Below are 115,343 nucleotides of genomic sequence, written 5' to 3'. Positions count from 1 at the left end.
ACTGGACCGGTGACATGGCCGCGACCGGTGACATGGCCGGGACCGCCGACTCCTACCGGACCGGCGGCGCCTACCGGACCGGCGACGCGCAGACCGGCGGCGCGGACGGGACCGAAGGCGGGGACGGGACCGAAGGCGGGGACGGGGCCGGAGACGCGGACGGGACAGGAGGCAGGGGCGAGGCGGGGGCTGCCGGCCGCTCTCCTGATCCTGACGACCCTCACGGCGCTGGCGGTCCTGGCCGGCCTGACGGGCTGTGCCCAGTCCGTCGACCCCATCGAACGGCTGGGCAAGAAGGCCGCCGCCGGGGTCCGCCCGCACGGCCCGGCCCGGCAGCAGGCATACCGCCGCTGGGGCCTGACGGCCCCCCTGGCCCCCGCACCGGGCCGCCCCTCCCGCTCCCTGGCGGGCAGTCCCGGAGCGGCCTTCCCCCCGGTCGTCGACCACGTCCCGACCACCGACAGGGTCGTCTTCCTCACCTACGACGACCGCGCCGAACGCGACCCCCGATTCGTCGACATGGTCCGCGAACTGCGCCTCCCGGTGAGCATGTTCCTCACGGACAGCGTGGTGGGCCCGGGCTACGCCCACTTCGCCCGCCTCCAGTCCGTCGGCGCGAACATCCAGAACCACACCCTGGACCACCCCGCCCTGCGCGGCCTGCCGTACGCCGGCCAGCGCGCCGAGATCTGCGGCCAGCAGGACAAGCTCCGCTCCCGCTTCGGCCTGCGCCCCCGCCTCTTCCGCCCGCCCTACGGCGCCTACGACGCCACCACCCGACGCGCCGCCGCCGACTGCGGCATCGCGGCCATCGTCCTCTGGCGCGCCTCGATGGGCCCCACCGACCTCACCTACACCCACGGCCCCGAACACCTCCACCCCGGCGACGTCATCGCGGTAGCCCCGGACGAGTCCACGGGCCCGGGCCTGAGAGAGCGGACGACGCGACTACTGCGCCGGGTGCAGGAGCAGGGCCTGACGGTGGGCCGATTGGAGGACTACGTCTGAGGGCCGTTCGCGAGGGCGCCACCTCTGCGCCGGGCCAGGAAGACCAGCCCGTCCGGCGTTTGAGGACAAGGGCCCTTCAAGGGCGACAGCGGGGGCCCGGGGGCGGCAGCCGCCGGTGCGGACCCACCCCGAGACCGGCCGACAAGGACACCCACCCGAGCCGAAAACTTGGCCGACGCGCCGCACGCATTGGCACTCCGCTTGACCGAGTGCTAATCGCGGTCATAGTCTCGCTTCTGGCACTCCCCACTGGAGAGTGCCAATAGCGACGGGCAGGTCCGGCACCCGCGACGACGGATCCACCTGGTCGCCACCTCAGACAGTTAGCCCCGTGAGATCTCCGAAGGGGGAGGTCGGATCGTGACGACCACCAGCTCCAAGGTTGCCATCAAGCCGCTCGAGGACCGCATTGTGGTCCAGCCGCTCGACGCCGAGCAGACCACCGCCTCTGGCCTGGTCATCCCGGACACCGCGAAGGAGAAGCCCCAGGAGGGCGCCGTCCTCGCGGTGGGCCCGGGTCGCTTCGAGAACGGCGAGCGCCTGCCGCTCGACGTCAAGGTCGGCGACGTCGTCCTGTACAGCAAGTACGGCGGCACCGAGGTGAAGTACAACGGCGAGGAGTACCTCGTCCTCTCGGCTCGCGACGTGCTCGCGATCATCGAGAAGTAATTCACCCAGTTTTGCAGTGAACTGCGCTCCTGGCCCCGCGTCTTTGTGAAGCCGGGAGCTGGGGGCGCAGTTCGTTTCTCCCACGTTTTCCGAGAGGGCTGAACCGCTCCCATGGCGAAGATCCTGAAGTTCGACGAGGACGCCCGTCGCGCCCTCGAGCGCGGCGTCAACAAGCTTGCCGACACGGTCAAGGTGACGATCGGCCCCAAGGGCCGCAACGTCGTCATCGACAAGAAGTTCGGCGCCCCCACCATCACCAACGACGGTGTCACGATCGCCCGTGAGGTCGAGCTCGACGACCCGTACGAGAACCTCGGCGCGCAGCTGGTGAAGGAGGTGGCGACCAAGACCAACGACATCGCGGGCGACGGTACGACCACCGCCACCGTGCTCGCGCAGGCCCTGGTCCGCGAGGGCCTGAGGAACGTCGCCGCGGGTGCCTCCCCGGCCGCCCTGAAGAAGGGCATCGACGCCGCGGTCAAGGCGGTCTCCGAGGAGCTCCTCGCCACCGCGCGTCCGATCGACGAGAAGTCCGACATCGCGGCCGTCGCCGGTCTGTCCGCCCAGGACAGCCAGGTCGGCGAGCTCATCGCCGAGGCGATGGACAAGGTCGGCAAGGACGGTGTCATCACCGTCGAGGAGTCCAACACCTTCGGTCTGGAGCTGGACTTCACCGAGGGCATGGCCTTCGACAAGGGTTACCTGTCGCCGTACTTCGTGACGGACCAGGAGCGCATGGAGGCCGTCCTCGAGGACCCCTACATCCTCATCAACCAGGGCAAGATCTCCTCCATCGCCGACCTGCTGCCGCTGCTGGAGAAGGTCATCCAGACCAACTCCTCCCGGCCGCTGCTGATCATCGCCGAGGACGTCGAGGGCGAGGCCCTGTCGACCCTGGTCGTGAACAAGATCCGCGGCACCTTCAACGCGGTCGCCGTCAAGGCCCCGGGCTTCGGTGACCGCCGCAAGGCGATGCTGCAGGACCTGGCCGTCCTGACCGGCGCCACCGTCATCTCCGAGGAGGTCGGCCTCAAGCTCGACCAGGTCGGCGTCGACGTGCTCGGCTCCGCCCGCCGTGTCACCGTCACCAAGGACGACACCACGGTCGTCGACGGCGCCGGCGACTCCTCCGAGGTTCAGGGCCGCGTCGGCCAGATCAAGGCCGAGATCGAGAACACCGACTCCGACTGGGACCGCGAGAAGCTCCAGGAGCGCCTCGCGAAGCTGGCCGGCGGCGTGTGCGTGATCAAGGTCGGCGCCGCCACCGAGGTGGAGCTGAAGGAGAAGAAGCACCGTCTGGAGGACGCCATCTCCGCGACCCGCGCCGCGGTCGAGGAGGGCATCGTCTCCGGTGGTGGCTCCGCTCTGGTCCACGCCGCCAAGGTGCTGGAGGGCGGCCTGGGCAAGACCGGCGACGAGGCCACCGGTGTCGCCGTCGTCCGCCGCGCCGTCGTCGAGCCGCTGCGCTGGATCGCCGAGAACGCGGGCCTCGAGGGCTACGTCATCACCTCCAAGGTCGCCGAGCTCGACAAGGGCCAGGGCTTCAACGCCGCGACCGGCGAGTACGGCGACCTGGTCAAGGCCGGCGTCATCGACCCGGTCAAGGTCACCCGCTCCGCCCTGGAGAACGCCGCCTCGATCGCCTCCCTCCTCCTGACGACCGAGACCCTGGTCGTCGAGAAGAAGGAAGAGGAAGAGCCGGCCGCCGCGGGCCACGGCCACGGCCACTCGCACTGACGTAACACGTCGGTACGCACGGCAGTACCGAGGCCCGGCACCCCTACAAGCAAGGGGCGCCGGGCCTCGGCGGTCGCGGTCCCCGTGACGCTCGGCCCGTGACGGTCGACCGTCCGCCGAGACGCGGCGTGCTCGAAGAAGACCCCCGTTCCGTGGTGGAACGGGGGTCTTCTCCCTTCGCGGGCGGTCTTTTTCGGACCCGGAGTCAGCTCTCCAGCGCGTCCAGCGCTCCCAGCTGCCCCATCAGCCCCAGCCGGTCGTACTGCCACCAGGCCTCGACGATCTTCCCGTCCTCCCTGCAGCGGAAGACGGTCGTCCCCGTCATGGAGACCTGCTTCCCGGTGGCCGGGATGCCCATGAAGTCGCCCTTGTGCGTGCCGCTCCAGGTCCATCGGTTGCACACACGGTCGCCCTGCTCGATCTGGTCGTCGAGGGAGAAGGCGAAGTCGAAGCCGCTCCGCCACATCTCGATCTCCCGGCGCATCGCGTCCATCCCCATGGTGTCCTGCTCGTTGGAGGGATCGTGGTCGTGATACTCCTCGGCCATCAGACCGTCCAGGGGCGGCAGCTCGCCCCGGGTGCCGATCGTCTCGAAGAACCGCCGCGCCGTCCCGGCGTACAACTGCTCGTCCCGTACGACGTCGAGATCCGTGAAGGTCGGCATCTCGTCGCACAGGGCCACCAGCTCCCGGAAGACCTTGTCGGTCTCCGGCAGGTTCGAGTTCCGCATCGCCTCCTCGTACGACGGGAACTCCACGATCTCAATGAAGTGCGACGCGTCGGAGCGGTCCTTGCCGACCACGGCGTGCGTCGCGGTCCGCTTGCCCCTGGTCTGTTCGACCCATGTGTCCATCAGCCGGTCCATCTCGTCGAACCGGCTGGTCCTGCAGTCGATGAGCTGTACGAACGTCATGAAGCAGCCTCCGGCCCCCCTGGGTCCGGTCCTCGTCACACCCATTTTCCCACCGGAGCGCCGACGTCACCCGTCCACCGCGGAGGCCGTTACCGCGGCCCGTACTTCCGGCCGGTCTTCGAGCTGATCCCGCCCAGCAGCGAGCGGGGCGTCACCTTCACCAAACCCATCAGCGCCTTGTAACGCGGGTCGGGGATCGACAGCGACTTCCCGCGCGCCAGGTCGTGCAGTGCCGCCGCGACCAGCTTGTCCGCGTCCAGCCACATCCAGCCCGGGATGTTGTCCGTGCCCATCCCGGCCCGCTGGTGGAACTCCGTGCGCACGAACCCCGGGCACAGCGCCATCAGCCGCACCCCGCTGCCCGCCAGGTCCTTCGCCGCGCCCTGCGTGAACTGCACGACCCACGCCTTGGACGCCCCGTACGTCCCGCGTGGCACGAAAGCCGCCACCGAGGCCACGTTGACGACACCCCCGCGCCCGCGCTCCCGCATCACCGTCGTCGCCGCGGAGGTCAGCCGCAGCACCGCCTCGCAGTGCACCTTGAGCATCTTCAGCTCGTCGGCCATGGACACGTCGAGGTAGCGGCCCTTGTTGCCGAAGCCGGCGTTGTTGATCAGCAGGTCGACGGGGTTCTTGCGGTCCCCGAGCCGGGCGGCCACCGCCTCGATCCCCGCGTCCGTGGCGAGGTCGGCGGTCAGCACCTCCGCCTCGATGCCGTGCCGGTCGTGCAGCTCGGTCGCCTGTTCGTGCAGCCGCTTGGTGTCCCGTGCCACGAGGACGAGATCATGCCCGTCCGCCGCCAGTCTGCGCGCGAACGCGGCGCCGATGCCCGCGGTCGAACCCGTAATCAGAGCCGTTGTCATGGCGCAAGGTTAGTGACCCGGAGTGCGGGCGTCCGTTCTCTGCACCCGGCCTCCCGAAGGTGAAGGCCTCGTGCGCATGCCCACGCACTCCCTCGCGCACGCCCCCTCCCGTGACACCACCTCAGCCCCCTTGGTTCTCCCTCTACTCCTCTCTCTGGCTCTCTCTCCACTTCCTCCCCTGCTTCACCCCTGAGTCGTCCCCGTACTCGTCCCGGTACCTGTCCCGTAGGTGTCCCCGTACTTCTCCATGTACTTCCGGGCTGCCGCCAGGCTCTCCGGGTGCAGGGCCTCGCCCGCCGCGAGCAGCCGGGGCAGCAGTTCCCGGTTCGTGGTGACGGCCCGGAACTGCATCCGCGCCGTCACCTCGTGCTCCGGCAGGTGGACGATCCTCACCGGATCCCCCGCGCGGACCTCACCCGGCGCGATCACCCGCAGATACGCGCCCGTGGCGGCCTTCTCGGTGAACCGCCGCACCCACCGCTTCTCGCCCAGGTGCCCCTGGAAGGTGAGGCACGGTATCCGCCCGGAGGTCACCTCCAGCACCACGTCCGGCCCGATCCGCCAGCGCTCGCCGATCCGCGCGCCGGAGACGTCGAGTCCCGTGGTGGTGAGGTTCTCGCCGAACGCGCCGTTGGTCAGCGTGCGCCCCAGTTCGCGCTCCCAGTCATCGAGGTCCTCGCGCGCGACGGCGTACACCGCCTGGTCGTCGCCGCCGTGGTGGCGCAGATCGCACACCGCGTCACCGGCCAGCCCGCTCGCCCCGACCCCTTTGGGACCGGGCGCCGCGATCCGCACGGGCCCCTCGACCGGCCGCTTGTCGATCCCGGTCAGTCCCTGCGACTGGTCGGTGTACGACACGGCCTTCGCGCGGCCCAGATTGACAGACAGAAGCCTCATAGCGGCACGGTACGAGACCTGAGGTCAAAGTGTCGACGCATTATTCGTCCGGACACCCAAGGCTCGCTTATGCTCGGGGGGTGATCGAGGCCCGTCATCTCCGCGTACTGCGCGCCGTGGCCGCCACCGGCTCCTTCTCGGCGGCGGGGCGCGAACTGGGCTGCACCCAGCCGGCCGTCAGCCAGCAGATGAAGGCCCTGGAGACGTCCGTCGGCACGCCCCTGCTGATCCGCAGCGGACGGGCGATGCGTCTGACCCAGGCGGGCGAGGCCCTCGTCCGGCACGCGGCCGGCATCCTGTCCGGACTGACCGCCGCCGAGGAGGAGGTCGCCGCCATCGCGGGGCTGCGCGCCGGCCGGGTCCGCCTGGTGTCCTTCCCGAGCGGCAGCTCCACTCTCGTCCCCACCGCCCTCGCCGCCCTGCGCGCGGCCCACCCCGGCACCCGGGTCTCCCTGGAGGAGGCCGAGCCGCCGCGGTCGGTCGAGCTGCTCCGCGAGGGCGACTGCGACATCGCCCTCGCCTTCCGCTACGAACGCGCGACGGGGACCGGCGACGCCGAGCAGGCCGGCGAAGGCGAATGGGACGACCTGGTCGTACGACCGCTGCTGACGGACCGGCTCGTCGCCCTCGTGCCCGAACGGCACCGCCTGGCGCGCACCGGACCCTCGGGGTCGGTCGCCATCGGTGACCTCGCCGCCGAACCGTGGATCGCCGGCTGCCCGCGCTGCCGCGGCCAGTTGGTCCAGGTGTGCGAGAGAGCGGGCTTCACGCCCCGCATCGACTTCGCGACCGACGACTATCCGGCGGTGGTCGGTCTGGTGGGCGCCGGTCTGGGCGTCGCCGTTCTGCCCCAGCTCGCGATCGAGTCCGTACGGCCGCGTGGCGCCCGCGCGGTGACCCTGGAACCGGCGGTGCGGCGGGAGATCGTCGCGCTCACCCTGCCCGATCTGGCCCAGGTGCCGGCGGTGTCGGCCACGCTGGAGCAGCTGGAACGGGCAGCGGCGCGCGCCGGCTGACCGCGACCGTGGGCGAACGACCGAAGGCAGGCAGCCGAAGACGAGCCGCCGGAACGGACGAGCCGCCGGAACGGACGAGCTGCCGAAACGGGGGAGCCGCCGAAACGGGGGAGCCGCCGAAAACGGGCGAGCAGCCGAAAGCGGCGGGCACACGCGTGTGCCCGCCGCTTTCGGGATTCCTGCCCACGGAGTGTCGAAGAAACGTTCCTTCATGTGTTCGACGAGGCGTCTCTCGCGCCCGGCGACGCCGATACCAGGCGGTTGCGCGCCCGGCCCATGAGCTCTTCGCGCTCGTCCTCGGTCAACCCGCCCCACACGCCGTACGGCTCACGTACCGCCAACGCGTGCGCAGCGCACTGCGCACGGACCGGGCACCTCATGCAGACCTCCTTGGCCGAGTTCTCTCGAGCGCTCCGAGCCGCCCCGCGTTCACCCTCCGGATGGAAGAAGAGCGAACTGTCCACTCCGCGGCAGGCAGCCAGGAGCTGCCAGTCCCACAGGTCCGCGTTCGGTCCGGGAAGGCGGGAGAAATCTGCCATTACGTGACCCCTTGCAGCCGTTCAGAGCGGATACGGTGCCCACGACCGTACAACTACGATCTAAGGAGATGAAAATATGACTCATTGCGAATCTAGCCTCAGACACCAGCAAAAGGGAAGAAATAGGGCCGTATGGGGCATCGCTTGTGATGAAAGCTTGAGGGTCCGTGTGGTTGCCTCCTCTGTATCCGCCCCCTCACGTAGAGTGCCGAAGAATGCATGCGGCCCCGTAACTCTTTCGAGTGACCGTCGTTGAGAGTGCGGTGGCGGTTGAAAACACAAACGCTCGGGCAGGCGTCCGAGACGGTCGACCGCACAGGTGACGATTTGTAACAGCCTGGAGGCACAAGGTGACGCGCATCAGCTGCGGAGGGCGGCCATGACTTCCGTCCTCGTCTGCGACGACTCCCCGCTTGCCCGAGAGGCGCTCCGCCGCGCGGTCGCGACCGTGCCCGGCGTCGAGCGCGTGACGACGGCGGCCAACGGCGAGGAAGTCCTCCGCCGCTGGGGTGCCGACCGCTCGGACCTGATTCTGATGGATGTACGCATGCCCGGACTGGGCGGCGTCGAGACCGTACGGCGGCTGCTGTCCGCCGATCCCGGGGCCCGCATCATCATGCTGACCGTCGCCGAGGACCTCGACGGCGTCGCTCTCGCGGTGGCCGCCGGCGCCCGGGGATACCTGCACAAGGACGCCTCGCGCGCGGAGTTGCGTGCGACCGTCACCCAGGCCCTCGCCGACCCGACCTGGCGGCTCGCCCCGCGCCGGCTGCGCTCGGCCGAGATGGGCGCGGCGCCCACCCTCACCGCGCGTGAGATCCAGGTCCTGGAGGGCATGAGTCACGGCCGCTCCAACGCGGAGATCGGCCGCGAGCTGTTCCTCTCCGAGGACACCGTCAAGACGCACGCCCGACGGCTGTTCAAGAAGCTCGGCGCCTCGGACCGCGCGCACGCCGTGGCGCTCGGTTTCCGGTGGGGACTGGTCCGTTAGGAGCCGTCCCCGGCCGCCCGTCCCCGCCTGCCGGTTCCCGCGGTCCAGGACCCGGTCCGAAGGGGGACGGGTGCTGGACCGTCCGGCGGATCCGACCGGGCTCGGGTGACATCCGTCATTCACTGAGGGGAGCGGGGTCTTGAGCGAACCTCCCTGCTCAGACGCGGTCCGGAGACCCGGCGAGGACCTCTCCCGGCGCACGGCGGGCGGCAGTGGCGCAGGCTCTCGCTGGTTGCCCGCTGCTCGTTTCGCCGCGGATGCCGCATCCTTGAGGTGTGGAGTTCCTCGGGGACGAGTCGGTCGAGCGGGAGGGGAGGGCGCAGGGGATGAGTTCCGGCGCACCTGCTCATAACGCTTCGGTGCACAACGACGGGCACGGTGCCGCGGCCGGTCCGGCCGCAGTGCACCATGGACCGATGCGCGATGACGAGGCGGTCACTGCCGTGGGGACGATCGGAGCACTCGTCCATCGCGCCGTGGACGGGGACGAGCAGGCCACCCACGACCTGCTGGCCCATGTCCATCCCCTGGCGCTGCGCTACTGCCGCACCCGGCTGTCCCGGCTGCCCGGCGACGCGCGCCACTTCGTCGAGGACCTCGCCCAGGAGGTCTGTGTCGCGGTCCTCCTCGCCCTGCCCCGCTACCGGGACACCGGCAGGCCCTTCGAGGCCTTCGTCTTCGCCATCGCCGCGCACAAGGTCGCCGACCTCCAGCGCGCCGCGATGCGGCACCCGGGCTCGACGGCGGTCCCCTCCGACGAGATGCCCGAACGGCCCGACGACTCGCTCGGCCCCGAAGAGCGCGCCCTCCTCAGCAGCGATGCCGAATGGGCGAAGAAGCTCATGGCCAACCTGCCCGAGAACCAGCGGGAACTGCTCCTGCTGCGCATCGCGGTGGGCCTCACCGCCGAGGAGACCGGCCAGATGTTGGGAATGTCACCCGGGGCGGTCCGAGTGGCTCAGCATCGGGCCCTGAGCAGGCTGCGGGCGCTCGCCGAGCAGTAGCCGTCCCATCGGCACGGGCGTCGGTGAACAGGGTGCCGATCGTTTCCGTACGAACATACGAAGCCCGGAGTCACGCTCGACCGTGGAATTCGGGAGGTGCGCTTCCCGTTAGCATGGACATCCGCACCGATCAAGGCCATTTGGGGAAGGTGTCATGACTGCCAACGTCGACGGAGTGCCCGGAAAATTCGCGACCCTCGGGCTCACCTACGACGACGTGCTGCTGCTGCCGGGCGCATCCGAGGTGCTCCCCAACGCGGTCGACACCTCGTCCCGCATCTCTCGAAATGTCCGTGTCAACATCCCGCTGCTCTCGGCGGCGATGGACAAGGTCACCGAGTCCCGCATGGCGATCGCGATGGCCCGCCAGGGCGGCGTCGGCGTACTGCACCGCAACCTCTCCATCGAGGACCAGGTCAACCAGGTCGACCTGGTGAAGCGCTCCGAGTCCGGCATGGTCACCGATCCGATCACGGTGCATCCGGACGCGACGCTGGCCGAGGCCGACGCCCTGTGCGCCAAGTTCCGCATCAGCGGCGTCCCGGTCACCGACGGCAACAAGAAGCTGCTCGGCATCGTCACCAACCGCGACATGGCCTTCGAGTCCGACCGCACCCGTCAGGTGCGCGAGGTCATGACGCCGATGCCGCTGGTCACCGGTCACGTCGGCATCTCCGGCACGGACGCCATGGAGCTGCTGCGCCGCCACAAGATCGAGAAGCTTCCCCTGGTCGACGAGGCGGGCGTCCTCAAGGGCCTCATCACGGTCAAGGACTTCGTCAAGGCCGAGCAGTACCCCCGGGCCGCCAAGGACGCCGAGGGCCGGCTGCTCGTCGGCGCCGCCGTCGGCGCCAGCCCCGAGGCCCTGGAGCGGGCCCAGGCGCTCGCCGAAGCCGGTGTGGACTTCCTGGTCGTCGACACCTCGCACGGCCACAACAGCAACGCCCTCAGCTGGATGTCGAAGATCAAGTCCAGCGTCCGCGTCGACGTGATCGGCGGCAACGTCGCCACCCGTGACGGCGCCCAGGCGCTGATCGACGCCGGTGTCGACGGCATCAAGGTCGGTGTCGGACCCGGCTCGATCTGTACCACCCGCGTGGTCGCCGGCATCGGCGTCCCGCAGGTCACCGCCATCTACGAGGCCTCTCTCGCCGCCCGCCCGGCGGGCATCCCGCTGATCGGCGACGGCGGCCTGCAGTACTCCGGCGACATCGGCAAGGCGCTCGCCGCCGGCGCCGACACAGTGATGCTGGGCAGCCTCCTCGCGGGCTGCGAGGAGTCGCCGGGCGAGCTGCAGTTCATCAACGGCAAGCAGTTCAAGTCGTACCGCGGCATGGGCTCGCTGGGCGCCATGCAGTCCCGCGGCCAGGCCAAGTCGTACTCCAAGGACCGCTACTTCCAGGCCGAGGTCGGAGCCGACGACAAGCTCGTACCCGAGGGCATCGAGGGCCAGGTGCCCTACCGCGGCCCGCTGGGCAACGTGCTGCACCAGCTCGTCGGCGGTCTGCGCCAGACCATGGGTTACGTCGGCGCCGCCACCATCGAGGAGATGGAGTCCAAGGGCCGCTTCGTCCGGATCACCTCCGCGGGCCTCAAGGAGAGCCACCCGCACGACATCCAGATGACGGTCGAGGCTCCGAACTACAGCAACAAGTGACGTGTACGCGCGCGTGAGGCGCGCGTCAGGCGTCGGCAAGGGCGGCCCCGGAGACTCCGGGGCCGCCCTTGCCGTACCCGTCGGCGATACTGGAAGACGCTGCAACGCATCAGGGAAAGGCCACACACGTGACTGAGATCGAGATCGGGCGCGGCAAGCGCGGCCGCCGGGCGTACGCCTTCGACGACATCGCCGTCGTCCCCAGCCGCCGTACGCGGGACCCGAAGGAGGTCTCGATCGCCTGGCAGATCGACGCCTACCGTTTCGAGCTGCCCTTCCTGGCCGCCCCCATGGACTCGGTCGTCTCCCCGGCCACCGCCATCCGCATCGGCGAGCTGGGCGGCCTCGGCGTTCTCAACCTCGAGGGCCTGTGGACCCGGCACGAGGACCCGCAGCCGCTGCTCGACGAGATCGTCGAGCTGGACGCGGAGACCGCGACCCGCCGCCTCCAGGAGATCTACGCGGCTCCCATCAAGGAGGAGCTGATCGGGCAGCGCATCAAGGAGGTGCGCGACTCGGGCGTGGTCACCGCGGCCGCGCTCTCCCCGCAGCGCACGGCCCAGTTCTCCAAGGCCGTCGTGGACGCGGGCGTGGACATCTTCGTCATCCGCGGCACGACCGTGTCGGCGGAGCACGTCTCCGGCTCGCACGAGCCGCTGAACCTGAAGCAGTTCATCTACGAGCTCGACGTGCCGGTGATCGTCGGCGGCTGCGCCACCTACACGGCTGCCCTGCACCTGATGCGCACGGGCGCGGCGGGCGTCCTGGTCGGCTTCGGCGGCGGCGCGGCACACACCACGCGCAACGTGCTGGGCATCCAGGTCCCGATGGCGACGGCGGTCGCGGACGTGGCGGCGGCCCGCCGTGACTACATGGACGAGTCCGGCGGCCGGTACGTGCACGTGATCGCGGACGGCGGCGTCGGCTGGTCCGGCGACCTGGCCAAGGCGATCGCCTGCGGCGCCGACTCGGTGATGATGGGCTCGCCGCTCGCGCGCGCGACCGACGCTCCGGGCCGTGGCCACCACTGGGGCATGGAGGCCGTCAACGAGGAACTGCCGCGCGGGCAGAAGGTCGACCTCGGCACGGTCGGCACCATCGAGGAGGTCCTCACGGGCCCGTCGCACACGCCGGACGGCTCGATGAACCTCTTCGGCGCCCTGCGCCGCGCCATGGCCACCACCGGCTACAGCGAGCTGAAGGAGTTCCAGCGCGTCGAGGTGACGGTCGCGGACTCGGTGCACCGGCGATAGGCGCTTTTCCGTAGGACGTCGGCAGGGGCCGGTCCACTCACTCGGGTGAGGTGGCCGGCCCTTTCGCATGCCCGGACGGGCCGGGGCGTGTGGCGTGGACTGGGGGCGCGCGGTTGCGTTCGGAGTGGAACCGGGCTGGTCAGAGGGGTCGTGGGCGATAGCGTCCGGGTCGGCGCCCCAGTTGTGTGGGGTGCCCCCTTCCAAGGACATGGTTCCGGACCCCGGCCCTCGGGGCCCGGCCCGAGTTCCTGAACGTGCCGTTCACCGGGTCATGGGCGGCGTCGTGGAAGGGGGCGCCCATGGGACGTCACCGCAAGCCCACCCGCTGGGACCGACTCCGTCTTCGGACGGTGCAGTGCCGGAGGAGGTGGATCTTGCGTCTTTTCGGATGGTGAGCGGCCGCCCCCAAACACACTAGGGGCGGACACTCGTGATCCATCCTGGAGCCTGCCGCAGTGACCGCTGCGGTGGGCTCCACCTGTTTCGGATGGCGTGCGGCCGCCCCCAAACACAGTAGGGGCGGACACTCGTGATCCATCCTGGAGCCTGCCGCAGTAGCCCCTGCGGTGGGCTCCTCCTGTTTTGTACGTTACCGGCGGGCCCTGCCGTACGCCACCAGCCCCCGGAGCCCGGGTCGGCCACGTGCGCCCCGTCTCACAACCGGTGCGCCGCCCCCGTTGGGGTGGCTCCCCGCGTGTCCAGCAGCAGTTGCGCCTTCACCGACAGGCCCTGGAGGTCGTACGTCCGGTGCTGCTGGAGGAGGATCGTCAGGTCGGCGTCGGCGGCGGCCTCGTAGAGGGAGTCGGCGCGCGGCACGGGGCGGTCCAGGACGCTCCACGACGGGACGTGCGGGTCGTTGTAGCTGACGGCGGCGCCGAGCTCCATCAGGCGGACCGCGATCTCGCGCGCGGGGGTGTTCTGCTGGTCGGCGAGGTCCGGCTTGTAGGTGACGCCGAGCAGCAGCACGCGCGCGCCCCGCGCCGACTTGCCGTGCTCGTTGAGGAGGGCGGCGGCGCGCTGGACGACGTAGCGGGGCATGCGGTGGTTGACCTGCTGGGCAAGTTCGACCAGGCGCAGCGGACTGCCGGCGTGGCCGGTGCGGTCCAGAGGGACGGAGTGGCCGCCGACACCGGGGCCGGGGCGAAAGGCCTCGAAGCCGAAGGGCTTGGTCTCCGCACAGCGGACGACGTCCCACAGGTCGACGCCCAGGTCGTGGCAGAGGACGGCCATCTCGTTGACCAGGGCGATGTTGACGTGCCGGAAGTTGGTCTCCAGGAGTTGCACGGTCTCGGCCTCCCGCAGGCCACGCGCGCGTACCACCTTGTCGGTGAGACGGCCGTAGAAGGCGGCGGCGGACTCGGTGCAGGCGGGGGTGAGGCCGCCGATGACCTTCGGGGTGCCGGCGGGGGTGAAGGCGCGGTTGCCGGGGTCGACCCGGCTGGGGGAGTAGGCGAGGTGGAAGTCGCGGCCCGCGCGCAGGCCCGACGTCTCCTCGAGGATCGGTCGCAGGAATTCCTCCGTGGCTCCGGGGTACACGGGCGACTCGAGGATCACGGTGGTGTGCGGGCGCAGGTGTCCGGCGAGGGTGCGGGCGGCCGTCTCCACCTGGCTCAGATCCAGGCCGCCGTCCGCGTCGCGCGGGGTCGGGGCGCAAATGACGGCGGTGCGCACCCGCCCCAGTTCGGCGGGGTTGGTGGCGGGCCGGAAGCCTCCCGAGAGCATCCTGCGCAGTTCGGCGGGGCTGAGGGAGCCGGCCTCCGGGCCGGTGCGGTAGCCGATGGTCGGGATGCCGGCCGCCACGGCGGCCTGGGCCACGGGCAGGCCGAACGGGCCGAGTCCGATGACGGCGAGATCTGCGGGCATGGCGTATGCCGTCCTTCCCAGTAACCGAGGTGGGACAGGTGCGCAAGCCCGGTGGACAAAGTGGGCGAGCGCAATGTCAGACTAGGAGTAAATATGACCGTTATGCGGGATTGATCGACTGTGTTGGCCGGTTGTGTCGGTCGACCGGCCCGGGCGGTGTGTCGACCGGCCGTGGCGGCTGTGACCGCCGTGTTTTCCGGCAGGCCGGCACAGGTTCCGTGGAAGTTGTCCACAGGCTGGGGGCGACTGGTGGCTGATGCCGGGCAACACGGTCAGAATTTGGGCATGGGGGATACGAACCGGATCTCGCCCTGAGGGTGCGGCCGGCGCTACCGACAGCGGGAGGCAGCGGTGAGGACAGCGACACTGGGGCCGGCACAGCGAGCCGAGTCACTGGCAGCCATGGCCGAGCGTGAGCTGGACGTGCTGGTGGTGGGAGCCGGAGTGGTCGGCGCGGGCGTCACCCTGGACGCCGTGACGCGCGGCCTGTCCACAGGACTGGTCGAGGCGCGCGACTGGGCGTCGGGCACGTCGAGCAGGTCCAGCAAGCTGATCCACGGTGGCCTGCGCTACCTGGAGATGCTCGACTTCGCACTCGTGCGGGAAGCGCTGAAGGAGCGCGGGCTGCTCCTGGAGCGGCTCGCACCCCATCTCGTGAAACCGGTGCCCTTCCTGTACCCGCTCCAGCACAAGGGCTGGGAACGGCTCTACGCCGGCTCGGGCGTCGCGCTCTACGACGCGATGTCCATGGCCCGCGGACACGGCCGCGGCCTGCCGACGCACCGCCACCTGACCCGTCGTCACGCCCTGCGCATCGCTCCGGCCTTGAGGAAGGACGCGCTGGTCGGCGCGTTGCAGTACTACGACGCCCAGATGGACGACGCCCGCTTCGTCGCCAACCTCGTGCGCACGGCCGTGGCCTACGGGGCCAAGGCGGCCAACCGTGCGCGGGTGACGGGTTTCCTGCGCGAGGGCGAACGTGTCGTGGGCGCGCGGGTGCAGGACGTCGAGGGGGGCGGGGAGTACGAGATCCGCGCCCGGCAGGTCGTCAACGCCACGGGCGTGTGGACCGACGACACCCAGGCGATGGTGGGGGAACGCGGGCAGTTCCACGTCCGGGCGTCCAAGGGCATCCACCTCGTCGTGCCGAGGGACCGCATCAGCTCCACCTCGGGGCTGATCCTGCGCACCGAGAAGTCCGTGCTGTTCGTCATCCCCTGGGGCCGGCACTGGATCGTCGGCACCACGGACACCGACTGGGACCTCGACAAGGCCCACCCGGCAGCCTCCAGCGCGGACATCGACTATCTGCTGGAGCATGTGAACTCGGTGCTGAGGGTTCCGCTGACCCGCGACGACGTCGAGGGCGTCTACGCCGGGCTGCGGCCGCTGCTGGCCGGCGAGTCCGACGCCACCAGCAAGCTGTCGCGCGAACACACCGTCGCGCATCCCGTGCCGGGACTGGTGGTCGTGGCGGGCGGCAAGTACACGACGTACCGGGTGATGGCGAAGGACGCGGTCGACGAGGCGGTGCGCGGCCTCGACCAGCGGGTCGCCGACTGCGTCACGGAGGATGTGCCGCTGATGGGCGCCGAGGGCTACCGGGCGCTGTGGAACGCGAGGGCGCGGATCGCCGCACGGACCGGCCTGCACGTGGTGCGGGTGGAGCATCTGCTGAACCGTTTCGGGGCGATGACCGAGGAGTTGCTGGACCTCATCGCCGCGGACCCGTCGCTGGGTGAGCCGCTCCAGGCCGCCGACGACTACCTGCGGGCCGAGATCGTCTACGCCGCCTCGCACGAGGGAGCCAGGCATCTGGACGACGTCCTGACGCGCCGTACCCGCATCTCCATCGAGACCTTCGACCGCGGCGCGCGCAGCGCCCGCGAGGCCGCCGAGCTGATGGCGCCGGTCCTCGGCTGGGACAAGGACCACATCGAGCGAGAGGTCCAGCACTACGAGAAGCGGGTGGAGGCCGAGCGGGAGTCCCAGCGTCAGCCCGACGACCTGACGGCGGACGCGGCCCGACTGGGAGCGCCCGACATCGTGTCCTTCTGACCCGCCCACCCGGACGGGCTCGCCTGCTTCACTCGAACGAGTGTCGCGAACTGGGATCTCCGTTCGGAACCGGCTCGTTCTACGGATTGCGAGGGCAGAACTCGGCGGCGAGCAGGGCCGGTTCGAGGCCGGGGTCTGCGATCGCCGTCGTGTTCACCCGAAAGGTGAGGACACGCCGGCCGTCGACGGTGGCCGCGGTGCGCACGTAGCTGCCGGCGATCCGGCCGTTGTGTCCCCAGACCGTGACGCCGCACGGGAGTCTCGCGGGGAACAGGCCCATGCCGTACGAGCCGTGTGCGGTACGGGTGTCGAGCATCTCGCGCAGCCGGCGCGGGGGCAGCAGTTCGCCGCCGAGCAGTGCCGCGTAGAAGCGGTCCAGGTCGGCGAGTGTGGTCACCAGCTCGCCCGCGGCCCCGGCCACCCGCGGGTCGAGTTCGGTGACGTCGGTCCCGTCCGTGCCGTAGGCGTGGCCGTGCGGGGAGGGGAGAGAGGTGCGGGAGCCCGGGAAGGAGGTGCCTGCCAGACGCAGGGGAGAGATGATCCTCCGCTCTGCCTCCGTGGCGTACGAGCGGCCGGTGACCTGCTCGACGACCAGGCCGAGCAGGACGTAGTTGGTGTTGGAGTAGGCGAAGCGGCCGCGGTCGGCCGGAGAGTGGGTGACAGCGATTCGTACGGCTTGGAGCGGAGTGAGCGGGACGGCGCCCCCGGTGTCCCGGGTGAAGTCGTACAGGCCGCTGGTGTGAGTGAGCAGGGAACGCAGGGTCAGCGCGCGCCCGTCGTTGCCCGCCCCGCGCACCAGGCCCGGCAGGTGCGACTCCACCGTGTCGGACAGCGACAACCGGTGCTCCGCGGCCAGTTGCAGCACCACGGTCGCCAGGAAGGTCTTCGTGATGCTGCCGGCCCGGAAGTGGTCGGACCGGGAGATGTCCGCACCCGCCTGTGTGTAGCGGGTGCCGGGCTCCTCACGGGCCAGCAGGGCGGCGGCGGGCGCCCTGCCCCGGGAGACGAGCAGCGGGAGAAGGGCATCCGTGGGCGGCACGGGGGCCGCCTGCGAGCCGGCCGCGAACAGGCCGAGGAGCGCGAGGGCCACGGGCACGGCCACCACGCTCCGAAGTGGCGCGATCACGGCTCCTCCTGGCTTCGCTCCTCCGCCGGCACGCTCATCATCCAGGGCGGGTCGCGCCCCCCTTCAGCCGGCATCTGCCTCTCGGACGGGGCTCGTGGGGCTCCTTGGCCTGAGCGTGCTGCACCTTCTGGCCGGAATGCTCCACTCCTGGGTGCGGTCGGGAGGGGATGAGGGGCACCCTGGGCGTCGGGCACTTGTCGGGTGAGGGACAATGAAGGCTCTGTCAGGGCGGGTTGCATGAGGGGACGCATGTCGGAGGCGGAGCGGGCGGGAGCATCCCGTCAGGACAAGAGCGCACGTCTCCTCGCCGGGCGGTACCGGCTGGGAGACGTACTCGGCCGCGGCGGCATGGGGACGGTGTGGCGCGCCGAGGACGAGACCCTCGGACGCACGGTCGCCGTCAAGGAGCTGCGGTTCCCGGGGAACATCGACGAGGACGAGAAGCGCCGGCTGATCACGCGGACGCTGCGCGAGGCCAAGGCCATCGCGCGGATCCGCAACAACAGCGCGGTGACGGTCTTCGACGTGGTCGAGGAGGACGACCGGCCGTGGATCGTGATGGAACTCGTCGAGGGCAAGTCGCTCGCCGAGGTCATCCGTGAGGACGGCGTGCTGGAGCCGAAGCGAGCGGCCGAGGTCGGGCTGGCGATTCTCGACGTGCTGCGTTCGGCGCACCGCGAGGGCATCCTGCACCGTGACGTGAAGCCGTCGAACGTGCTGATCGCCGAGGACGGCCGGGTCGTGCTCACCGACTTCGGCATCGCCCAGGTGGAGGGCGACCCGTCGATCACCTCCACCGGCATGCTCGTCGGCGCGCCCTCGTACATCTCCCCGGAGCGGGCCCGCGGTCACAAGCCGGGACCGGCGGCCGACCTGTGGTCGCTCGGCGGTCTGCTGTACGCGTCGGTCGAGGGTTCGCCCCCGTACGACAAGGGTTCGGCGATCGCCACGCTCACCGCGGTGATGACCGAACAGCTGGAGGAGCCGAAGAACGCGGGTCCGCTGAAGGACGTCATCTACGGCCTGCTCACCAAGGATCCCGTGCGTCGGCTCGACGACGCCGGTGCGCGGGCGATGCTCGACGCGGTGCTCCACGCGCCCGAGCCCCGGCACGCCGAGCCGACGGACGCGACGAAGGTCGTGCCGCTGCCCGTACTGCCGGACGCCTCGAACGGCAAGGGCAGTTCGGCGGGCGCGGAGGCGGGCGAGAAGCTGCGCGGCGCGTTCCGGTCCGTGCGCAAGGCCGCCGTCGCGGCTGGCGCCGCCACCTCGGCGGCCGCGGCCCGCGCCAAGTCGGCGAACGGGACGAGCGCTTCCGAATCCGTGAGTGCGGCCGAGGCCCGGCAGAGCGGGGCGCGGGAGGGTGGGGCGGCTCGGGGTACCGGGACCGCCGCTTCCGCCGCCCCGTCCGCTGCCGCGCCCGTGACCCCGGCCCCCCGGGCCACCACGGGATCGGCGTCGGCTCCGGCCCCGGCCGCCAGGTCGACGTCAAGGCCGGTGTCCGGCACGGCATCGGCGTCCGCGTCCGTTCCGGCGGCCCGTTCCGGTTCGGGTGAGGGGACAACGGGGACGGCTGCGGGGACGGGTGCCGGCTCGGGGACGGGTTCCGGTTCTGGTTCCGGTTCCGCCGTCGGCGGGGGTGCCGGGCGGAGTTCCGGGTGGCCCGTGATGACGCCGCCGGATCTGCCGCCGCGGCCCGTGCCCAGGGCACCGCTGACCGACGTGGTGCCCAGGCGGACGCTGCTGATCATCGCCGTGGTCGTGGTGCTCGCGGTGCTCGGCACCGTGCTGGCCCTCACCCTCGGCGGTGACGACGACACCGCCGGCGGCTCGAAGAGCGGCGGCGGTTCCCGGGCGGTGGCCAGCGCGAGCGCGAGCGCCGACACCAAGGAGGACGAGGACAGCGGGACCCGTGCGGGCGGGTCGTCCTCGCAGTCCGGCGCGTCGTCCGGTTCCGCGTCGGGCAACACCGCCGCGGCCGGGGGCGCCGGATCCGGCGTCACCGCGTCCGGGAACACCGACGTGGCGACGACGCACAAGGGCGGCCAGGGGTACTCGATCGGGTTGCCCGCGGGGTGGAAGTACCAGACCTCGGTCTCCGCGGGGGACCGTTTCACCGGGCCCGACGGACAGAAGCTGCTCGTCGCCTGGACGACCACGCCCAAGGGTGACCCCGTCGCCGACTGGAAGAACCAGGAGCGCTACATGACGCGCTCGCAGTACAAGAAGGTCCGAATAGAGCAGGCGGACTACCGCGGCTGGAACACGGCCGACTGGGAGTTCACCTACACGGACAGCGGGACGGCGTACCGCACCATCGACCGCGGGTTCGTCGTGAACGACGGTCTCGGGTACGCGTTGATGTACACGGCGAAGTCCGCCGCGTGGGGTACCGACCTGCGGCAGACCACCTGGGCCACGCTCGCGGACAGCTTCCAGCCCAAGAAGTAACAGCCGCCGAGCAGTCGCCATCAGTCGTCGAGCAGCTGCCGAGCGGTCGTCGGACCGTCGTCGGGCAGCCCGGTTCGGCGTCAGATCTGGCATCCCCTCTTTGCGGGTTGCCTCCGGCACGTATCGTGAGTGCTTGCGGACCGTACGCATCCAGCTGTACGGCCGGATACGGCGGTAACGGCCCGCGACGCGAACGGAATTGACCGACCGGGCGGCCGGGGGAGGCAACGTGGACGACTATGCGGGTCGGGTGCTCGTCGACCGCTACCGCCTGCCGTTGCCGCCCTCCGACGAGTTCGAACTCACCGAGACGCGGGCCTTCGACACCTACAGCGGGCAGGAAGTCCTGGTCCGACAGGTGCCGTTGCCGGAGGTCGTCGAGGCGGAGGTGCTCGACGCCGAGGGGTTGCCCGAGGGGTTCCAGGCGCGGGAGCGCGGCACACGGCGGCCGAGCACACGAGGCGCGGGTGAGGGGACGCGACGGCCCGCCGACCCCGTCGTACGGCGTGCGATGGAGGCGGCGCAGGCCACGGCGAGCATCCCCGACCATCCACGGCTCGACCAGGTCTTCGACGTGTTCGCCGAGGGCGGTTCGCTGTGGATAGTGAGTGAACTGGTTGCCGCGCGGCCGCTGTCGGCACTGCTCGCCGAGAAGCCCCTGACGCCGTACCGGGCGGCCGAGGTCGCCTCCGACGTGCTCATGGCACTGCGGGTGCTGCACGCACACGGCTGGGTGCACCGGAACATCACCGCGCGCACGGTCCTCGTCTGCGACGACGGGCGGGTCATGCTGACCGGCCTCGCGGTCGGCGCGGCGGAAGAGGCGCTGTGCGGATACGACCCGGTGCCGGCGGACGACGCGGCCGCGCAGGGCGCGAGCGGCGCGGCGGCCACGCAGGGCGCGGCGGGGCGTTTCGGTGGTTCCGCCGGGGCCGGGTCCGGCGGCGGGGCGGCCGACCCGGAGGCGGCTCGACGGGCTGCCATAGAGGCGCGGGGGTCCGGTGCGTTGCCGGTGCCGGCGGCCGAGCCGTCCGGTGGGGGCGGGGCCGTGGCCCGCAGGGCGCCCGTGGAGACCGGCGGAGACATTCGTGCCGCGCGCGCCGGGGCGATCGCCGCGTACCGCGCGGGAGCGCGAGCGGCGGCCCGGGTGCAGGAGGCCCAGGAGGCGCAGCAGAACGGACGGGCGGCCCTGCCCGGCGCCCGTACCCCGGCCGACGGCGGTCACGGGTCCTTGGGGGGCGATCCTCCGGGGCAGATCGCGGACCCGTACGGCGTCTCGGGTGCCCCGATGTCCGGACCGCCCGCGCCCGGGTACGGCCAGGGGCCGTCCGCCCACGTCCACACCGCCGGCCCCGGTCCGGGGGCGGGTCCCGTCGGCTCACCGCATGCCGCCGCTCCGGCGTCGCACGCTTCGCTCACGCCCGTCCCCGGCGCACAGATTCCGGTGCAGGGCCAGGGGCTTGGGCAGGTGCCGTCGGGTGAAGGGCGGGGCGGCGCCCGTTGGGGCGAGTCGGCGGCCGGGACGCCCGACAGCGTCGTCAGGCGGGGGCCGGCCACCGCGTTGGCCGCGGAGCGGGCACGTCAGGCGCGGATGGCCGTGGTCGGGCCGGTCACCGAACGGTGGGCGCCCGAGCAGGCCGGGCCGGTGCACGAGAACTGGCAGCTGGCCGCGCCGATCGGTCCCGCGACCGACCTGTGGGCGCTGGGCGCGCTGCTCTTCCGGGCCGTACAGGGGCACGCGCCCTACCCGGAGGAGTCGACGGCCGAGCTGGTGCAGATGGTGTGCGCCGAGCCGCCCGCCTTCGCCGAGGAGTGCGGACCGCTCAGGCCGGTCGTGGAGTCTCTGCTGCGCCAGGACCCCACCGAGCGCCTCGACTTCGAGGAGCTGCGGGGATGGCTGCGCTCGCTGGTGCGGTCCGCGCCGGAGCCGGAGGCGGGGACGTACGTCGTCGCAGCGCCGCCGACCGATCCGCGCCGGCTGCCGATCGTCCGCCGCAGGGGCGAGCTGGTGCGCAGACGGCGCGCCGGTCTGCCCGCGACACACGGGCGGCACAAGCGGGGCCGGCCGGAGACGAGCCGTTCGCCCCGCAGCCTGGGCCGGACCCTGCTGGTGCTGATCCTGCTCGTGCTGGCCGCGGCGATCGCGTACGCCCTGATGTTCATGCCGAAGTCGGGCGAGGAGGACGCGGCCGGTACGGACGGCTCCCAGCGGACCGGGGCCACCGGGGCGCCGGGCGGCCAGGCGCCCGAGGTGAGCAGTGCGCCCCGGCCCGACCAGACCGCGCCGGGCACCGGTTCCTCCGCGTCCTCCGCGTCCTCGGCGGCGGAGGCCACCGAGACGCAGACCGGGGGCGGGGCCGGGGCGGATGTCGCCGACGGCTTCACCGTCCGTGCGGACGAGGCCGGCTTCAAGGTCGCCGTGGCCAACGGCTGGAACCGCAAGGCGAAGAACGGACGCGGCCAGATCGTGTACGCGCACGGTGACTTCGAGCTGATCGTCGTCCCCGGACGTGACAGCGCGTCGTCGAACGGCAGCGACCCGATGGTCTACCAGCGGGAGAAGGAGAGCGAGCTCCAGCCGTACCGCGACTCCAGCTGGGCGACGGCCTCCGGGCTGCGTACGACGACGGTGGGCTCGCGGACCATGGCCGAGGGGCAGTTCACCTGGACCGACGGCGGCGGACAGGAACTGTACGTCCGCAACGTCGCGATCCTCATCTCGGGGCGGTACCACATCGTGCAGGTCAGAGGGCCGGAGGCCGAGCGGGACGAGGTCACCCGGCTGTTCGAGCAGGCATCGGCGACCTACCAGTACACCGGCTGAGCGCCCGCCGGGACGTGCCCGCCGCCGACCGGCGCCGTTCGGTTCCCGTCCGGTCGCAGAAGCGACAACCGTCACAGTGGTGTCTCCTTGGGACCCCGCCGGTTCCCCGGAAGCGGCCCGGTCTTTACGCTGAGCCTGTCAAGAGCATTGCGGGGCAACGTGAATCAGATGCAGGGCCTGCTCCTGGCGGGTCGCTACCGGCTCGCCGACGCCATCGGGAGCGGCGGTATGGGCCGGGTGTGGCGTGCGCACGACGAGCTGCTCCACCGGGCCGTCGCCATCAAGGAGTTGACGGCCGCGCTCTATGTCGCGGAGAGCGACCAGGCCGTCCTGCTGGCGCGGACCCGGGCCGAGGCCCGCGCGGCCGCGCGGATCAACCACTCCGCCGTGGTCACCGTGCACGACGTGCTCGAGCACGACGGCCGTCCGTGGATCGTGATGGAGCTGGTCGAGGGCCGCTCGCTGGCCGACGCCGTCAAGGAGGACGGGCGGGTGGAGCCCGCCGAGGCCGCCCGGATCGGGCTGTGGGTGCTGCGCGCCCTGCGCGCCGCGCACTCCGCCGGAGTCCTGCACCGTGACGTCAAGCCCGGGAACGTGCTCCTCTCCGACGACGGCCGTGTCCTCCTCACCGACTTCGGCATCGCACAGATCGAGGGCGACAGCACCATCACGCGGACCGGGGAGGTCGTCGGCTCGGTCGACTACCTGGCGCCCGAGCGGGTGCGCGGCCACGACCCCGGCCCGTCCTCCGACCTGTGGGCGCTGGGCGCGACGCTGTACACGGCGGTCGAGGGACGTTCGCCGTTCCGGCGTACCTCGCCACTGACGACCCTTCAGGCCGTCGTCGAGGAGGAGGCCGCCGACCCCCGGTACGCGGGCCCGCTCGGCCCGGTCATCACCGCCCTGCTGCGCAAGGACCCGGCCACCCGTCCCGACACCGCCGAGGCCGAGCAGCTCCTCGCCGAAGCGGCCGACGGACGACGCCCCAGCGGGGCACAGGCGTATGTGCCGACGCAGTTCGGGGGCCCCGACCGCGTCACGGGGGATCACCACTCCCAGCCGCACTCCCCGTCCCACCCCACGTCAGGCACCGCGTACGTCCCGCTCGGCCCGGAGGTGACGACGCCCGTACCCGGCCACCCCGTCACCGGGCCGACCGCCATGGGCCCGACCGCCATAGGACCGACGAACATCGGACCGGTCCCGGCCACGCCGCCGGCCACGCCGCCGACCCGGCCGCCGAGGCGCCGTCGTCTGCTCGCGCTCGTGGTCGTCTTCGCCGCGCTGGTCGGCGGGGGGACGGCGGTGGCATGGCAGAAGTGGGACGAAGGGCGGCAGAAGGACGCCGGGTCGGCGTCGACGTCGTCGACGTCCGCCTCACCGAGCCCGAGCACATCCGCCGGGACGAGCACCCCTGCCTCGGAGGGGACCGTACCCGAGTCCTGGCACGAGATCGACGACCCGCTGGGCTTCGGGCTCTCCCTGCCCGAGGGCTGGGAGCGCGTCGTGTACCAGGACGACGGCGACCTCAAGCAGGTCGACTACACGCCCGACGGCGGCGAGCACTTCGTCCGCATCGCCCTCGACGCGTCCCCCGACTTCAGCGACCCCTACGCGCATCAGGTCGACCTCGAACAGCAGCTGGATCGGCTGGTCGCCTACAACCGGGTCACCCTGGAGAAGAACGTCTACCGGGACCGGGCCGGCTCCAAGTGGGAGTACACCTGGACCGCGCTGGCGAAGGACACGGAGTTCCCCGGGCCGCGCCGCGCGATCGAGGAGACGTACATGGCCCGGGACGGCAGCGAGTACGTGATCTACATGTCCTCGCCGGCCGAGGACTGGGCCACGACGGCCAAGCAGTTCACATCCGTACTGCAGAACTGGCGCGAGCCGACCTCGTAGGGTTCCGGCCGGCGGGGCGCCGGTGGCCTGCTTTCGGCGGGTGAGTCCCGGTAGTTGGCCGGACGGCGCCCCGGAGGCGTGGCGTCCGGTGGGGCATGATGGGCCCATGGGGACCGAGGGGGGCCGGGACGGCGCACGGGTCATCGCGGGCCGTTACCGGCTGGACGCGAAGCTCGGGCGCGGGGGCATGGGGGTCGTGTGGGGCGCCACCGACCAGCTGCTGGGACGGCGTGTCGCCGTCAAGGAGCTGACCCAGGACGACACGCTCTCCGACGAGGAGGCGCGTGGCCGCCGCGACCGGACCCTGCGGGAGGCCCGCGCGGTGGCGCAGTTGAGCCACCCGCACATCATCGTCGTGCACGACGTCGTCGAGGACGGCGAACGCCCTTACATCGTCATGGAGCTGCTCGACGGCGGCTCGCTCGCCGACCGGATCGCCGCGCAGGGTCCGATCCAGCCGGACGAGGCGGCCCGGATCGGTATCGCCCTGCTCGGCGCTCTGCGCGCGGCGCACGCGGCGGGGGTCCTGCACCGGGACATCAAGCCCGCGAACGTCCTGCTCGAACGCGACAGTGATCGTGTCGTCCTCACCGATTTCGGCATCGCGCAGGTCGCGGGCGCCACCACGCTCACCGAGACCGGGTCGTTCGTCGGTTCGCCCGAGTACACCGCGCCGGAGCGGATGTCCGGGGCGCGAACCGGTGCGGAGTCCGACCTGTGGTCGCTGGGCGCGCTGCTGTGCACGGCGCTGAGCGGCGAATCCCCCTTCCGGCGCGACTCGTTGGGCGGCATCCTGCATGCCGTCGTCTTCGCCGAGATCCGGACCCCCGCGCAGGCGGCGCCGCTGCTGCCCGTCGTCCGGGGGCTGCTGGAGCGCGATCCGGACCGGAGACTGGGCGCCGCGGAGGCGGAGCGGCTGCTGCGCGCCTTTCTGGACACCGGGCGTACGCCGACGCCCGTGTCGACGGGCTATACGCCGACCCAGGCGAACCTGCCCCAGCCGGGCTGGGAGCCACCGACCCGGGAGCGCTCCACCCGGGGTGTGCTCGTGGCCGCGCTGCTGGTCGCCGCGATGGCGGGGGCGGGCGTGTCGGCGGCGGCGCTGCTGATGAACGGTGACGGCGACGGGGGCCGCACGCCGACGAGTTCGGCGCCGGGGCCCTCGGCGAGCGGTTCGACGAGCCACGGGCCGACCCCGACCGGGGCGGCTTCGGCCACCCGCTCCCCGTCCGGTTCCGGCACGCCCTCGCGGTCTTCCCGGCCCGCCGCGTCCACGGGCGGCTCCGCGTCGCCCGCCTCCGACGACCGTCCGGGCGCGCCCACCGCTCCCTCCGGGTACCGGGTGGCGGACGACCCCGCCGGGTTCGCGCTCGCCGTGCCGGAGGGCTTCACGCGGGTGCCACAGGGCGAGCGGGTGTTCTACATGTCCGCGGGACAGGTCTTCCGGCTCGGCATCAAGGTCGCCGACCCGCAACCCGGCGGCCCGCTCGCCGTGATGGAGCACGCGGCCGCCAAGGGCGCGGACACCAACCCGGGTTACCACGACGGCCGGGTCACCGAGACCAGTCACGGTGGCAGGGCCGCCGCCCTCTGGGAGTTCACCTGGAACGGCTTCAGCGCGGCGGAGGGGCCCCGGCACACGTACGACCTGTGCTGGGAGGAGGGCGGGCTGCTGTACGACGTGTGGGTGTCGGCGCCGGTCGGGAAGGTGCGGGAGGCGCGGGAGTACTTCGACGTCGCGGTCGACACGTTCACCGTATCGACCTAAACGGGAGATAAGGAACGTCACGCTCCTTATCTCCCGTTTAGGTCGACACGTTCACCGTATCGACCTAAACGGGAGATAAGGAACGTCACGCGTCACGGGTCTGTGACCGGTGCGCGCTGGCGGTGGATACCGGCCCGCCTGGCGCGATATTGATGGACCCATGAGTCACGACGGGGGCGCCGGCCGCGAGGCCGACGAGACGACGAGTTTTGTTCTGCAACCGCCCATACCCCAGCCGGCGAGGCCGCAGCCGCAACTGCATACGCAGCAGCCGCAATCGCATTTGCAGCAGGCGCAGCAGGCGCAGCAGCCGCAGCAGGCGCAGGCCGCGGTGCCCGCCCAGGTCGCGCCGCCGCACGAGCCGGGCGTGGGGCGGCTCATCGCGGGACGCTACCGGCTGCTCGCCAAGCTCGGACACGGCGGTATGGGCACGGTGTGGCGAGCCAAGGACGAGACGGTGGACCGCGAGGTCGCCGTCAAGGAGCCCCGCGTACCGGACCACCTTTCCGAACGCGAACAGGCCAATGTGTTCGAGCGGATGCGCCGTGAGGCGCGGGCCGCGGCCCGCCTGGACCATCCGGCCGTCGTCAACGTGCACGACGTGGCGGTCGTCGACGGCCGGCCGTGGATCGTGATGGAGCTGGTCCACGGACGCTCGCTCGGCGACGCCCTCCAGGAGGGCACGCTCAGCGCGCGCGAGGCGGCCCGGATCGGCCTGGAGGTGCTCGGCGCGCTGGAGGCCGCGCACGCGGCGGGCATTCTGCACCGGGACGTGAAGCCGGACAACATCCTGCTCGGCCGCCACGACCGCATCGTCCTCACGGACTTCGGCATCGCCCAGATCGAGGGCGAGACGAACCTGACCGACACCGGCGGCATCGTCGGCTCGCCCGAGTACATCGCCCCCGAGCGGGTGCTGGGCCAGCGCCCCGGCCCGGCCGCCGACCTGTGGTCCCTCGGCGTGGTGCTGTACGCGGCGACGGAGGGCGTCTCGCCGTTCCGCCGCAGCAACACCCCGGCCACGCTCCAGTCCGTCCTCAACGCGGTGCCCGCACCGCCCGCCGCCGCTCAGGGGCCGCTCGCCGAGGCCGTCGACGGTCTGCTGGAGAAGGACCCGGCGCGCCGCCCGCCCGCCGCGCGGGTGCGGGCCCTGCTGGAGGCCGCCGCGAACCCGCCCGCCTCCCTGCCCACGCAGGTCGTGCGGCAGGCGGAGGTCCCGCGCGCCCGACGCCGGTTCGGCCGGACGGCGTGGACGGGGCTCGGCGCGGTGGTCGTGGCGGCGGCGGTGGCGGTGTACCTGGTGATCGCCGACCCGTTCGCGGGGCCGCTGCCGGACGACTGGAAGACGAAGCACGAGAAGGAGGTCACCGCGACGCTGGCGGTGCCCGACACCTACGTGCGCGGCGTGCCCGGGAAGAACGCCCCCGCCGACGATCACTGGGTCAGCTACACCGACCCGAGCGGCGCGATCTCGGTCGTCCTGCTGGTGAGCCGTAAGTCGGAGGACACCGGCCACGAGCTCAAGGCGTCCGCGGCCGCCGAGATGTACGCCGACGACGGGGACTTCAAGGAGTCCGGCAGCTACGAGCTCGACATGCCGAAGGGGCCGAGGACCCGGACCGACGACAACATGACCTTCCATGACCGGAAGGCGGCCGGGAACACGGTCTTCTACACCACCGACGACAGCCAGGAACCCGCCCCGCGCGAGCTCAGGATCCTGTACTACAGGTCCACCGGTGGCGACATGTACAAACTGATGATCGGTTACCCGGGCAAGGGCGACTTCACCGAGCGCGGCCAGGAGGTGGCCCGCACCGCGATCGCCAACCTGAAGATCGACAAGCTCTAGACGAATGAGTCCGAGGCATGTTGTTGCGGTCAGTGATCGTAGGCGGTCAGTGACCGCTTGATCGGCGGTCATTTCGCAGGGCCTGGATGAGCCGGGGATACCGGGATCAGGTTCGGTACTACCTGCCAGCCGTTGACGATCCACGCCAGCCGCCAGTACCGGTCCACCCTGGGATCGTGCGCCTCCTCGAACTGCTGCGCCATCCAGTCCCGGAATTCCGTGTCAGGGGTGCGCGCGAACAGTCACTGGAGACTCAAGGCCATTCCCCAGCCGGGCCCCGACCCAGACGCGAGGTCGAGCAGTGCTAGACCGCCTGCGCGCGGTAGCGCCCCGGTGTCGTTCCGAACTCCCGGCTGAAGGCGTGGGACAGGGCGTACGGGCTGCCGTACCCCGTCTCCCGGGCGACCGCGGCCAGTGGCGCGTCCGTGTCGCGGAGCCGGGCCGCGGCGAGCGTCAGGCGCCACCAGGTGAGGTACGCCATCGGCGGACGGCCGACCAGCGCTGTGAAGCGGCGCGCCAGCGTCGCCCGGGAGACGCCCGCCCGGGCCGCCAGGCTGTCGTTGGTCCAGGGCGCGGCCGGCTCGGCGTGCAGGGCACGCAGCGCGGACGTGGCCACGGGGTCGCTCAGGACGGCCGGCCAGACGCCCGTAGCCGCCCGTGCCAGCCACGCCCGGACCATGTACACGAGCAGCAGGTCGAGGAGGCTGGGCAGGGCCAGGGAGGCACCCGGGCGGCGGTCGTCGAGCTCGTCCGCCAGCAGGGCCACCGCGGCGCGGAGTTCGGCGGGCCGGTCGGCCCGGTTCGCCAGGTGCGCCACCTGGGGCAGCTCCGCCAGCAGCGGGTGGGTACGACTGCGGTCCAGGCGGTACTTGCCGCAGAGCAGTTCCACGCCACCGACGCCACTCACACCACCCACATCACTCACGGCGTCCCCCGGTCCGGCCTCCTCGAAGGGCGTCGCCCGAGCCGCCGTCGCCGCGTCCACCGGCCCGTCGGCCAGCACGTGCCCCGCGCCGTGCGGCAGCAGGACGACGTCCCCCGGACCGAGCGGGATGCCCGTACCGCCCTCCGGCAGCAGCCAGCAGTCGCCCGCCAGCACGACATGGAACCCGGCGCCCTCGTAGGCGGCGATCCGCGTGCACCAACTCCCGCTCACCCGCAGCCGGTTGGAATGCGGCCTGCCGGTGCGCACGGAGGAGATCGCGTCGCTCACCACGTCCATGGGACGAGAGTACGTGAGGCGCACGCGTATCCGGCTGAGCGGTTCGGGCATCGAAACGCTCAGCGGTGCCTTCCTAGGCTTCCGGGCATGACCGAAGAACACGTGCAGAGTTTCACGATCGGGGACGTCGAGATCCTCCGGGTCGTCGAGTGGCAGTCCCTCTTCGTGCCCGCCCCCGACCTCGTCCCCGGCTGCGGCCCCGAGGTGTGGCAGGAGCACCGGGAACAGCTGGCCCCGGACCACTGGGATCCCGGCAGCGACCGGGTGATGACGGCGCTTCAGACCTGGGTGGTGCGCAGCGGCGGACGGACGGTCCTCGTCGACACCGGGGTCGGCAACGGTCGGGAGCGACCCGGCTTTCCGCACTTCCACCGGCGGGAGGGCGACCTCCCGGGACGGCTGGCGCGGGCAGGCGTGCGTCCGCAGGACGTCGACGTCGTGGTCAACACCCATATCCACGCCGACCACGTCGGCTGGAACACCCTCGACGTCGAGGGGGAGTGGGTGCCGGCCTTTCCCCGTGCCCGCTACCTCCTCCCGGCCGCCGACGACGCCCACTTCGGGCCCGCGGGCGGCTACGGCGGCGGTGTGCGGGAGGACGACCGCCTCGTCTACGAGGACAGCGTCGCTCCCGTGCACCGGGCCGGGCAGGCCGTGCTCTGGGACGGGGAGCACCGCGTCGACGAGCACCTCACCCTGGAGTCGGCCCCCGGCCACACCCCGGGTTCGTCCGTGCTGCGGGTCGCCTCGCGCGGTGAACGTGCCGTGTTCGTCGGGGACCTGCTGCACAGCCCGGTGCAGGTGCTGCGCCCCGAGTGCAGCAGCTGCTTCTGCCTCGACCCCGCCCAGGCGGCGGCGAGCCGCGCCCGCGTGCTCGAACGGGCGGCGGAGCGGAAGGAGCTGGTGATTCCCGCGCACTTCGCCGGATCGGGTGCGGTGGAGGTGCGTCGGCGGGAAACGGGACGGTTCGCCCTGGGCAGGTGAGGGGGACGGGGATCGTTGTAGTCATGGAGGCATGCGCAGACCGCCGCCGAGGGCGGGCTCCCCCGGATGGCCAGGGTGCAGCCGTGTCGGAGGAGGCGCGCGGCCGCTCGTACAGCGGTGAACGACCCGGCGCAACGTCCTGATCAGCACGTTTGTTGCCAGTGAACGCTGGCGCCGTGTGTGCGGTCGGTGAAACCGTATTACCGGCGGGTACCCAAAGTCTTCCCCACGTCATACCCTGCGCCTCATGACGGACTCGCAGGCCCCGGAAAAGACCGGCACCGAGATCAGTGGGCAGACCACGACCGGTACCAACCCCCTCGCTCCCGCGCCCACCGGCGTCCGTACCGCCGCAGACGTGGTCACCCCGGAGCTGGTGGCCCAGCTCACCAAGGGCGTGACCGGCTCCGGCCGTACGGCCAACCACACGCCGTTCACCGGCGGGAAACTGGCCGACCTGCCCGAGTCCACACCCGACGACGTACTGAAGGCCTTCGAGGCGGCCCGCAAGGCGCAGGCGGTGTGGGAGCGGACGCCCGTGCGGGAGCGTGCCGCCGTCCTGCTCCGCTTCCACGACCTGGTGCTGGAGCGCCAGGCCGAGGTCCTCGACCTGATCCAGCTGGAGACCGGCAAGGCCCGTCTGCACGCCCACGAGGAGGTGCAGGCGGTGGCCGTCGCCGCCCGGCACTACGGCCGCAAGGCCCCCGCCTACCTCCGTCCCAAGCGGCACGCGGGTGCCATGCCGACGCTGACGAAGGTCACCGAACTGCGTCATCCGCGCGGAGTCGTGGGCCAGATAGCCCCCTGGAACTACCCGCTGGAACTGTCGGTGGGCGACGCGCTGCCGGCTTTCGTGGCGGGCAACGCGGTCGTGATGAAGCCGGACACGGAGACCTGCCTGACCGCCCTCTGGGCCCGTGACCTGCTCGTCGAGGCCGGTCTGCCCGCCGAGGTCTTCCAGGTCGTCCTCGGTGAGGGCCCCGTCATCGGCCCCGAGGTCGTCCGGCACGCCGACTACGTCTCCTTCACCGGCTCCACCCGCACCGGCCGCGAGGTCGCCCAGGGTGCCGCCGCCCGGCTCGTCGGCGTCTCCCTCGAGCTCGGCGGCAAGAACGCCATGCTGGTGCTCGAGGACGCCGACATCGAGAAGGCCGCGGCCGGCGCCGTCCGCGCCTGCTTCTCCTCGGCGGGCCAGCTCTGCATCTCCATCGAGCGGCTGTACGTCCACGAGTCGATCGCGGACGCCTTCCTCGAGCGCTTCGCCGCCCGCACCAGGGCCATGCGCCTGGGCACCTCCCTGGCCTACGGCGCCGACATGGGCTCCCTGGTGGGCGAGCGCCAGCTGGAGACGGTGACCCGGCACGTGGAGGAAGCCGTCGCCAAGGGCGCCAAGGTCGTCGCCGGCGGGGTCGCCCGCCCGGACGTCGGCCCGTACTTCTTCGAGCCGACGATCCTGGACGGGGTGACGGAACCCATGTCCGTATGCGCCGAGGAGACCTTCGGCCCGGTCGTCTCGATCTACCGCTTCAAGACCGAGGACGAGGCCGTCGAGCTCGCCAACTCCACGCCGTACGGACTGAACTCGTCGGTCTGGACGAAGGACGGCCGCCGCGGCCGGGAGGTCGCCTCCCGGGTGCGGGCCGGCACGGTGAACGTCAACGAGGGCTACGCCTCGGCCTACGGCAGCGTCCAGTCCCCGATGGGCGGCATGAAGGACTCAGGTCTCGGCCGCCGCCACGGCTCGGAGGGCATCCTCAAGTACACCGAGGCCCAGACGGTGGCCCAGCAGCGCCTGCTGCCGATGGCGCCGGCGCTGGGCATGAACGACGAGAAGTACGCGGAGTTCATGAGCCGGAGCCTGAAGGTGATGAAGGCACTCCGGCTCAGGTAGCCGACCCAGGGGCGCGGGGCCGTGCCCGACACGCGGCTCCGCCGCGTGGGCGCGACCAGCCACCACCGGCCCGCACGCACACTCGACGAGGAGACCCCCGTGCCCCAGGACGCCCACGCCCAGGCCCAGGACCGAAACCGGGCCGACGCGTACGAATACGACTACGACGTCATCGTCGTCGGTTCGGGTTTCGGCGGCTCGGTCACCGCTCTGCGCCTGACGGAGAAGGGCTACCGCGTAGGCGTCCTGGAGGCGGGCCGCCGCTTCACCCGGGAGACGCTGCCCAAAAACTCCTGGGATCTGAAGAACTACCTCTGGGCCCCCAGGCTCGGCATGTACGGCATCCAGCGCATCCATCTGCTGGGCAACGTCATGGTGCTGGCCGGCGCGGGCGTGGGCGGCGGCTCCCTCAACTACGCCAACACCCTCTACGTCCCGCCGAAGCCCTTCTTCGACGACCCCCAGTGGCGGGACATCACCGACTGGCAGGAGGAGCTGAAGCCGTACTACGACCAGGCGCGGCGCATGCTCGGCGTACGGCTCAACCCGACGACGACTCCCTCCGACGTGCACCTGAAGGCGGCGGCCGAGCGGATGGGCGTCGGCGACACGTTCCACATGGCGCCGGTCGGCGTGTTCTTCGGTGACGGCGAGGACGCCGACGGGACGGCGAAGGCGAAGCCCGGGGAGCAGGTCGCCGACCCCTACTTCGGGGGCGCGGGCCCGGCCCGCAAGGCCTGCACCGAGTGCGGCGAGTGCATGACCGGCTGCCGGCACGGCGCGAAGAACACCCTCAACGAGAACTACCTCCACCTCGCCGAGAAGGCGGGCGCGGTCGTGCACCCGCTGACGACGGTCGTGTCGGTCACGGACGACTCGCAGGGCGGCTACGCGGTCGCCACCCTCCCCACCGACGACCGCCGCAAGGCGAAGGGCCGGGTCTTCAAGGCCCGCCGAGTGGTCCTCGCCGCGGGCACCTACGGCACCCAGACGCTGCTGCACCGCATGAAGGCCAACCGCCAGCTCCCCTACCTGTCGGACCGGTTGGGCGAGCTGACCCGCACCAACTCGGAGGCGCTGGTCGGCGCGCAGACCGACGACCGCCGCTACGCCAAGGTGACCGGCGCCGCGAAGGTGGACTTCACCCGCGGAGTCGCCATCACCTCCTCCATCCACCCGGACGACAGCACGCACATCGAGCCGGTCCGCTACGGCAAGGGCTCCAACTCGATGGGTGGCCTGTCGATCCTGCAGGTGCCGTACGCGGAGGGCTCGTCGAGGGTCGCCGGCTGGCTGACGAACGCGGCCCGCCACCCCCTCCTCGTGCTGCGCTCGCTCTCCAACCGCCGCTGGTCGGAGCGGACCATCATCGGGCTGGTGATGCAGTCCCTGGACAACTCGCTGACGACGTATCTGAAGCCGGCGGGAGTGGGCCGGGGCCTGCTGACGGCGCGGCAGGGGCACGGCGCCCCCAACCCCAAGCAGATCAGGGCCGCTTCCGAGGCCGCCTCCGCGATCGCCGCCGACATCAACGGCTTCGCCGGTTCCAACGTGGGCGAGCTGATGGGCACCCCGCTCACGGCGCACTTCCTCGGCGGCTGTCCGATCGGCGACTCGCGCGAGACGGGCGTGATCGACCCCTATCACCGCCTCTACGGCCACCCGGGCATCTCGGTCGTCGACGGCGCCGCCGTCTCGGCGAACCTGGGTGTGAACCCGTCGCTCACCATCACCGCCCAGGCCGAGCGCGCGATGTCGTTCTGGCCGAACAAGGGCGAGACGGACCCGCGTCCGACGCAGGGCGCGGCGTACGAGCGGCTGAAGCCGGTCGAGCCCGTCAGCCCGGTGGTGCCGGCGGAGGCGTTCGGCGCGCTGCGCCTGCCGTTCCTGGGGATGCCGACGGTCCCGCCCAGGAAGTAGGCGGGCGATCCCTCCCGGGGCCAGACCGGCGCTTCCTGCCCGGCAACAGGCGAAGGGACCTGTGCCCCTCCGAGCGCAGATCCAACAGCAGATCCAACAAGCGAAGGGACCTGCGCCCCCCTCCGAGCGCAGGTCCCTTCGCTGGTCTTGTCACGCGTTACGCGTGCGCGCCGACCTTGCGGCGGCGGACCGCGAACACCGCGCCGGCGCCGGCCACCACGGCGACCCCGCCGACCAGTCCGATCACCGGCAGCGCCGAGTTCGAACCGGTGGAGGCGAGGCTGCCGCTGATCGGCTTGGCGCCGCCCTGGGCCTTGGCGCCGTCGGTGGGCTTGTCACCGTTCGGCTTGGCGTCGTCGGCACCGTCCGCGTCACTGCCGGCGGCGAGGATCTCGACGTCGTAGTAGTCACCGTTGAGGTGGCAGTCGGAGTCGTCGCCCACGTACAGGGCGTCGCTCAGCGCCAACGCGGAGCCCGCCGGGGCCGACGCCTTGACCTTCACGCGGAGGTCGAGGGTGGCGGAGGAGTCCTTCTCCAGCTCATCGAGCTGGGCCAGGAAGGAACCCGTGATGTTGACCGTCTTGCCGTGCTCGTCCTCGTAGGAGTCCTGGTAGGCGTTGGTCCACTTACCGTCCTCCTTGACCTGGATGACCGCGAGGCCCTCGGAGAGCCAGGCGTCCGTGTCGTCGGCGTAGTCCAGGAACATGGCCATGTACACGTGCTTGAAGTCGACGTCGGAGTTGTTCCCGACCTCGTACGAGAAGTCGTGCCAGCCGGAACCGGCGACGATCTTGCTGGGCAGGCCCTTGACCTCGGCCGTGATGTTCTCGTCCAGGTCGAAGGTCTTGCAGTCCGTGTTCGGGTCGAACCCGTCCTCGCTCTCGCTGGCCGACGGGCTCGCGGAGGTCTTGCCCGAGTCGGACGCGGACGGCGACGAGCTGCCGGACGGGGAGCCGGAGGCGCTTGAGCTCTGCGACCCGGACGCCGACGGCGACGAGGTGTCGGACTCCGAGGCGGAGGCGGACGCGCTCGAGTCGCTCGAACCGGACGGGGAGGCGGAGGTGTCGTCCGACACGGACGAGCCGGCGGACGGCGAGCCGCTCTCCTCCGCGAAGGCGGCGGGCGCGGACAGCAGGGCCAGCGGCACCATGGCGGCCGTCGCGGCGGCGGTGACGAGTGTGCGGCGAAGCTTCATGAAGACCTCGGTGGATCCGGTGGGGAGGAGGCCTTCCGCATGGGGGTGTGGGAGTGGGCCTTGGTTCGCTAGGTGTGACCGGTGATGGCGGGGAACAGTTGTGCCCAGCTCACACAATCTTTATGTGGCTCGCATCACACCTGTCACACCAGCCGCACCGGGCACACACGCTGGAACCCGTCACACCAGCCGCACCGGGCACACACGCTGGAACCCGTCACACCAGCCGCACCCGGCACATCCACTGGACTTCGTCACACCAGCCGCCCCCGACCAGCCACTGGCACCCGTCACGCCAGTCGCACCCACTGGCACCCGTCACGCCAGTCGCATTCGGCACACCCACCGGCGCCCCGTCACACCGTTCGACGCCCGCCACCCACGGGCACCCGTCCCGCCCACCGACGCCCGTCGCGCCCATCGATACCGAGGCGGGCGTTCGCCGTGCATGACGAAGGGCCTCGCGGGACGGATCCGCGAGGCCCTTCTCTATCGTCAGCACCGGCGTCAGGGCAGCGCCGGTGCCTGGGAGCGGCGCCGGGGGGTCGCGCCGCTGGCCTGGACCTTTGGCAGTGGGGGCAACGCGTAAGGCGCTTGCCCGGAGGGGTACTTGGTGCTGTTCGGGGCTTTCTACGCATCGTGCTGGATGAGCGCGGCGCCCGCAACCGTTTGACCCAGCCCTTGTGCATTTTTGCATTTTTCGCCGGTCGGCTCGGCCCCGGGCGTCCCCGAGGCCGGCCGTTCTCTTGGTGACCGGGCTGCTGTCCCCTGCCGTCCGGTCACTTGTCCGGAGCGAGGTCCCACGGCACACGGCACGATCCGTACGCCTCATCGCTCCAGCGAGCCACGCGTGGTTGATCCGGGCCCGCCCCTGGCTGGAACGGACACGGGGACCAACGAGGCCGTCCGGGAGGCGGTCACGCGCCGTACGGGTGAGAAGGGGGCCGAACTGACGCCCGACCTCAGACGCGGCCCCGGCACAGTTCGAGCAGCGTCATCGCCAGAGACGTACCGGGCTTGCCGAGGGCGTCCCTGTAGTGGCCGAGGACCTCCATCTCGCGGGAGAGGTTCACGCGCCGGCCGCCGGAGGTCATCCGCGCTTCCTGGATGACGGCCGAGACGGCCATCCGTTCCTGGATCAGACCGATGATCCGGTCGTCGAGCGCGTCGATGCGCTCACGGGCGCCGGTGATCACGTCGGCGGCCTCGGGGGTACGGGCGCCGGTCACGTCGATGGCGGTCATGGGGGCTCCTGTGGTGAGTACGGGTGCCCCGGAGCGGAAGAACCCGGGAAAACGACAGGCGCCCCGGGCCTTGTCGGCCCGGGGCGCCTGGGAAGTCGCTCGTCAGTTGCTCAAGCGGCACGACCATGGCAGCCGGTGGGCCGGTTGCCATAGGTAAAGACGAAGGTCGTGGGCGAAAGCATGCGGTCAGTATGCAGGGTCGTCGGGTGAGCTCCAAGGCGGTTCGCATCCTGAGACGCGGGGGTGCGTCCGGCGCCGGGTCCGGTCCCGCGCCCACCTCGGTAGAATCGGGTTACACAGAGACCCCGCCCCACCGCCGGAAGGCCCCCGTGTCATCAGCGACTCCTACTGCCGCCGCCCCCGACACCGTCCTGGTCGTCGACTTCGGCGCGCAGTATGCCCAGCTCATCGCCCGCCGAGTCCGCGAGGCGCGGGTCTACAGCGAGATCGTCCCGAGCACCATGCCCGTCGAGGAGATGCTCGCCAAGAACCCGGCGGCGATCATCCTCTCCGGCGGCCCCTCGTCCGTGTACGAGGAGGGCGCCCCCCGTCTCGACCGCGAGATCTTCGAGGCCGGCGTCCCCGTCTTCGGAATGTGCTACGGCTTCCAGCTGATGGCGCAGACCCTCGGCGGCACGGTGGACAACACCGGCGCCCGTGAGTACGGCCGCACCGAGCTGCGCGTCTCCCGCTCGTCCTCCACCCTCTTCGAGGGCACCCCGGCCGAGCAGGCCGTGTGGATGTCGCACGGCGACGCCTGCTCCGCCGCCCCCGAGGGCTTCAGCGTCAGCGCCTCCACGGACGTCGTCCCGGTCGCCGCCTTCGAGAACGACGAGAAGAAGCTCTACGGCGTCCAGTACCACCCCGAGGTCATGCACTCCACGCACGGCCAGCAGGTGCTGGAGCACTTCCTGTACCGCGGCGCGGGTCTCAGTCCGGACTGGACCACCGGCAACGTCATCGACGAGCAGGTGGCGGCCATCCGTGAGCAGGTCGGCGACAAGCGCGCCATCTGCGGCCTCTCCGGCGGCGTGGACTCGGCGGTCGCCGCGGCCCTCGTGCAGAAGGCCATCGGCTCCCAGCTGACCTGCGTGTACGTCGACCACGGTCTGATGCGCAAGGGCGAGACCGAGCAGGTCGAGAAGGACTTCGTGGCCGCGACCGGCGTCCAGCTGAAGGTCGTGGACGCGGAGGAGCGCTTCCTCACCGCTCTCAAGGGCGTCTCGGACCCGGAGGAGAAGCGGAAGATCATCGGCCGCGAGTTCATCCGGGTCTTCGAGCAGGCCCAGGCGGAGATCATCGCGGACGAGGGTCCGGCGGTGGAGTTCCTCGTCCAGGGCACGCTCTACCCGGACGTCGTCGAGTCCGGCGGGGGCACCGGCACCGCGAACATCAAGTCCCACCACAACGTGGGCGGCCTGCCGGAGGATCTCGAGTTCCAGCTGATCGAGCCGCTGCGCAAGCTGTTCAAGGACGAGGTCCGCATGGTCGGCCAGGAGCTCGGCCTGCCGGAGGAGATCGTCCAGCGCCAGCCGTTCCCCGGCCCCGGCCTCGGTATCCGGATCGTCGGCGAGGTCACCAAGGACCGTCTCGACCTGCTTCGCGACGCCGACGCGATCGCCCGCGAGGAGCTGACGGCCGCCGGTCTCGACCGTGAGATCTGGCAGTGCCCGGTGGTCCTGCTCGCGGACGTCCGCAGCGTCGGCGTCCAGGGCGACGGCCGCACCTACGGCCACCCGATCGTCCTGCGCCCGGTCTCCTCCGAGGACGCCATGACCGCCGACTGGTCGCGCCTGCCCTACGACGTCCTGGCGAAGATCTCCACGCGGATCACCAACGAGGTCAGCGACGTCAACCGGGTCGTCGTGGACGTGACCTCGAAGCCGCCGGGCACGATCGAGTGGGAGTAGGCCCTCCCGAGACCGTCTGGGAAAGTCCTTCCGAGATGCTCTGGGAAAGTCCTCCCGAGATCTCCTCTGAGAGGAGGGTTCAGGTGCGCTTGAGCGTGCGCACCGGCTCTCCGGGCTTCCAGACCCGGGCGACCAGATACGTGTCGTCCTCGACGTAGGTCCGTACGACCTCCGTCAGCTCGGTGCGGAAGAGGTGGAACGGCTGCGGCGGTTCCACCTCTTTCACGTACGCGGTCCTCGCCTCGCCGTCCGCCACCTCCACCGCCCGGCCCGCGATCCGTACGTCGCCCCCGCCCATCCCGGTGCCCTCGCCGGGGTTGGCCTGGAGGCAGAAGCGGGGGTCACGGCGCAGGTCGAGGGCCTTGAGCGAGCCCGGCATCATGCCGAGCCACAGCTCACCGCCGAGGAAGCGGACCTCGATGCCGGTGGTGCGGGGGGAGCCGTCCTTGCGCAGCGTCGCGAGGACGTGGTGCGTGAAGGCTCCGAAGCGCTCCTCGGTGATCTCCGCGAGTTCGGGTTCGGCTGCGGCGAAGGCCGCCCAGTTCGCTGTCATAGGGCGAGTGTGACCCCGATACCCGACATCCACTGTCCGGTATCGGGCGGGGGCTGTGGGGCAGGACCGCGCGGGCAGGACCGCAGGCGGGGCCGCGGGCCGGAGCGCGGGTCGGAGCGGCGGGTCGGAGCGGCGGGTCGGAGCGGCGGGTCAGAAGCCCTGCGGCACCGGTCGCACGTACCGCTCCAGCCCCGCCGCGTCCCGCACCGGCGTGCAGCCCGCCGCCGTGAGCCGCTGGGCCAGCCTCGTCCGCCGGCTCGTGTTCACCCGCAGGGCGCCCAGCATGAACAGCGGCATCAGCACGGCGAGCGGGAGCAGGACGGCGTACTTGCCGGTCAGCACGGCCATCAGCAGGAACAGCACCGCCGAGCCCCAGCCGATGATCAGCAACTGCTTCCGGTTGGCGGCCGCGCCCAGGGCGTCGTGGCGGATGAGCGCCGTGAGCACGTCCACGTCCGCCTGCGCCTCGGGGACCGGGGTCAGCGAGCCCAGGTACATGCCCGGCACCGGGCGGCCGGGGCCCGGGTCGGGAAAGGCCGCCGTGTTCGCCGCGGCCCGCTGCCGTGCCCAGGTGCTGGGGTCCCGCACCAGCTGGACGTGCATGACGCGCTGCTTGCCGACGAGGCGCACGCTCTCGTACCGGAAGCCGTAGCACTCGGCGATGTAGACCAGCGCGCCGAACGTCTGCAACTCCGCGAAGGGGTGGACGAGCTCGATGGCGTTGCGGGTCGCGATCTGACGCATGAGGGCGGTGATGTGGCGGTCGGCGAGGCTCAAGGTGTGCTCCGGAGGTGACGGAAATCGTCATCTTTACATAACGGCTCTGCCCTTTTGCGCTGACCGACGGTAACTTCCGCGTCGTAAAGCAACCCAGTGCTGGAGGACCGATGCACGGGCCCACGCCGCCTGCTCCGCTGCCCACCGACCGGCTTCAGTTCGCGATGCCGCCGATGCACGACTCGGTGGAGGACGAGCGCCGACACCGCAAGGAACGGCTGGCCGGCGCGGTACGCGTCTTCGGGCGGCGCGGCTTCGAGGACGGTGTCTCGGGGCACATCACCGCCCGCGACCCGGAGTTCGACGACTGCTTCTGGGTCAACCCCTTCGGGATGCCCTTCAAGCACGTCACGGTCGGCGACCTGGTGCTGGTCAACGCCGACGGACAGGTCGTCGAGGGCCGCTACCACGTCAACCAGGCCGCCTTCACCGTGCACGCCCAGGTGCACGCCGCCCGCCCCGACGTCGTAGCCGTCGCCCACTGCCACTCGGTGCACGGCCGTGCCCTCGCCGCGCTCGGTGAGCTGCTCGACCCCATCACCCAGGAGAGCTGCGCGTTCTACGAGGACCACGCCCTCTACGACGCCTACACCGGCGTGGCCGTCGACGCGGGGGAGGGACGGCGCATCGCGGCCGCACTCGGCTCCCGCAAGGCGCTCGTACTGCGCAACCACGGGCTGCTGACGGTCGGCGACTCGGTCGACGCGGCCGCCTGGTGGTTCCTGTCGATGGAACGCTCCAGCCAGGTCCAGCTGACCGCGAAGGCGGCGGGCCGGCCCGTCCTGATCGACCACCGGGCGGCCGTGGCGACCCGGGAACAACTCGGCGGCGACCTCGTGGCCTGGATCAACTACCAGCCCCTCTGGCAGGACATCAGCCGCAGCGAGCCGGACCTGCTGAGCTGAGCCCGGTAAGCGAGCCGGACCTGCTGAGCTGAGCCCGGTAAGCGAGCCGGACCTGCTGAGCCGAGCCCGTCAGCCAGCCGGATCTCCTGAGCCGAGGTCGTCCTTGCGAGCCGCGTTCTGCAGCCCTCACCTGCAGCCCTCTCCTGGAGGCCGAGACCTGCAAACGTCCTCTGAAAGGCCCTCTCCTGGAGGTCGGTTCCTAGAAGCCGCGCAGTACGACCGCCTTCGTCCGCGTGAACTCCTCGTCCGTGAGCACCCCGTCCCGGTGCAGCTCGCCCAGCTCGCGCAGTCGGCGCAGCAGCACGTCGTGGTGGTCGGCCGGCGGTGGGAAGGACGCCGTGAGCCCGCGCCTCCGCGCGGCCGGGCCCCCGTGCTCGTGCTCCCACTGCCGCCCGTGCTCCCGCTCCGTTCCCGCGCGGGCGGAGGGATGCGGGAGTCGCGCGGTGACCGCCGTCGCCACCAGGGCTGTCAGCAGGTCGCGGCTCACGTTCCCCCACAGGTCCAGGGCGTACGGGTCCTTCTCGGCCGGCAGTTTCGAGAACACCGTCTCGCGGGTCACGAACCGAAGAAATCCGTCCTCGTAGCCCGAGTTGGGCAGCCACTCGACCCGCACGACATCGCCGACGTCGATCACGCGCGGGCCCGTCGCCCGCTTCACCCGGTCCGAGGTGTCCGCCCAGTCGACACGCACCTCGGCGCCGTCGAAGGAGACGGTGCCGTCGGAGGAACGCACGGAGACCGGGACCGGCGGACCCGGCAGGAGATAGCCCTTGGTCGGCTCGCCCGGAATCTCGTCGAGCAGCAGCGCGTGCCGGATCTCCTCGGCGAGGTACTCGGCGATCCCCGAACGGTCCACGTCCACGACGAGCCGGTAGGGATCGGCCGGATCGGGCAGCCGCCCGCCGGTGGCCTGCAACAGCGGATCGGCCCCCTCACGCAGCCGCATCCGTAACCGGCCGCGCCTGCGTTCGGGCTCGTAGACGATCCCGGCGACCGCCTCCAGGGGCACGGTGATCTCCCCGTACGTCTGCCGGAACAGCGCTACGGAGCGGTGCAGCCCCGGTGTGATCCTGACCGTCGTGCCGTCGAAGGCCCAGGTCCCGTCACGCTGGATGATCTCGGCCATACGGAAATTCTCGCAGCCGGGTCAACACGGCCCGGCCCGTGTCACCCGCGCTGACCAGACCTGCCGGGAACGGGGGGTATTCCATAGGGCACAATTCGCTCTCATCGCGGGGGAGTTGTTCACAGGCGGCGGGCGGGGTCCGGACCGGGTCCCCGGAGAGCCGCCATCCGATCGGGTCGTGGGGAAGGCGGGCGTCGGACATGGCGGTGCAGGAGGCGAGACAGAGCGCGGAGTCGAGCAGGGGACCGGGCACGCACGAGGGCGGCTGTACCTGCGGGGACTGCCCGCACGGGGCCCGCGCGGGACACCGGCGGGCGGTGGCCGAGTTCCTGCTGCAACGGGACGGGTTCGCGGCCGGGCACGGCCTGCCGGCCGCCGTCGCCCACTCCGTCTCGGCCTCCCGCCAATGGGTCTCGGAGGAGCTCACACAGTCCGCGGAACTCGTCGCCGAACGGGGCCGCGCCGAGGGCGAGGCCTGGCTGGCCCGCCTGTGGCTGCGCACGGCGGTCACCGTGTGGGTGGGTGTCGTCTTCCTGCTGCTGGTGCAGTCCCTGACCGCCATCGGCGCGGGCTGGACCGACGCCCGCACCGCCGGACTCCTCGCCGCGCTCGTCGTCGCCGGTGCGCTGACCGCCGCCTCCTGGTTCCACCGGGCACGCGGCGGGGCGCTGGCCCCCGTGATCGGTGAGGACAACCGTCTCTCCACCTCCCGCGCGGTCGCCGCCGCCTGGGTGCTGCTCGTGGCCTACGCGGTGCTGGTCCTGGTGGGCCGGCTCGCCGCCGCCTCCGGCCACGCCGAACGCGACGCGCTGATCGCCGGACTCGACCTGGCCCGCGGCGCCGGCGTGGTGACCGTCCTCGCCGTGGTCTGCGGGATCGCCGTGCTGGTGCGCCGGGTGGTCGCCCTGCGCGTCCTCGCCCAGCGGCTCCAGAAGGTCCGCGCCCATCGCCCCCGGGCGGCCGACCTGCTGACCGACGACGCCGGCCGCGGTACCTTCGCCGACATCCAGTACGTCGTGATCGGCGCCGTCGCCCTGGTCTTCGCCGCCGTCCGCCTGGCCCGCCGCCCGGACCAGTTGCCCGACCTCCCCTGGGGCCTGGCGGTCATGGTCCTGGTCTCCGCCGCGACCTATCTCGCCGGCAAGTACGCGGAGGGTGGCCGCCCCGTCATCCTCTCCGTCGTACGCTCCCGTGAGGCCGGTGACCTCGACGCCCCGATCCGCACCGGTGACGACATCGAGATCCGCGGCGCCGGCTTCGTCCCGCCCGGCGCCCAGACCGCCGATCGGCTCTCCCGCATGGTCGTCCGCATCGGGCCGGTCCATGTCCACGTCCCCCTCGTGCCGGTCACGGGCGGCTTCAGCAATCCCACCGACGCCGTCCTCACCGTCCCCGTCCCGGCGGATGTGGAACCGGGCCGAGTGGACGTACAGGTCGTCACGGCGGCGGGAGCCGAAACGAACCGGTACGCGATCGACGTCACGGACTGAACCTTCGGACGGGCCCGAGCCGGTGGGACACGCGAGCGGCACGCGGGTGACCCGATGGGCGGTACTGAATTTGTGTGGCGCGGGAGATCCGGTGGGCGCGACTGAACTGGGCTGGCGGGGCGCGGGTGACCCGATGGGCGGGACTGATTCCTCCGGGTGCGCGTGATCCGGTGGCGGGCTCGAACCCTGTGGGGTGGGCGTGATCCGGTGGGCCGGCTGGGCTGGTGGGACGTGGGTGGCCCATGGGCGGGCTGGGCTGGGCTGGTGGGTGCGGTGACCCGGTGGGCGGACTGGGCTGGTGGGTGGTGACCCGGTGAGCGGACTGGCGCGGTGGATCGGTCGGCGGTCTGGTGAATCGGTCGGCGGGACTGAACCGGTGGAGCCGCGGGAGCAGGTGAGGCCGTCCTGAGCCGGTGGGACGCGGTTGCGCCGGTGAGCGAACCGAACCCGTGAGGCGGCCCGGCCCCGCGGGCAGGGTGAGTCGGCGGGGCGAAGCGCACCGGTCGAGCATCGGCGGGGCGGAGCGCACCGGCCGGGCACCGGTGGGTTGGCGGGGCGGAGGGAATCGGTCGGGCACCGGTGAGTTGGCAAGGGCGGAACGCACCGGATCGGGCACGGGTGGGTTGGCGTGGCGGAGGGAACCGGTCGGGCGCCGGTGGATCGGTGTGGCGGAGTGAATCGGTCGGGCGAAGTGAACCAACGGTTCGGAGAGCTCGTGCAAACAGTTGAGCGCACCCCCCATTTCGTACGTATGGTCTGTTGAGGGGTCCCACCACTCCGGGCGAGAGGCGGCTACGGGCGATGACTCACGGCATGCGGACGGATACCTATCCCCCTTACCTGGACGGCGGCGGCCGCGACTGGCGGGACACCGCCACCCGTTACGCCCTGCTTCCCTTGCGGATCTTCCTTGGCGTCACGTTCATCTACGCAGGCCTCGACAAGCTCACCGACGGTGCCTTCCTGAAGGACAGCGGCGCCGGCTCGATCGGCGACACCATGCGCGCCGTCCGTGACTCCTCGGCCATCCCGGCCCTGGTCGACATGGCTCTGAAGAGCCCCGTCGGCTTCGGCTACGCGATGGCCTTCGGTGAACTCGCCGTCGGCATCGGCACCCTGCTGGGCGTCCTCACCCGACTCGCCGCGCTCGGCGGCGCGCTGATCTCGCTCAGCCTGTGGCTGACGGTGAGCTGGGCCTCGGACCCGTACTACTACGGCAACGATCTCGCCTACCTCATGGCCTGGCTGCCCCTCGTCCTCGCCGGTGCCCCGGTTCTCTCGCTCGACGCCGCCTGGCGCTCCAGGCGACGACAGCGGGCGGGGGCCCGCGCCAGGTAGGGCCCCGGTCTGCGACCGGCCGGCCCTCTGCGACGCGTGGACCGTGCGCTCAGGGGGCCGCGTCCGGGCCGGTCGCCCCGGCACGGGTCCGGCCGGACGGGCCCCGTCGTCTGCGTATGCCCCGGGCCACGACGCCCGTGGCGCCCGCCAGGCAGAGACCGGCCATGACGACCGGGATCATCACGAACCACGGCGTTTCCCAGAGACCGCCTGCGTCGCCCGCGTAGATCACGCCCGCGAGGGTGAAGAAGGCGCCGGCGACGAGCCTGCCGGGCCGGAACTCATGACGCAGCACGGGCCACCTCCGCCTGTCCCACTCCGACCTGGAGATCGAGGTCGATGGTCCCGGCGTCCTTTCCGCCCGAGACCGGTGACAGCGTCACCTCCTTGTGCTTGCCCGGCTGCACGTCCACGTCCTTCTTGTCGTCGCCCGGGAGCTGGATGTCTCCCAGCCCCACGTCGATCCTCACCTTCACGGTCACGTCCGGCGGCACGATCACCCGCAGCCGGCCCGCCCCCACCTCGGCATTGGTGCTCACCGTCTGTCCCTTCGCGAGTTCGAGCCGGGACAGGTCCAGGGTGCCGTCCCCGGTGCCCAGGTCGTAGGCCGTTCGTACAGCCGTCACCGTCGTGGGCTGCCATACCGTGTCGGTCCAGCGCGTGCCGATGTCCTTGGGCAGCACGGCGGTAGCGGCCAGCAGGCCCGCCGTGACGATCGCCAGGAACACCGACCCCGCACCTGTCCGCCCCAGGAAGGAGCTGACCGCGATGCCCGCGCCGAGCACGATGAGCGCGGTCGCCAGGCCGGCCTGAAGGCTGGTGCCGAGCGGGTGGTCGTCCCAGGCGAGCCGGGTGACGAGGCCGCCCGCGAGCAAGGCGAGCAGGAAGAGCCAGCCGCCGATCCAACGCGGTCCGCGCGGTCCGGCGTACGGCTGGTGCGGGGCGCGTATGTCCTCGGGGCGGCGCGTGTGGCCGATGAGGTCGACGTTGACGGCCGCGGTGAAGCCCCGGTCGCGGGCGTCCCAGGGGCCCCACAGATAGCCCGTGCCGCCGTCGTGCGTGCCGTCCTTGACGATGGGGTCGCGCCACCAGGAGGGATAGGCGGAGGGGACGGGCGGCGCCTGGGCCTCCGGCGGGGCGTCGGCCACGGCCTGGGCGGCCAGCGGGTCGGGGTCCGAGGAGTCCCGGTGCCGTGACCAGTAGCCGGCGCCCGCGAGGAGAAGGGAGACGACGACGGCGAAGGTCAGCACGCTGCCGTTGTTCAGCATCGAGAGGAACACCCCGCAGCCGACCAGGGCGAACAGTACGGCCGCGAGGGCCTGGCCGTCGACCCGACCGGTCAGGAGCTTGCGCACCTCGTTCTGCTCGTCGTCGGCGTAGGGGACGAAGAGCCAGGCGAAGCCGTAGAAGATGAGTCCGATGCCGCCGGTCGCGGAGAGCACGGCGAGCGTGATCCGGAAGATCACCGGGTCCATGTCGCACTGCCGTCCGAGGCCCGCGCACACCCCGGCGAGCACTTTGTGCTCACGGTCCCGCCGGAATCTCGGCGGAGGCCCGACTGCTTCGGCTCCCTGGGACGGTGACTGAGGGCCTCCCGGCCCTCTGCCTCCGTCCGGCCCCCGGGGCCCTTCCGTCGAACCGCCGCGGGTCCCCGCCCCGCCGCCGGGTTCTGGCCCGCCGCCGGTTCCGGTTCCTTGGTGTGTCGCCGCTGCGGCCGCTGTCGCGGCTTCGGTCGCAGCCTCGATCACAGTCCTGGCGTCGGCGTCGGCGTCGGGCTCGGACTCGGACTCGGGCTCGGAGTCGGCGCGGACGTCGGCGTCGGCGTTCGCGTCCTCGGACGGGCCGCGTCCTGCGTGCTCTCCCTGTTTCTCGTGCGCGCCCGCCCGCTCGTGCGCGCGAGGTTGCTCACCTGCGGCGCCCGGGGCGCCGGGGGACGGGGCGGCCGCGTCTGGCGCGGTGCCCCCGTCGGGCACGGCGTCCGCGGCGTGCTGGTGATCTGTCATGAGTCCATGGTGGCGGGCGAGCCGCCCTCACGGCAGTCGGAACGACCCTGGTCGGACCCTGATATCGGCCCTGACCCCGGGCGGGGGAGGCGTTCGAAGCGCGGTGACCCCGGAGATCAGGGGCGTCTCGGGGGCGAACCCTGATGCCCGGGACCGGCACCCGTGTGACCATCGTTGGCATGCCGGAAGCCGCAGCCACGCCACTCGCCGAACCGCGGCCGCCGCGCAAGCTCTACCGCAGCAGTGACGGACGCTGGCTGGGTGGCGTGGCGCGGGGGCTCGCCGGGCATCTCGGGCTGCCCGTGGTGTGGGTACGGCTCGTCTTCGTCGGCCTGTTCATGGCGGACGGTCTCGGCGCCCTGCTCTACGCGGCCTTCTGGTTCTTCGTGCCGCTCGGGGTCGGAGGCGTCGGCGGTCAGAAGCCCCCCGCGCTCGTCGGCACCGAGACCGCGCCCGACGGCCGTCGCCGGCTCGTCGCCCGCAAACCGGACAAGGGGCAGATCGTCGCGCTGCTCCTCATGGTCGTCGTCGCCATGGTCTTCGTGGGCAACGTGAACCTGGGCAGCGGCGCCAAGGCGTACCTGCTGCCCGCCGTCCTCGTCGGCGCGGGCGTCGCCCTCGTCTGGCGCCAGGCGGACAACGCACGCCGGGCCCGCTGGGTCGAGGTCGGCCGCAGACGCCGTACGCTCACGCTCCTGCGGGCGGGCGCCGGTGTCCTGCTGGTCACCGCCGGCGTCTCGGGCATCTTCGTCCTGCAGGGCTCCGCCGCCCACCTCGGCTCGGTGCTCCAGGCGGCCCTCGCCGTCCTCGTCGGCATCACGCTCCTCGCCGGCCCCTATCTGGTCCGGATGACGCAGGACCTCTCCGAGGAGCGCCTGATGCGCATCCGGGCCCAGGAGCGCGCGGAGGTCGCCGCCCATGTCCACGACTCGGTGCTGCACACCCTGACCCTGATCCAGCGCAACGCGGAGAACGCCGGGGAGGTGCGCCGCCTGGCCCGCGCACAGGAGCGCGACCTGCGCACCTGGCTCTACAAACCCGAGGGCACCGGCAAGGAGGAGGCCGACGAGCCGACCACGGTCGCCGACGCGGTGCGGCGCAACGCCGCGGAGGTCGAGGACAAGCACGGCGTCCCCATCGAGGTCGTGGTCGTCGGCGACTGCCCGCTCGACGAACGGGTCGGCGCACAGATGCAGGCCGCGCGTGAGGCGATGGTGAACGCGGCCAAGTACGGTGGCGAGGGCGGCGCCGTGCAGGTCTACGCCGAAGTCGAGGGCAGGACGGTCTTCGTGTCCGTAAGGGACCGTGGACCCGGCTTCGACCTCGACTCGATACCCGGCGACCGCATGGGCGTCAGAGAATCGATCATCGGCCGCATGGAGCGCCACGGCGGCACGGCGCGGCTGCGGGCCGTCCCGGACGGCGGCACGGAGGTCGAGCTGGAGATGGAGAGGGCGGAGAAGACGTCATGAGCGACCCGACCGAAACGAACGGCACTGCGGGAGCGGCGGAGGCGGCCGGGCCGGCGCAGTCCTCCGGCGACGGCACGGGCGGCGGGCGCCATGTGCGCGTGGTCCTGGTCGACGACCACCGCATGTTCCGCACGGGAGTGCAGGCCGAGATCGGCCAGACCGAGCAGACCGGCGTCGAGGTCGTCGGCGAGGCGGCGGACGTCGACCAGGCGGTCACCGTGATCACCGCGACCCGGCCCGAGGTGGTCCTCCTCGACGTTCATCTGCCGGGCGGCGGCGGGGTCGAAGTGCTGCGGCGCTGCGCCCCGTTGATGGCCGACGCCGAGCAGCCGGTGCGCTTCCTGGCCCTGTCCGTGTCGGACGCGGCGGAGGACGTGATCGGGGTGATCCGCGGCGGCGCCCGGGGCTACGTCACCAAGACGATCACCGGCACCGACCTGGTCAACTCCATCTTCCGGGTACAGGAGGGCGACGCCGTCTTCTCGCCGCGGCTCGCCGGGTTCGTCCTCGACGCCTTCGCCTCGACCGACGCACCGCCGGTCGACGAGGACCTCGACCGTCTCACCCAGCGTGAGCGCGAGGTCCTGCGGCTCATCGCGCGCGGCTATGCCTACAAGGAGATCGCCAAGCAGCTCTTCATCTCGGTCAAGACGGTCGAGTCGCATGTCTCGGCGGTGCTGCGCAAGCTCCAGCTGTCCAACCGGCACGAGCTGACCCGCTGGGCCACGGCACGACGACTGGTGTGAGGGACGGGCGGCCTCACACCACCCGCGTCGCCCCCGCGAAGGGCATCTCGTCGATCGGCGCCACACGTACCGGGGCCGACGGGTTCGGCGCGTGGATCATCTGGCCGCCGCCGATGTAGAGGCCGACGTGGGTGATGCCGGAGTAGAAGAACACCAGGTCGCCCGGGAGGAGTTCGGAGCGGGAGACGCGCTGCCCGGCACCGATCTGGGCGTAGGTGGTGCGCGGCACGGAGACGCCGGCGGAGCGGTAGGAGGCGAGCACAAGGCCCGAGCAGTCGAAGGCGTTCGGCCCGGTCGCACCCCACACATAGGGGCTGCCGAGCTTGGAGTAGGCGTACGAAACGGCTTCTGCGGCACGGGAGTTGGGGGCCTGGTTGGTTGCGGAGGCGGGCGCCTGAAGGCCGTCGCGTCCGTCTGTCGAGCCTCGTGAGGCCCGGCCTCCCGTGCTGCCGCTGCCGGCCGTCTCGCCGATCCGGGACCGATCCGCCGTGGTCAGCTGCGAGAGCAGGCGGCGCGCCGCGTCGAGTTTGCCGGTGATCGTCTTCTTGTGCGTCCTCAACTCGGCCTGGCGCGTCTTGAGGGAGGTCAGTTCGACGCGCGCGGCGCCGCGCAGTTGCTCGATCTCCCGCAGCTGTCTGCGCACTTGGGTGACGGCGGCCGACTGGCGGTCGCCGGCCCGTTCGGCGAAGGCGGCGCCGTCGAGGTACCGGTCGGGGTCGTCGGAGAGCGCCAGTTGCACAGCGGGGTCGAGTCCGCTGCTGCGGTACTGCGCGGCGGCCATCGAACCCAGCGTCTCCCGAGCGGTGTTGAGCTTCCCCTCCTTGCGCGCCGCCTCGTCCCGCAGGGACTCCAGCCGCTCCTCGGCCGCCGTCGCCTTCTCCCTCGCGCCGTTGTACTTCTCGGTGGCTTCCTCCGCCTCCTGGTAGAGCTGGGCCACCTTCGCCTTGACCTGGGCCGGAGTCAGGTTCGGCTCGGCTTGTCCGGTTCCGTCGAAGGCCGTCGCCGTCGCGGCGCCCGCGAGAGCGAGGGTGAACGCCGTGCGGGCCGTCTGGCCGCCGAGCGAGCGCTGTCGGGGCTTGCGGTGCGCTGCCACGTGGGACTGCACGTCCTTTCGTACGACCGCCTCGTCCGTCCGTACGGCTACCGGATGACCGTCGGGGAGCGGACGGACGGCCCCGGGGGCTGACGCGTCCGGCGACGGCCCGCACAGGGGGAGCGGGGCGCCGCCGGATCTTCTCGGCGGTGGTGGCCGACTGCCGCCCCTGGCCCGGGCGGCGGTGGGGAGCCGGTCACCTGGGGGAGGACGCTAGGCCCGGCTGTGACGGTTGGGTAACGCGAAGTACGGAAGTGACACGAGCGGACCGCGGCGTGATCGCATATGCCCGGGAATCCGGACGCGGGCCGTCGGATTCAGGCGGCGTGCTGACCGAAACGGCGATTTCGGGACATGGCGGAGCGGCAGGGTGCTATGGGGCGCATATATGCAAGTGCGGCCTCAAGGGGAGGGCCGGTGTCGGACGGCACCCGCAGGCTGATTAGCATCCGGCTTCATGGACGTACTCATCCATCTCTTCGTCGGCCTGCACATCTTCGGCATCGCCGCGCTTTTGGGCGGCTTCCTCACTCAGCTGAAGGAGATGGGCCGGGGCACGGCCCGCTTCGTCCCCTCGATGCTCCACGGCGCGGCGACGATGCTGGTCACCGGCGTGATCCTGGTCGGCCTCAACCAGGCGGACGACCAGCCTGTCAACAACATCAAGATCGGCGTGAAGCTGGCTCTGCTGATCGTGATCCTCGGCCTCGTCTACGTGAAACGGGACGACGAGACGGTGGAGAAGCCCCTTTTCGGTGTGGTCGGACTGCTGACCGCGGCGAACATCTTCATCGCGGTGCTCTGGACCTGACGGATGCCCCGCCGGACGCCTTGAGGGACGCCAGGGCCTCGGAGAGGGCCGCCGCCGCGACGACGAGCCACGCGGCCACCGCGACCCACAGCAGCACCTCCCCGGGCCCTTTCAGCGACGGCACGTCCACAGCGACGGCTACGGACAGGGTCGCCGCCGCCGTCATCCCCATCGGGAACACCGTCGCCCAGCGGCACATGTCGTAGCGGAGCCGCGGCCACCGCACCTCGGCGACGAGCAGCACGGGCGTACCAGGCAAGGGCGAGCACCAGCAGCGCGACGGTCGCCGTGCGAAGGACACCGGTGTCGTCGTCGTTCCACAGGTACGGGTTCCCGTCGTCGGCCGCGAGGAGTTCCGCCCCCGCCAGCGCCGAGATGGCCAGCGCGCCGCCCGCCACCCACTGGTCACCGGCGCCCTCGGCCACCTGCCGCAGGTCGAAGAGGGCCAGGGCGACGACGTAGAGCACGAGCCCCGACCAGAACAGCACGAGCGCCGTGTGCGCGAGCCAGGCCACCGCCTCGGCCCTTCTCGTATCCGGTGAGACGCAGTCCGACCGCCCCGGCGTCCCCCGGCGTCCCCAGGCGTCCCCAGGCGCCCCCAGGCGTCCCCAGGCGTCCCTTGTGTCCCAGGCGTCCCTAGGTGTCCCCCCGGCGTCCCTGGGCGTCCCCGGCCGTCCTGGCTTCACGGGCTTTCCCAGGTGTCCTCAGGCCGGGCGTACCACGCTGTGGATGCCTGGCTCGCCGTCGTAGTAGACCGACTCCTCGCGGACGTACGTGCCCGGCTTCGGGGCGTGGATCATCATCCCGTTGCCGATGTAGACGCCGACGTGACTGACGTCGTCGTAGAAGAAGATCAGATCACCGGGCCGCGCGTCGGCGAGGGAGACCGTGGTGCCCGCGTTCACCTGGTCGTAGGTCGTACGCGGGAGGGTGACGCCGGCGGCCTTCCAGGCGGCCTGGGTGAGGCCGGAGCAGTCGTAGGAGTCGGGGCCCGTCGCACCCCAGACGTACGGCTTGCCGATCTGCGCGCGGGCGAAGGCCAGCGCCTTCTCCGCCTTGGTGATGTACGAGGGGTCCACGGGAGAGGTGCCGGTCGAGCCCGTGCCCGCCCCCGTGCCCGTCGAGCCGCCGCCGCTCTCCTGCTGGGCCGCGGCCTGCGCCGCCGCCTGCTGCCGGGCGAGCTCCGCCGCCTTGCGCGCGGCCTCCTCCTGACGCTGCTTCTCGATCGCCGCGAGGCGCGCCTTCTCCTGAGCCGTCAGCCGGGACAGCAGCTCGCGCGCGTCGCCGAGCTTCTTCTGGACGGTGGCCTTGGCGGTCTTCAGGTCGTTCTGCGTGTCGGTGAGCGTCGCGAGGCTCTCGGTGGCCTCCTGGCGCTGCTTCATCGTCGCGGACTGCTCGGTGACGTAGTCGTCGACCGCACCCTTCTGGCGGTCGGTCAGCCGGCTCATCAGCTGGTTCTGGTCGAAGTAGTCCTGCGGGGTGTCCGCGAGGAGGAAGGCCGCCGTGTCGGGCGCGGAGGCGCCGGTGCGGTACTGGGCCGCGGCATGGGAGCCCAGCTCCTCCCGCGCCTCGTTGAGCCTCTGGGTGCGCTGCGCGACGTCGTCCAGGAGACTGTCGACCTGCTTGCGCTGCTTGGTCGTCTTCTCCTTGGCGGCGTTGTACTTCTCGGTCGCCGACTCCGCCTGGCGGTAGAGGTCGTCGACCTTCTTCTCGACCTCCTCCAGACTCGGCTTGCCGTCGTCCGACGGCGCGGCGTTCGCCGTCTGGGAGAGCAGGGCCACGGACGTGAGGGCGGCGGTGGCGAGAGCGGGGGTACGTATGCCCGCCACGCGCGTGCCCGCGGAACGCGGCTTGCGGTGCTGCGACGCCAAGGGAGGCGACTCCTTCCAGTGCTCCGCCTGCCGGGACGGCTGTGGGGTCCCTCCCAGGCCGTTCGGGCACCGGGGGAGGGCCATGGGCAGGTACATCGGAAGGGTTGCCCTACGGCCCGCCCCAGTGGGGCGTTGGGCCGATTCACCCCGGGTTTCGGTCGGTTCCCGGTTCCGGCCTGCGTGAGCGGACGCGGCGGACTCGGCGGAGGTCGTACGGTCCGGCGGGGTTCGCCGGTCGGGGGTCGTACGGCCTGCTCGGCACGGTAGCCAACTCGTGTGGTCCGTGTGAAGGTTGCCGGGCGATATGCCCGATACATTTTCGTTATCCAAGCGCCTGATCCCGCGCTTCGGCCGAGCCCGTCGCGGATCGTGACACGAGCCTCCCGCAGGGTGAGGGCGGGAGATGTTCGGGGACGGCGGCCGGTTGTCAGTGGCGCCCCCTAGACTCGGAGGGCGATGAGCAGCCTCTTTGACGACAGCTTCCTGGCGAACCTCCAGGGCCCCCGCGCCCACGAGGAGGAACCCCCGCCACCGCCCGAGGACGATCACGGACCGGAGTCGGTTCCGGACGATCTGTTCGGCGGGAAGTTCGACGTGCCCCCGGACCGGGACACCCACTACCGCGACGGCGCCCCACGCCCCGTGCTCGACGCGGCCGCGCTCCTGGAGGGGCTGAACGACAACCAGCGCGCGGCCGTCGCCCACGCGGGCACCCCGCTGCTCATCGTGGCCGGCGCCGGCTCCGGCAAGACGCGCGTGCTCACCCACCGCATCGCCCACCTCCTCGCCGAGCGGCACGTGCACCCGGGGCAGATCCTCGCGATCACCTTCACCAACAAGGCCGCGGGCGAGATGAAGGAGCGCGTCGAAGCGCTCGTCGGCCCGCGCGCGCACGCGATGTGGGTGATGACCTTCCACAGCTCGTGTGTGCGCATCCTGCGCCGCGAGAGCAAGAGGCTCGGCTTCACGTCGTCGTTCTCGATCTACGACGCGGCCGACTCCAAGCGCCTCATGGCCCTGGTCTGCCGCGATCTGGACCTCGACCCCAAGCGCTATCCGCCCAAGTCCTTCAGCGCCAAGATCAGCAATCTGAAGAACGAGCTGATCGACGAGGAGGACTTCGCCGCCCAGGCCGCCGACGGGTTCGAGAAGACCCTTGCCCAGGCCTACGCCATGTACCAGTCCCGGCTGCGCGAGGCGAACGCCCTCGACTTCGACGACCTGATCATGACGACGGTGAATCTGCTGCGCGCCTTCCCGGACGTCGCCGAGCACTACCGCCGCCGGTTCCGTCATGTCCTGGTCGACGAGTACCAGGACACCAACCACGCCCAGTACGCCCTCGTACGCGAGCTGGTCGGCACCTCCGCGCACCCCGTCGACGTCCCCCCGGGCGAGTACGACGTGCCGCCGGCCGAGCTCTGTGTCGTCGGTGACGCCGACCAGTCGATCTACGCCTTCCGGGGCGCGACGATCCGCAACATCCTCCAGTTCGAGGAGGACTACCCGGACGCGACGACGATCCTGCTGGAGCAGAACTACCGCTCCACGCAGACGATCCTGTCCGCCGCCAACGCGGTCATCGAGCGCAACGAGTCCCGCCGCCCCAAGAACCTGTGGACCAACGCGGGCGCGGGCGCGCGCATCACCGGCTACGTGGCCGACACCGAGCACGACGAGGCGCAGTTCGTCGCCGACGAGATAGACCGGCTGACCGACGCGGGCGACGCGAAGGCGGGCGACGTCGCCGTCTTCTACCGCACCAACGCCCAGTCCCGCGTCTTCGAAGAGATCTTCATCCGCGTCGGACTGCCCTACAAGGTCGTCGGCGGGGTCCGCTTCTACGAGCGCAAGGAGGTCCGGGACGTCCTGGCCTACCTGCGCGTGCTGGCCAACCCGGAGGACTCGGTGCCGCTGCGCCGGATCCTCAACGTGCCCAAGCGGGGCATCGGCGACCGTGCCGAGGCGATGATCGACGCCCTCTCCCAGCGGGAGAAGATCAGCTTCCCGCAGGCCCTGAAGCGCGTCGACGAGGCGTACGGCATGGCCTCGCGGTCGACGAACGCCGTGAAGCGGTTCAACGCGCTGATGGAGGAGCTCCGCACGATCGTCGAGTCGGGCGCCGGTCCGGCGACCGTCCTGGAGGCGGTGCTCGAACGCACCGGCTACCTCGCCGAGTTGCAGGCCTCCACCGACCCGCAGGACGAGACCCGTATCGAGAACCTCCAGGAACTCGCCGCCGTGGCCCTGGAGTTCGAGCAGGAGTCCGGCGAGGCGGAGGGCGACGGTACGACGCCGGCCGGGCTCTCCGCCTTCCTGGAGCGGGTCGCCCTGGTGGCCGACTCCGACCAGATCCCCGACGAGGAGGACGGCTCGGGAGTCATCACCCTGATGACCCTGCACACCGCCAAGGGCCTCGAGTTCCCGGTGGTCTTCCTCACCGGCATGGAGGACGGCGTCTTCCCGCACATGCGCGCGCTCGGTCAGGCCAAGGAGCTCGAAGAGGAGCGCCGCCTGGCCTACGTCGGCATCACGCGCGCGCGGGAGCGGCTCTACCTGACGCGGTCCGCGCTGCGCAGCGCCTGGGGGCAGCCGTCCTACAACCCGCCCTCCCGGTTCCTGGAGGAGATCCCGCCGACGCACGTGGACTGGAAGCGGACGGGGGCGACCGCGCCCCTGTCCTCCGGTCCCGTCTCCGGTGTGGCCGCCTCCTTGTCCTCGTCCCGCTCGCGTTCTTCGGCGGCGGGCGCCTCCGGCTTCGCGACGCGCCGGAGCGCCGAGAAGCCGGTGGTCGCGCTGGCCGTCGGAGACCGCGTCACCCACGACCAGTTCGGTCTCGGCACGGTCGTCGGGGTCAAGGGCACGGGCGCGAACGCGGAGGCGACGGTCGACTTCGGCGACGTCAAACCGAAGCGACTGCTGCTGCGGTACGCGCCGGTGGAGAAGCTCTAGCGCACGAACGGGCCCCCGCTGCGACAGTGGGGGCCCGGAGCGTGAAGAGCGCTTACGTCGGGCTGAGCCCGTGACTGCGCAGCCACGGCAGCGGGTCGATCGCGGAGCCTCCCGCGGGCCGGACCTCGAAGTGCAGGTGCGGGCCCGTGGAGTTGCCGGAGTTGCCGGAGTACGCGACCGGGTCGCCGGCCTTGACCGTCGTACCGGAGGACACTCGGTAGCTGGAGAGGTGGCAGTACCAGGTCTCCGTGCCGTCCTTCGCGGTGATGATCAGCATGTTGCCGTAGGCGCTGTTCCACTGCGTCCGTACGGTGCCGTCGGTGGCCGCCATCACGCTCGTGCCGTAGGAGACCGGGAAGTCGATGCCGGTGTGCTGGGACATCCAGTTGATGCCGGCCTGGCCGAAGTAGGCGCTGAGGCCGTGCTGCGCGACCGGGAGGGCGTACTTGGGGCGCAACCGCTCCTTGCGGGCCGCCTCGGCCGCCGCCTTCTTCTTCTCGGCCTCCTGCTGCGCCTTGAGGTCGATACGTTCCTGCGTGCGGCTGGCCCGGTCGGCGAAGTCGTCGGCCTCGGCGCTCAGGGTCTCGAGCTGGGCGTCCAGCTTGTTGTTGGCCGCGGTCGGTTTCACGGCCTGCGCGTCCGAGGCGGACGCCGTCGTGTCCTTGTCGTCGCCGCTCGTCAGCGTGCCGACCGAGGCCGCGGCGATGCCCGCGACCCCCATCACACAGGCCGAGGGAACGGCCACGGTCAGGAGCGCGGAGCGCCTCGCGGGCATCCGGCGCCGGGAACGGTTGGCGTTGCGGGCGGCCGCCCGCCCACCGGGGGCGAAGGCCGCTGCCGGGGCGGCCTCCTCCTGGTCGTCGAGCAGGAGCGGGGCGCCGTCGGGCAACTCGCTCTCGGCAGGGGCGTGTTCGTCGTGAGCGACCTGCTCGAAGGTGGCGGTGGCCTGCTGGTCGAACGGAACCTCGGCCTGCTGCTCGTACTCGTCGGCGGCCTGCTGGGCGGGCTCGCCGCCGTCGGAGTTCCACTGGGTGGCGTCGTATGCGCCGGTATCGAAGGCCTGCGTGCCCCATTCCCACTGCTGGGTCCGGTCGGCGGGGCTCGCGGACTGGTCCGGCTGCAGCCAGGCGCTCGCGTCCCAGTGGCCGCCGGCATCCGGTGCCGTCCCCTGCTGCGGGACGGCGGACAGGTGCTGCTGCTGATCGGCGGACCAGGCGGTGGCGTCGTACGCGCCCGTGTCGTAGGCGGCGTGGTGCTGGGCCGCGTACCCGTCGTAGTTCAGGGTCTGGTGGCTGCCCGTGTCCAGGGCCTGCCGGCCGTCGGCGCCCCATTGGGTGCTGTCGTACGTGCCGGTGGCGGGGGTCGTGCCGTCGCCCGGGAACTCACCGAGGAGCGGGTCGGCCGCCGTGTAGTGCCCGGTGGTGTGGGCGCCGGCGTCGAACGCGCCGGTCTCGTAGCCCTGGTACGCGGTGAAGCCGTCGTGCTGGGCTTCCTGGGTGCCGTACGACGCGTAGGTCGCCGGAGCGGCGTCGGAAGCCGGGGTCGGGGTGGTCATGATCCCCGACGGGTGACGGTCGTTCACCAACTTCTCTTTCGCCGACAACAGGGGCTGCCAGAGCAGTGCGGCGACTGTACCCGGCAGTACGCGGGCACGACAATCTTCCGCAGGTTTCGTGCCTGCGGGAAAGGGGCATTCGGCCGTGTTTCGGGGAAGGGCGGGCGCGGGTTTGGCCCTACGTTCGAATGTCGTTCTATTCTCGCCCGCTGTCTGAGGGCTGTCCATGCGCTGTCGGGGGCGCCGTCGGCCGGTGGTCAGGGCGTGGACGGAGCGCCGTCGGACCCGTCGTCAGGGCATCGTCGGGCGTCGTCGCGGTGGCGTGGGACCGTCGTCGCGGTGGCGTGGGACCGTCGTCGGGGCGGTGTGGGGCCGTTGTCGGGGTGGGCGTCAGGCCACGGTGAGGCCGTCGGTCTGAGGGCCGACTCGGGGGAGGCCGGTGCTGGTGCTGGTGCCGGTCCGTGCGTCGGCGGGCGCTTCCGTCTGCGCCGCGTCCAGCGCCTGCAGGATGCCCGTGGCGACGGCCGGGTGCACGGGCAGGGCGAGGTGGCCGATACCGGTCACCCGCACGTTCTGCGCCAGCAGGTCGGGATGGTCCACGCAGGCGCTCTCCAGCGGGTCCATGAGGTGGTCGAGGTCGCTCCAGAAGCTGACGAAGTGCGTACGGCAGCCCGGCGCCGGCCGGGAGAGCTCCTCGATCACCTCGGATCCGGGACGCATCTGGCGCACTATCGGGTGCGCGTTCGCCAGCGGCGCCACCCGGGTGCCGGAATGCGGGGTGCCCAGCGTGACCAGGATCCGGACGCGGCCGTCACCGCCCAGTCGCTGCACGTAGTAACGGGCGATGAGGCCGCCCAGGCTGTGTCCGACCACGTCGACCTGCGGGCTGCCGGTGCGCTCGCATATCTCCTCTATGTGCCGGCCGAGCAGCTCGGCCGCCGTCCGGATGTCACAGGTCAGCGGTGAGTAGTTGAGCGACTCCATCCGGTGCCGCCCGTGCTGGGCCAGGCTGCGACGCAGCAGGACGAACACGGAACGGTTGTCGATGAACCCGTGCAGCAGGACGACCGGGGGCGGGGCCTGGGTCGGCAGTTGCGGCGGCGCCTCGGCGGTGGCTGCCCCCGGCAGCGCGGGGCGGGCCGTGGCGCGGCGCTCCTGGGCGATGCCGGAGGGGTAGAGGAGCAGGTGCCCCGCGAGGATCGCGAGGTCCAGGGCGGTCGCCTTGAGGAGCGCCAGGGACAGTCCGGCCAGTCTGCTCGGCAGGCCGGGAAGGCCTGGGAGGTTCGGCAGGCTTGAGAGGTTCAGGATGCCCGGAAGGGTCCGCATGTCCGGCAGCAGTCGCTGACACAACGGAAGAAAGGGCTGAAGTGCCCGGGTGACCATCATGGCCGACCTCCTGTCGGCACGCTGAGGACGTCTCTGTCCCCCGTGTGCCCTCGTGGAAGTCGCGGTGGAGGAGGTCGATCGGGCACAACAGGGCGTGGGTCGGGTTCGGCTGGAGTGCGGGGTGTGCACGCCTTGTGCGACACCCGTTGCGCCATGACGGACGGGGATCCCTGTCGGTGTTGGCGACGAGGCTCCCCGCTGTCGTGCCTTACCTGTCCTACCTGCCCATCGTGCCTTCCGATGCGCCGGACCGCCACGCCAGCGGCGTGCGGCGTGACGAACGGCGACCTCGTTGCGGCTCCCGGTGCGCCTGTTCCCCCGTGACGAGAGGGAGCGGTGCGCGGTGAACGTGTCCCTTCGTGTGATTTCCCCCTCGGTCCACGCCGTGAAACTGCCGGTTGCGGGATGCTGGCGATAACGTTCGTTCACTTCCCCGGGCGGTCTGGCCCGGGGAGTCCGTGCCGTCGAGGATGGACGTAGTCGCTTCGAGGAGGCAGTGATGGGTGTGGCAGCCGGTCCGATCCGCGTGGTGGTGGCCAAGCCGGGACTCGACGGCCACGATCGCGGGGCCAAAGTGATCGCGCGGGCACTGCGCGACGCCGGTATGGAGGTCATCTACACCGGGCTCCACCAGACGCCCGAGCAGATCGTCGGCACCGCGATCCAGGAGGACGCCGACGCGATCGGTCTGTCCATCCTGTCCGGGGCCCACAACACGCTCTTCGCCGCGGTGATCGAGCTGCTGAAGGAGCGGGACGCGGCGGACATCCTGGTCTTCGGCGGGGGCATCATCCCGGAGGCGGACATCGCGCCGTTGAAGGAGAAGGGCGTCGCGGAGATCTTCACGCCGGGGGCGACCACCGCTTCGATCGTGAACTGGGTCCGGGCGAACGTACGGCAGCCGGCGGCGTCCGGCGGTTGAGCCGGTTCCTGTGAGGGCGGCGGGAGTGTCCGTTGCCCGGGGGCGTTGGCCGGGGGCGTTGCCCCCAGACCTCGTTGGGCCCTCAAGGGGCCTCGTCCGCAAGCGCCGGGCGGGCCGGTGGCGGTGTGGACCGGTGTCCCTCGGCCGCCGTTCCTAGGACTCGAGCTCAGCTGCCATCACCGCCCGCAGTCGCAGCGTCCTGCCCAACCGTTGGAACGCCTCCGCCCAGTAGCCGCCTGCGCCCGGTGAGGCGTCTTCCGGTTCGTCCGGTACGGCCAGGAGGGCGTCGAGGCGCGTTGCCTCCGCGGGGTCGAGGCAGCGTTCGGCCAGGCCCATGACGCCGCTGAAGCTCCAGGGATAACTCCCCGCGTCCCGCGCGATGTTGAGCGCGTCGACGACGGAACGGCCGAGCGGCTCGGCCCACGGTACGGCGCAGACGCCGAGCAGTTGGAACGCCTCCGACAGACCGTGTGCCGCGATGAAACCGGCGACCCATCCGGCCCGTTCGGCCACCGGAAGCGTGCCCAGCAGCTTGGCCCGTTCGGCGAGGGAGACCGCGCCCGGCCCGCCTGCCCCGGGCGACGACGGCGCCCCGAGCAGAGCCCGCGACCAGTCGGCGTCGCGCTGCCGTACGGCGGCCCGGCACCACGCCGCGTGCAGTTCGCTCAGCCAGTCGTCGGCCACCGGCAGCGCCACGATCTGCTCCGGCGTACGGCCGCCCAGGCGCGCCTGCCAGGTGGCGAGCGGGGCCGCCTCCGCCAACTGGCCGAACCACCAGGACCGCTCACCCCGGCCGGGCGGCGCCTTGGCCGACACGCCGTCGCGTTCCATGGCCGCGTCGCACTCGTGCGGCGCCTCCACGAGCAGCGTCGGCGTGTCCGCGGTGTGGTCGACGGCCACGCACGTGCCTGCCCGGACCGCCATCCGCGCGGCGAGCGCCGAGCCCGGCAGAGCCGAGAGCAACTCCGCCGCCATGGTCCGCACATTGCGGCTCCGGTCCGCCAGTGCCTGTTCCAGGAAGGGTTCGTCCCGTGCGCCGAGGCCGGCGCGCAGCGAGTCGAGGAACATCAGCCGGTCCTCGGCGCGTTCCGTCGACCAGGTGGCCGCCAGCAGCTCACGGGCCGCGTCGGGGTCGCGGAAGCGGATCGACGCGAGGAGGGCGACCCGCTCGGCGAACAGGCCCTCCTGCCAGAGTGTTTCGATGTCCCGGCTCTCCGCGGGGCCCGGCAGCGAGGTGCCGCCGCCCGGGGCCGCGCGCAGGGCGAACCGCCAGTCGGGGTTCAGCCGGGCCAGCCACAGGGCGCGCGGTCCGGCGAACTCCAGCGCCGCCGAGCGCAGATCCGTACGCCCGCGTGCCGCGTCGAGCAGCGCGGGGAGGGACTCGGCGGGCGCGGCGAACCCTCGGGCGTTCACGGCCGTCAGCCACTGGGGCAGCAGCTCCATGAGATCCGGTGCCGTGCCCCTGCGACCGCCTCCGCCCGTGCCGGGGCGGTCGGCCAGGAGGAGGGTGAGCCGACGGGCCGCGGCGGTCGGCAGCGCCGGGCGGGGATCCTCGGCGGCCGGCTCCAGGAGAGGGGCCGCCGGGCCCGGGCGCAGGCCGGCCCGTCGGCGTACGGTCTCCGCGGCCGCCGCGTCCAGCAGGGCGGTCGGCGCGGCCCGGCCGGGGGCCGCTCCCGGGGGTGTACGGCGATCCGTGCCCAGCATGGCCGCGGTGACCAGGTCCTCCCAGACGGGCGGCGAGGGGCGGGGCGGGGCGGCGTTCATGAGGCTCCCTTCCGCTGCGGTCGTAGCGGTGCCGGCCGTCCTGGCCGTCGTAGCGGTGGTCGTCGTCGGTGGGTTGGCAGATGCGGCTGTCGTCGCCGTGTCAGGGGTTCGGTCAGCACAGACGTACCGCCTCTCCCGCGCCCGCCGGCCAGGCCGTCAGCGGGGTGAAGCCACGGTGGCCGCACTCGCCGAAGACCCTGACGGGGGCACCGCCGGAGAGGGCGACCAGCCGCCACAGGCCGGGACGGGAGACCGCCGTGGGCGTGAGCGGCAGGGCCGTGTCGCCGTCGGCGTCCACCAACTGCCAGGAGGCGCCGTCCGGGGTCGGTATGACGGCGTTCAGCGTCGCCGGGACGGAGTCCTGCCAGGGGTCGTGGCGCAGGCTCTCGCCGTAGCGGGAGGTCGCCTCGGTCGTCGTCATGCCGGGGGGTCTGGTTCCGGTGGGAGCGGGTGGGGCGAACTGCTCACCCAGGGAAGCCCGTTGCTGCCCGGCGCCCGCGTGCGCGGACAGTTCGGCGTCCAGGGCGAGTCCGACGGGCAGCGTGAGCTCCGGTGAGCGCCCTGCGGCGCCGTAGGAGAGAAGGAGCGCCGAGCGGCCCGAGGTGGTGCCGTACAACCAGATGCGGCGGGTCGTCAGTTTAGGGTCCGACACGTCGTACTGGGCGAGCACCAGCCAGTGGTCCCGGACCGGCGGACCCACCGGCGAGGAGGGCAGGCCCACGCGGGCGCGGACCGTCGCGGCCAGGGCGTCCGGCAGCCGCTCACGGTGCATCCAGCCCTGATCGAGAAGGTGGAGCAGCGCGCACTCCTCCAGCAGCCGAACCGGCCAGCCCGGCCCGGACGCCGGAACCGACGCCAACTCCCGCACCCGAGCGGCCAGTCCGGGCGCCTGCGCGTCGACCATGCGGGCCGCCGTCTCCTCCCACAGCCCGTACCCCAACCGCTCGGCCGTGACCAGGCCGGAGCGCAGCAGGTCGGCGAGCCGCTCCTCCAGTTCCGTGGCTCCCGAGGTGATCCGCTCGCCGCGCCGCTCCGCCCGGCGGCGCGCCCCCTCGGGATCGGCCGGTCCGGAGGCGGAACCCGCGCCCGCCTCCCGCTCCTCCTGTGTACGCCTGCGTCCCGCGATCCACTGCTCGGCCCAGTCCGGCGCCCGTCCCGCCGGCGTCGATCCCTCGCCGCCCGACCAGAGCAGCAGCAGCCCGAGCGCGTGCTTGCACGGGAACCTGCGGCTCGGGCAGCTGCACCGGTACGCCGGCCCGGTCCGGTCCGCGGTGTCGACGACCGTCCGGTACGGCAGGCCGCCGCTGCCCTCGCACAGTCCCCACACCACGCCCTCCCGCGAACTGCCCGTCCCGGACCACGGATCGGCCGTGCCGAGTCTGCTTCCCGCTCTGCGTGACGTGGAGTCAGGCGCCAGTGCCAGCACCTGGTCCGCGGTCCAGCGCACCCCCTGCTGAGTCATGTCATCGAAGGTAGATCCCACCACTGACAATCGGTCCGGCGAATCCGGCCGAGAGGACGTTTCCGCAGGTCAGATCGCATTGTCAGTGGCGTGGTGCACGGTGGACACAGATGCCGAACCGGCCGAGCTGGAGGGGGTCTCAGCCATGTCCGTGTCCGTAGAAACAACGTCCGTGGAACCGAGTGGGAACGCGTCGGCGAGGGTACTGCGCCCGCACGCCGAGGACGCCTTCGCCGATGAACTCGCCGCGCTGGCGGCGCAGGACGAACGCCCGCGCCCGGCCCGCTGGAATCTGTCGCCGTGGGCCGTCGCCACCTATCTTCTCGGCGGTGTCCTGCCGGACGGCACAGTGATCTCGCCGAAGTACGTGGGCCCGCGCCGCATCGTCGAGGTCGCCGTGTCCACCCTCGCCACCGACCGCGCCCTCCTCCTGCTCGGCGTCCCGGGCACTGCCAAGACCTGGGTCTCCGAGCACCTGGCCGCGGCGGTCAGCGGTGACTCGACACTGCTGGTGCAGGGCACCGCGGGCACACCGGAGGAGGCGATCCGCTACGGCTGGAACTACGCGCAGCTGCTCGCGAACGGGCCCAGCCGGGACGCGCTGGTGCCCAGCCCCGTCATGCGGGCCATGGCGGAAGGGGCGACCGTGCGGGTGGAGGAGCTGACCCGTATGCCGGCCGATGTGCAGGACACCCTCATCACCATCCTGTCGGAGAAGACACTGCCGATACCGGAGTTGGGGCAGGAGGTGCAGGCGGTCCGCGGTTTCAGCCTGATCGCCACGGCCAACGACCGCGACCGCGGGGTCAACGAGCTGTCCAGCGCCCTGCGCCGCCGCTTCAACACGGTGGTGCTGCCGTTGCCGGCAAGCGTCGAGGCCGAGGTCGACATCGTCGCGCGGCGCGTCGACCAGATCGGGCGCTCCCTCGACCTGCCGGCCGCACCCGACGGCATCGACGAGATCCGCCGGGTGGTGACGGTCTTTCGTGAACTGCGCGCAGGCATCACCTCCGACGGCCGTACCAAGGTGAAGTCGCCGAGCGGCACGCTGTCCACCGCCGAGGCCATCTCCGTCGTCACCGGCGGTCTCGCGCTGGCCGCGCACTTCGGCGACGGCGTGCTCCGGGCGGGGGACGTGGCCGCGGGCATCCTCGGCGCCGTCGTCCGCGACCCGGCGGCCGACCGGGTCGTCTGGCAGGAGTACCTGGAGGCGGTCGTCCGAGAACGTGCCGGCTGGACGGACTTCTACCGAGCCTGCCGGGAGGTGAGTGCGTGAACGGGAACTACGAGAGCCACGGCAGCCACCGGCACGAGGGGGACAAGGGGATTCGGGTGCGGGCTCGTGGAAGGTGGAGGGTGACCGTGGACGACGACACGAGGTGGCCCCGCAGGTGCGGAGCGACGGGATGAATGTCGGCGGACATGGGCCGTCCGTGGCCGTCGGGCAGGGCGGCGGCCAGGACGCGGGGGCGGAGTGGCCGTTGCTGCTCGGGGTGCGTCACCACGGGCCCGGGTCGGCGCGGGCGGTACGGGCGGCGCTGGATGCCGCCCGGCCACGGACTGTACTGATCGAGGGGCCGCCCGAGGCGGACCCGCTGATCCCGCTCGCCGCCGACGAGGACATGCGACCACCGGTCGCGCTGCTCGCCCACGCCGTCGACGAGCCCGGCCGTTCGGCCTTCTGGCCGCTGGCCGAGTTCTCTCCCGAGTGGATCGCGCTCCGCTGGGCGCTGGAACACGGCGTCCCCGCCCGTTTCATCGACCTCCCGGCCACGCACACCCTGGCCTGGGAGAGGGCGGAAGCCGAGGGGGAAAGCGAGAACGCGAAGGAGGGAGAGGAGGAGAAGAGGAAAGAGGGGGAGCAGGAGAAAGAGGAGAACGAGAAAGCAGAGGACGGCGTCCGGGAAGGGGTACGGGGGGATCCGCTCGGGGGGCTCGCCGCGGCTGCCGGGTATGACGATGCCGAGCGCTGGTGGGAGGACGTCGTCGAACATCGGTCGCCGGGGTCGAAGGATCCGTTCGCGCCCTTCGTCGTGCTCGAGGAGGCCATGGGAGCGCTGAGAGAGGCCGGCGACACCGGCGCAGGGCGGAACGGCGACGACCGGGACCTCGCGCGGGAGGCGTACATGCGCATCCAAGTGCGCTCGGCGCAAAGGGAGTTCGGCACGGACGGGGTGGCCGTGGTGTGCGGGGCGTGGCATGTGCCCGCGCTGCGCCGGAAGGTCCCCGTCGCCGCAGACCGCGCGCTGCTCAAGGGTCTGCCCAAGGTCAAGGCCGATCTGACCTGGGTACCGTGGACGCACCGCAGGCTGGCCCGGGCCGGAGGATACGGAGCGGGCATCGACTCACCGGGCTGGTACGCCCACCTCTTCGCCGCGCCGGACCGGCCGGTCGAACGCTGGCTGACGAGGGTGGCCGTACTGCTGCGTGGCGAGGACCGGATCGTGTCGTCGGCGCACGTCATCGAGGCGGTCCGGCTGGCCGAGACACTCGCCGCGGTCCGCGGTCGGCCGCTGCCCGGTCTGAGCGAGACGACCGACGCCGTGCGCGCGGTGCTGTGCGAGGGATCGGACGTTCCGCTGGCGCTGGTGCGCGACCGGCTGGTGGTCGGGGACGTGCTGGGTGAGGTTCCGGCCGGCGCGCCCGCGGTGCCGTTGCAGCGCGACCTGGACCGGCTTCAGCGCCGGCTGCGGCTCAAACCGGAGGCGGACGAACGCGAGTTGGCGCTCGATCTGCGCAAGGAGAACGACGCCGAGCGCAGCAGGCTCCTGCACCGGCTGCGGCTGCTGCGCGTGGGGTGGGGCGAGCCGACCGCTTCGCCCGGCAGCACGGGCACGTTCCGGGAGACGTGGCGGCTGCGGTGGGAGCCGGAGCTCTCGGTGCGGACCGCCGAGGCGGGGGTGTGGGGGACGACCGTGCTCGCCGCGGCCACCGCCAAGGCGGAGGCGGACGCCGTCTCCGCGCGCAGCCTCGCCGAGGTGACCGGGCTCGCCGAGCGCTGCCTCCTGGCGGGGCTGCCGGACGCGCTTCCGACGGTGATGAGAGTCCTCGCCGACCGGGCGGCCCTCGACACGGAGGTCGGCCACCTCGCTCAGGCCCTGCCCACGCTCGTCCGTTCGCTCCGCTACGGCGATGTACGCGGCACCGACACCGGCGCGCTGGCGGAGGTGGCCGCGGGCCTCGCCGAGCGGGTCTTCGTCGGCCTCCCCCCGGCCTGCGCCTCGCTGGACGCGGACGCGGCGGACGAGATGCGGCGCCACGTGGACGCGGTGCACGGGGCGGTGGGGATGCTGGAGGAGACGATCGCGGCCCCGGAGCGGGCCGACACGGCCGACATCGCCGACATCGCCGACATCGCCGACATCGCTGACCGGGCAGGACGGCCGGGCCGAGCGGAGCAGGTGGACCGGGCGGGTGGTCGGGTGGACCGGGCGGGCGGTCAGGTGGACGGGTTCGACGCGCCCCCTGGCGCAGAAGCAGAAGCAGAAGCAGAGGGCGTTCGGCGCGAGGCCGTGGAGACCGGTTTCGGGGGAGGACTGCCGGGCGTCTGCGAGGTGGGTGGCCGGGTGCTCGGCGGCGCGCCCGCCGGAGCAGAGGGAGGTTCGCCCGGGGACGGGGAGATCGAGGGCGGGGGAAGGCTGCCGGGCGCCTTCGAGTCGGGCGACCGGGACCGCGGTGGTGGCCGGGACCGCGACCGAGACGGCGGTGGTGGCCGGGATCTGGGTGCTGGTCGGGAGCCTGGTGATGGTGTGGACCTCGCTGGTGGTCGGGACCTCGGTGATGGCCGGGATCTGAGTGCTGGTCGGGGCCCTGGTGATGGTGTGGACCTCGGTGGTGGCCGGGGCCCGGGCGGTGAGGCTGGATTCGGGCGCGGGGGTCTGCGGGGGCGTTGGCGGGGTGTGCTGCGGGGGCTCTCCGGGCGGGACACCGTGCCGGGGGTGATCCGGGGGCGTGCCGTGCGGCTGCTCCTGGACGAGGGGCAGCTGGACCAGGACGAGGCGGCACGGCTCATGGGGCTCGCGCTGTCGCCGGGGACACCGCCTTCGGACGCGGCCGCCTGGATCGAGGGCTTCGTCGGGGGCGGAGCCGGGGGCGGGCTGCTCCTCGTGCACGACGAACGGCTGCTCGGGCTGGTCGACGCCTGGATCACGGCCGTGCCGGCGGAGGCGTTCACGAACGTACTGCCGTTGCTGCGGCGAACGTTCTCGGCGTACGAGGCGGGGGTGCGCAGAACGCTCGGCGAGCTGGTCCGGCGTGGCCCGGGCAGCAGGGACGGCGGGACGGGCGGGGGGCCCGGGACGCCCGGGTTCGCGGCCGGGCTCGACGCGGGACGCGCGGACGCCGTCCTGCCGGTGGTGCGGCTGCTGCTGGGACTGGATCCCGGCGCCGTCGACGACGAGCTTGCGGAGATGGGTACATGACGACGACCGACGCGGCGACGACGGAGGCCGGGCAGGAGCGGTTGCGGCGCTGGCGGCTGGTGCTCGGGGGCGACGCGGCGGACGGAACCGGCCACGGGCTCTCCGGGCGGGATGCCGCGATGGACGGGGCGCTCACCGCGCTCTACGGGAAGCGGGACGCCGCGCGGTCGGGACGGGACCGCACGGGCGGGCTCGGGGCGTCGGCGCCCTCGGTGGCCCGTTGGCTCGGAGACATCCGGACGTACTTCCCCTCTTCCGTCGTGCAGGTCATGCAGCGCGACGCCATCGACCGGCTCGGGCTGTCCGCGCTGCTGCTGGAGCCGGAGATGCTGGAGGCGGTGGAGGCCGACGTGCATCTCGTCGGCACGCTGCTCTCGCTCCACAAGGCCATGCCGGAGACGACGAAGGAGACGGCACGGGTCGTGGTCGGCAAGGTCGTCGAGGACCTGGAGAAGCGGCTCGCCACCCGCACCCGGGCCGCCGTCACCGGTGCCCTCGACCGCGGCACGCGCGTCCGCCGCCCGCGCCATCACGACATCGACTGGAACCGCACGATCGCCGCCAACCTCAAGCACTACCTGCCCGAGTACGAGACGGTCGTGCCGGAGCGGCTCGTCGGATACGGGCGGGCTTCGCGGTCCGTGAAGAAGGAGGTGATCCTCTGCATCGACCAGTCGGGGTCGATGGCGTCGTCGGTGGTGTACGCGTCGGTCTTCGGGGCGGTGCTGGCGTCGATGCGGGCGATCAGCACCCGGCTCGTCGTCTTCGACACGGCGGTCGCCGATCTCACCGACCGGCTCGACGACCCGGTGGACGTCCTGTTCGGCACCCGGCTCGGCGGCGGTACGGACATCAACCGGGCGCTCGCGTACTGCCAGTCGCAGATCACCCGGCCCGCCGAGACGGTGGTGGTGCTCATCAGCGACCTGTACGAGGGAGGCATACGGGACGAGATGCTCAAGCGGGTCGCGGCGATGAAGGCGTCCGGCGTTCAGTTCGTCGCGCTGCTCGCGCTGTCGGACGAGGGGGCGCCCGCCTACGACCGTGAGCACGCGGCCGCGCTCGCGGCGCTGGGCGCACCGGCGTTCGCCTGCACGCCCGATCTGTTCCCGGACGTCATGGCCGCGGCGATCGAGAAGCGTCCACTGCCCGCGCCGGACACCGCCTGAGACGCGACGACACGACGGCGTCCTTGGCGGTGCTCGGTGCTCGGTGCTCGACGGCGGTGTGTCACGGCATGGCGACGCGTATGCCGGCACGCCATGTCACCGGGTGCCACCGCGGCTGGTGCCCGGCAGTGTCGTTCGTTCCGATGCGGACGGGACGGGTCAGGCACCGGGACATCCGGGTCTTCCCCGGCCAGGACAGACGGCTTCCGGCCTCCTCCACCCCGGATCCACCGCGCGTGTGGAGCAGGAGTCCAGCCCAGTCGCCCAACCGCTGACTTCCCGCTGCCCGCCACCCGCTGCCCGCTGCCCGCCATCGGCCATCGGCCACCCACCCACTCGCCACCCGCCCGGAGGCTGTCCCGCTCCGGCGCAGGCAAGTCCCCGAGCCTCGTCCGCCGCCGACGTCACGCCCCTGGCGTCGTCGGGTCGGTCGTCCCGGGCCCTGCGCGAGCGGGCCAGCCGCGCCAGCCGCGCCAGCCTGGCAGGTCGGGCAGGTCGGGCCAGCCTGGCAGGTCGGGCAGGTTGGGCAGGTCGCGCCAGCCGCGCCAGTCAGGCCGGGCCAGCCGCGCCAGCCGGGCAGGCCGGGCGGCCGCGCCGCCAGCGGCAGCACCCAGCTCAGGCGGGCCACCCGGCTGGGGCGGCCCGCAGGTCAAGGAGGCGCGCAGCTATGGGCGGCCCGCAGGTCAGGCAGCCGCACAGCCATGGGCAGCAGGCAGGTCAGGCAGCCACCTAGCTTCAGGCAGCCACGTAGCTTCAGGCGCCACGTAACTTCAGGCAGCCAAGTACCTCCAGGCGCCACGTGATTTCAGCAGCCGCGTACTTCAGGCGACCACGTACTCAGGCAGCCGCGTAGCTTCAGGCGGCCACGTAGGTCAGGCTGCTGCGCAGCCGTGGTGGCGACGCGGCTCGGGCAGAACGCATACTCCGGCAGCGCGTACCGCGTCTGGCCGGTTGACTCCGTGAGGCGGCAGGCCCCCGGACGGCCGAAAGCCATCGGTCTGTCGGGCCAAGACCTCATGGACGGGGTCGTGTGGTCCCCATTGGGGTGGGGACCATCCGCCCCGAGCCCTTGAAGGGGCTGTTCAAGGGGCCTCACCGGGCCAACCCCAACCCGGTGAGGCCCTTGCCCGAGACCTCGCCCGCGCCTCACATCCGGCACGGGGTGCCAGTGATCCCGGCATCATGTGACAGGTATCACCGCTCAGGTGTGACCCTCGATTTAGGGGCCTCCTGCAAGCAGCGATAACCTGCGAGACGGACATGCCGCGCGCTCGGACACCGTGTGCGCCTCCCTTGTGACTGACAGACGGCGGACGTCACGTTGCCCTCGCGGCACGCCCACGCAGACAACGAACCGCGAGATCACTGATAGGGACGGAAGCGCGTGGACCTGTTCGAGTACCAGGCGAGGGACCTCTTCGCCAAGCACGATGTACCGGTGCTGGCCGGTGAAGTCATCGACACGCCTGAGGCGGCCCGCGCAGCCACCGAGCGTCTCGGTGGCAAGTCCGTCGTCAAGGCCCAGGTGAAGGTCGGCGGGCGTGGCAAGGCCGGTGGCGTGAAGCTGGCCGCCACCCCGGACGAGGCCGTCGCCCGGGCGACGGACATCCTCGGCATGGACATCAAGGGCCACACGGTCCACAAGGTGATGATCGCCGAGACGGCCCCGGAGATCCTGGAGGAGTACTACGTCTCCTTCCTCCTCGACCGTGCCAACCGCACCTTCCTCTCCATCGCGTCCGTCGAGGGCGGCATGGAGATCGAGGAGGTGGCGGCCACCCGTCCGGAGGCCGTCGCCAAGACGCCGATCGACGCCAACGAGGGTGTGACCCCCGAGAAGGCCCGCGAGATCGTCGAGGCCGCGAAGTTCCCGGCCGAGGTCGCGGACAAGGTCGTCAACGTCCTCGTGACGCTGTGGAAGACCTTCATCGAGGAGGACGCTCTCCTCGTCGAGGTCAACCCGCTGGCGAAGGTCGCCTCCGGTGACGTCATCGCCCTCGACGGCAAGGTGTCCCTGGACGAGAACGCCGAGTTCCGCCAGCCGGGACACGCGGAGTTCGTCGACCACGCGTCGGCCAACCCGCTCGAGGCCGCCGCCAAGGCGAAGAACCTCAACTACGTCAAGCTCGACGGCGAGGTCGGCATCATCGGCAACGGCGCGGGTCTCGTCATGAGCACCCTGGACGTCGTCGCGTACGCCGGTGAGGCGCACGGTGGCGTCAAGCCCGCCAACTTCCTCGACATCGGTGGTGGCGCCTCCGCCGCCGTCATGGCGAACGGCCTGGAGATCATCCTCGGCGACCCGGACGTCAAGTCCGTCTTCGTCAACGTCTTCGGTGGCATCACCGCCTGTGACGAGGTCGCCAACGGCATCGTCCAGGCGCTCCAGCTGCTCGCGGACAAGGGTGAGGAAGTCACCAAGCCGCTGGTCGTCCGTCTCGACGGCAACAACGCCGAGCTGGGTCGCAAGATCCTCTCCGACGCGAACCACCCGCTGGTCCAGCGCGTGGACACCATGGACGGCGCGGCTGACAAGGCCGCCGAGCTCGCGGCTGCGAAGTAAGGGAAGAGGGACAGAACAGCCATGGCTATCTTCCTGAACAAGGACAGCAAGATCATCGTCCAGGGCATGACCGGTGCCACGGGCATGAAGCACACCAAGCTCATGCTGGCGGACGGCTCCAACATCGTCGGTGGCGTGAATCCGCGCAAGGCGGGCACCTCCGTCGACATCGACGGCACAGAGATCCCGGTCTTCGGCACGGTCGCCGAGGCGATCGAGAAGACGGGCGCCAACGTGTCCGTCCTCTTCGTGCCGCCGGCCTTCGCGAAGGCCGCCGTCGTCGAGGCGATCGACGCGGAGATTCCGCTGGCCGTCGTCATCACCGAGGGCATCGCGGTGCACGACTCGGCCGCGTTCTACGCGTACGCCGGGTCCAAGGGCGACAAGACCCGGATCATCGGCCCGAACTGCCCCGGTCTCATCACCCCGGGCCAGTCGAACGCCGGCATCATCCCGGGCGACATCACGAAGCCGGGCCGCATCGGTCTGGTGTCGAAGTCCGGCACGCTGACCTACCAGATGATGTACGAGCTGCGTGACATCGGCTTCTCGTCCGCCGTCGGCATCGGTGGCGACCCGATCATCGGCACGACGCACATCGACGCGCTCGCCGCGTTCGAGGCCGACCCCGACACCGACCTGATCGTCATGATCGGTGAGATCGGTGGCGACGCCGAGGAGCGGGCCGCGGCCTTCATCAAGGACAACGTGAAGAAGCCGGTCGTCGGCTACGTCGCGGGCTTCACCGCGCCCGAGGGCAAGACCATGGGCCACGCCGGCGCCATCGTCTCCGGTTCCTCCGGCACCGCCCAGGCGAAGAAGGAGGCCCTCGAGGCCGCCGGCGTCAAGGTCGGCAAGACGCCGACCGAGACGGCGAAGCTGGCCCGCGAGATCCTCGCGGCCGGCTGATTTCCTGCTGACCGCCGGTGGGCCCGCTCCCCTTGTGGGGGCGGGCCCACCGGCGTTTCCCCGGCCGCGAACCCGACCGGCCGCGGACTCGGCCGGCTGTGAGCTCGGCCGGCGCGACACCCCCGGCACCCGCACGGTCTCCGAGCGGCGCCGGCTCGACGGCCGTGGCGACCGCCTCCGGGGTGGCGTGAGCGCGGTCGGCCGGGAGCCGAACCGGCCGAGGGCGCGGGGCGGGGAAGGGGGGGCGGGTTCACTCGGCCAGGGGGATCAGCCGCTGCGGTCCGTGCTGGACATCGGACCTCAGCTTCTTGCGCAGGTGCAGTTCCGCGTTCGAGAGTGTGCCCGGGACCGCCCGCGGTGGGACGCCCTGGACCGTCTCGCCGGGCGGTACCGGAGGCTCGTACCGGGTGGGGGCCGTGCCTACGGTCAGTGCCGTCGCGCCGATGATCGCGACCGTGAACGCGATCGCCGCCCTGGTCCAGAAGCGGGCCCGCCGTTCGCCGCCCATCCGCACGGTGGGCGGCCTGGCGGCACGCAGCCGTTCGGCGGACGCCACCTCCGCCAGCCGCCGGTGCAGCTCGGCGGGGCTCGCCAGCTCGGGCAGCCGTTCGGCGACCGCCGCACGGGCGTGCAGCAGCCGGTTCGCCGCCGCGGGTGTGCTCGCCTCCGTCTCCGCCGCGGTCTCCGGGAGATCGAGGCCGACACCGTCGTAGAGGAGGAGCGTGCGGCGGTACGGCGCGGGGAGGGCCAGCAGGATGTCCAGCAGCGCACGGTCGGCCGCGTCGGCCGGGGGCGGCTCCGGGTGGCGGTATCGGGGGCGGAACCGGTGCCAGGGGGAGAGCGCGTACTCGTAGGCCGTCGCCCGCACCCAGCCCGGCGGGTCGCGGTCCACGGCCACCTCGGGCCAGCGCTGCCAGGCCAGTTGGAACGCCCGCTCGACAGACTCGCGCGCGAGCTCGCGCCGGCCGGAGAGCAGGTATGTCTGCCGTACGAGGGCGGGGGCGCAGAAGGTGTAGAGCGCGTCGAAGGCCTGAGCGGGAGTCAGGCGGGCCCGGGGAGGGACGGCGACCGGGGCGGGGTCGACCGCGCGGCGGACGGTGACGGGGGTCGATGCCGCGCGGGGTGGTTTCGGCTCCTCGCGCGGGCGCACCGTCACCTGGACCGGAGCCGTTGCCTCCTGGGTGTTCGTCACCTCGGCCGTCCTGGTCAGTGACGCCAGCAGTTCCGCGTACGCCTCCCGCCTGCGGCCGCGCGGTGCCGTGCGGCCGGACTCCCACGCGCGCACCGTCCCCTGGGTGACGCCCACCCGCGCGGCGACCTGAGCCTGCGTCAACGAGGCGCCCACTCGCAGGCGTCGGCGCTGTTCGGGCGAGGGGAGCGGAGTGGCAGGGCTCTGCGTCACAGCGGCACCCTCCGCACGAAAAAGTACATAAACATATATTGAGCGACACAACGGAACTTCGCCTGTTACGACGGGAAAGCGCGTGTCGTTGGGAGCATGACGGTCGTGATCCAGATGACCGCTCGCCGACTGTCGTTGTCGCCCCTGCTCAGCCGGATGCGTGACCGATCATCCGGGCTGGCCGCCGGCCTCCTGGGTGGAGCGCTCGCCGCCGGGCTGGGGCTCGGTTCGTTCGCCGCGCTCGTGATGGTGCTGTGGATCAGCTCGCCGTATCCCGACAGTGGGCCGGGCGGTGCGCTGCATGTCGCCGCCGCGCTGTGGCTGCTGGCCCACGGCGCGGAACTGGTGCGCGTCGACACGCTGTCCGGGGTTCCGGCGCCGGTCGGTATCACCCCGCTGCTGTTGCTCGCGCTGCCGGTGTGGCTGGTGTGGCGTGCCGCGCGCGACGCGTTGGACGGGGGTGGGGCTGACGACGGGGGTGCGCTGCTCGGCAGTGCCCGTACCGCTTGGGCGGGCGTCGTGCTCGGCTACCTCGCCGTCGGCGCGGGCGCCGCCTGCTACGCCGCCGGTGGTGCGCTGCGGCCCTCGTGGGCGTGGACGGCGGTGTGTGTGCCGGCGGTCGCGGTGCTGGCCGCCGGGGCGGGGGTGTGGTCGGCCCACGGCGGCCCTCGTGGGCCGGTGGACAGCGCGCTGCTCGTGCTGCCCCGCGGTGCACGGCGGCTGTTCCTCGGAGCGGAGGGGTGGGAGCGGCTCGGGGCCGCCGGGCGGGCGGCGGGGGCCGGGGCCGCGATGCTCTTCGGGGGCGGCGCCCTCTTGGTGGCGGTGTCCTCGGTGTGGCACCTGGGTGCGGCTCGCGAGGCGTTCCTCCAGCTGACGGAGGGGTGGTCGGGGCGGTTCGCGGTGCTGCTGCTGTGCGTGGCGCTGGTGCCCAACGCGGCTGTGTGGGGGGCCGCGTATGCGCTCGGGCCGGGGTACGTCCTCGGTGCCGGGCATGTGGTGACGCCGTTGTCCTCCGACCCGGCACCGTTGCTGCCACCGTTTCCGCTGCTGGCGGCGGTTCCCGAGGCGGGGGGCGGGACGCCGTGGAACTGGGCGGCGGGAGTGGTGCCGGTGGTCGCCGCGGTGACGGTCGGAGTGTTCGTGGCTCGGGCGGCGGCAGGGGCGGGAAACCCGGCTGGTGCCGCCGGTGGGGCCGATGGGGCCGGTGGCCGTAGCGCTTGGTCCTGGGGGAGGACTGCGGGGGGCGTGGTGCTGGCGGGGGTGGGATGCGGGGTGCTGTCGGGGGGACTCGCGGGGTTGAGCGGTGGGCCGTTGGGGATTTCCGCGTTGGCTCGGTTCGGGCCGGTGTGGTGGCAGGTGGGGAGCGCGGTGGTGCTGTGGACCGTGGGGGTGGGACTGCCGGTGGCTGTCGGGGTGCGGGGATGGCTGTGCAGAGAGCGGCGGGGTTCGGGGGCACGGCGGAGGGCCTGGAGTGGGAGGCGTGGGGCGGAGAAGGAGTGCGGTGTGTCGGTGGCGGAGTCGGAGCTGTATGACTTCTCGCACGTCGAGCATGGTGGGCACGTCGAGCGTGCCGGGTACGTCGAGCATGGTGGGCACGTCGAGCGTGCCGGGCACCCAGGGCACCCAGGGCACGTCGAAACCGTCGGGCATGCCGAGCCCGTCGGGTACGTCGGAAGTGTCCCGTTCGTGGACCACATTGAGGCGGGGCTGCCCGCAGCGCCGGTGGAGCCGGTCCCGTCCGTCGAGTCGGTGGACCCAGTGGATCCACTGGACCCGCTGGAGCGGGTCGAGCCGATGGACCCGGTGGGCTACCTGGATCCGGTGTGGCATGGGGACGTGGCTCGGGAGGTTCGGTGGGCGGCGTTGCGGGAGGCGGGGAAGGGCGAGGGGCTGGAGGGGGGCGGGGAAGGACGAGGGGCTGGACGGGGGTGAGGGAGGCGGGGCGGGTCGGTGACCGGCGAGGGGATTTCGCCCCCGCCGCCCCTGCCCCTCCCGTCCCCGGGGACTGACGCCCCCGGGACCCCGTTTCGCCCCGAAAGGGCCTCGGCCTCGGGCTCCCCGGAGGTAGGAACCCCCGGACCTGCCGAAACTCAGGCGTTGGCGCCCAGGATGGTCTTGAGTTCCTTCGGCAGCAGGTCGCTGCACGACTGCTGCGCCTCGGAGGTGAGGGCGTCGTTCGTGCAGGTGTAGTAGTCGCGGTAGACCAGCTGCGCGGTGAAGCTCGCGGCGACCAGGGCCAGGGCCAGGGAGGCGGTGACCAGACCGCTGACGGCTGCGGTCCGCTGGGGGCGGCCGGTCGTCTCCGGGGCGGGCGGGGCGTCCGGGTCCGGGGTCCGGGGCTTGGCGCGCAGGGCGCTGATTCCCCAGTTGAGGGCCAGTGCGCCGAGCAGCAGGGCCACGTACGGCCAGCCGAAGAGGGCGAAGAAGAAGGCCCACATGCCGCTGAGCAGGGCGTAGCGCGCGCGGCGCTGGGCCGGGTCCGTGGGGTCCCAGCGCTTGCCGGGGTCGGTGCCGGGGCCACCGCCGCCCTCGGGGTTGCCGCCGGGGCGGTCGCCGAAGCCACCGGGGGAGCGGCCGGGCTGCTGGTCGCTCCACTGGCCGCCCCACGGGGTACGCCCGCCCTCGGGTCCGCCGTCCGCGGGGCGCCGCGGCTGCCAGGGGCGGTCCGGGGTGCCCTCGGCGGGAGGGGCGAAGGGGTTGTCCTCCTCGGGGGGCGCGCCGTCGCCCGAGGGGGCGTCCGGGGGAGAGGGCGGGCGCTCTCGCAGCAGCACGGCGCCGCGCTCCCCTCCCTGCGGTGACTGCGGGGGGAGCGTGAGGAGTCGCAGACTGCGGTCCGGCATCAAGTGAGCGTCTTCCCCTAGTGATCAGGCGGTGATCAGGACGGTGCTTCGGATGGTGATCAAGGTGGTGGCCGCGACCGTGATCCTGGCGGAGGCCACGGTTTCGGCTGGTGTTGACCGGTATTGCGCTGGTACTGCCTTGCTGGGCCGTCACTTGCAGAACGCATCGCATCGCCACCGCGTTCCCGAGCCCGCTCGCCCCAGACGCTACCTTCCGGCCACGCCCCCGTCCCGTGGGGGCCGCCCGGTGTGCCGGTATCGTTGCTGACGGTCGGCCGCTTCGTAGACTTCCCCGTATCCCGGGGCGCGAAGCATTCGTACGAATGTATAAACCGGCCGGACAGACGCTCCCCCGAGAAAGGGCCCCAACGTGGCCGCCAAGCCCGTGGCCAAGCGCCTCGTCGTGCTGGTCTCCGGATCCGGTACGAACCTCCAGGCTCTGCTCGACGCCATCGCGACCACCGGCGTCGAGACCTACGGCGCCGAGATCGTGGCCGTCGGAGCCGACCGTGAGGGCGTCGAAGGGCTCGCCCGTGCCGAGCGCGCCGGGATTCCCACCTTCGTGCGCAGGGTCAAGGACTTCGGGAGCCGGGAGGGCTGGGACGCCGCGCTCGCCGAGGCCGTGGCCGCCCACGAACCGGACCTCGTCGTCTCCGCCGGGTTCATGAAGATCGTGGGCAAGGAATTCCTGGCGCGGTTCGGGGGGCGGTTCGTCAATACGCATCCGGCCCTGCTGCCCAGCTTTCCCGGGGCCCACGGGGTGCGTGACGCGCTCGCGTACGGCGCCCGGGTCACCGGCTGCACCGTCCACTTCGTCGACGACGGCGTCGACACCGGACCGATCATCGCCCAGGGCGTGGTCGAGGTCCGGGACGAGGACGACGAGAGCGCTCTGCACGAGCGCATCAAGGAAGTCGAGCGAAGGCTGCTCGTCGAGGTCGTGGGGCGGCTCGCCCGCAACGGCTATCGCATTGAGGGACGAAAGGTAGTTATCCAGTGACCGCCGACAGCACTGTCACGGCAGAGAGCGGCAAGCGGGGCATCCGTCGCGCGCTCGTCAGCGTCTACGACAAGACCGGGCTCGAGGAGCTTGCCCGCGGGCTGCACGAGGCCGGTGTCGAGCTCGTCTCCACCGGGTCCACCGCCTCCCGCATCGCCGCCGCCGGCGTTCCCGTCACCAAGGTGGAGGAGCTCACCGGCTTCCCCGAGTGCCTGGACGGCCGGGTCAAGACCCTGCACCCCAAGGTCCACGCCGGCATCCTCGCCGACCTGCGCCTCGACAGCCACCGGCAGCAGCTGGACGAGCTGGGCGTCGCGCCGTTCGACCTCGTCGTCGTCAACCTCTATCCCTTCCGGGAGACCGTCGCCTCGGGCGCCTCCGAGGACGAGTGCGTCGAGCAGATCGACATCGGCGGGCCGTCCATGGTGCGGGCCGCCGCCAAGAACCACCCGTCGGTGGCCGTGGTCACCAGCCCGGCGCGGTACGGCGACGTCCTGTCGGCCGTACAGGGCGGTGGCTTCGACCTCGCCGCCCGCAAGCGGCTCGCCGCCGAGGCCTTCCAGCACACGGCCGCCTACGACGTGGCCGTGGCCTCCTGGTTCGCCTCCTCCTACGCGCCCGTGGACGAGTCGCGGTTCCCCGACTTCCTCGGCGCCACCTGGGAGCGCAAGAGCACCCTGCGCTACGGCGAGAACCCGCACCAGCCCGCCGCGCTCTACGTCGACGGCAGCGGTGGCGGCCTCGCCGAGGCCGAGCAGCTGCACGGCAAGGAGATGTCGTACAACAACTACACGGACACGGACGCCGCGCACCGTGCCGCGTACGACCACGCCGAGCCGGCCGTCGCGATCATCAAGCACGCCAACCCCTGCGGGATCGCCGTCGGCGCGGATGTGGCCGAGGCGCATCGCAGGGCACACGCGTGTGACCCGCTGTCGGCCTTCGGCGGCGTCATCGCCGTCAACCGGCCGGTGAGCAAGGAGATGGCGGAGCAGGTCGCCGAGATCTTCACCGAGGTCATCGTCGCGCCCGACTACGAGGAGGGGGCTCTGGAGGCCCTCACCAAGAAGAAGAACATCCGGGTGCTCAAGGCGCCGCAGGGCCCCGCGGGCGCCGTCGAGCTCAAGCCCGTCGGCGGCGGCGCGCTGCTCCAGGTCACCGACCGGCTCCAGGCCGAGGGCGACGACCCGGCCAACTGGACTCTGGCGACCGGCGAGGCGCTCGGCGCGGCGGAACTCGCGGACCTCGCCTTCGCCTGGAAGGCCTGTCGCGCGGTGAAGTCGAACGCGATCCTGCTCGCCAAGGACGGCGCCTCGGTCGGCGTCGGCATGGGGCAGGTCAACCGCGTCGACTCGGCGAAGCTGGCCGTCGAGCGGGCCGGTGCGGAGCGGGCGCGCGGTGCGTATGCCGCCTCCGACGCCTTCTTCCCCTTCCCGGACGGGCTGGAGGTCCTGGTCGAGGCGGGCGTCAAGGCCGTGGTGCAGCCCGGTGGTTCGGTCCGTGACGAGCTCGTCGTCGAGGCCGCGAAGAAGGCGGGCGTGACGATGTACTTCACGGGCACGCGCCACTTCTTCCACTGACCGGTTGCCGGGTTGCCGGGTTGCCGGGTTGACCGGCTGATGGCCCGATCGCTCGGCCGGTCGACAGCGAAGCGGCCCCGGTCCCCTCGAGGAGGGGGCCGGGGCCGTCGTCCGTTCACCCGCCGCGCGGTGCGCGCGGGTCACGCCGTTCAGTTCGTGCGGATCACGATGGAGCTGCACACCTTGTCGGCGAACGTCTGCTTCTTGGCGTCCCACGCCGGCCACAGCCAGCCCAGGTAGCACGCCAGGCTGTCCAGGAAGTGCGCCAGGCGGCGGACGAACGCCATGCCGACGCCGAGCGGCTGCCCGTCGCTCTCCCGCACCAGGCGGATGCCCAGCGCCTTCTTGCCGACGGTCTGGCCGGTACGGCCCTCCTGGATCAGCTGCCAGATGGCGAGGCCGATGAGGACGAGGGCGCCGACCAGCATCAGCACCGGGGTGTCCTTGCCGATGATGACGAGCGCGTAGGGGACCGCGAACACCAGCATGTCGACCAGGGTGCCCAGGAACCGCTGGCCCCAGTTGGCGTAGGGCGGCTGCCCGCCGTAGCCGGGCTGCTGCGGGTAGCCGTAACCCTGCTGGGGGTAGCCGGGCTGCTGGGGATAGCCGGGCTGCTGCGGGTAACCCGGCTGCTGCGGCTGGCCGTACCCCTGCGGGGGGACGCCCTGCGGCGCCTGCTGGCCGTAACCGGGCTGGCCCTGCTGGGGGTAGCCGTACCCGGGCTGGCCCTGCTGCGGGTTCTGCGGCTGACCGTAGGGGTCGTTGGGCGGGCCGAAACTCATGGTGGATTTCCTCCGTTGCACAAGCGGGGACGAGGCGGAGTGCGCGGAGGAACGTCTTGAAATAAGCGGTTTGCCCCCCAACACCGACCGCATACTGCGGACCCCCATGGTTCTTGGCCGGGCGTGCTCCTGTCCAGCCGCTTTCCGCAGGCTTTGTGCAAGTGCAACCTTCCCGATCATGGCCGGAACCGCCGAGGTGGATGGCCGGAACCGGATTCGCCGCTGCCCGGGTTCATCCGGATTGGAACCAGGGGGCCGTCATCCGGGAGGATGGGTTCCATGACCGCCCAGATTCTCGATGGCAAGGCCACCGCAGCCGCGATCAAGTCCGATCTGACCGCCCGGGTGGCGGCGCTCAGGGAGAAGGGCGTGACGCCCGGACTCGGCACGATCCTCGTCGGTACCGACCCCGGCAGCCAGAAGTACGTCGCCGGCAAGCACCGTGACTGCGCCGAGGTGGGTATCGCCTCCATCCAGCGCGAGCTGCCCGCCACGGCCACGCAGGAGGAGATCGAGGCGGTCGTCCGCGAGCTGAACGACGACCCCGCCTGCACCGGCTACATCGTCCAGCTCCCGCTGCCCAAGGGCATCGACGAGAACCGGATCCTGGAGCTCATGGACCCGGCCAAGGACGCCGACGGACTGCACCCGATGAACCTCGGCCGGCTGGTCCTCAACGAGCCCGCCCCGCTGCCCTGCACCCCCAACGGGGTGCTCACGCTGCTGCGTCGGTACGGCGTCGAGATCAAGGGCGCCGAGGTCGTGGTGGTCGGCCGCGGTGTCACCATCGGCCGCTCGATGCCGCTGCTGCTGACGCGGCGCAGCGAGAACGCGACGGTGACCCAGTGCCACACCGGGACCCGGGATCTCTCGGCGCACCTGAAGCGGGCCGACGTCATCGTCGCCGCCGCCGGTTCCGCCCACCTGATCCGGGCCGAGGACGTCAAGCCGGGCGCGGCCGTCCTGGACGTCGGCGTCTCCCGCAACGCGGAGGGGAAGATCGTGGGCGACGTCCATCCGGACGTCCGTGAGGTGGCCGGCTGGATCTCGCCGAACCCCGGCGGGGTCGGACCGATGACCCGCGCCCAGCTGCTGGTCAACGTGGTGGAGGCGGCTGAGCGCAGTGTCGGCTGACAGCACCTCCGGCAAGACCGGAGACATCGACGAGGGTGTCGACGACGGCATCGGCGACACCGACCGCACGGGCATCGACCGTGTCGATGACGAGGGCCGTGTCGGTGACACCGGCCATGTCGACGACGTCGGCCGTGTCGACACCGGCCGTGGCGACGACGTCGGCGACGCCGACGGCATCGACGGCATCGAGGTGCGGGACCCGGTCAGCGCGCCCGATGTCGACGGGGTGCCACGCCGCACCACTCGCCGCTTCCCGCTGTTCACCCGGGACACGGCGCGCCCCGAGGGCGGCGGCCGGGCCGCGCCCGGTGACGCGCTGGCCGCCCGGCAGTGGCCGATCATCCTCGTCCTGGGCATCGTCGCGCTCGGTCTGCTGGTGACCGCGCTCGACGTGTTCCGCGTCGGCACGATCCTGATCGGCGTCGGACTGCTGGTCGGCGCGGTGCTGCGCTGGCTGCTGCCCGGCGTCGGCATGCTCGCCGTACGCTCCCGGTTCACCGACATCGTGACCTACACCGTGCTGGGCGCGGCGATCGTCCTGCTGGCGCTGATGGTGCAGCCCAACCCCTGGCTCCAGATCCCCTTCCTCAAGGACACCCTGCACTTCACGGTCAGCAGCTGAGCACGGCCGCACACGCCGGTACACAGCGGTGCGCAAGGGCATGCGGCGATACGGCGGCCCGTCCTCATCCCCCGAGGAGGACGGGCCGCCGACGCGTTCCACGTTCCTCCCCCGTGAACTGCCGGTTCAACAGCCGACCGGGTGCTGTGGCACGGAGGTGACCGTTCCGCCACGGTGTGCGCGCCGTGCCACAGCCGTGCCCGCCGCGGGAACCGTCCGGCCGCCTCGCGTCGTCCCCCCAACGGATCGAGGGGAAGGTGGGCGGGATGGGCGCGTGGCAGCCGCTGCCGGACGGGCTGCCGTCGGAGGTACGGCACTTCGTGGAGCAGTTGCGGCAGCTCAAGGACGGTACGGGCCTCAGCCTGGCCGCCCTCGGCGCGCGCACCGCGTACAGCAAGTCCTCCTGGCAGCGCTATCTCAACGCCGTCCAGCCGCCGCCCCGGCAGGCCGTCGCCGCGCTGTGCAGGGTGGCGGGTCTGTTCGGCGCGGAGGCCGAACGGCACGTCGTGCGCTGGGAGCTGGCCGTCGAGGTCTGGCCGCGACCGGCGCCGGCGCACCCGGGCGAGGAGTACCGGGACGATCCGACGATCCCCTGGTGGGACCGGCCGGAGGAGTCCGCCCCGCGGGCCTCGCCCCGGCCCGCCGGACGCCTTCTGCTGTACGCGGTCCTGCTCCTGCTGGCCCTGCTGTGCGTCGCCGTCGGGGGAGCGGTCGCCTTCGGCTGATGTGCGTTCGCCGTGCCGATGCGCGCTCGTCCGTGTCGATACGTTGACAGTTCGGGTATGTGTCCCGAATCGTCTCGGCATCGGGTCTAACGTGACCAATGGGGGACTTGGCGGAGGGAGGGGGTTCGATGCCTCGCTGGAAAGCTCTGCCCGACGAACTCGACCCGCAGGTAAGGGAGTTCGCCGAGCAGTTGCGGCGGGTCGTGGACCGCACGGGACTGAGCGTCGCGGCGGTGGCCGACCGTACGGGCTACAGCAGGACGTCCTGGGAGCGGTACCTCAACGGCCGGCTGCTGGCACCCAAGGGCGCGATCGTCGCGCTGGCCGAGGTCACCGGCACGCCTCCCGTCCATCTGACCACCATGTGGGAGCTGGCCGAGCGGGCCTGGAGCCGCTCGGAGATGCGCCACGACCGGACCATGGAGGCCCTCCGGATCTCCCGGGCACGGGCCGCGCTGGGCGAGTTCGGGCCGCCGCCCGAGGTGCGCGAGGGCGGTGCGGGCCGGATCGAGGTGACGGTGCCCCCGGGCGTCGCCGGCCCGGCGGGCGGATCACCGACGATGCCGCCGTCGGGGGACTCGCGCCCGTCGGGCGGCGGCTCCCCCGGTCCCGGCCCACGGCGGACGACGATGTTCCTCGCCGGGGTCGTGGGGGTGGTGGTGGTCGTCGTGGGCGCGTTCCCCCTGACCGACGGAGGGGACCCGAAGCAGGTGGTGGGCACCCCCGGGTCGTCCTCGCCCGCCCCCGCCGGTCCGAGCACCGCCCTGCCCTCCGGGGTGTCGTGCGGCGGCTCCGGCTGCACGGGCCGGGACGCGGAGGAGACGGGGTGCAGCGGCGACCTCGTGGCGACGGCGAAGACGGCGACCGTCGGGACGACCCTGGTCGAGGTCCGCTACAGCAGGACGTGCGGGGCGGCCTGGGGCCGGATCACCCAGGCCGGGCAGGGCGACGAAGTGCGGCTGACGGTGGGCTCGGTGCTGCAGACCGGCGCCATCACGGTGACCGGTGACACGATCGCGTACACGCCGATGGTGGCGGTGCGGAGCGCGGCGGACGCGACGGCGTGCGCGGTGCTCGCGTCGGGACAGCAGGGGTGCACACCCTGAGGGCGCCCGGGGGACGGCCGGCGGGATACACGCCCTGAGACGGAGGCGGCCGACTGGTGGGCCGAACGGGTGGGAAACGGGTGGGAAGCGGGTGCGGAGCAGGGTCGGTGGGACCCGGGCCGAAAAAAAGCGACGCGCACAGGAATACCCGCCTCCGCGCCGGGAACGCGAACCGGTACCCCCACGGGAGTCCGGCACGACCCGGCACCCCCATCACGGCGGCCGCTCGGTTCCACCTCTCCCGGACCGGCGGTCGCCGTGTTCTGTACCGCGGTGTCCGCAAGCGGGGTCACTCTGTGGGGCGGGCCACACAACCCCGGCCGTCCGTGATCCCGGAGGCGCGATAGCCTGACCGCTGGTCGGATCTCTTGATACCAAGAGATCGATCATTTGTACGTCCCACCCGGGGCAGGGACGCCCCACCGACAGCTGTCATACGGAGAACGCCATGACCCGCACTCCCGTGAACGTCACCGTCACCGGCGCGGCCGGCCAGATCGGTTACGCCCTGCTCTTCCGCATCGCCTCCGGCCAGCTGCTCGGCGCGGACGTGCCGGTCAAGCTGCGCCTGCTGGAGATCACCCCCGCGCTGAAGGCCGCCGAGGGCACCGCGATGGAGCTCGACGACTCCGCGTTCCCGCTGCTCCAGGGCATCGACATCAGCGACGACCCGAACGTCGCCTTCGACGGCGCCAACGTCGCCCTCCTCGTCGGCGCCCGGCCGCGCACCAAGGGCATGGAGCGCGGTGACCTCCTCGAGGCCAACGGCGGCATCTTCAAGCCGCAGGGCAAGGCCATCAACGACCACGCCGCGGACGACATCAAGGTCCTCGTCGTCGGCAACCCGGCCAACACCAACGCGCTGATCGCCCAGGCCGCCGCCCCGGACGTACCGGCCGAGCGCTTCACCGCGATGACCCGCCTCGACCACAACCGCGCGCTGACCCAGCTCGCGAAGAAGACGGGCTCGACGGTCGCCGACATCAAGCGGCTGACGATCTGGGGCAACCACTCCGCCACCCAGTACCCGGACATCTTCCACGCCACGGTCGCCGGAAAGAACGCGGCCGAGGTCGTCAACGACGAGAAGTGGCTGGCCGAGGACTTCATCCCGACCGTCGCCAAGCGCGGCGCCGCCATCATCGAGGCGCGTGGCGCGTCCTCCGCCGCCTCCGCGGCCAACGCGGCCATCGACCACGTGTACACCTGGGTCAACGGCACGGCGGACGGCGACTGGGCCTCCATGGGCATCCCGTCGGACGGCTCGTACGGCGTCCCGGAGGGCCTGATCTCCTCCTTCCCGGTCACCACCAAGGACGGCTCGTACGAGATCGTCCAGGGCCTGGACATCAACGAGTTCTCCCGCGCCCGTATCGACGCGTCGGTTCAGGAGTTGGCGGAGGAGCGCGAGGCGGTCCGCGCGCTCGGCCTCATCTGAGTTCCCGCAACCGGCTTCTGATCCCCGGACGGCTCCGGCCGCCCGGGGATCAGTGCGTTCGGCTCCGCTCGCCGAAGCAGGCCTGGAGCGACGGGTGTGGGGCCGACGGGCCCCGCCGCTGCTCTTCGTCATCCACGACACCGACCTGGTCGGCCTGCACGCCCGCCAGGGGGCTGCCGCCGACGAAGAGCCTCGGCCCGGTCACCCGGTCACCCGGTGGTCAGCGGACGGCCGTTGACGCGGAAAGCCGCTTCTCGAACCAGTGGTCGGCGTAGGGGTGGTCGACGTACGCCGGGATCTCCCGGTACCCGCACGCCCGGTACATCGCCCGCGCCTCGGTGAGGGTGGCGTTCGTGTCCAGGCGCAGCACGTTCAGGCCGCGTGCCGCCGCCGCCCGTTCCAGGTGGTCGAGGAGCCGTCGGGCGAGGCCGAGGCGGCGGGCGTCGGGGTGCACCCAGACGTGCTTGAGCTCGCCGACGCCGGGTTCCCGTGTGCGCAGGCCTCCGCAGCCCACCGCGCGCCCCTCCTCGTACGCCACGAAGAACGCGCCCGTCTCGCCGGAGACCTCCTCCGGGCGGACCAGGTCGGACGTGGTGAAGCCGCCGAAGCGGGGGGCGAGGTCGGCGGCGTACGCGTCCAGGCAGGCGCGGGCGTCCGGGGCGGCGCCGTCGACATGCTCGACGCGGATGCCCGCCAGTCGCAGCAGCCGGCGTGCCGTGGCCATGGCCGCGGTCAGTTCCGCGCGCTGGTCCTCGTCGAGTCCGGTCAGCAGATCCGCCGTGAGCACGTCGGCGCGGCGGTTCTGTTCCTTGAGCTCGACGCGTCCGGCGGGGGTCAGCTCGACCATGCGCAGCCGGTTGTCGTCGGGGTGCACGCTGATCCGGACCATGCCCTGTGCCTCCAGGGCCTTCGCCATCCGGCTCAGATACCCGGCGTCCAGACCGAGCCGGCCGCGCAGCGTGCGCAGGGACACGCCGTCGCCGATCTCGAACAGCAGCCGGGCCTCGCCCAGCGGGCGGTCCTGGCCGAGGAAGTGGTCGTCCAGGGCGCCGATGCGGCGCGTGAAGTAGCGGTTGAAGCGGCGGAAGGCCGCCACCTGCTCCGAGGCCACCGGATCCGTCGGCCGTGTCGGCCGCGTTGACTGCACTGGCTCCATAGTTCTTTGACTTTAGTCAAAGGTTCTGTCCGCGTCCATCCTCTTCACTCATGACCGCGCGTATGTTTTGTCAGGTTATGTCCCTAACTTCAGTGATGCGGCGCACTTTCGGCCATGGATTGCGCATGCAATGGAAGGCGGGGGGCATGCGGACGCCGTCGCCGAGACCGAGCCAGGGGTGACGCAGGGGGACTGACCAGGAACGGAAGGCAACACCGATCATGGCCGACAGGACGGAACACCCGGAACAGCGAGACCATCGGACGATCCATGCGGGTGGAGAGTGGCTGGAAGCCGTCTCCGGTGCGACCCGCGAGATTCTCGACCCCGCGGACGGCCGCCCCTTCGCCGTGGTCGCGGAGGGAGACGAGAAGGACACCGACCTGGCGGTCGCGGCCGCCCGCACCGCCTTCGACGAGGGCGACTGGCCGCACACCCCCGTCGTCGAACGCGCCGCCGTGCTGCACCGCGTCGCCGACCTCCTCGTGCGCGACCGCGAGCGCCTCGGCCTGCTGGAGAGCCGGGACGCGGGCAAGACGCTCGAAGAGGGCCGCGTCGACATCGACTGCGTCGCCGACGCCTTCCGCTACTTCGCCGGACTCGTCGCCACGGAGGCCCCGGGCCGGGTCGTGGACGCGGGCTCGCCCGACATCCACAGCGTCGTCGTCCATGAGCCGGTCGGCGTGTGCGCGTTGATCACCCCCTGGAACTATCCGCTGCTGCAGGCGAGTTGGAAGATCGCACCGGCCCTGGCGGCGGGCAACACCTTCGTCGTCAAGCCGAGCGAGATCACCCCGCTGACGACCGTCGCGCTCATCGACCTGCTGATCGAGGCCGGGCTGCCCGCCGGAGTCGCGGGCATCGTCACCGGGCCCGGGCACACGGTCGGCGCCCGGCTCGCCGAGCACCCCGACGTCGACCTCGTCTCCTTCACGGGCGGCCTGGTCAGCGGCACGAAGGTCGCGCAGGCGGCCGCCCCGACCGTCAAGAAGGTCGCCCTCGAACTCGGCGGCAAGAACCCCAACGTGGTGTTCGCCGACGCCTGCGCCACCGACGAGGCCTTCGACACCGCCGTCGACCAGGCCCTCAACGCCGCCTTCATCCACAGCGGCCAGGTCTGCTCGGCGGGCTCCCGGCTCATCGTCGAGGAGTCGGTCCGGGACCGTTTCGTCGCCGAACTCGCCCGCAGGGCCGAGAAGATACGGCTGGGGCGGGGCACGGAGGACGGTGTCGAGTGCGGTCCGCTCGTCTCCGAGCAGCAGCGCGCCAAGACCGAGGCGTACGTCGCCTCCGCGCTCGCCGAGGGCGCGGTGCTGCGGGCCGGCGGCCGGCGCCCGCAACCGGCCCCGCAGCGACCGGAGTCCGGCTACTTCTACGAGCCCACGGTCCTCGACCGCTGTCACCGCGAGATGAAGGTCGTGCGGGAAGAGGTCTTCGGTCCGGTCCTCACCGTCGAGACCTTCCGGACCGAGGACGAGGCCGTGGCCCTCGCCAACGACACCGAGTACGGCCTCGCGGGCGCCGTCTGGACCGCCGACGCGGGCCGGGCCCGCCGGGTCGCGGGCCGGCTGCGACACGGCACCGTCTGGATCAACGACTTCCACCCGTACCTGCCGCAGGCGGAGTGGGGCGGCTTCGGAAAGAGCGGTGTGGGCCGCGAACTCGGCCCCGCCGGACTCGCCGAGTACCGCGAGTCCAAGCACGTCTACCAGAACCTCGCGCCGCGCCCCGTCCGGTGGTTCGCCGGCTGACGCCCTTCGCCCCGGGACCAGCCCGCTCCCCAGGGCCCGCCCGCCCCCGGGAGGCTCGTCCGGCTGCTGCTGTCTCCGCCGTCGCCCAAGGCCCGCCGGTCCCGCAAGGCCCGCCGGTCCCGCAAGGCCCGCCGGTCCCGCAAGGCCCGCCGGTCCCGCAAGGCCCGCCGGTCCCGCAAGGCCCGCCCGGCCCCCAAGCCTTCGCCCGCCCCTGGAGTACCCCCCATGCCAGAGAGCACTCACGTCTACGACTATGTCGTCATCGGAGGCGGAACCGCCGGTTCCGTCATAGCCTCCCGGCTGACCGAGAACCCCGACACCACCGTCGCCGTCATCGAGGGCGGCCCCAGCGACGTCGGCCGCGACGACGTCCTCACCCTGCGCCGCTGGATGGGCCTGCTCGGCGGCGAGCTCGACTACGACTACCCGACCACGGAGCAGCCGCGCGGCAACTCCCACATCCGGCACAGCCGCGCCCGCGTCCTCGGCGGATGCTCCTCCCACAACACGCTCATCGCCTTCAAGCCGCTGCCCTCCGACTTCGACGAGTGGGAGGCGGCCGGCGCGCGGGGCTGGGGGGCGGTCCCGATGGAGGCCTACTACGCGCGCCTGCTGAACAACATCGTCCCGGTCGACGAGAAGGACCGGAACGCCATCGCCCGCGACTTCGTCGACGCCGCGCGGCAGGCGACCGGAGTGCCCCGGATCGAGGGCTTCAACCAGAAGCCCTTCGACGACGGTGTCGGCTTCTTCGACCTCGCCTACCACCCGGAGACCAACAAGCGGTCGAGCGCGTCGGTCGCCTACCTGCACCCGGTGATGGACGAGCGGCCCAACCTGACGATCCTGCTGGAAAGCTGGGCGTACCGGCTGGAACTCGACGGCGCCCGGGCGCGGGGCGTGCACGTCCGTCGTGCCGACGGCGAGGAGATCCTGGTCCGGGCCCGCCACGAGGTCGTGCTGTGCGCGGGCGCCGTCGACTCGCCCCGCCTCCTCCTGCACTCCGGCATCGGCCCGAAGGCCGACCTGGACGCGCTCGGCATACCCGTCGTCCACGACCTGCCCGGCGTCGGCGAGAACCTCCTCGACCACCCCGAGTCGGTGATCGTGTGGGAGACGAACGGACCGATCCCGGAGAACTCCGCGATGGACTCCGACGCCGGCCTGTTCGTGCGCCGCGACCCCGGACACCCGGGCCCCGACCTGATGTTCCACTTCTACCAGGTCCCCTTCACGGACAACCCGGAGCGACTGGGCTACGAACGCCCCCCGTACGGCGTCTCGATGACCCCCAACATCCCCAAGCCGAGGTCACGCGGGCGGCTCTACCTGGAGAGCGCGGACCCGTCCGTGAAGCCCGCCCTGGACTTCCGCTACTTCACCGACGAGGACGACCACGACGCCCGCACCCTCGTCGACGGGATCAGGATCGCCCGCGAGATCGCGAAGACCGAGCCGCTGGCGGGCTGGCTCGCGCGTGAGGTGGCCCCCGGCCCCGACATCACCGGTGACGAGGAACTGAGCGAGTACGCCCGCAGGGTCGCGCACACCGTGTACCACCCGGCGGGTACCTGCCGCATGGGCGCCGCCGACGACGAACTCGCCGTCGTGGATCCCCAGTTGAAAGTGCGTGGCCTCGAAGGCCTGCGCATCGCCGACGCATCCGTCTTCCCGACCATGACCGCCGTGAACCCGATGATCGGAGTGCTCATGGTCGGGGAGAAAGCCGCAGACCTGATCGGAGGTGGTGCGCGATGACCATCACGCCCGCCACTCGCAAACCGCCCACCGCCGACACCGGCGCCGACTCCCCCGTCTTCTCGGTGGACGGCCTCTGGAAGGTCTTCGGACCCAAGCCCGAGCGCGTCCCGGAAGACCCCGAACTCACCGCCCTCGATCCCGCCGAGCTGCGCTCCCGCACCGGCTGCACGGCCGCCGTCCGGGACGTCTCCTTCGACGTGCGCAAGGGCGAGGTCTTCGTGGTGATGGGCCTGTCCGGGTCCGGCAAGTCCACCCTGGTGCGCTGTCTGACCCGGCTGATCGAGCCGACGGCCGGCACGATCGTCGTCGACGGCGAGGACGTCCGCGCGATGGACCGCACCCGGCTGCGCGAACTGCGCCGGCACCGGGCCGCGATGGTCTTCCAGCACTTCGGCCTCCTCCCGCACCGCACGGTCCTCGACAACGTGGCCTACGGCCTGGAGATCCAGGGCATGGGCCGATCCGAGCGGCGCACACGCGCCAAGGAGGTCGTGGACAAGGTCGGCCTGGACGGCATGGAACAGCGCAGGCCCGGCCAGCTCTCCGGAGGGCAGCGGCAACGCGTGGGCCTGGCACGCGCGTTGGCCGTCGACCCGGAGGTCCTCCTCTTCGACGAGCCGTTCAGCGCCCTCGACCCGCTCATCCGGCGTGACATGCAGGAGGAGGTCGTCCGGCTGCACCGGGAGGAGGGCCGGACGATGGTCTTCATCACGCACGACCTCAGCGAGGCGCTGAAGCTGGGCGACCGCATCGCCCTGATGCGCGACGGGCGGGTGGTGCAGCTGGGCACCCCCGAGGAGATCGTGGGTTCCCCGGCCGACGACTACGTCCGCGAGTTCGTCCGCGACGTACCGCGCGAGCAGGTCATGACGGTCCGTACGGCCATGCGTCCCGCCTCCCCGGAGGAGGCCGGCGGCGGCCCGGCCGTGTCCCCGGACGCCACGGTGTCCCAGGCGATCGAGGCGGTGGCCCGGGCCGGCGTCCCGGCGCGGGTCATGGACGCGGGCCGGTGCCTGGGCGTCGTCGACCACGAGCGACTGCTCGGCGTCGTGGCCGGAACGGAGCCCGCACCCCTCTCGGCCGATCGGGGGCCCGGATCCGTCGCGGTCGGAACGGAGCCCCGTAAGGAGGCGGTCTGATGGCCACGCTGACCACACCCGCCCCCCGGGTCGCCCTCCCGGGCGTCCTCAAACACCGAGCCGTCCGCAAGCTCCTGCTGCTCGCCCTCGCGGCCGCGGTCCTCGTCCCGCTGGCCACCTCCCAGTGGCCCAGCGGCACCTGGCCGCACGCGCTCACCGTCGACCTGACCAAACCGCTCACCGGCGCCAGCGACTGGATCATCGACAACCGCGACAGCCACCCCCTGTTCGTCTACTTCTTCGGCTATCTCAGCAACGGCGTCGTCCTCTCGGTGCGCGCCGTGTATCTGGTGCTGCTCGGCGCGGGCTGGGCCGGGGTCACCGCGACGGCGGCGCTGGTCGCCTGGCGGGTGGCCGGCGTGCGGCTCGCGCTCGGCACGGCGGCCGCGTTCCTGGCCTGCGGCCTGCTCGGCATGTGGGTGCCGACGATGCAGACGCTCGCCCTGATGGTCGTGGCCGTCCTGGTTTCGGTCGTCGTGGGCGCGCTGCTCGGCCTGGCCGGCGGTCTCTCCGAGCGGCTGGACCGCGCCCTGCGCCCGGTCCTCGACACGATGCAGGTGCTGCCGGCCTTCGCGTATCTGCTCCCGGTCGTGCTGGTCTTCGGCATCGGCGTCCCGGCGGCCGTCCTGGCCACCGTCGTCTACGCCGCCCCGCCCATGGCCCGGCTCACCGCGCTCGGACTGCGCGGCGCCGACAAGGAGGTCCTGGAGGCGGTGGAGTCGCTGGGCGCGACCGCGCGGCAGCGCCTGCTGACCGCCCGGATCCCGCTGGCCCGCAAGGAACTGCTCCTCGGCCTCAACCAGACGATCATGATGGCGCTGTCGATGGCGGTCATCGCGTCGGTGATCGGCGCGGGCGGCCTCGGCGACCGCGTCTACCAGGCGCTGGCCTCGGTCGACGTGGGCGCGGCCCTCGCCGCCGGCATCCCGATCGTGCTGCTCGCGGTCGTCCTGGACCGCGTCACGGCCGCCGCCGGAGACGCCGGTGACGGCGAACCCGGCGGCCACCGGGCCGCCTGGGCCTGGACGGCCGTCGCCGCCGTCGCCGTGGCTCTCGCCGGGCGCGCGGCGGGCCGTCTCGACTGGCCCGACAGCTGGACGGTGGCCATCGCCTCCCCGGTCAACGACGCCGTCGACTGGATGACCGACCACCTCTACTCCGGGGTGCCCGTGATCGGCGGCACCGCCGACTGGGCGGGCCACTTCACCACCTGGGTCCTCGACCCCGTCCGGGCCGGACTCCAGGGCCTGCCCTGGTGGGCGGTGCTGCTGCTGGTCGCCGCGATCGCCTGGCCGATCGGCACCTGGCGCACCGCGCTGACCGCCGTCCTCGCACTGGCCGCCACCGGCGTGCTCGGTGTGTGGGAACCGTCCCTGGACACCCTCTCCCAGGTGCTGGCCGCCGTCGCCGTCACCCTCGTCCTGGGCTTCGCGACCGGCATCGCGGCCGCCCGCAGCGACCGCGTCGAACGGCTGCTGCGCCCCGTCCTGGACGTGTTCCAGACGATGCCGCAGTTCGTGTACCTGATCCCGGTCGTCGCCCTGTTCGGCGTCGGCCGCGCCCCCGCCGTCGCCGCGGCGGTCGTCTACGCGCTGCCCGCCGTCGTCCGCATCACCACACAGGGCCTGCGTCAGGTCGACCCGGCGGCCATGGAGTCCGCCCGGTCGCTCGGCGCGACCGGCGCACAGCAACTGCGCCAGGTCCAGCTCCCGCTGGCGCGGCCCGCGTTGCTGCTCGCCGTGAACCAGGGCGTGGTCCTCGTCCTCGCCGTCGTCATCATCGGCGGTCTGGTCGGCGGAGGCGCGCTCGGCTACGACGCCGTCTTCGGGCTCGCCCAGGGCGACCTCGCGACCGGTCTGGTGGCCGGCGCCGCGATCGTCTGCCTCGGCCTGATGCTCGACCGGGTGACCCAGCCGGCCGACCGCCGTGTCAAGAAGGGAGAGTGACATGCGACTTCGACAGCTACGGCTTCGTGGACTTGGCCTTCGTGGCCTCCGGCCTCGTACGACGGCCGTGACGGCCGTGACCGCGGGCGCGTCGGCGCTCCTGCTGCTGACCGGCTGCGGCGCCGCCGACATGACCAAGCAGGCGTCGCCCTTCGCCAACGCGCAGGGCGCCAGGACCGTGACCCTCTCGGTCCAGTCCTGGGTGGGCGCGCAGGCCAACGTGGCCGTCGCCCAGTACCTGCTGGAGCACAAGCTCGGCTACCGCGTCGACACCGTGCAGGTCGACGAGGTGCCCGCCTGGGACGCGCTCAGCCAGGGCCGGGTCGACGCGATCCTGGAGGACTGGGGCCACCCCGACCAGGAACAGCGCTACGTCGACGACAAGAAGACGATCGCGCGCGGCGGCGACCTCGGCGTCACCGGACACATCGGCTGGTACGTCCCGACGTACTTCGCCAAGCAGCACCCGGACGTCACGAACTGGAAGAACCTGAACAGGTACGCGTCCCGATTCCGCACCGCCGAGAGCGGCGGCAAGGGCCAGCTCATGGACGGCTCCCCGTCCTACGTCACCAACGACAAGGCCCTGGTGAAGAACCTGAAGCTGGACTACCAGGTCGTCTTCGCCGGCTCCGAGGCCGCCCAGATCACGCAGATGAGGCAGTTCGCCAAGGAGAAGAAGCCGTTCCTCACCTACTGGTACGCCCCGCAGTGGCTGTTCAAGAAGGTCCCGATGACCGAGGTGAAGCTGCCCGCCTACAAGGAGGGCTGCGACGCCGACCCGGACAAGGTGGCCTGCGCGTACCCGCACACCCCGTTGCAGAAGTACCTCAACGCGGACTTCGCGAAGGACGGCGGGAAGGCGGCCGCCTTCCTGAAGAAGTTCAAGTGGACCACCGAGGACCAGAACGAGGTGGCCCTGATGATCGCCGACCAGAAGCTCACTCCGGACGAGGCGGCGAAGAAGTGGGTGGACAGCCACGCGTCGACGTGGAAGGCGTGGCTGTCCTGAGGCGCCCCCACGCCGGCGTGAGCCACCACGCCGGCGTGAGCCACCACGTCGGCGTGAGCCCGCCCATACCCGCGTGAGCCCGCCCACACCGGCGCGGGCCGGGCGCTGGGGCCGGTGGCCGACGAGGCCGACGCCACCTTCGCCACCCGCCCACACCGGGGCGGGCCCGCGCGGGCGAGCCCACACCCGCGCGGACCCGCCTGCACCCGAGCCGCGGTGATCACGCGTGCTGACCCGGTCGGTAGTGCCCCGGGACCAGCCGGCAGGTCACGCCGAACCGGTTCCACGCGTTGATCACGGTGATGGTGGCGATCAGCTGCGCCAGCTCGGCCTCCTCGAAGAGCTTCGCGGCCCGCTCGTACACCTCGTCGGGCACGAACCCGTCCGTGAGGACGGTCACCGCCTCCGTCAGCGCGAGCGCCGCGAGCTCCTTCCCGGTGTAGAAGTGCTCCGACTCGTCCCACGCGCTGAGCTGGACGATCCGCTCGACGCTCTCGCCCGCCGCGAGCGCGTCCTTGCTGTGCATGTCGACGCAGAGCGCGCAGCGGTTGATCTGCGAGGCGCGGATCTTCACCAGCTCGACCAGCTTCGGGTCGAGGCCCTTACGGGCGGCGGCGTCGAGCCGGCGCATCGCCGAGAACACCTCGGGGGCGTGCGCGGACCAGTTCAGCCGGGGGGCGTGCTCGGGGGCGTAGTGAACCTGTTCGCCGGTGGTCGTGGGGTGTGCCTGCGTCGTCATGCCCTCGACCCTAGGAGCCGGGCAGCCCAGGAGTATGGTCCATTTCCATGGCGAGATCATGGGCCACTTTCGGCGTCGACCTGCATCTGGAACCGACCGGACCGCAGCTGCGCCGAGGTCTGACCGACGCCCTGCGCGAGGCCGTCCGCAGCGGCCGTCTGCCCTCCGGCACGAGGGTCCCCTCCTCGCGTTCCCTCGCCGTCGACCTGGGCATCGCCCGCAACACGGTCGCCGACGCCTACGCCGACCTCGTCGCCGAGGGCTGGCTCACCGCCCGCCAGGGCTCGGGCACCAGGGTGGCCGAGGGCCGGGTCGCCCCGCCGTCGGGCGCGGGCCCCCGCCGCCCGGCACGCCGCAGGCCCGCCTACGACCTGCGCCCCGGCACCCCCGACCTCGCGTCCTTCCCGCGCGCCGAGTGGCTCAGGGCGGCCCGCCGCGCCCTCACGGACGCCTCCTCCGACGCCCTCGGCTACGGCGATCCCCGCGGCCGCGTCGAACTGCGCACCGCCCTCGCCGGTTACCTCTCCCGCGCCCGCGGGGTGCGAGCCGACCCCGAACGCCTCGTGATCTGCGGCGGGTTCGCGCACGGCCTGAAGCTCCTCACCACGGTCCTGCGGGCACGCGGGACGCGCACGATCGCCGTCGAGTCGTACGGTCTGGACGAGCACTGGAGACTCCTGGCGGCGGCGGGCCTGCGTACGGTCCCGCTGCCGTTCGACGCACTGGGCACCGATCCGGGGGAGTGGAAGGGCCCCGGTGCGGTGCTGCTCGCGCCCGCCCACCAGTTCCCGATGGGGGCGCCCCTGCACCCCGACCGCCGGGCGGCCGTCGTGAACCGGGCGCGGCACACCGGCGGCCTCGTCCTGGAGGACGACTACGACGGCGAGTTCCGCTACGACCGCCAGCCCGTCGGCGCTCTCCAGGGCCTGGACCCGGACCACGTGGTGTACCTGGGCACGGCCAGCAAGTCCCTGGCCCCCGGCCTGCGGCTGGGCTGGATGGTGCTGCCGCCGGGCGTGGCGGAGGAGGTGACGGCGGCCAAGGGCGGGGTGGACACGTCCGGAGTCCTGGACCAGCTGACGCTGGCGGAGTTCATCACGTCGGGCGCTTACGACCGCCATGTCCGGGCCGCCCGTCTGCGCTACCGCCGGCGCCGTGACGCGCTGGTCGCGGCCCTCGCCCCCCGCGCTCCCGCGATCCGCGTCACCGGCATCGCGGCGGGCCTGCACGCCGTCCTGCGGCTCCCGCCCGGCACGGAGGAGGCGGTGGTCCGGGCGGCGGCCGGGCAGGGCCTGGCGGTCGACGGCCTCGTGCCCCGCTACCGTCACCCCGACGCGGTCACCGAGCCGCTCGACGCCCTGGTCGTCGGGTACGGAACCCCGCCGGACCACGCCTGGTCCGGCGCGCTGGACGCGTTGTCCCGGGCACTGCCATTCGGTGAGAACGGATCCGGAATTCCTTTTCCCGGACCGGATCTCGGATAGAGTCACCCTCATGACGAACAACAATTCCGTGTCCCGTGTGGCGCTCAAGAAGATAACCCCCGATGTCTCCGCCGCGATGGGCTCCCTGCATGGCGTCGCCGTTTCCGCGGCGCAGGACGCCAAGGTCGAACCCGAGATCCTGGAACTGATCAGGATCCGCGCCTCACAGCTCAACGGCTGCGCGTTCTGCCTCGACATGCACACCAAGGACGCCCGCGCCCAGGGCGAGACCGAGCAGCGGATCTACGCGCTGAACGCCTGGCGTGAGACCCCCTTCTTCAACGAACGGGAGCGCGCCGCACTGGCGTTGACCGAGGCGGTGACCCTGGTGCACGACGGCCAGGTCCCGGACGCGGTGTACGCCGAGGCCGCCGAGGTCTTCGACGAGACGCAGGTGGCGGCGCTGATCTGGGCGGCCACGGTCATCAACGCGTACAACCGGATCGCCATCGCGACCCGTATGGTGCCGGGGGCCTATCAGGCCGCCAAGAAGTAATAGCACAGATGCCGACCGATATCGGCGAAGAGCGCAGCGGAATACGGGCATCGGCGATATTCGCCGATGCCCGCCGCGTTATGCGCTCTCTTTACGGGCTCTCTGTTCTCCGTGCGTTTCTAGATATCCGGAAGCGGCTCCGACAACCCGTCCAGCCACTTCCGCCATTCCTCCGCCCGCGGCGCGGGACCGGCTGTCATCGGATCCCCGATCCAGCCCGTCACCGGCCGGATCCCGTGCAGTGCGTTCACCAGCCACACCTCACGGCCGGCCAGCTCGGCCACGGTGCGTTCGCGGTACGCGGTCCGGATCCCGGACCGAGCGGCACGTTCGCGAACCAGTCCGACGGTCACTCCGGGCAGGACGGGCAGCCGGGGCGGCGGCAGGCACAGGGTGTCGCCCTCCCACCACAGCACGCTCGCGGTGGCCGACTCCAGCACCACCCCGGACGGGCCGACCAGCACCCCTTCCTGCGCCCCTTCGTCGACCGCCCGCCCGCGCACCCGGGCCAGGACGTCCAGGTCCGGGCCCTTGCGGCGGGGCGCGGTCCGTCGGTCCGGCTGGCCCACGGACCAGAGCCGTATCTCCGTGCCGAGCGGCGGGGCGTTCCGCAGCCGCAGCCTCAACTCCAGGGAACTGGCCGTGAGTTCCACCCGGGGGAACCACTCGCCGGTGCGTGGCAGCGCGGCGGTCACGTCCTGCCAGAACTCGACGAGCCGACGCGGCCCCGGGCCGCCGCACTCCGCGCAGGCCCGCAGGAACCGCTCCCGGTGCCGGCCGTACCCGCGCACCCGGCCCTCGCGGACCAGCCACGAGTCCGCGACCAGCAGCGGCCCGTCCGCCACGGTTTTCGGACCGACGGTCAGCCCACGACCGGGCGTCCACGTCGACAGGCCCTCACCGACGGTCAGTTGCGCACCCACTCGGTCCTCCTCAGTACTTCCCGCCGGCCACCGCCGGAGCCCCGCCCCGGGGCCCGTACGGCGCGTGCTCCAGCCATGAGCCGCACGAGGGCAGCACGGGTGCGAGGGCGGCGGCCGCCCGTTGCCTGAGCCGCACGATCCGGCGTCGTGGCCGCAGATGGTCCAGGGCGACTCCGGCGGCCTCGCTGTTGAACAGCCCCGCCGCCCGCCGTACCTCCGCGAAGGCGGCCACCGCCTCCGGCGTGCCGGCCGCCACGGCCGCCGCGGCCGCCGCCGCGTCGGCGATCCCGCTGTTCATGCCGCGCGCGCCGAACGGCGGGAACAGGTGGGCCGCCTCGCCGACGAGCAGCACCCGCCCGTGCGGGTCCGTGAAGGAAGCCGCGACCTTGCGCAGAAAGCGGTACGTCGACACCCACAGGATCCGGTGGGCGTACCCCTCGCCCACGACCCCGGGCAGCCACTCCCGTACGGCGGCCTCGGTGCCGTAGGCCTCCTCGGGGTCGTCGTCGCGGCACTGGAGGTCCACCTGGAAGCCTCCGGTGAACGGCACCCGCATCACACTGCGGTTCCCGACGCCCGGATGCTCGTAGTGGAAGACCCGCTCCAGCGGCAGTTCGGCACCCGGCATGTCCGCCACGTCGACGACGACGTGGAAGCCCTCGCCGCGCACGCCCTCCATGGCGATGCCCAGTGCGCCCCGCACGGCCGAGCGGGCGCCGTCGGCGGCGACGACGTACCGGGCGCTCCACTCCCGTCCGTCCTCGCCGACGAGCGAGACACCCGACCCGGACGGGCGGACGCCCGTGATCCGAGCGTCCCAGACGAACTCCACCCCCGCCCGCTCGCACGCGGCGCGCAGGAAGCGCTCCGTGTCCAGCTGGCGCAGGCTCGTGAACGGCGGGAGCCCCGACGGCGGCGGGAAGGTACGCGCGTACACCTCACGGCCCCGGTAGAGGGTGCGCCGGGTGTGCCAGGTCCGGCCGTACGCGGTGATCTCCGCGGCCAGGCCCGGGGACATCCCGTCGAGCAGCCGCAGGGTCTCCCGGTGCACGAACAGCGCCCGGCTGCCCGGCCGTCGGCGGTCCTCGGGGTCCGCCTCGAGGAGCACGACCGGCAGGCCGTGCGCGCGCAGGGCCAGCGCGGCCGACAGACCGACCGGGCCCGCGCCCACCACGATCACAGAGTTCACGCGCGCACGCTCTCTCGCGTCCCGGTCAGCATGCGGGTGATCTCCACCCGCTTCACCTTCCAGGTCGCCGTCATCGGCAGCTCCTCGAACCGCCACTGGCGCGGCTCGGCCATCGCGGGCAGATCGGCGGTGGCCTCCCGCCAGCGCTCCGGATCCAGCGGCTGTTCGCCCCGCACGCACACCACCGGCACCGGCTCGCGGTCCGCACCGGCCACGATGACGACCTCGCGGAGTTCCTCCAGCCGCTCCATCAGCGCGTCCTCGACCGCCAGGTTGCTGTGGACGGCGTCGATCTGGTCCACCTCGCGGTCGATCAGATGCAGGGCGCCGAGGCGGGTCATGTAGCCCATGTCGCCCATCTGCCACCAACCGCCGTCGAGTTGACGCTCGTACTGCGCCCGGGCGCCGAGGTAGGTGAGGATCCGCCCCCTGGTGCGGGCCTCGATCCGTCCGGGCGTCCCGGGCGCGACCCGCCTGCCGTCGGGGTCGGCGATCCGGACCCGGGTGAAGCCGGGGATCCCGATGCCCACCCGGCGTCCGTCGGCGCGCTCGACGCTGCGCCGCGTGAACCACTGGAACGCGACGGGCCCGGTCTCGCTCTGCCCGTACAGCTGGATCAGCCAGGGCGCCCGCCGCCGCGAGGCGCCCAGCAGCCGCCGTACGGTGCGCGGATGGATCGCGTCGAACGTGGAGCCGTAGGACTTCACCCGGGACAGCGGGGCTCCCGGCGCGTCGGCCAACTCCTCCCACAGCACGAAGGTGTTGGGGTGCGTCTCGACGATGCCGGGGCGGTGGCGGGCCAGCAGCGGCCCCACGGCCGCCGGGTCCGGGTCGGTGATCAGCACGAGCGGGCTGCCGAAGTGCAGCAGGACACCGAGCAGGTGGTAGAAGCGCGAGTGCACGAACGACATGTGCAGCGCGGCGGTCTCGCCCCGGGTGGGCCAGCCCATCGCCTTCTGCGGCACGAGACGGTTCCACATGGTGTTCGGGCAGTGCACGGCCAGCTTGGGGACGCCGGTGGTGCCCGAGCTGTGGGTGATCAGGGCGGGCTCGCGTGGGTGCAGCCGTACGGGAGCGGGCGGCTCGGCGCCGGCGTACTTCTCCAGAGGCTCGGCGCCGGGCGCGTCGTCGACGGAGAGCACCTGTCGTACCTGGGAGGCGAGGCCGGCGTCCTTCAGCGGGCCGTCCAGCTTCGCCCTGTCGGTGATCAGCCAGGGCTGCCGCAGCCGTTCGAGCAGCTGGCCGACGACGGGGCCCGCCAGGCCGGGGGACAGGAGCACCGGGACCGCGCCGATCAGGGAGACCGCGCAGGTCAGCAGCACGATGTCGACGTTGTCCGTCTTGTGTACGACCACCTGCTCCGAGGGCCGCACCCCGGCCGCCCACAGCCGGCCCGACAACTCCTCGACCACGTCGGCCAGGACCGTGTAGTCGAGGTCGACCCCGAGGGAGGGGTGGGTGTCCAGCGGCCGGTCCAGGGTGACGAAGACGGCTCCGTGCCGGTCGGCCGCCCGCCGGAACAACGGACCCAGGTAGAACCCGCGGTCGGCGAGCAGGGGTTGCTGCGACATGTGGCTGTTCCTTTCGGACGGGGACCCGGACACGGTCACCACGCGCCCTGGCGGACCAGGTGGCGGCGGAGCTTGCCGGTGGAAGTGCGGGGCAGTGACGCGACGAAGCTGACGCTCCGGGGCACCTTGAACGCGGCGAGCCGCTCCCGCGCGAGAACGAGAAGATCGGCTTCCAGCCGGCCCAGACCGGTGGCGCCGCCGAGGCGGCCGTCCGGCTCGGGGGATTCGCCGGATCGGGCGGGGCCGGGAGGTGGCGTGGGTTCGGGGAGTTCGTTGGGTTGGGTGAGACCGGCGGGCTCGGCGGGGCTGAGTGGCCTGGTGGGTTGGGTGAGACGAGCGGGCTCGGCGGGGTCGAGTGGCCTGGTGGGTTGGGTGAGACGAGCGGGCTCGGCGGGGTCGAGAGGGCTGGTGGATTGGGTGAGACCGGCGGGCTCGGGGGAGCCGACGGGGCCGGTGATACCGGTGAGATCGGTGAGACCGGCGGAGCGGCCCGTGAGACCGGCGGGGCCGGAAGGCCCGGGTGCGCCGGGTGTTCCGGTGGGGCCCGCGAGGGGAGTGGTCCGGGTGGTCGGCACGACGAAGGCGCGAAGGCGGGTACGGCCCTGGCCGTCCGGGACGGCCGCCACCGCGACCTCCCGGACCGCCGGATGAGTGCGCAGGACGGCCTCCACCTCCAGCGGGGAGACGGTGATGCCGCCGACCATCTCCATGTCGTCGGTGCGGCCCAGGTGCCGGTAGGCGCCGTCCGTTTCGCGGCGTGCCCGGTCGTGGGTGGCCAGCCAGCCGCCGACCAGCGTGCGGCGCGTCTCCTCGGGCCGGTTCAGATAGCCCGGCGTGACCGTCGGCCCGCGAACCCACAGCTCCCCCTCCGCACCCTCGGGCACGGGCCGCCCGGCACGGTCGCGCAGTTCCACCTCGAACCCCGGTACGGGACGCCCGACCGTGCCCGGGTGGTCGTGGCCGAGGCTGTTGGCGCAGAAGGCGTGACCGGCCTCGGTGGAACCGATCTGCTCCAGCACGGGCGCGCCGAGCAGCTCGGTGATCTGTCCGCCGAGCCCGTCGGGCAGGCCCTCGCCGGCGGAGACCGCGACGCGCACCGAGGCGAAACAGGCCGCGTGGCCGCTACCCCGGTCGGCGACCAGCGCCGCGTACGCCGACGGCACGGAGTAGAGCAGGCTCACCCGGTGCCGGGCGACGAGTTCGTCGACGGCGGCGGGGGTCGGACGCCGGTCCACCAGTACGGCGCTGGAGCCGGAGAAGAGCGGGAAGACGAAGGCGTTGCCGAAGCCGTAGGCGAAGTACAGCTTCGACACCGACAAGGTGACGTCCTCCTCGGTGATCCCGAGCAGCCGCCGGCCGATGAGGTCGTGATAAGCCTTCGGGTCGCCGTGCGTGTGCACGACGCCCTTCGGACGGCCCGTCGTACCGGAGGTGTACTGCACGTACAGCGGCGTGTGCGCGTCCACCGGGTGGGCGGCGGCAGGCCCGGCGGCGGGGGCGAGCGCGAGGAACTGGTCGGCGCCGAGGCGGGCCCGGTCGGCGAACCGGTCCTCGAGGCCCGGCCCGGTCACGCACAGCACGGCGTCGACGTCCTCGGCCATGAACGCGTGCTCGGGCGCGGGCAGTTCGGGATTGACCAGGACGGCAACGGCCCCGAGCCGGGCGACACCGAGGAAGGCCGCCACCCACGCGATCCCGTCGGGCAGCGCCAGCAGCACCCGGTCCCCTGCCCTCACCCCGTGATCCGCGAGCACACCGGCCGCCCGCGCCGCGAGCCCGTGCACCTCACCGTGGGTCCACACCTGGTGCCCCTGATGGAAGGCGGCCCGTGCGGTCCACCCGCGCCGCTCGGCGAGGTCGGCGAGATACGCGGCGAGGTTTCCGGGGCCGGCGGCGTCCTCCCGGCTCGCGGCGGCCGGTCGCGAGGTCGCCGTGGACTGCGAGGCCATCGGGGACGGCGAGGTGGTCGTGGACTGCGAGGCCGTCATCGGGTGGCTCCCTTCACGGTGGCCGGGACGGCGGCGGGCCCGGTGAGGCTGCCGGAAATGCCGGGGGTACCGGGATGTGCCGGCGCGGGCGTCCGGTTGCCGGTCGGCGCCGGGGGCTGTCGGCGTGCCGTGCGGCCCGCCGGCCGTGGCTCCGGTCCGGGGTCGCCGGTCGCGCCGCCCCCGGACCGGTGGCCCGCGCCCACCCGGGCCCCGGCCGGCTCCTCCACCCTCTCCCCGGCCGCCCCGGTCCGTGCCGCGGTGTGCTCACGCAGGGCCCGCATCTGGGCGGCCGTCTTCAGCAGCATCTCGTCGTACTCCGCGACCGGATCGGAGTCCAGGACGATGGCGCCCCCGGCGCCCATCCGCATCAGGCCGTCGGCCAGGACGGCGGTGCGGATGACGATGTTGAGGTCCGCGCCGCCGCTGCAGCCCAGGTAACCGAGGGCGCCCGCGTACACGCCACGCGCCTCGGTCTCCAGCCCGTCGATGATCTCCAGGGTGCGCTGCTTGGGCGCCCCGGTCATCGACCCGCCGGGGAAACAGGCGCGCACGCAGTCCACCGCGTCCGAGTCCTCGCGCAGCCGGCCCTCGACGGTGGAGACGAGCTGGTGGACGGTGGCGTACGTCTCGGTGGCCATCAGCCGGGAGACCCGCACGGTCCCGGTCCTGCAGACCCGCCCCAGGTCGTTGCGGAGGAGGTCGACGATCATCAGGTTCTCGGCGCGGGTCTTGGCGTCCGCCGCCAGCGCGTCCCTGAGCCGGGCGTCTTCCAGCGGACCCGCCCCGCGTGGCGCGGTCCCCTTGATCGGCTTGGCCTCGGCGACGCCGTCCCGGGTGATCCGCAGGAACCGCTCGGGCGAGGAGCCGACCACGTCGAGGTCGCCGAATCGCAGGAAGGCGGCGTAGGGCGCGGGGTTGACGCGGCGCAGCACCCGGTAGAAGCCGTAGGCGTCGTCCGGAGCGGGTAACGTCGCCGCGTTGGTCAGGCAGATCTCGTAACTGGTGCCCGCGGCGAGCTCGCGCCGGCAGGCCGCGATGTCCGCGAGATAGGTCGCCCGGTCCCGCACCAGCCAGGGCTCGACACCACCGACGTCCGGATCACCGACCCCGGCCCCGCTGAACCCGCTTCCGGCCCCGCCGACACCGAGTCCGGCCCCGCCCGACCCGGGTCTCGTCCCCTTGACCCCGGCCGCACCGTCCGCCGTCTCGTCCCTCCCGTCGGCCGCGGCCCGCGTCAGTCGTGGCCGGTCGGGCTCGGTGGGCAGGGAGGTGAGCCGGGCCAGCGTGTTCTCGAGCCAGTCGGTGGCTTCGAGGGTGGCCTGCGGGGTGTCCTCCGCCAGGCAGACCGCGTAGGTGTGGCCCTTCTCGTGGTCCACCGCGATCAGCCGGTCGGCGAACAGCCAGCAGGCGTCCGGGGTGGTGGCGCGGTGGCGGTTCGGGGAGCCGCAGTCGGCCTTCGTCTCGTAGCCGAAGTAGCCGACGTAGCCGCCGGTGAAGTCGAAGGGCAGCCCGGTGGCGTCGACCCGGCGGTTCGCCAGCTGCCGTTTGAGATAGTCGAAGACGCTCGCCCGGACCTTGCGCGGCGGTCGCCCGGCCCGTTCGATCTCGCAGCGGCCGGCCTCGACGTCGTACCGGACGAACTCGGCGAGCGGACCGCTGTCGTCGCCGAAGAACGAGAAGCGGGAGAGCCCCCGCTCGACCCGGGAGCTGTCCAGCCAGAACGCCCGCGGCGAGTCGGCGTACAGCCGGGTGAAGGCGGCCTCCGCGTCGATCGCCCCGGCCATGCGGCGGGTGTGCAGCCGATGGGCGGGACCGTCGGCCCGGCGCGGGCGGGGGACGAGCACGGCGGGGCTCGGCATCGCCGCCGCGGCCGGTGTGACCGCCGTGTTCTTCGAGCGTGGCTTGCGGGCCCGCTCGGCCGTGAGGTTGCGGAAGTTCACCAGCATCCGGTGGCCGTACTCGGTGAGCACCGACTCCGGGTGGAACTGCACGCCCCACAGGGGCCGTTCGCGGTGCCGCAGTCCCATCAGGACGCCGTCCTCGGCCCAGGCGGTGGCCTCGAGCGTGTCGGGCAGCGGCTCGCGTACGGACAGCGAGTGGTAGCGGACCGCGGTGAAGTTCTGCGGCAGCCCGTGGAACAGGTCCCGTCCGTCGTGGCGGACGGCCGACAGGTGCCCGTGCCGGGGCTCCGGGGCGGACGTCACGCGGCCGCCCTCACCGTGGGCGATGCCCTGGTGGCCGAGGCAGACGCCGAGCACCGGCACCGGGGACTCGGCGAGCACTCTGGCGCTGATGCCGAAGTCACGCGTCTTCGCCGGGTGCCCGGGTCCGGGCGACACCACGACGTTGTCGAAAGCGGTGAGATCGGGAACGGCGCCCGCGGGGGCGTCATTGAGGATCACCACCGGCTCCTCGCCGTTGACCTCGGCGATCAGCTGGAACAGGTTGTACGTGTACGAGTCGTGATTGTCGATGAGCAGGGTCTTCACCCGCCCACCTCCCTAGGGTCGTTCTCGGGTTCTACGCGGTCCGTCGTTTATGCCGTCCGCGAAGCGCCTGGAGCGGTGGATACAGCCATTTCTTGAAGAAACGCTGAAGGCGGGGCATGAGAATCCACGTGACGAGGGCCGTCACGCAAAGGCAGAGCAGCAGTGTGCGAACGATCGGATTGAGACCGCCGAGATAGGGGAGTGCGATCAAGTTGAAAAGGAGCACCGGTGGGAAAACCGCGCTCATATTCACGAACCATAGCTTCCATTTCGACGGCGGGGCCGGCGTCTTCGGTGCGGCGGTCTGGGAGTCGAACCAGGCCTTGGAGCCCCGCACGCTTCTGCGGTCCGTCTGCCGGGCGATGCCCAGCGCCCGGGCGTCCCACTCGACCCGGGTGGTGGAGTCCTCCCAGGCCCGGGCCGTGCCTTCGGTCGCGAAGCGATAGACCACATGCCACTCCGCCTCTCCATCGACAAGTACACCGCCTCCCAGGAAGCCGGGCTGCCGTGCGCTCGCGCCCAGCATGGCCCACCCCCAGGAGTGGAAGTCGGCCTCGCGGCCCGGCACCACGCGATATGCGGCGGTGACGGTGACGGGATTACTGGTCACACCGTCGAGTACGCACCGGAGAGCAAGCGCGTTCACAGGTTCTTCAAACTTCTACAACTGTCTTATGCTGTCCGGAAAGCGGCTTTTGATGGCTTTTTCGGCGGTCTTGACGTCTTCACTCGAGCGGTACTGCCGGTAACTTTCCCGGAATTCCGGGAAGCGCTTGCCGGTGAGTCGCGGGAAGTGCACGATCGAGCTCCCGAAACGCTCCCGGATCTCAAGGAGGACCATGTCCAGGTACGACTGGAACATGACGCACGAGGGAATCGAAAGGGCTCGTTCGGCAATAGAACCGGCCCGAAAGGAAGTAACCGCCCATCCGATTTACCAGCGGATAGGCAGCCGGGCGGACATGGCGACGTTCATGACGCACCACGTGTTCGCGGTCTGGGACTTCATGTCCCTGCTCAAGTCGCTCCAGCGCGAGCTCACCTGCGTCGACGTGCCCTGGGTGCCGCGCGGCTCGGAGGTGAGCCGGCGGCTCATCAACGACATCGTGCTGGTCGAGGAGAGCGACGAGCTGAACGGCGGCTTCACCAGCCACTTCGAGCTGTACCGCGCGGGCATGGACGAGGCGGGCGCCGCCACGGCCCGGATCGACACCTTCATCGAGCTGATCGGCGAGGGCCACGACGTGCCGGCGGCGCTGCGGGTCGCCCAGGTCCCCGCGCCCGCCGCCGAGTTCGTGCGCACGACCTTCGGCATCATCGCCGACCGGCCCCTGCACTGCCGGGCCGCCGCCTTCGCCTTCTCCCGGGAGGACCTCATCCCGGACATGTTCGACCAGGTCATCAAGAAGGAGGGCACCGACCGGTTCCCGCTCTTCCGCGACTACCTGGCCCGTCACATCGAGGTCGACGGCGAGGAGCACACCCCGATGGCCATGCAGATGGTGGCCGACCTGTGCGGCGACGACGACACGCGCTGGCAGGAGGCCGTCGAGACGGCCACCCTCGCACTGGAGGCGAGGAGCCGCCTGTGGGACGGCATCACGGAGGCGATGGCCTGAGGGGCGGTTCCGACGCGGGCTCCGGAGCCGGTGCCGTCTCGGGCGCCTCCCCGAACCGGGCCAGTGCCAGCGCTCCCGCCACGGCGACGGCGAATCCCAGCACGGCCAGCCAGCCGAACCCCTCCCGGGTACGGTCCCCCAGCCACACCACCCCCACCAGCGCCGGTCCGATGGTCTCCCCGATCACGATCCCGGCCGTGGCCGTCGTCACCGACCCCCGCTGGAGCGCCGACGTCAGCAGCAGGAACGCGGCGCCACCACCCAGCAGCAGGGCGTACACCGCCGGGTCGGTGAGCAGCTCCGAGGGGGCGAGCGAGTCGATCAACCGCACCGTCACCTCCACCACCCCGAACCCGAAACCGGCCCCCAGGCCCAGCATCAGCGCCCGACTCCGCCCGGCCAGCCCCCTTCCGGCGAACCACAGCAGCAGCACTCCGCCCGCCGCGCCGAGCATCACCCAGGGCAGCGCCGGCGGCCCGCTCTCCTCGCCCTCCGAGCCCGCCGCCAGCCCCAGCATCGCCAGCCCCGCGCACACCACCCCCACCGCCGCCCACTCGGTGCGGCTCAGCCGAACGTCCAGCAGCCGCGCCGCGACCACCGCCGTCACCGCCAGGCTGGCGGCGAGCGCCGCCCCGACGGCGTAGATCGGCACCGACCTCAGCGCGGCGATCTGGAACAGGAACCCCAGCCCGTCCAGCCCGAGCCCCGCCAGATACCGCCACTGCCGGATCGCGCGCAGCAGCAGCGCCGCGTCCCCGCCGCTGCCGTCGGCGGCGGCACGCGCGGCCATCGCCTGCAACACCGTCGCCGTACCGAAGCAGACCGCCGCGCCGAGGGCGCACACCATTCCGAAGAGCACGAAAGGACTGTAGGGGAACGGCTCGTGGGCGGGCCGCCTTCGGCCGCACTCGCCCCGGTGTCTAGGCTGACGGCCGGAAATCGCCGTAGGGGCGATGCGGCAACGGGGAGACGGAACCATGGCGGACGCGCGTCGCAGACTTCGCTCGGGCACGGTCGTACTCGGTGGCATGGGAGTGCTCGCGGCGGCCCTGACCGCCTGCTCCTCCGACCCCGACAAGCGCTGTGTCGACCGCGACAGCTACAACCTCACCAAGGGCTACAAGGTCGTCGCCGACAAGAACTGCAAGTCCGGCAGGACCACGGCTGACGGCGTCTGGTACTACGGCGGCAAGAAGAAGGACTCCTGGGTCGACGGCGGCTCCTTCACCAAGCCGGGCAAGGGGTCGAGCGGCTCGACCGGCTCCAGCGGGGGCAGCAGGAGCAGCGGCGGCAGCGGTGTCGACCGCGGCGGCTTCGGCGGCGACAGCGACAGCGACAGCGGCAGCCACAAGGGCAGCTCGGGCGGCTGAGCGACCGGACGACCGAACGGCTGAACAGGACACCGGCACCCATGCGACGTCACACCGTCGAACCCCGCCCCGACTGGCAGCGGACCGTCGAGGAACAAGGGCTCGTCTACCCCCTCACCCGCCACCCCGACGGCCGTCTGCGGCCCTACTGGGACGAGAGCGCGTACTACGCCTTCACCCTCGACGAGGTCGAGGCGCTGGAGGAGACCGTCGAGGAACTGCACGCCATGTGCCTGGCGGCCGCCGCCCACCTCGTGGAGACCGACCGCCTCGCCGACCTCGGCATCACCGACCCGCGGATCGCGGCGGCGGTCGCCGAGGCCTGGCGCCGTCGCGCCGAACTCCCGTCCGTCTACGGCCGTTTCGACCTCCGCTACGACGGCATCGGCCCGGCGAAACTCCTGGAGTACAACGCCGACACCCCCACCTCGCTCGTGGAGGCGGCCTCCCCCCAGTGGTTCTGGATGGAGGACCGCTTCCCCGGCGCCGACCAGTGGAACTCCCTCCACGAACGCCTGATCGCGGCCTGGAAGAAGCAGGCCGCCCTCCTGCCGCCCGGCAGCCCGCTCTACTTCGCGCACTCCTCGCAGGACGAGCTGGGCGAGGACCTCATGACGGTCGCCTATCTCAAGGAGACCGCCGAGCAGGCCGGCCTGGACACCGACTGGATCTCCATGGAGGAGATCGGCTGGGACCCGCTGTCCGGCCGCTTCGTCGACCGCCGGCTGCGCTTCATCCGCAGCTGCTTCAAGCTCTACCCGTGGGAGTGGCTGACCACCGACCGCTTCGCCGGTCATGTCCTGGACAGCCTCGACAACGGCGGCGGCACCGGCACGACGATGTGGATCGAACCGGCCTGGAAGATGCTCCTCAGCAACAAGGCCCTGCTGGCCGTCCTGTGGGAGCTGTACCCAGGGCACCCCAACCTCCTCCCCGCCTACCTCGACGGCCCTCGCGAACTGGCGTCCACCACCGGCTACGTCGCCAAGCCGCTGCTGGGCCGCGAGGGCGCCGGCGTCACCGTGCACGAACCCGGCGCCGCACCAGTGCCGCGCACCGACGAGCCCTGCTGCTACCAGCAGTTGGCGCCCCTCCCCGCGTTCGACGGCAACCACGTCGTCCTCGGCGCGTGGATGGTCGAGGACGAGTCGGCCGGCCTCGGCATCCGCGAGTCCTCCGGCCTCGTCACGGACGAGTACGCCCGCTTCCTGCCGCACGTGATCCTCTAGTTCCTCCCGAACCTTCGAACCCTCCAGCCCCGTCCGGCACCTCCAGTCCCACCGGAGGGGTCCGCAGGGGTGCTCCCGCGCAGGTCCCGGCGTCGCTCGCATGGTGGACGCCGGAGCTCTGGTTCCGGTCGTGCCCGGTAGGCTGGCGGCGGGCCGTGACTGGCGCGCTGGGATGGGACGGACCATCGGGGAGCGGCCTGTGAGTGACAGAGTGCCGTGCGCCTGGGCCAGACCGAGACCGTGACCGCTCGCACGCCACGCCATCCGGAGGCCGACGACATGTCTGAGCAGCAGCCCCTCTCCACCGAGTCCACCGCCTTCCGCGCCGCCCTCGACGTGATCCGCGCCGTCGAGCCGCGCGTCGCCGACGCCATCGGCCAGGAGGTCCACGACCAGCGCGAGATGCTCAAGCTGATCGCCTCGGAGAACTACGCCTCTCCGGCCACCCTCCTCGCGATGGGCAACTGGTTCAGCGACAAGTACGCCGAGGGCACCGTCGGCCGCCGCTTCTACGCCGGCTGTCGCAACGTCGACACCGTCGAGTCGCTGGCCGCCGAGCACGCCCGCGAGCTCTTCGGCGCCCGCCACGCCTACGTCCAGCCGCACTCCGGCATCGACGCCAACCTCGTCGCCTTCTGGTCCGTCCTCGCCGACCGCGTGGAGGCCCCGGCCCTCGCCAAGGCGGGCGTCCGTCAGGTCAACGACCTCTCCGAGGCCGACTGGGCCGAGCTGCGCCAGGCCTTCGGCAACCAGCGCATGCTCGGCATGTCCCTGGACGCCGGCGGCCACCTCACCCACGGCTTCCGCCCGAACATCTCCGGCAAGATGTTCGACCAGCGCTCCTACGGCACCGACCCGGCCACGGGCCTGATCGACTACGAGGCCCTGCGCGCGTCGGCCCGCGACTTCAAGCCGCTGATCATCGTGGCCGGCTACTCGGCGTACCCCCGTCTGGTGAACTTCCGGATCATGCGCGAGATCGCCGACGAGGTCGGCGCGACCCTGATGGTCGACATGGCCCACTTCGCGGGCCTGGTCGCGGGCAAGGTCCTGACCGGCGACTTCGACCCGGTGCCGCACGCCCAGATCGTCACGACCACCACCCACAAGTCCCTGCGCGGCCCGCGCGGCGGCATGGTCCTGTGCGACGAGTCCCTCAAGGACCAGGTCGACCGCGGCTGCCCGATGGTCCTCGGCGGTCCGCTCCCGCACGTCATGGCCGCCAAGGCCGTCGCCCTGGCCGAGGCCCGCAGGCCGTCCTTCCAGGACTACGCCCAGCGCATCGTCGACAACGCGCGCGCGCTGGCCGAGGGTCTGATGAGGCGCGGCGCGACCCTGGTCACCGGGGGCACGGACAATCACCTGAACCTGATCGACGTCGCCTCCTCCTACGGCCTCACCGGCCGGCAGGCCGAGGCCGCCCTGCTCGACTCGGGCATCGTCACCAACCGCAACGCCATCCCCGCCGACCCGAACGGCGCCTGGTACACCTCCGGCATCCGCATCGGTACGCCGGCGCTGACGACCCGGGGCCTGGGCACGGCCGAGATGGACGAGGTGGCGGCCCTGATCGACCGGGTCCTGACGGCGACAGAAGCGGGCACGACGAAGTCGGGCGCCCCGTCCAAGGCCTCCCACGTCCTGGACGAGAAGACCGCCGACGAGATCTCCCGCAGGGCGACGGACCTGGTGGCCGGTTTCCCGCTGTACCCGGAGATCGACCTCGGCTGACGACGGCGGCACCCCGGGCGGCCCCGCGGCCGCCCGGGACCCGTTCCGGGCGGTCCCCGCGCTCTGAGACAATGATGAGCATGGCCACAGACCGACCCCGCGTGCTCTCCGGAATCCAGCCCACCGCAGGCTCGTTCCACCTCGGCAACTACCTCGGCGCCGTCCGCCAGTGGGTGGCCCTCCAGGAGACCCACGACGCGTTCTACATGGTCGTCGACCTGCACGCGATCACGGTCCCGCAGGATCCGAAGGAGCTCAGCGCGAACACGCGGCTGGCCGCCGCCCAGCTCCTCGCGGCCGGTCTCGACCCGGACCGCTGCACGCTCTTCGTCCAGAGCCACGTCCCCGAGCACGCCCAGCTCGCCTGGGTCATGAACTGTCTCACCGGTTTCGGCGAGGCCGGCCGGATGACGCAGTTCAAGGACAAGTCCGCCAGGCAGGGCGCCGACCGCGCCTCCGTGGGCCTGTTCACCTACCCGATCCTCCAGGTCGCGGACATCCTGCTGTACCAGGCCAACGAGGTGCCGGTCGGCGAGGACCAGCGTCAGCACATCGAGCTCACCCGTGACCTCGCGGAGCGGTTCAACGGCCGCTTCGGCGAGACCTTCACGATCCCGAAGCCGTACATCCTGAGGGAGACGGCGAAGATCTACGACCTTCAGGATCCGTCGATCAAGATGAGCAAGTCGGCGTCCACGCCGAAGGGCCTCATCAACCTGCTCGACGAGCCGAAGGTCACCGCCAAGAAGATCCGCAGCGCGGTCACGGACACCGACACGGTGATCCGCTACGACACCCAGAACAAGCCCGGCGTGAGCAACCTGCTCAGCATCTACTCGACGCTGACCGGCACGAGCGTCGCGGAGCTGGAGCGGAGCTACGAGGGCAAGCTCTACGGCGCGCTCAAGACCGACCTCGCCGACGTCGTCGTCGACTTCGTGACGCCGTTCCGGGACCGCACCCAGCAGTACCTGGACGACCCCGAGACGCTCGACTCGATCCTGGCCAAGGGCGCGGAGAAGGCGCGAGCCGTCGCCGCCGAGACGCTGGCCCGGACGTACGAGCGAGTGGGCTTCCTGCCCGCGAAGCACTGAGCGGCGCTCGGAAGCACTCGGGGCGCACCGCACACCTGTTCCTCCGGGCAGAGCGCTGCACATCACTTTCCCTGCGCCTGCCCAGAGCACAGCTGTGGCCGTACAGTCGATAGCCGTACGACTGAGTACGAACCCGGCACCACACCCCGCCATGACGACAGGACGAAGGAGAAGACGTGGGGACCGTAACGATCGGCGTGTCGATCGCGGTCCCGGAGCCTCACGGCAGCCTGCTCCAGGAGCGGCGCGCGGGCTTCGGCGACGCCGCGGCGCACGGCATCCCCACGCACGTCACGCTGCTGCCGCCGACCGAGGTCGAGGCGAGCGCGCTCGCGGCCGTCGAAGCGCACCTCACCGAGGTCGCCGCGGCCGGCCGGCCGTTCCCGATGAGGCTGTCCGGTACCGGCACGTTCCGGCCCATGTCGCCGGTGGTCTACGTACAGGTCGTCCAGGGCGCCGAGACCTGCGCCTGGCTCCAGCAGCGGGTCCGTGACGCCTCCGGGCCGCTCACCCGCGAGCTCCAGTTCCCCTACCACCCGCACGTCACCGTCGCGCACGGCATCGACGAGGCGGCGATGGACCGGGCCTTCGAGGAGCTCGCCCACTACGAGGCCGAGTGGTCCTGCACCGGCTTCGCCCTCGCCGAGCAGGGTTCCGACGGCGTCTGGCGCAAACTGCGCCACTTCGCCTTCGGGGGCGCGGTCGTCCCGCCACAGGCCGCCCGCGCCGACCGGGGTTCACTGCCGACGCGTTAGCGCGTTCCCGGGAGCCCGCCCTGGACCGGCAGCCGTCGGAACAGCCCGCGCGGTGTGTGCCGCAGCGCCGACATCACCACGCGCAGCACCCCCGGCACCCACACGGTCTCCGAGCGGCGCCGCAGCCCCAGCTCGACGGCCGTGGCGACCGCCTCCGGGGTGGTCGCCAGCGGCGCCTCCGCCAGCCCGGCGGTCATCCTCGTCCGGACGAACCCGGGGCGTACGACCATGACATGGACGCCCGTGCCGTGCAGCGCGTCGCCCAGGCCCTGGGCGAAGGCGTCGAGCCCCGCCTTGCTGGAGCCGTAGATGAAGTTCGAGCGGCGGGCCCGCTCGCCGGCCACCGAGGAGAGCACGACCAGGGAGCCGTGGCCCTGGGCCTGGAGGGCGCGTGCGCCGACCAGCCCCGCCGACACGGCCCCCGTGTAGTTGGTCTGTGCGACGCGCACCGCGGCCGACGGGTCGCGCTCGTCGTTCGCCTGGTCGCCGAGGACCCCGAAGGCCAGCAGCACCAGATCGACGTCGCCCTCGGCGAAGACCTTGCCGAGGACCGCCTCGTGGGACCGGGGGTCGAGCGCGTCGAACGGGACGGTGCGCACGTCCGCCCCCAGGGTGCGCAGCTCGGCGGCGGCCGACTCCAGCGCGGGCGACGGACGCCCGGCCAGCCACACCGTGCGGGTGCGGCGGGCGATCAGGCGGCGGGCGGTGGCCAGCGCGATCGTGGACGTGCCGCCGAGGACGAGAAGGGACTGTGGGAGGCCGAAGGCGTCCTTCATGGTGACTCCTGGATGTTGAGCCGGCGGGCGAGGTCCGAGACGAACACCCCGCGCGGGTCCAGCGCCGCGCGCAGCGCCCGGAAGTCGTCGAGACGCGGGTACATCGCGGTCAGCAGTTCGGGGCGCAGCCGGGAGTCCTTGGCGAGGTAGACGCGGCCGCCGGCGGTGGCCACCTCCTCGTCCAGCTCGTCGAGGAGTGCGCCGAGGCCGGGCACCCCGGCCGGGACGTCCAGGGCGAGGGTCCAGCCCGGGCGCGGGAAGGAGAGCCAGCCGGGGTCGGCCTCCCCGAACCGCTTGAGGACGGCCAGGAAGGACGGGCAGCGGCGGGCGGAGATACGCCCCACGATCCGGCGCAGGGTGTCCTCCTGTCCGTATCCGACGACGAACTGGTACTGCACGAAGCCGTCGCGGCCGTAGACGCGGTTCCAGTGGGGGACGCCGTCGAGGGGGTGGAAGAAGGCGGAGATGCTCTGGAGTTCCCCGGTACGCGCGCGTGGCGCCGTGCGGTACCAGAGTTCGTTGAACAATCCGACGGTCGTGCGGGTGAGCAGGCCGTTCGGCAGGAACGCGGGAGCGGCCGGGAGCCGGGACGGGCGGAACGCGAGCGGATCCCTGCGCGCGCGGGCGGGCAGCGCGTCCAGGGGTGCGTGCTCGCCGCGGGTCAGGACCGCGCGTCCGGTGGCCGCCCCGCGCGCGAGGAGGTCGATCCAGGCGACCGAGTAGCGGTAGCGGTGGTCGGTGGCCGTCAGCCGGGCCATCAGGTCGTCGAGGTCGGCGGCCCGCTCGGTGTCGACCGACATCAGGGAGGTGCCGACCGGCTGGAGCCGGATCCTGGCCGTCAGGACGACGCCGGTCAGGCCCATGCCGCCGACGGTCGCGTCGAACAGGTCGGTACCCTGCTCCACCGTGCGGATCGTGCCGTCCGCCGTGAGCAGTTCGAAGGACGGCACATGACGGGCGAAGGACCCGCAGACGTGGTGGTTCTTGCCGTGGATGTCGGCGCCGATCGCGCCGCCCACGGTCACGTACCGGGTGCCGGGGGTCACGGGCACGAACCAGCCGAGCGGCAGCAGGACCTCCATGAGCCGGTGCAGGGAGACGCCCGCGTCGCACAGAACGCTCCCGTCGTCGGCGTCGATGACGTGGACGCGGTCCAGGCCGGTCAGGTCGATCACCGACCCGCCCGCGTTCTGCGCGGCGTCCCCGTACGCCCGTCCCAGGCCCCTGGGGATGCTTCCGCGGGCCCCGCAGTCCCGGACCGCCGCGACGGCCTCCGCGTAGGTCCGGGGGCGGACCACCCGCGCGGCGGAGGGAGCCGTACGGCCCCATCCCGTGACGGGAACGAGCTCGGAGGATGTCTCGGCAACGGTCCCGGACGCGGTCGTGGCAGGCATGGTCGTGACCGTATCGCCTCTATATGGGCGATTAATTTTGAAACATTCATTGCTGCTCTTTACGGGTGATTAATGGTATGTCGCCGAATATTGCCGGAAATTCGAGAAGGTCGGCGTGAACAGTGAGTTCACATGGACGAACTGGACGACCTGGACCACCGGATCCTCTCGGCGCTCCGCGCCCGGGGCGCGGACCCACGCGTCGCCCGTGTCGCGCGCGCCCTGTCCTGGGCGGGCGAACACGGGGCTCTCTGGCTCGCGACGGGCGTCGTCGCAGCCGCCGTCGACGGCCCGCGGCGCGGTGCCTGGCTGCGCGCCACCGCGCTCACCGCGGGCGCGCACGCCGCCAGCGTGGGAGTGAAACGGATCGTCCGACGCCCGCGGCCCGCCCACGTCGAACCCCTCGTGCGCACCGCGGGACGGCACTCCTTCCCCAGCTCGCACGCGACCTCCGCCGCGGCCGCCGCCGTCGCCTACGGCGCGCTCGGGGCGCACGCCACCGTGCCGCTCGCCGCCGCGATGTGCCTCTCACGCCTGGTCGTCGGCGTCCACCACCCCTCCGACGTGGTGGCCGGCGCGGCCCTGGGAGCGCTCACCGCGCGGCTGGGGGCGCGCTGGATGAGGGAGGGGCACCGTGGCTGAGGCACTGCTCCACCATCAGCGCACGCACCGCCCGCCGGCCCCCCGGCCGCCGAGCCATCGCCCCGGCACCCTCGTCGGCGGCATTCTCAGGACCACCCGCCCCAAGCAGTGGGTCAAGAACACCCTGGTCGTCGCCGCCCCCGCCGCGGCCGGCCGGCTCTTCTCCCCGCACGCGCTCGGTCAACTCGCCCTCGTCTTCGCCCTGTTCACCACCTCCGCCGCCGCCGTCTACCTGTTCAACGACGCCCGTGACGCGGAGGCCGACCGCGCCCACCCCACCAAGCGGCACCGCCCGGTCGCCGCCGGACAGGTCCCGGTGCCCGTCGCGTACGGCGTCGCGGGCGCCCTCGCGGTCCTCGCACCGGCCGCCGCGGTCCTGCTGACGACCCCCGCCGTCGCGGCGCTGCTC

General features: G+C 72.0%; 89 protein-coding genes, 1 pseudogene and 1 riboswitch (1 of these 91 only partly in view). Of the genes and pseudogenes, 54 read left to right on the top strand and 36 right to left on the bottom strand.

Annotated elements, in window-relative coordinates:
* Positions 1-189: 189 nt before the first annotated feature.
* The 3 genes from ACIPFH_RS11160 (at position 190) to groL (ending at position 3,414) form a co-directional block, all read left to right on the top strand.
* A complete protein-coding gene (locus ACIPFH_RS11160; protein WP_401825164.1) occupies positions 190-1,008 on the top strand; it encodes a polysaccharide deacetylase family protein in 819 nt (272 codons plus the stop codon).
* A gap of 360 nt (positions 1,009-1,368) precedes the next feature.
* Positions 1,369-1,677, top strand: coding sequence for a co-chaperone GroES (gene groES, locus ACIPFH_RS11155; RefSeq protein ID WP_020132158.1), 309 nt, complete (start codon positions 1,369-1,371; stop codon positions 1,675-1,677).
* Positions 1,678-1,788: 111 nt separating this feature from the next.
* Entirely contained in the window at positions 1,789-3,414 is a 1,626-nt protein-coding gene (groL, locus tag ACIPFH_RS11150; RefSeq protein WP_401825016.1) for a chaperonin GroEL, read from the top strand.
* 205 nt (positions 3,415-3,619) lie between these two features.
* Here the strand turns inward: groL and ACIPFH_RS11145 are convergent, their stop codons facing one another.
* The 3 genes from ACIPFH_RS11145 to ACIPFH_RS11135 form a co-directional block, all read right to left on the bottom strand.
* On the bottom strand, positions 3,620-4,327 hold the full coding sequence (locus ACIPFH_RS11145; protein ID WP_401825014.1) for an ester cyclase: 708 nt from the start codon (positions 4,325-4,327) through the stop codon (positions 3,620-3,622).
* A gap of 89 nt (positions 4,328-4,416) precedes the next feature.
* Entirely contained in the window at positions 4,417-5,190 is a 774-nt protein-coding gene (locus ACIPFH_RS11140) for an SDR family NAD(P)-dependent oxidoreductase (protein WP_401825012.1), read from the bottom strand.
* A gap of 183 nt (positions 5,191-5,373) precedes the next feature.
* A complete protein-coding gene (locus ACIPFH_RS11135) occupies positions 5,374-6,087 on the bottom strand; it encodes an MOSC domain-containing protein (RefSeq protein ID WP_401825011.1) in 714 nt (237 codons plus the stop codon).
* A gap of 80 nt (positions 6,088-6,167) precedes the next feature.
* Between ACIPFH_RS11135 and ACIPFH_RS11130 the strand changes: the two genes are divergently transcribed.
* Positions 6,168-7,103, top strand: a complete 936-nt coding sequence (locus ACIPFH_RS11130) for a LysR family transcriptional regulator (protein ID WP_356258235.1) — start codon at positions 6,168-6,170, stop codon at positions 7,101-7,103.
* A 209-nt stretch (positions 7,104-7,312) separates the two neighbouring features.
* Here the strand turns inward: ACIPFH_RS11130 and ACIPFH_RS11125 are convergent, their stop codons facing one another.
* Entirely contained in the window at positions 7,313-7,642 is a 330-nt protein-coding gene (locus tag ACIPFH_RS11125; RefSeq protein ID WP_355705315.1) for a WhiB family transcriptional regulator, read from the bottom strand.
* 379 nt (positions 7,643-8,021) lie between these two features.
* Here ACIPFH_RS11125 and ACIPFH_RS11120 point away from each other — a divergent pair, with 379 nt between their 5' ends.
* The 4 genes from ACIPFH_RS11120 (at position 8,022) to ACIPFH_RS11105 (ending at position 12,547) form a co-directional block, all read left to right on the top strand.
* Entirely contained in the window at positions 8,022-8,633 is a 612-nt protein-coding gene (locus ACIPFH_RS11120; RefSeq protein WP_003948568.1) for a response regulator transcription factor, read from the top strand.
* A 416-nt stretch (positions 8,634-9,049) separates the two neighbouring features.
* Positions 9,050-9,637: a sigma-70 family RNA polymerase sigma factor gene (locus ACIPFH_RS11115; RefSeq protein ID WP_057584634.1), complete on the top strand. Its 588-nt coding sequence runs from the start codon at positions 9,050-9,052 to the stop codon at positions 9,635-9,637.
* Between the two features lie 154 nt (positions 9,638-9,791).
* Positions 9,792-11,294 carry an IMP dehydrogenase gene (gene guaB / locus ACIPFH_RS11110; protein WP_401825008.1) on the top strand — a complete coding sequence of 501 codons (1,503 nt, stop codon included), beginning with the start codon at positions 9,792-9,794 and terminating at the stop codon, positions 11,292-11,294.
* Between the two features lie 128 nt (positions 11,295-11,422).
* A complete protein-coding gene (locus ACIPFH_RS11105; RefSeq protein WP_020132149.1) occupies positions 11,423-12,547 on the top strand; it encodes a GuaB3 family IMP dehydrogenase-related protein in 1,125 nt (374 codons plus the stop codon).
* Between the two features lie 654 nt (positions 12,548-13,201).
* Here the strand turns inward: ACIPFH_RS11105 and ACIPFH_RS11100 are convergent.
* Positions 13,202-14,410 carry a nucleotide sugar dehydrogenase gene (locus ACIPFH_RS11100; protein WP_401825006.1) on the bottom strand — a complete coding sequence of 403 codons (1,209 nt, stop codon included), beginning with the start codon at positions 14,408-14,410 and terminating at the stop codon, positions 13,202-13,204.
* Between the two features lie 351 nt (positions 14,411-14,761).
* Between ACIPFH_RS11100 and ACIPFH_RS11095 the strand changes: the two genes are divergently transcribed.
* On the top strand, positions 14,762-16,468 hold the full coding sequence (locus ACIPFH_RS11095) for a glycerol-3-phosphate dehydrogenase/oxidase (protein ID WP_401825004.1): 1,707 nt from the start codon (positions 14,762-14,764) through the stop codon (positions 16,466-16,468).
* Between the two features lie 79 nt (positions 16,469-16,547).
* On the opposite strand, the gene ACIPFH_RS11090 is transcribed toward ACIPFH_RS11095, so the two are convergent.
* On the bottom strand, positions 16,548-17,591 hold the full coding sequence (locus ACIPFH_RS11090) for a serine hydrolase domain-containing protein (RefSeq protein WP_401825162.1): 1,044 nt from the start codon (positions 17,589-17,591) through the stop codon (positions 16,548-16,550).
* A gap of 252 nt (positions 17,592-17,843) precedes the next feature.
* On the opposite strand from ACIPFH_RS11090, the gene ACIPFH_RS11085 reads away from it, so the two are divergent.
* From ACIPFH_RS11085 to ACIPFH_RS11065, 5 genes are all read left to right on the top strand, one after another.
* Positions 17,844-20,045 carry a serine/threonine-protein kinase gene (locus ACIPFH_RS11085; RefSeq protein ID WP_401825160.1) on the top strand — a complete coding sequence of 734 codons (2,202 nt, stop codon included), beginning with the start codon at positions 17,844-17,846 and terminating at the stop codon, positions 20,043-20,045.
* A gap of 229 nt (positions 20,046-20,274) precedes the next feature.
* Complete coding sequence (locus ACIPFH_RS11080; RefSeq protein ID WP_401825003.1) at positions 20,275-22,869, top strand: protein kinase; 2,595 nt, start codon at positions 20,275-20,277, stop codon at positions 22,867-22,869.
* Positions 22,870-23,037: 168 nt separating this feature from the next.
* Positions 23,038-24,774 (top strand): serine/threonine-protein kinase, encoded by a 1,737-nt coding sequence (locus tag ACIPFH_RS11075; RefSeq protein WP_401825001.1) that lies wholly within the window; start codon positions 23,038-23,040, stop codon positions 24,772-24,774.
* A 106-nt stretch (positions 24,775-24,880) separates the two neighbouring features.
* Entirely contained in the window at positions 24,881-26,542 is a 1,662-nt protein-coding gene (locus ACIPFH_RS11070; protein WP_401824999.1) for a protein kinase, read from the top strand.
* A gap of 160 nt (positions 26,543-26,702) precedes the next feature.
* On the top strand, positions 26,703-28,394 hold the full coding sequence (locus ACIPFH_RS11065) for a serine/threonine-protein kinase (RefSeq protein ID WP_401824998.1): 1,692 nt from the start codon (positions 26,703-26,705) through the stop codon (positions 28,392-28,394).
* Between the two features lie 304 nt (positions 28,395-28,698).
* On the opposite strand, the gene ACIPFH_RS11060 is transcribed toward ACIPFH_RS11065, so the two are convergent.
* Entirely contained in the window at positions 28,699-29,616 is a 918-nt protein-coding gene (locus ACIPFH_RS11060; protein ID WP_401824996.1) for an AraC family transcriptional regulator, read from the bottom strand.
* An 87-nt stretch (positions 29,617-29,703) separates the two neighbouring features.
* On the opposite strand from ACIPFH_RS11060, the gene ACIPFH_RS11055 reads away from it, so the two are divergent.
* The 3 genes from ACIPFH_RS11055 (at position 29,704) to ACIPFH_RS11045 (ending at position 34,411) form a co-directional block, all read left to right on the top strand.
* Positions 29,704-30,600 (top strand): MBL fold metallo-hydrolase, encoded by an 897-nt coding sequence (locus ACIPFH_RS11055; protein WP_401824994.1) that lies wholly within the window; start codon positions 29,704-29,706, stop codon positions 30,598-30,600.
* A 247-nt stretch (positions 30,601-30,847) separates the two neighbouring features.
* Positions 30,848-32,491, top strand: a complete 1,644-nt coding sequence (locus ACIPFH_RS11050; protein WP_356257805.1) for a succinic semialdehyde dehydrogenase — start codon at positions 30,848-30,850, stop codon at positions 32,489-32,491.
* A 99-nt stretch (positions 32,492-32,590) separates the two neighbouring features.
* Positions 32,591-34,411, top strand: a complete 1,821-nt coding sequence (locus tag ACIPFH_RS11045) for a GMC family oxidoreductase N-terminal domain-containing protein (RefSeq protein ID WP_401825159.1) — start codon at positions 32,591-32,593, stop codon at positions 34,409-34,411.
* 157 nt (positions 34,412-34,568) lie between these two features.
* Here ACIPFH_RS11045 and ACIPFH_RS11040 read toward each other — a convergent pair whose 3' ends face one another.
* Together ACIPFH_RS11040 and ACIPFH_RS11035 are read right to left on the bottom strand one after the other, a co-directional pair.
* Positions 34,569-35,606, bottom strand: a complete 1,038-nt coding sequence (locus ACIPFH_RS11040) for an LPXTG cell wall anchor domain-containing protein (RefSeq protein ID WP_359129075.1) — start codon at positions 35,604-35,606, stop codon at positions 34,569-34,571.
* Between the two features lie 962 nt (positions 35,607-36,568).
* Complete coding sequence (locus ACIPFH_RS11035; RefSeq protein ID WP_401824991.1) at positions 36,569-36,850, bottom strand: chorismate mutase; 282 nt, start codon at positions 36,848-36,850, stop codon at positions 36,569-36,571.
* Positions 36,851-37,179: 329 nt separating this feature from the next.
* Between ACIPFH_RS11035 and guaA the strand changes: the two genes are divergently transcribed.
* Complete coding sequence (gene guaA / locus ACIPFH_RS11030; RefSeq protein WP_356261029.1) at positions 37,180-38,760, top strand: glutamine-hydrolyzing GMP synthase; 1,581 nt, start codon at positions 37,180-37,182, stop codon at positions 38,758-38,760.
* A 79-nt stretch (positions 38,761-38,839) separates the two neighbouring features.
* On the opposite strand, the gene ACIPFH_RS11025 is transcribed toward guaA, so the two are convergent.
* Positions 38,840-39,313: a pyridoxamine 5'-phosphate oxidase family protein gene (locus ACIPFH_RS11025; RefSeq protein ID WP_401824989.1), complete on the bottom strand. Its 474-nt coding sequence runs from the start codon at positions 39,311-39,313 to the stop codon at positions 38,840-38,842.
* A 150-nt stretch (positions 39,314-39,463) separates the two neighbouring features.
* Complete coding sequence (locus ACIPFH_RS11020) at positions 39,464-40,090, bottom strand: hypothetical protein (RefSeq protein ID WP_401824987.1); 627 nt, start codon at positions 40,088-40,090, stop codon at positions 39,464-39,466.
* A gap of 110 nt (positions 40,091-40,200) precedes the next feature.
* Between ACIPFH_RS11020 and ACIPFH_RS11015 the strand changes: the two genes are divergently transcribed.
* Positions 40,201-40,995 (top strand): class II aldolase/adducin family protein, encoded by a 795-nt coding sequence (locus tag ACIPFH_RS11015; protein ID WP_401824985.1) that lies wholly within the window; start codon positions 40,201-40,203, stop codon positions 40,993-40,995.
* Positions 40,996-41,194: 199 nt separating this feature from the next.
* Here the strand turns inward: ACIPFH_RS11015 and ACIPFH_RS11010 are convergent, their stop codons facing one another.
* Complete coding sequence (locus ACIPFH_RS11010) at positions 41,195-42,121, bottom strand: DUF4429 domain-containing protein (RefSeq protein WP_401824983.1); 927 nt, start codon at positions 42,119-42,121, stop codon at positions 41,195-41,197.
* Between the two features lie 200 nt (positions 42,122-42,321).
* On the opposite strand from ACIPFH_RS11010, the gene ACIPFH_RS11005 reads away from it, so the two are divergent.
* Positions 42,322-43,611: a hypothetical protein gene (locus ACIPFH_RS11005; RefSeq protein ID WP_401824982.1), complete on the top strand. Its 1,290-nt coding sequence runs from the start codon at positions 42,322-42,324 to the stop codon at positions 43,609-43,611.
* Positions 43,612-44,412: 801 nt separating this feature from the next.
* A complete protein-coding gene (locus ACIPFH_RS11000) occupies positions 44,413-44,949 on the top strand; it encodes a DoxX family protein (RefSeq protein WP_401824980.1) in 537 nt (178 codons plus the stop codon).
* Between the two features lie 49 nt (positions 44,950-44,998).
* Here the strand turns inward: ACIPFH_RS11000 and ACIPFH_RS10995 are convergent, their stop codons facing one another.
* The gene (locus ACIPFH_RS10995) at positions 44,999-45,244 is read right to left on the bottom strand and encodes a hypothetical protein (RefSeq protein ID WP_401824979.1); all 246 of its coding nucleotides are present in this window, start codon (positions 45,242-45,244) and stop codon (positions 44,999-45,001) included.
* Entirely contained in the window at positions 45,231-46,694 is a 1,464-nt protein-coding gene (locus ACIPFH_RS10990; protein WP_401825157.1) for a PspC domain-containing protein, read from the bottom strand. The genes ACIPFH_RS10995 and ACIPFH_RS10990 overlap by 14 nt, the downstream gene beginning before the upstream one ends.
* Positions 46,695-47,095: 401 nt before the next feature.
* Between ACIPFH_RS10990 and ACIPFH_RS10985 the strand changes: the two genes are divergently transcribed.
* Both ACIPFH_RS10985 and ACIPFH_RS10980 read left to right on the top strand, forming a co-directional pair.
* Positions 47,096-48,424, top strand: a complete 1,329-nt coding sequence (locus ACIPFH_RS10985) for a PspC domain-containing protein (RefSeq protein WP_401824977.1) — start codon at positions 47,096-47,098, stop codon at positions 48,422-48,424.
* Positions 48,421-49,170, top strand: a complete 750-nt coding sequence (locus ACIPFH_RS10980) for a response regulator transcription factor (RefSeq protein WP_359127877.1) — start codon at positions 48,421-48,423, stop codon at positions 49,168-49,170. Before ACIPFH_RS10985 ends, ACIPFH_RS10980 begins: the two co-directional genes overlap by 4 nt.
* A 13-nt stretch (positions 49,171-49,183) precedes the next feature.
* Here ACIPFH_RS10980 and ACIPFH_RS10975 read toward each other — a convergent pair whose 3' ends face one another.
* On the bottom strand, positions 49,184-50,263 hold the full coding sequence (locus ACIPFH_RS10975; RefSeq protein WP_401824975.1) for an NlpC/P60 family protein: 1,080 nt from the start codon (positions 50,261-50,263) through the stop codon (positions 49,184-49,186).
* A gap of 457 nt (positions 50,264-50,720) precedes the next feature.
* Here ACIPFH_RS10975 and ACIPFH_RS10970 point away from each other — a divergent pair, with 457 nt between their 5' ends.
* Positions 50,721-51,074, top strand: coding sequence for a hypothetical protein (locus ACIPFH_RS10970; protein WP_359127874.1), 354 nt, complete (start codon positions 50,721-50,723; stop codon positions 51,072-51,074).
* Here ACIPFH_RS10970 and ACIPFH_RS10965 read toward each other — a convergent pair.
* Together ACIPFH_RS10965 and ACIPFH_RS10960 are read right to left on the bottom strand one after the other, a co-directional pair.
* Positions 51,052-51,598 (bottom strand): annotated as a pseudogene (locus tag ACIPFH_RS10965) (hypothetical protein); the annotation flags it as partial. The gene ACIPFH_RS10970 and the pseudogene ACIPFH_RS10965 sit on opposite strands and share 23 nt — an antisense overlap.
* Positions 51,599-51,778: 180 nt before the next feature.
* Positions 51,779-52,945: an NlpC/P60 family protein gene (locus ACIPFH_RS10960; protein ID WP_401824974.1), complete on the bottom strand. Its 1,167-nt coding sequence runs from the start codon at positions 52,943-52,945 to the stop codon at positions 51,779-51,781.
* Positions 52,946-53,401: 456 nt separating this feature from the next.
* Between ACIPFH_RS10960 and pcrA the strand changes: the two genes are divergently transcribed.
* On the top strand, positions 53,402-55,897 hold the full coding sequence (pcrA, locus tag ACIPFH_RS10955; protein ID WP_401824972.1) for a DNA helicase PcrA: 2,496 nt from the start codon (positions 53,402-53,404) through the stop codon (positions 55,895-55,897).
* A 52-nt stretch (positions 55,898-55,949) separates the two neighbouring features.
* Here the strand turns inward: pcrA and ACIPFH_RS10950 are convergent, their stop codons facing one another.
* Both ACIPFH_RS10950 and ACIPFH_RS10945 read right to left on the bottom strand, forming a co-directional pair.
* Positions 55,950-57,452 (bottom strand): M23 family metallopeptidase, encoded by a 1,503-nt coding sequence (locus ACIPFH_RS10950; RefSeq protein ID WP_401825155.1) that lies wholly within the window; start codon positions 57,450-57,452, stop codon positions 55,950-55,952.
* A gap of 390 nt (positions 57,453-57,842) precedes the next feature.
* Positions 57,843-58,838 (bottom strand): esterase/lipase family protein, encoded by a 996-nt coding sequence (locus tag ACIPFH_RS10945; RefSeq protein WP_401824970.1) that lies wholly within the window; start codon positions 58,836-58,838, stop codon positions 57,843-57,845.
* Between the two features lie 499 nt (positions 58,839-59,337).
* On the opposite strand from ACIPFH_RS10945, the gene ACIPFH_RS10940 reads away from it, so the two are divergent.
* Positions 59,338-59,760, top strand: coding sequence for a cobalamin B12-binding domain-containing protein (locus ACIPFH_RS10940; RefSeq protein WP_401824969.1), 423 nt, complete (start codon positions 59,338-59,340; stop codon positions 59,758-59,760).
* A gap of 153 nt (positions 59,761-59,913) precedes the next feature.
* Here the strand turns inward: ACIPFH_RS10940 and ACIPFH_RS10935 are convergent, their stop codons facing one another.
* Together ACIPFH_RS10935 and ACIPFH_RS10930 are read right to left on the bottom strand one after the other, a co-directional pair.
* Complete coding sequence (locus tag ACIPFH_RS10935) at positions 59,914-61,524, bottom strand: DUF5691 domain-containing protein (protein ID WP_401824967.1); 1,611 nt, start codon at positions 61,522-61,524, stop codon at positions 59,914-59,916.
* Positions 61,525-61,636: 112 nt separating this feature from the next.
* The gene (locus tag ACIPFH_RS10930) at positions 61,637-62,986 is read right to left on the bottom strand and encodes an SWIM zinc finger family protein (protein WP_401824965.1); all 1,350 of its coding nucleotides are present in this window, start codon (positions 62,984-62,986) and stop codon (positions 61,637-61,639) included.
* 145 nt (positions 62,987-63,131) lie between these two features.
* Here ACIPFH_RS10930 and ACIPFH_RS10925 point away from each other — a divergent pair, with 145 nt between their 5' ends.
* The 5 genes from ACIPFH_RS10925 (at position 63,132) to sucD (ending at position 72,048) form a co-directional block, all read left to right on the top strand.
* Positions 63,132-64,262 carry an AAA family ATPase gene (locus ACIPFH_RS10925; protein ID WP_401824964.1) on the top strand — a complete coding sequence of 377 codons (1,131 nt, stop codon included), beginning with the start codon at positions 63,132-63,134 and terminating at the stop codon, positions 64,260-64,262.
* 157 nt (positions 64,263-64,419) lie between these two features.
* Positions 64,420-67,407 carry a DUF5682 family protein gene (locus ACIPFH_RS10920; protein ID WP_401824962.1) on the top strand — a complete coding sequence of 996 codons (2,988 nt, stop codon included), beginning with the start codon at positions 64,420-64,422 and terminating at the stop codon, positions 67,405-67,407.
* Positions 67,404-68,576 carry a VWA domain-containing protein gene (locus tag ACIPFH_RS10915; protein WP_401824960.1) on the top strand — a complete coding sequence of 391 codons (1,173 nt, stop codon included), beginning with the start codon at positions 67,404-67,406 and terminating at the stop codon, positions 68,574-68,576. Before ACIPFH_RS10920 ends, ACIPFH_RS10915 begins: the two co-directional genes overlap by 4 nt.
* A gap of 1,384 nt (positions 68,577-69,960) precedes the next feature.
* A complete protein-coding gene (gene sucC, locus ACIPFH_RS10910; RefSeq protein WP_401824959.1) occupies positions 69,961-71,139 on the top strand; it encodes an ADP-forming succinate--CoA ligase subunit beta in 1,179 nt (392 codons plus the stop codon).
* Positions 71,140-71,160: 21 nt separating this feature from the next.
* The gene (gene sucD / locus ACIPFH_RS10905) at positions 71,161-72,048 is read left to right on the top strand and encodes a succinate--CoA ligase subunit alpha (RefSeq protein ID WP_328480150.1); all 888 of its coding nucleotides are present in this window, start codon (positions 71,161-71,163) and stop codon (positions 72,046-72,048) included.
* A 250-nt stretch (positions 72,049-72,298) separates the two neighbouring features.
* On the opposite strand, the gene ACIPFH_RS10900 is transcribed toward sucD, so the two are convergent.
* A complete protein-coding gene (locus ACIPFH_RS10900) occupies positions 72,299-73,450 on the bottom strand; it encodes a helix-turn-helix domain-containing protein (protein ID WP_401824957.1) in 1,152 nt (383 codons plus the stop codon).
* A gap of 96 nt (positions 73,451-73,546) precedes the next feature.
* On the opposite strand from ACIPFH_RS10900, the gene ACIPFH_RS10895 reads away from it, so the two are divergent.
* Positions 73,547-75,382, top strand: a complete 1,836-nt coding sequence (locus ACIPFH_RS10895) for a DUF6350 family protein (RefSeq protein ID WP_401824955.1) — start codon at positions 73,547-73,549, stop codon at positions 75,380-75,382.
* Positions 75,383-75,540: 158 nt separating this feature from the next.
* Here ACIPFH_RS10895 and ACIPFH_RS10890 read toward each other — a convergent pair whose 3' ends face one another.
* Complete coding sequence (locus ACIPFH_RS10890; protein WP_401824953.1) at positions 75,541-76,290, bottom strand: hypothetical protein; 750 nt, start codon at positions 76,288-76,290, stop codon at positions 75,541-75,543.
* A 370-nt stretch (positions 76,291-76,660) separates the two neighbouring features.
* On the opposite strand from ACIPFH_RS10890, the gene purN reads away from it, so the two are divergent.
* Positions 76,661-77,290, top strand: a complete 630-nt coding sequence (gene purN, locus ACIPFH_RS10885) for a phosphoribosylglycinamide formyltransferase (protein WP_401824952.1) — start codon at positions 76,661-76,663, stop codon at positions 77,288-77,290.
* Positions 77,287-78,870 carry a bifunctional phosphoribosylaminoimidazolecarboxamide formyltransferase/IMP cyclohydrolase gene (gene purH, locus ACIPFH_RS10880; protein WP_359127835.1) on the top strand — a complete coding sequence of 528 codons (1,584 nt, stop codon included), beginning with the start codon at positions 77,287-77,289 and terminating at the stop codon, positions 78,868-78,870. Before purN ends, purH begins: the two co-directional genes overlap by 4 nt.
* Positions 78,871-79,019: 149 nt before the next feature.
* Here the strand turns inward: purH and ACIPFH_RS10875 are convergent, their stop codons facing one another.
* Positions 79,020-79,652 carry an RDD family protein gene (locus tag ACIPFH_RS10875; protein ID WP_359127832.1) on the bottom strand — a complete coding sequence of 211 codons (633 nt, stop codon included), beginning with the start codon at positions 79,650-79,652 and terminating at the stop codon, positions 79,020-79,022.
* 279 nt (positions 79,653-79,931) lie between these two features.
* On the opposite strand from ACIPFH_RS10875, the gene ACIPFH_RS10870 reads away from it, so the two are divergent.
* The 5 genes from ACIPFH_RS10870 (at position 79,932) to ACIPFH_RS10850 (ending at position 84,680) form a co-directional block, all read left to right on the top strand.
* Positions 79,932-80,786, top strand: coding sequence for a bifunctional methylenetetrahydrofolate dehydrogenase/methenyltetrahydrofolate cyclohydrolase (locus ACIPFH_RS10870; protein ID WP_401824950.1), 855 nt, complete (start codon positions 79,932-79,934; stop codon positions 80,784-80,786).
* A 178-nt stretch (positions 80,787-80,964) separates the two neighbouring features.
* Entirely contained in the window at positions 80,965-81,411 is a 447-nt protein-coding gene (locus ACIPFH_RS10865) for a DUF3017 domain-containing protein (RefSeq protein ID WP_401825154.1), read from the top strand.
* A 266-nt stretch (positions 81,412-81,677) separates the two neighbouring features.
* Positions 81,678-82,136 carry a helix-turn-helix domain-containing protein gene (locus ACIPFH_RS10860; protein WP_401824948.1) on the top strand — a complete coding sequence of 153 codons (459 nt, stop codon included), beginning with the start codon at positions 81,678-81,680 and terminating at the stop codon, positions 82,134-82,136.
* A 128-nt stretch (positions 82,137-82,264) separates the two neighbouring features.
* Positions 82,265-83,242, top strand: a complete 978-nt coding sequence (locus ACIPFH_RS10855) for a helix-turn-helix domain-containing protein (protein ID WP_401824946.1) — start codon at positions 82,265-82,267, stop codon at positions 83,240-83,242.
* A 448-nt stretch (positions 83,243-83,690) separates the two neighbouring features.
* Positions 83,691-84,680, top strand: a complete 990-nt coding sequence (locus ACIPFH_RS10850) for a malate dehydrogenase (RefSeq protein WP_401824945.1) — start codon at positions 83,691-83,693, stop codon at positions 84,678-84,680.
* Between the two features lie 220 nt (positions 84,681-84,900).
* Here the strand turns inward: ACIPFH_RS10850 and ACIPFH_RS10845 are convergent, their stop codons facing one another.
* Positions 84,901-85,836: a GNAT family N-acetyltransferase gene (locus ACIPFH_RS10845; protein ID WP_401824943.1), complete on the bottom strand. Its 936-nt coding sequence runs from the start codon at positions 85,834-85,836 to the stop codon at positions 84,901-84,903.
* Positions 85,837-86,057: 221 nt separating this feature from the next.
* Between ACIPFH_RS10845 and ACIPFH_RS10840 the strand changes: the two genes are divergently transcribed.
* The 5 genes from ACIPFH_RS10840 (at position 86,058) to ACIPFH_RS10820 (ending at position 93,445) form a co-directional block, all read left to right on the top strand.
* Positions 86,058-87,587 carry an aldehyde dehydrogenase family protein gene (locus ACIPFH_RS10840; protein ID WP_401824942.1) on the top strand — a complete coding sequence of 510 codons (1,530 nt, stop codon included), beginning with the start codon at positions 86,058-86,060 and terminating at the stop codon, positions 87,585-87,587.
* Positions 87,588-87,812: 225 nt separating this feature from the next.
* Positions 87,813-89,345, top strand: a complete 1,533-nt coding sequence (locus ACIPFH_RS10835; protein ID WP_401824940.1) for a GMC family oxidoreductase — start codon at positions 87,813-87,815, stop codon at positions 89,343-89,345.
* Positions 89,342-90,487, top strand: coding sequence for a glycine betaine/L-proline ABC transporter ATP-binding protein (locus ACIPFH_RS10830; RefSeq protein ID WP_401824938.1), 1,146 nt, complete (start codon positions 89,342-89,344; stop codon positions 90,485-90,487). The genes ACIPFH_RS10835 and ACIPFH_RS10830 overlap by 4 nt, the downstream gene beginning before the upstream one ends.
* Complete coding sequence (locus ACIPFH_RS10825; RefSeq protein WP_401824936.1) at positions 90,487-92,433, top strand: ABC transporter permease; 1,947 nt, start codon at positions 90,487-90,489, stop codon at positions 92,431-92,433. Before ACIPFH_RS10830 ends, ACIPFH_RS10825 begins: the two co-directional genes overlap by 1 nt.
* A 1-nt stretch (position 92,434) precedes the next feature.
* The gene (locus ACIPFH_RS10820; RefSeq protein ID WP_401824935.1) at positions 92,435-93,445 is read left to right on the top strand and encodes an ABC transporter substrate-binding protein; all 1,011 of its coding nucleotides are present in this window, start codon (positions 92,435-92,437) and stop codon (positions 93,443-93,445) included.
* Between the two features lie 220 nt (positions 93,446-93,665).
* On the opposite strand, the gene ACIPFH_RS10815 is transcribed toward ACIPFH_RS10820, so the two are convergent.
* Entirely contained in the window at positions 93,666-94,184 is a 519-nt protein-coding gene (locus ACIPFH_RS10815) for a carboxymuconolactone decarboxylase family protein (RefSeq protein WP_356252156.1), read from the bottom strand.
* Positions 94,185-94,231: 47 nt separating this feature from the next.
* Between ACIPFH_RS10815 and ACIPFH_RS10810 the strand changes: the two genes are divergently transcribed.
* On the top strand, positions 94,232-95,668 hold the full coding sequence (locus ACIPFH_RS10810; protein ID WP_401824934.1) for a PLP-dependent aminotransferase family protein: 1,437 nt from the start codon (positions 94,232-94,234) through the stop codon (positions 95,666-95,668).
* Between the two features lie 10 nt (positions 95,669-95,678).
* Positions 95,679-96,164, top strand: coding sequence for a carboxymuconolactone decarboxylase family protein (locus ACIPFH_RS10805; protein WP_356252162.1), 486 nt, complete (start codon positions 95,679-95,681; stop codon positions 96,162-96,164).
* A gap of 119 nt (positions 96,165-96,283) precedes the next feature.
* Here ACIPFH_RS10805 and ACIPFH_RS10800 read toward each other — a convergent pair whose 3' ends face one another.
* The 7 genes from ACIPFH_RS10800 to ACIPFH_RS10770 are packed head-to-tail and all read right to left on the bottom strand — an operon-like array spanning position 96,284 to position 105,186.
* Positions 96,284-97,087, bottom strand: coding sequence for an aminotransferase class IV (locus ACIPFH_RS10800; RefSeq protein WP_401824932.1), 804 nt, complete (start codon positions 97,085-97,087; stop codon positions 96,284-96,286).
* Between the two features lie 10 nt (positions 97,088-97,097).
* Positions 97,098-98,276, bottom strand: coding sequence for an FAD-dependent monooxygenase (locus tag ACIPFH_RS10795; protein ID WP_401824930.1), 1,179 nt, complete (start codon positions 98,274-98,276; stop codon positions 97,098-97,100).
* Entirely contained in the window at positions 98,273-99,847 is a 1,575-nt protein-coding gene (locus ACIPFH_RS10790) for a class I adenylate-forming enzyme family protein (RefSeq protein ID WP_401824928.1), read from the bottom strand. The genes ACIPFH_RS10795 and ACIPFH_RS10790 overlap by 4 nt, the downstream gene beginning before the upstream one ends.
* A 35-nt stretch (positions 99,848-99,882) precedes the next feature.
* Positions 99,883-101,796, bottom strand: coding sequence for an AMP-binding protein (locus ACIPFH_RS10785; RefSeq protein ID WP_401825153.1), 1,914 nt, complete (start codon positions 101,794-101,796; stop codon positions 99,883-99,885).
* Between the two features lie 35 nt (positions 101,797-101,831).
* Positions 101,832-104,324 (bottom strand): chorismate-binding protein, encoded by a 2,493-nt coding sequence (locus ACIPFH_RS10780; RefSeq protein ID WP_401824926.1) that lies wholly within the window; start codon positions 104,322-104,324, stop codon positions 101,832-101,834.
* Positions 104,325-104,355: 31 nt separating this feature from the next.
* Complete coding sequence (locus ACIPFH_RS10775; RefSeq protein WP_401824924.1) at positions 104,356-104,934, bottom strand: hypothetical protein; 579 nt, start codon at positions 104,932-104,934, stop codon at positions 104,356-104,358.
* 51 nt (positions 104,935-104,985) lie between these two features.
* Positions 104,986-105,186, bottom strand: coding sequence for a hypothetical protein (locus ACIPFH_RS10770; RefSeq protein ID WP_401825169.1), 201 nt, complete (start codon positions 105,184-105,186; stop codon positions 104,986-104,988).
* On the opposite strand from ACIPFH_RS10770, the gene ACIPFH_RS10765 reads away from it, so the two are divergent.
* Positions 105,164-105,943 (top strand): DUF3050 domain-containing protein, encoded by a 780-nt coding sequence (locus tag ACIPFH_RS10765; protein WP_401824922.1) that lies wholly within the window; start codon positions 105,164-105,166, stop codon positions 105,941-105,943. The two genes, ACIPFH_RS10770 and ACIPFH_RS10765, sit on opposite strands and share 23 nt — an antisense overlap.
* Here ACIPFH_RS10765 and ACIPFH_RS10760 read toward each other — a convergent pair.
* Complete coding sequence (locus ACIPFH_RS10760; RefSeq protein WP_401825151.1) at positions 105,924-106,790, bottom strand: hypothetical protein; 867 nt, start codon at positions 106,788-106,790, stop codon at positions 105,924-105,926. The two genes, ACIPFH_RS10765 and ACIPFH_RS10760, sit on opposite strands and share 20 nt — an antisense overlap.
* 130 nt (positions 106,791-106,920) lie before the next feature.
* On the opposite strand from ACIPFH_RS10760, the gene ACIPFH_RS10755 reads away from it, so the two are divergent.
* From ACIPFH_RS10755 to ACIPFH_RS10735, 5 genes are all read left to right on the top strand, one after another.
* Complete coding sequence (locus ACIPFH_RS10755; RefSeq protein WP_401824921.1) at positions 106,921-107,313, top strand: hypothetical protein; 393 nt, start codon at positions 106,921-106,923, stop codon at positions 107,311-107,313.
* A gap of 41 nt (positions 107,314-107,354) precedes the next feature.
* The gene (locus ACIPFH_RS10750) at positions 107,355-108,542 is read left to right on the top strand and encodes a glutathionylspermidine synthase family protein (protein WP_401824919.1); all 1,188 of its coding nucleotides are present in this window, start codon (positions 107,355-107,357) and stop codon (positions 108,540-108,542) included.
* A 145-nt stretch (positions 108,543-108,687) separates the two neighbouring features.
* Positions 108,688-108,777, top strand: a riboswitch (ZMP/ZTP riboswitch).
* Between the two features lie 44 nt (positions 108,778-108,821).
* Positions 108,822-110,273 carry a glycine hydroxymethyltransferase gene (locus tag ACIPFH_RS10745; RefSeq protein WP_401824917.1) on the top strand — a complete coding sequence of 484 codons (1,452 nt, stop codon included), beginning with the start codon at positions 108,822-108,824 and terminating at the stop codon, positions 110,271-110,273.
* 80 nt (positions 110,274-110,353) lie between these two features.
* Positions 110,354-111,367 (top strand): tryptophan--tRNA ligase, encoded by a 1,014-nt coding sequence (gene trpS, locus ACIPFH_RS10740; protein ID WP_356252192.1) that lies wholly within the window; start codon positions 110,354-110,356, stop codon positions 111,365-111,367.
* Between the two features lie 176 nt (positions 111,368-111,543).
* A complete protein-coding gene (locus ACIPFH_RS10735) occupies positions 111,544-112,122 on the top strand; it encodes a 2'-5' RNA ligase family protein (protein ID WP_401824915.1) in 579 nt (192 codons plus the stop codon).
* On the opposite strand, the gene ACIPFH_RS10730 is transcribed toward ACIPFH_RS10735, so the two are convergent.
* A complete protein-coding gene (locus tag ACIPFH_RS10730; RefSeq protein WP_401824913.1) occupies positions 112,119-112,898 on the bottom strand; it encodes a decaprenylphospho-beta-D-erythro-pentofuranosid-2-ulose 2-reductase in 780 nt (259 codons plus the stop codon). The two genes, ACIPFH_RS10735 and ACIPFH_RS10730, sit on opposite strands and share 4 nt — an antisense overlap.
* The gene (locus tag ACIPFH_RS10725) at positions 112,895-114,292 is read right to left on the bottom strand and encodes an FAD-binding protein (protein WP_401824911.1); all 1,398 of its coding nucleotides are present in this window, start codon (positions 114,290-114,292) and stop codon (positions 112,895-112,897) included. The genes ACIPFH_RS10730 and ACIPFH_RS10725 overlap by 4 nt, the downstream gene beginning before the upstream one ends.
* A 132-nt stretch (positions 114,293-114,424) precedes the next feature.
* On the opposite strand from ACIPFH_RS10725, the gene ACIPFH_RS10720 reads away from it, so the two are divergent.
* On the top strand, positions 114,425-114,934 hold the full coding sequence (locus tag ACIPFH_RS10720) for a phosphatase PAP2 family protein (RefSeq protein WP_401824909.1): 510 nt from the start codon (positions 114,425-114,427) through the stop codon (positions 114,932-114,934).
* Positions 114,927-115,343, top strand: partial view of a decaprenyl-phosphate phosphoribosyltransferase gene (locus tag ACIPFH_RS10715; RefSeq protein ID WP_401824907.1) — the 5' portion only. The gene runs 537 nt beyond the window's last position; only the first 417 of its 954 coding nucleotides appear in the window; it begins with the start codon at positions 114,927-114,929; the stop codon falls past the right edge of the window. The genes ACIPFH_RS10720 and ACIPFH_RS10715 overlap by 8 nt, the downstream gene beginning before the upstream one ends.

The sequence above is a fragment of the Streptomyces sp. NPDC088157 genome, from assembly GCF_044741545.1.
Lineage (GTDB): Bacteria > Actinomycetota > Actinomycetes > Streptomycetales > Streptomycetaceae > Streptomyces.
Note: the sequence above shows the minus strand (reverse complement) of the source record. Positions and strands in the feature narration are given on the sequence as shown.

Bases quoted from the DNA above. Each gene is read 5' to 3' on its own strand.
- groL (WP_401825016.1), top strand. From the start codon at position 1,789: ATGGCGAAGATCCTGAAGTTCGACGAGGACGCCCGTCGCGCCCTCGAG.
- ACIPFH_RS11145 (WP_401825014.1), bottom strand. From the start codon at position 4,327: ATGACGTTCGTACAGCTCATCGACTGCAGGACCAGCCGGTTCGACGAG.
- ACIPFH_RS11140 (WP_401825012.1), bottom strand. From the start codon at position 5,190: ATGACAACGGCTCTGATTACGGGTTCGACCGCGGGCATCGGCGCCGCG.
- ACIPFH_RS11135 (WP_401825011.1), bottom strand. From the start codon at position 6,087: ATGAGGCTTCTGTCTGTCAATCTGGGCCGCGCGAAGGCCGTGTCGTAC.
- ACIPFH_RS11125 (WP_355705315.1), bottom strand. From the start codon at position 7,642: ATGGCAGATTTCTCCCGCCTTCCCGGACCGAACGCGGACCTGTGGGAC.
- ACIPFH_RS11120 (WP_003948568.1), top strand. From the start codon at position 8,022: ATGACTTCCGTCCTCGTCTGCGACGACTCCCCGCTTGCCCGAGAGGCG.
- ACIPFH_RS11115 (WP_057584634.1), top strand. From the start codon at position 9,050: ATGCGCGATGACGAGGCGGTCACTGCCGTGGGGACGATCGGAGCACTC.
- guaB (WP_401825008.1), top strand. From the start codon at position 9,792: ATGACTGCCAACGTCGACGGAGTGCCCGGAAAATTCGCGACCCTCGGG.
- ACIPFH_RS11100 (WP_401825006.1), bottom strand. From the start codon at position 14,410: ATGCCCGCAGATCTCGCCGTCATCGGACTCGGCCCGTTCGGCCTGCCC.
- ACIPFH_RS11085 (WP_401825160.1), top strand. From the start codon at position 17,844: ATGTCGGAGGCGGAGCGGGCGGGAGCATCCCGTCAGGACAAGAGCGCA.
- ACIPFH_RS11075 (WP_401825001.1), top strand. From the start codon at position 23,038: ATGCAGGGCCTGCTCCTGGCGGGTCGCTACCGGCTCGCCGACGCCATC.
- ACIPFH_RS11070 (WP_401824999.1), top strand. From the start codon at position 24,881: ATGGGGACCGAGGGGGGCCGGGACGGCGCACGGGTCATCGCGGGCCGT.
- ACIPFH_RS11065 (WP_401824998.1), top strand. From the start codon at position 26,703: ATGAGTCACGACGGGGGCGCCGGCCGCGAGGCCGACGAGACGACGAGT.
- ACIPFH_RS11060 (WP_401824996.1), bottom strand. From the start codon at position 29,616: ATGGACGTGGTGAGCGACGCGATCTCCTCCGTGCGCACCGGCAGGCCG.
- ACIPFH_RS11055 (WP_401824994.1), top strand. From the start codon at position 29,704: ATGACCGAAGAACACGTGCAGAGTTTCACGATCGGGGACGTCGAGATC.
- ACIPFH_RS11050 (WP_356257805.1), top strand. From the start codon at position 30,848: ATGACGGACTCGCAGGCCCCGGAAAAGACCGGCACCGAGATCAGTGGG.
- ACIPFH_RS11040 (WP_359129075.1), bottom strand. From the start codon at position 35,606: ATGAAGCTTCGCCGCACACTCGTCACCGCCGCCGCGACGGCCGCCATG.
- ACIPFH_RS11035 (WP_401824991.1), bottom strand. From the start codon at position 36,850: ATGACCGCCATCGACGTGACCGGCGCCCGTACCCCCGAGGCCGCCGAC.
- ACIPFH_RS11025 (WP_401824989.1), bottom strand. From the start codon at position 39,313: ATGACAGCGAACTGGGCGGCCTTCGCCGCAGCCGAACCCGAACTCGCG.
- ACIPFH_RS11015 (WP_401824985.1), top strand. From the start codon at position 40,201: ATGCACGGGCCCACGCCGCCTGCTCCGCTGCCCACCGACCGGCTTCAG.
- ACIPFH_RS11010 (WP_401824983.1), bottom strand. From the start codon at position 42,121: ATGGCCGAGATCATCCAGCGTGACGGGACCTGGGCCTTCGACGGCACG.
- ACIPFH_RS11005 (WP_401824982.1), top strand. From the start codon at position 42,322: ATGGCGGTGCAGGAGGCGAGACAGAGCGCGGAGTCGAGCAGGGGACCG.
- ACIPFH_RS11000 (WP_401824980.1), top strand. From the start codon at position 44,413: ATGACTCACGGCATGCGGACGGATACCTATCCCCCTTACCTGGACGGC.
- ACIPFH_RS10985 (WP_401824977.1), top strand. From the start codon at position 47,096: ATGCCCGGGACCGGCACCCGTGTGACCATCGTTGGCATGCCGGAAGCC.
- ACIPFH_RS10980 (WP_359127877.1), top strand. From the start codon at position 48,421: ATGAGCGACCCGACCGAAACGAACGGCACTGCGGGAGCGGCGGAGGCG.
- ACIPFH_RS10970 (WP_359127874.1), top strand. From the start codon at position 50,721: ATGGACGTACTCATCCATCTCTTCGTCGGCCTGCACATCTTCGGCATC.
- pcrA (WP_401824972.1), top strand. From the start codon at position 53,402: ATGAGCAGCCTCTTTGACGACAGCTTCCTGGCGAACCTCCAGGGCCCC.
- ACIPFH_RS10950 (WP_401825155.1), bottom strand. From the start codon at position 57,452: ATGACCACCCCGACCCCGGCTTCCGACGCCGCTCCGGCGACCTACGCG.
- ACIPFH_RS10945 (WP_401824970.1), bottom strand. From the start codon at position 58,838: ATGATGGTCACCCGGGCACTTCAGCCCTTTCTTCCGTTGTGTCAGCGA.
- ACIPFH_RS10940 (WP_401824969.1), top strand. From the start codon at position 59,338: ATGGGTGTGGCAGCCGGTCCGATCCGCGTGGTGGTGGCCAAGCCGGGA.
- ACIPFH_RS10935 (WP_401824967.1), bottom strand. From the start codon at position 61,524: ATGAACGCCGCCCCGCCCCGCCCCTCGCCGCCCGTCTGGGAGGACCTG.
- ACIPFH_RS10930 (WP_401824965.1), bottom strand. From the start codon at position 62,986: ATGACTCAGCAGGGGGTGCGCTGGACCGCGGACCAGGTGCTGGCACTG.
- ACIPFH_RS10925 (WP_401824964.1), top strand. From the start codon at position 63,132: ATGTCCGTGTCCGTAGAAACAACGTCCGTGGAACCGAGTGGGAACGCG.
- ACIPFH_RS10915 (WP_401824960.1), top strand. From the start codon at position 67,404: ATGACGACGACCGACGCGGCGACGACGGAGGCCGGGCAGGAGCGGTTG.
- sucD (WP_328480150.1), top strand. From the start codon at position 71,161: ATGGCTATCTTCCTGAACAAGGACAGCAAGATCATCGTCCAGGGCATG.
- ACIPFH_RS10895 (WP_401824955.1), top strand. From the start codon at position 73,547: ATGACGGTCGTGATCCAGATGACCGCTCGCCGACTGTCGTTGTCGCCC.
- ACIPFH_RS10890 (WP_401824953.1), bottom strand. From the start codon at position 76,290: ATGCCGGACCGCAGTCTGCGACTCCTCACGCTCCCCCCGCAGTCACCG.
- ACIPFH_RS10875 (WP_359127832.1), bottom strand. From the start codon at position 79,652: ATGAGTTTCGGCCCGCCCAACGACCCCTACGGTCAGCCGCAGAACCCG.
- ACIPFH_RS10870 (WP_401824950.1), top strand. From the start codon at position 79,932: ATGACCGCCCAGATTCTCGATGGCAAGGCCACCGCAGCCGCGATCAAG.
- ACIPFH_RS10860 (WP_401824948.1), top strand. From the start codon at position 81,678: ATGGGCGCGTGGCAGCCGCTGCCGGACGGGCTGCCGTCGGAGGTACGG.
- ACIPFH_RS10855 (WP_401824946.1), top strand. From the start codon at position 82,265: ATGCCTCGCTGGAAAGCTCTGCCCGACGAACTCGACCCGCAGGTAAGG.
- ACIPFH_RS10850 (WP_401824945.1), top strand. From the start codon at position 83,691: ATGACCCGCACTCCCGTGAACGTCACCGTCACCGGCGCGGCCGGCCAG.
- ACIPFH_RS10845 (WP_401824943.1), bottom strand. From the start codon at position 85,836: ATGGAGCCAGTGCAGTCAACGCGGCCGACACGGCCGACGGATCCGGTG.
- ACIPFH_RS10840 (WP_401824942.1), top strand. From the start codon at position 86,058: ATGGCCGACAGGACGGAACACCCGGAACAGCGAGACCATCGGACGATC.
- ACIPFH_RS10835 (WP_401824940.1), top strand. From the start codon at position 87,813: ATGCCAGAGAGCACTCACGTCTACGACTATGTCGTCATCGGAGGCGGA.
- ACIPFH_RS10830 (WP_401824938.1), top strand. From the start codon at position 89,342: ATGACCATCACGCCCGCCACTCGCAAACCGCCCACCGCCGACACCGGC.
- ACIPFH_RS10825 (WP_401824936.1), top strand. From the start codon at position 90,487: ATGGCCACGCTGACCACACCCGCCCCCCGGGTCGCCCTCCCGGGCGTC.
- ACIPFH_RS10820 (WP_401824935.1), top strand. From the start codon at position 92,435: ATGCGACTTCGACAGCTACGGCTTCGTGGACTTGGCCTTCGTGGCCTC.
- ACIPFH_RS10815 (WP_356252156.1), bottom strand. From the start codon at position 94,184: ATGACGACGCAGGCACACCCCACGACCACCGGCGAACAGGTTCACTAC.
- ACIPFH_RS10810 (WP_401824934.1), top strand. From the start codon at position 94,232: ATGGCGAGATCATGGGCCACTTTCGGCGTCGACCTGCATCTGGAACCG.
- ACIPFH_RS10805 (WP_356252162.1), top strand. From the start codon at position 95,679: ATGACGAACAACAATTCCGTGTCCCGTGTGGCGCTCAAGAAGATAACC.
- ACIPFH_RS10790 (WP_401824928.1), bottom strand. From the start codon at position 99,847: ATGTCGCAGCAACCCCTGCTCGCCGACCGCGGGTTCTACCTGGGTCCG.
- ACIPFH_RS10785 (WP_401825153.1), bottom strand. From the start codon at position 101,796: ATGGCCTCGCAGTCCACGGCGACCTCGCGACCGGCCGCCGCGAGCCGG.
- ACIPFH_RS10765 (WP_401824922.1), top strand. From the start codon at position 105,164: ATGTCCAGGTACGACTGGAACATGACGCACGAGGGAATCGAAAGGGCT.
- ACIPFH_RS10770 (WP_401825169.1), bottom strand. From the start codon at position 105,186: ATGTTCCAGTCGTACCTGGACATGGTCCTCCTTGAGATCCGGGAGCGT.
- ACIPFH_RS10760 (WP_401825151.1), bottom strand. From the start codon at position 106,790: ATGGTGTGCGCCCTCGGCGCGGCGGTCTGCTTCGGTACGGCGACGGTG.
- ACIPFH_RS10755 (WP_401824921.1), top strand. From the start codon at position 106,921: ATGGCGGACGCGCGTCGCAGACTTCGCTCGGGCACGGTCGTACTCGGT.
- ACIPFH_RS10750 (WP_401824919.1), top strand. From the start codon at position 107,355: ATGCGACGTCACACCGTCGAACCCCGCCCCGACTGGCAGCGGACCGTC.
- ACIPFH_RS10745 (WP_401824917.1), top strand. From the start codon at position 108,822: ATGTCTGAGCAGCAGCCCCTCTCCACCGAGTCCACCGCCTTCCGCGCC.
- trpS (WP_356252192.1), top strand. From the start codon at position 110,354: ATGGCCACAGACCGACCCCGCGTGCTCTCCGGAATCCAGCCCACCGCA.
- ACIPFH_RS10730 (WP_401824913.1), bottom strand. From the start codon at position 112,898: ATGAAGGACGCCTTCGGCCTCCCACAGTCCCTTCTCGTCCTCGGCGGC.
- ACIPFH_RS10725 (WP_401824911.1), bottom strand. From the start codon at position 114,292: ATGCCTGCCACGACCGCGTCCGGGACCGTTGCCGAGACATCCTCCGAG.
- ACIPFH_RS10720 (WP_401824909.1), top strand. From the start codon at position 114,425: ATGGACGAACTGGACGACCTGGACCACCGGATCCTCTCGGCGCTCCGC.